The organism is Streptococcus sp. SCPM-O-B-15277 (M60) (assembly GCF_058200335.1).
In genome coordinates this window covers 574,376-683,333 of the sequence record NZ_JBYQGR010000001.1, presented here as the reverse complement: position 1 = coordinate 683,333, position 108,958 = coordinate 574,376, and the positions used below count along the sequence as shown (strand labels likewise).

Annotated in this window: 117 protein-coding genes and 2 pseudogenes (1 of these 119 only partly in view); 37 read left to right on the top strand and 82 right to left on the bottom strand. The window is 37.7% G+C overall.

What is annotated here, in order from left to right:
• Positions 1 to 1,593: Ig-like domain-containing protein (locus AC3E9F_RS03450; RefSeq protein WP_490672812.1), on the bottom strand; the 1,593-nt coding region annotated here is incomplete at its 3' end.
• Between the two features lie 526 nt (positions 1,594 to 2,119).
• On the opposite strand from AC3E9F_RS03450, the gene pynA reads away from it, so the two are divergent.
• The 12 genes from pynA (at position 2,120) to AC3E9F_RS03390 (ending at position 14,403) form a co-directional block, all read left to right on the top strand.
• Positions 2,120 to 2,812: a pyrimidine 5'-nucleotidase PynA gene (gene pynA / locus AC3E9F_RS03445; RefSeq protein ID WP_490672811.1), complete on the top strand. Its 693-nt coding sequence runs from the start codon at positions 2,120 to 2,122 to the stop codon at positions 2,810 to 2,812.
• A gap of 70 nt (positions 2,813 to 2,882) precedes the next feature.
• Positions 2,883 to 3,638: a DUF4336 domain-containing protein gene (locus AC3E9F_RS03440; protein WP_263394530.1), complete on the top strand. Its 756-nt coding sequence runs from the start codon at positions 2,883 to 2,885 to the stop codon at positions 3,636 to 3,638.
• A gap of 11 nt (positions 3,639 to 3,649) precedes the next feature.
• On the top strand, positions 3,650 to 4,303 hold the full coding sequence (locus AC3E9F_RS03435; RefSeq protein ID WP_263393566.1) for a uracil-DNA glycosylase: 654 nt from the start codon (positions 3,650 to 3,652) through the stop codon (positions 4,301 to 4,303).
• Between the two features lie 9 nt (positions 4,304 to 4,312).
• Positions 4,313 to 4,777 (top strand): NUDIX hydrolase, encoded by a 465-nt coding sequence (locus tag AC3E9F_RS03430; protein ID WP_263393567.1) that lies wholly within the window; start codon positions 4,313 to 4,315, stop codon positions 4,775 to 4,777.
• 12 nt (positions 4,778 to 4,789) lie between these two features.
• Entirely contained in the window at positions 4,790 to 6,058 is a 1,269-nt protein-coding gene (locus tag AC3E9F_RS03425; protein WP_263393568.1) for a dihydroorotase, read from the top strand.
• A 42-nt stretch (positions 6,059 to 6,100) separates the two neighbouring features.
• Complete coding sequence (locus AC3E9F_RS03420; RefSeq protein ID WP_263393569.1) at positions 6,101 to 7,441, top strand: MATE family efflux transporter; 1,341 nt, start codon at positions 6,101 to 6,103, stop codon at positions 7,439 to 7,441.
• Positions 7,442 to 7,622: 181 nt separating this feature from the next.
• Entirely contained in the window at positions 7,623 to 8,591 is a 969-nt protein-coding gene (locus AC3E9F_RS03415) for a thiamine pyrophosphate-dependent dehydrogenase E1 component subunit alpha (protein WP_045616134.1), read from the top strand.
• Between the two features lie 16 nt (positions 8,592 to 8,607).
• Positions 8,608 to 9,600: an alpha-ketoacid dehydrogenase subunit beta gene (locus AC3E9F_RS03410; RefSeq protein ID WP_006150669.1), complete on the top strand. Its 993-nt coding sequence runs from the start codon at positions 8,608 to 8,610 to the stop codon at positions 9,598 to 9,600.
• A 218-nt stretch (positions 9,601 to 9,818) separates the two neighbouring features.
• Entirely contained in the window at positions 9,819 to 10,862 is a 1,044-nt protein-coding gene (locus tag AC3E9F_RS03405; protein WP_263393570.1) for a dihydrolipoamide acetyltransferase, read from the top strand.
• A 38-nt stretch (positions 10,863 to 10,900) separates the two neighbouring features.
• Positions 10,901 to 12,604, top strand: coding sequence for a dihydrolipoyl dehydrogenase (gene lpdA / locus AC3E9F_RS03400; RefSeq protein WP_263393571.1), 1,704 nt, complete (start codon positions 10,901 to 10,903; stop codon positions 12,602 to 12,604).
• A 58-nt stretch (positions 12,605 to 12,662) separates the two neighbouring features.
• The gene (gene lplA / locus AC3E9F_RS03395; RefSeq protein WP_254724182.1) at positions 12,663 to 13,652 is read left to right on the top strand and encodes a lipoate--protein ligase; all 990 of its coding nucleotides are present in this window, start codon (positions 12,663 to 12,665) and stop codon (positions 13,650 to 13,652) included.
• A 109-nt stretch (positions 13,653 to 13,761) separates the two neighbouring features.
• Positions 13,762 to 14,403, top strand: a complete 642-nt coding sequence (locus tag AC3E9F_RS03390) for a hypothetical protein (protein WP_263393572.1) — start codon at positions 13,762 to 13,764, stop codon at positions 14,401 to 14,403.
• Positions 14,404 to 14,488: 85 nt separating this feature from the next.
• Here AC3E9F_RS03390 and xerS read toward each other — a convergent pair whose 3' ends face one another.
• The 3 genes from xerS to AC3E9F_RS03375 form a co-directional block, all read right to left on the bottom strand.
• Positions 14,489 to 15,559, bottom strand: coding sequence for a tyrosine recombinase XerS (gene xerS, locus AC3E9F_RS03385; protein ID WP_263393573.1), 1,071 nt, complete (start codon positions 15,557 to 15,559; stop codon positions 14,489 to 14,491).
• A gap of 317 nt (positions 15,560 to 15,876) precedes the next feature.
• Positions 15,877 to 16,113, bottom strand: a complete 237-nt coding sequence (locus AC3E9F_RS03380) for a zinc-ribbon domain-containing protein (RefSeq protein ID WP_263393574.1) — start codon at positions 16,111 to 16,113, stop codon at positions 15,877 to 15,879.
• A complete protein-coding gene (locus AC3E9F_RS03375) occupies positions 16,106 to 16,516 on the bottom strand; it encodes a zinc-ribbon domain-containing protein (protein WP_263393575.1) in 411 nt (136 codons plus the stop codon). Before AC3E9F_RS03375 ends, AC3E9F_RS03380 begins: the two co-directional genes overlap by 8 nt.
• Positions 16,517 to 16,725: 209 nt before the next feature.
• Here AC3E9F_RS03375 and AC3E9F_RS03370 point away from each other — a divergent pair, with 209 nt between their 5' ends.
• Entirely contained in the window at positions 16,726 to 17,739 is a 1,014-nt protein-coding gene (locus AC3E9F_RS03370; protein WP_263393576.1) for a hypothetical protein, read from the top strand.
• 515 nt (positions 17,740 to 18,254) lie between these two features.
• Positions 18,255 to 18,446 (top strand): annotated as a pseudogene (locus AC3E9F_RS03365) (transposase); the annotation flags it as partial.
• A 480-nt stretch (positions 18,447 to 18,926) separates the two neighbouring features.
• Here the strand turns inward: AC3E9F_RS03365 and AC3E9F_RS03360 are convergent.
• The 8 genes from AC3E9F_RS03360 to yjbM form a co-directional block, all read right to left on the bottom strand.
• Positions 18,927 to 19,679, bottom strand: coding sequence for a CPBP family intramembrane glutamic endopeptidase (locus tag AC3E9F_RS03360; RefSeq protein WP_263393577.1), 753 nt, complete (start codon positions 19,677 to 19,679; stop codon positions 18,927 to 18,929).
• Positions 19,680 to 19,801: 122 nt separating this feature from the next.
• Positions 19,802 to 21,352 (bottom strand): ClC family H(+)/Cl(-) exchange transporter, encoded by a 1,551-nt coding sequence (locus AC3E9F_RS03355; RefSeq protein ID WP_263393578.1) that lies wholly within the window; start codon positions 21,350 to 21,352, stop codon positions 19,802 to 19,804.
• A gap of 15 nt (positions 21,353 to 21,367) precedes the next feature.
• Positions 21,368 to 22,147, bottom strand: coding sequence for a ribonuclease HII (rnhB, locus tag AC3E9F_RS03350; protein ID WP_263393579.1), 780 nt, complete (start codon positions 22,145 to 22,147; stop codon positions 21,368 to 21,370).
• The gene (ylqF, locus tag AC3E9F_RS03345) at positions 22,134 to 22,985 is read right to left on the bottom strand and encodes a ribosome biogenesis GTPase YlqF (RefSeq protein WP_263393580.1); all 852 of its coding nucleotides are present in this window, start codon (positions 22,983 to 22,985) and stop codon (positions 22,134 to 22,136) included. The genes rnhB and ylqF overlap by 14 nt, the downstream gene beginning before the upstream one ends.
• 149 nt (positions 22,986 to 23,134) lie before the next feature.
• Positions 23,135 to 24,109, bottom strand: a complete 975-nt coding sequence (gene pta, locus AC3E9F_RS03340) for a phosphate acetyltransferase (RefSeq protein WP_263393581.1) — start codon at positions 24,107 to 24,109, stop codon at positions 23,135 to 23,137.
• Positions 24,110 to 24,124: 15 nt separating this feature from the next.
• A complete protein-coding gene (locus tag AC3E9F_RS03335; protein ID WP_263393582.1) occupies positions 24,125 to 25,024 on the bottom strand; it encodes an RluA family pseudouridine synthase in 900 nt (299 codons plus the stop codon).
• On the bottom strand, positions 25,021 to 25,839 hold the full coding sequence (locus AC3E9F_RS03330; protein ID WP_214261920.1) for an NAD kinase: 819 nt from the start codon (positions 25,837 to 25,839) through the stop codon (positions 25,021 to 25,023). The genes AC3E9F_RS03335 and AC3E9F_RS03330 overlap by 4 nt, the downstream gene beginning before the upstream one ends.
• Positions 25,823 to 26,494: a GTP diphosphokinase gene (gene yjbM / locus AC3E9F_RS03325; protein WP_036754017.1), complete on the bottom strand. Its 672-nt coding sequence runs from the start codon at positions 26,492 to 26,494 to the stop codon at positions 25,823 to 25,825. The genes AC3E9F_RS03330 and yjbM overlap by 17 nt, the downstream gene beginning before the upstream one ends.
• Before the next feature lie 133 nt (positions 26,495 to 26,627).
• Between yjbM and AC3E9F_RS03320 the strand changes: the two genes are divergently transcribed.
• From AC3E9F_RS03320 to AC3E9F_RS03290, 7 genes are all read left to right on the top strand, one after another.
• Positions 26,628 to 27,197 carry a CYTH domain-containing protein gene (locus AC3E9F_RS03320; protein WP_263393583.1) on the top strand — a complete coding sequence of 190 codons (570 nt, stop codon included), beginning with the start codon at positions 26,628 to 26,630 and terminating at the stop codon, positions 27,195 to 27,197.
• Between the two features lie 122 nt (positions 27,198 to 27,319).
• A complete protein-coding gene (locus AC3E9F_RS03315) occupies positions 27,320 to 28,270 on the top strand; it encodes a ribose-phosphate diphosphokinase (protein WP_263393584.1) in 951 nt (316 codons plus the stop codon).
• 15 nt (positions 28,271 to 28,285) lie between these two features.
• A complete protein-coding gene (locus tag AC3E9F_RS03310; RefSeq protein WP_490672810.1) occupies positions 28,286 to 29,401 on the top strand; it encodes a cysteine desulfurase family protein in 1,116 nt (371 codons plus the stop codon).
• A 5-nt stretch (positions 29,402 to 29,406) separates the two neighbouring features.
• Positions 29,407 to 29,754: a DUF1831 domain-containing protein gene (locus AC3E9F_RS03305; protein WP_004252935.1), complete on the top strand. Its 348-nt coding sequence runs from the start codon at positions 29,407 to 29,409 to the stop codon at positions 29,752 to 29,754.
• 9 nt (positions 29,755 to 29,763) lie between these two features.
• A complete protein-coding gene (locus AC3E9F_RS03300; RefSeq protein ID WP_263393586.1) occupies positions 29,764 to 29,979 on the top strand; it encodes a DUF4649 family protein in 216 nt (71 codons plus the stop codon).
• A gap of 82 nt (positions 29,980 to 30,061) precedes the next feature.
• A complete protein-coding gene (locus tag AC3E9F_RS03295) occupies positions 30,062 to 30,703 on the top strand; it encodes a redox-sensing transcriptional repressor Rex (RefSeq protein WP_049496213.1) in 642 nt (213 codons plus the stop codon).
• A 15-nt stretch (positions 30,704 to 30,718) separates the two neighbouring features.
• Positions 30,719 to 31,408, top strand: a complete 690-nt coding sequence (locus tag AC3E9F_RS03290) for a gamma-glutamyl-gamma-aminobutyrate hydrolase family protein (RefSeq protein WP_049496210.1) — start codon at positions 30,719 to 30,721, stop codon at positions 31,406 to 31,408.
• A 23-nt stretch (positions 31,409 to 31,431) separates the two neighbouring features.
• On the opposite strand, the gene radC is transcribed toward AC3E9F_RS03290, so the two are convergent.
• The gene (gene radC, locus AC3E9F_RS03285; protein WP_490672809.1) at positions 31,432 to 32,112 is read right to left on the bottom strand and encodes a RadC family protein; all 681 of its coding nucleotides are present in this window, start codon (positions 32,110 to 32,112) and stop codon (positions 31,432 to 31,434) included.
• 63 nt (positions 32,113 to 32,175) lie between these two features.
• Entirely contained in the window at positions 32,176 to 33,456 is a 1,281-nt protein-coding gene (locus tag AC3E9F_RS03280; RefSeq protein WP_490672808.1) for an O-acetylhomoserine aminocarboxypropyltransferase/cysteine synthase family protein, read from the bottom strand.
• A 191-nt stretch (positions 33,457 to 33,647) separates the two neighbouring features.
• Between AC3E9F_RS03280 and AC3E9F_RS03275 the strand changes: the two genes are divergently transcribed.
• Entirely contained in the window at positions 33,648 to 34,343 is a 696-nt protein-coding gene (locus AC3E9F_RS03275) for a VIT1/CCC1 transporter family protein (protein ID WP_490672807.1), read from the top strand.
• A 56-nt stretch (positions 34,344 to 34,399) separates the two neighbouring features.
• Here the strand turns inward: AC3E9F_RS03275 and AC3E9F_RS03270 are convergent, their stop codons facing one another.
• Genes AC3E9F_RS03270 through AC3E9F_RS03260 form a run of 3 tightly spaced genes read right to left on the bottom strand, consistent with a single transcriptional unit; the run spans position 34,400 to position 37,297 of the window.
• On the bottom strand, positions 34,400 to 34,672 hold the full coding sequence (locus AC3E9F_RS03270; protein ID WP_414268221.1) for a PspC domain-containing protein: 273 nt from the start codon (positions 34,670 to 34,672) through the stop codon (positions 34,400 to 34,402).
• 59 nt (positions 34,673 to 34,731) lie between these two features.
• The gene (locus AC3E9F_RS03265; RefSeq protein ID WP_263393590.1) at positions 34,732 to 35,181 is read right to left on the bottom strand and encodes a SprT family protein; all 450 of its coding nucleotides are present in this window, start codon (positions 35,179 to 35,181) and stop codon (positions 34,732 to 34,734) included.
• Positions 35,168 to 37,297 carry a Tex family protein gene (locus tag AC3E9F_RS03260; protein WP_490672806.1) on the bottom strand — a complete coding sequence of 710 codons (2,130 nt, stop codon included), beginning with the start codon at positions 37,295 to 37,297 and terminating at the stop codon, positions 35,168 to 35,170. Before AC3E9F_RS03260 ends, AC3E9F_RS03265 begins: the two co-directional genes overlap by 14 nt.
• 155 nt (positions 37,298 to 37,452) lie before the next feature.
• On the opposite strand from AC3E9F_RS03260, the gene AC3E9F_RS03255 reads away from it, so the two are divergent.
• The 3 genes from AC3E9F_RS03255 to AC3E9F_RS03245 are packed head-to-tail and all read left to right on the top strand — an operon-like array spanning position 37,453 to position 39,302.
• On the top strand, positions 37,453 to 37,584 hold the full coding sequence (locus AC3E9F_RS03255) for an SPJ_0845 family protein (protein WP_000268695.1): 132 nt from the start codon (positions 37,453 to 37,455) through the stop codon (positions 37,582 to 37,584).
• On the top strand, positions 37,585 to 38,490 hold the full coding sequence (locus AC3E9F_RS03250) for a permease (protein ID WP_490672805.1): 906 nt from the start codon (positions 37,585 to 37,587) through the stop codon (positions 38,488 to 38,490).
• Positions 38,487 to 39,302, top strand: coding sequence for a TIGR03943 family putative permease subunit (locus AC3E9F_RS03245; RefSeq protein ID WP_263393594.1), 816 nt, complete (start codon positions 38,487 to 38,489; stop codon positions 39,300 to 39,302). Before AC3E9F_RS03250 ends, AC3E9F_RS03245 begins: the two co-directional genes overlap by 4 nt.
• Positions 39,303 to 39,319: 17 nt before the next feature.
• Here AC3E9F_RS03245 and AC3E9F_RS03240 read toward each other — a convergent pair whose 3' ends face one another.
• The 17 genes from AC3E9F_RS03240 to AC3E9F_RS03160 all read right to left on the bottom strand — a co-directional run bounded on the left by AC3E9F_RS03240 (position 39,320) and on the right by AC3E9F_RS03160 (position 54,229).
• Complete coding sequence (locus tag AC3E9F_RS03240) at positions 39,320 to 39,931, bottom strand: tetratricopeptide repeat protein (protein WP_263393595.1); 612 nt, start codon at positions 39,929 to 39,931, stop codon at positions 39,320 to 39,322.
• 17 nt (positions 39,932 to 39,948) lie between these two features.
• Positions 39,949 to 41,001, bottom strand: a complete 1,053-nt coding sequence (locus tag AC3E9F_RS03235; protein WP_490672804.1) for a DUF8617 domain-containing protein — start codon at positions 40,999 to 41,001, stop codon at positions 39,949 to 39,951.
• Between the two features lie 159 nt (positions 41,002 to 41,160).
• Positions 41,161 to 42,036 (bottom strand): N-carbamoylputrescine amidase, encoded by an 876-nt coding sequence (gene aguB, locus AC3E9F_RS03230; protein ID WP_263393597.1) that lies wholly within the window; start codon positions 42,034 to 42,036, stop codon positions 41,161 to 41,163.
• A gap of 9 nt (positions 42,037 to 42,045) precedes the next feature.
• Positions 42,046 to 43,131 carry an agmatine deiminase gene (gene aguA / locus AC3E9F_RS03225; protein ID WP_263393598.1) on the bottom strand — a complete coding sequence of 362 codons (1,086 nt, stop codon included), beginning with the start codon at positions 43,129 to 43,131 and terminating at the stop codon, positions 42,046 to 42,048.
• The gene (nspC, locus tag AC3E9F_RS03220; RefSeq protein ID WP_490672803.1) at positions 43,128 to 44,255 is read right to left on the bottom strand and encodes a carboxynorspermidine decarboxylase; all 1,128 of its coding nucleotides are present in this window, start codon (positions 44,253 to 44,255) and stop codon (positions 43,128 to 43,130) included. The genes aguA and nspC overlap by 4 nt, the downstream gene beginning before the upstream one ends.
• Complete coding sequence (locus tag AC3E9F_RS03215) at positions 44,255 to 45,514, bottom strand: saccharopine dehydrogenase family protein (RefSeq protein WP_490672802.1); 1,260 nt, start codon at positions 45,512 to 45,514, stop codon at positions 44,255 to 44,257. Before AC3E9F_RS03215 ends, nspC begins: the two co-directional genes overlap by 1 nt.
• Positions 45,511 to 46,371 carry a polyamine aminopropyltransferase gene (gene speE / locus AC3E9F_RS03210; RefSeq protein WP_049504668.1) on the bottom strand — a complete coding sequence of 287 codons (861 nt, stop codon included), beginning with the start codon at positions 46,369 to 46,371 and terminating at the stop codon, positions 45,511 to 45,513. The genes AC3E9F_RS03215 and speE overlap by 4 nt, the downstream gene beginning before the upstream one ends.
• Positions 46,372 to 47,826 carry an aminotransferase class I/II-fold pyridoxal phosphate-dependent enzyme gene (locus AC3E9F_RS03205; protein ID WP_263393601.1) on the bottom strand — a complete coding sequence of 485 codons (1,455 nt, stop codon included), beginning with the start codon at positions 47,824 to 47,826 and terminating at the stop codon, positions 46,372 to 46,374.
• 598 nt (positions 47,827 to 48,424) lie between these two features.
• Entirely contained in the window at positions 48,425 to 49,441 is a 1,017-nt protein-coding gene (locus AC3E9F_RS03200) for a hypothetical protein (protein ID WP_490672801.1), read from the bottom strand.
• Entirely contained in the window at positions 49,434 to 49,901 is a 468-nt protein-coding gene (locus AC3E9F_RS03195) for a hypothetical protein (RefSeq protein WP_414272332.1), read from the bottom strand. Before AC3E9F_RS03195 ends, AC3E9F_RS03200 begins: the two co-directional genes overlap by 8 nt.
• 43 nt (positions 49,902 to 49,944) lie before the next feature.
• Entirely contained in the window at positions 49,945 to 50,739 is a 795-nt protein-coding gene (locus AC3E9F_RS03190; RefSeq protein ID WP_414272333.1) for a DUF4261 domain-containing protein, read from the bottom strand.
• Positions 50,740 to 50,787: 48 nt separating this feature from the next.
• On the bottom strand, positions 50,788 to 51,285 hold the full coding sequence (locus AC3E9F_RS03185) for a hypothetical protein (RefSeq protein WP_414293398.1): 498 nt from the start codon (positions 51,283 to 51,285) through the stop codon (positions 50,788 to 50,790).
• Positions 51,286 to 51,295: 10 nt separating this feature from the next.
• Positions 51,296 to 51,850 (bottom strand): hypothetical protein, encoded by a 555-nt coding sequence (locus tag AC3E9F_RS03180; protein WP_414272335.1) that lies wholly within the window; start codon positions 51,848 to 51,850, stop codon positions 51,296 to 51,298.
• A gap of 17 nt (positions 51,851 to 51,867) precedes the next feature.
• Complete coding sequence (locus AC3E9F_RS03175; protein ID WP_490672800.1) at positions 51,868 to 52,350, bottom strand: hypothetical protein; 483 nt, start codon at positions 52,348 to 52,350, stop codon at positions 51,868 to 51,870.
• A gap of 18 nt (positions 52,351 to 52,368) precedes the next feature.
• Entirely contained in the window at positions 52,369 to 53,220 is an 852-nt protein-coding gene (locus AC3E9F_RS03170; RefSeq protein ID WP_490672799.1) for a CbrC family protein, read from the bottom strand.
• A gap of 49 nt (positions 53,221 to 53,269) precedes the next feature.
• Positions 53,270 to 53,674, bottom strand: coding sequence for a hypothetical protein (locus AC3E9F_RS03165; protein WP_490672798.1), 405 nt, complete (start codon positions 53,672 to 53,674; stop codon positions 53,270 to 53,272).
• A 48-nt stretch (positions 53,675 to 53,722) separates the two neighbouring features.
• Entirely contained in the window at positions 53,723 to 54,229 is a 507-nt protein-coding gene (locus AC3E9F_RS03160) for a YfbM family protein (protein WP_490672797.1), read from the bottom strand.
• A 118-nt stretch (positions 54,230 to 54,347) separates the two neighbouring features.
• Here AC3E9F_RS03160 and AC3E9F_RS03155 point away from each other — a divergent pair, with 118 nt between their 5' ends.
• Complete coding sequence (locus AC3E9F_RS03155) at positions 54,348 to 55,367, top strand: hypothetical protein (protein WP_490672796.1); 1,020 nt, start codon at positions 54,348 to 54,350, stop codon at positions 55,365 to 55,367.
• 33 nt (positions 55,368 to 55,400) lie between these two features.
• On the opposite strand, the gene AC3E9F_RS03150 is transcribed toward AC3E9F_RS03155, so the two are convergent.
• From AC3E9F_RS03150 to AC3E9F_RS03100, 11 genes are all read right to left on the bottom strand, one after another.
• Positions 55,401 to 56,207, bottom strand: a complete 807-nt coding sequence (locus AC3E9F_RS03150) for a hypothetical protein (RefSeq protein WP_490672795.1) — start codon at positions 56,205 to 56,207, stop codon at positions 55,401 to 55,403.
• 9 nt (positions 56,208 to 56,216) lie between these two features.
• Entirely contained in the window at positions 56,217 to 56,528 is a 312-nt protein-coding gene (locus tag AC3E9F_RS03145; RefSeq protein ID WP_490672794.1) for a hypothetical protein, read from the bottom strand.
• Between the two features lie 4 nt (positions 56,529 to 56,532).
• The gene (locus AC3E9F_RS03140) at positions 56,533 to 56,715 is read right to left on the bottom strand and encodes a hypothetical protein (RefSeq protein ID WP_000454373.1); all 183 of its coding nucleotides are present in this window, start codon (positions 56,713 to 56,715) and stop codon (positions 56,533 to 56,535) included.
• A 14-nt stretch (positions 56,716 to 56,729) separates the two neighbouring features.
• Positions 56,730 to 57,614: a DUF4300 family protein gene (locus AC3E9F_RS03135; RefSeq protein WP_490672793.1), complete on the bottom strand. Its 885-nt coding sequence runs from the start codon at positions 57,612 to 57,614 to the stop codon at positions 56,730 to 56,732.
• A gap of 176 nt (positions 57,615 to 57,790) precedes the next feature.
• Entirely contained in the window at positions 57,791 to 58,312 is a 522-nt protein-coding gene (locus AC3E9F_RS03130) for an RDD family protein (protein WP_263393617.1), read from the bottom strand.
• A gap of 41 nt (positions 58,313 to 58,353) precedes the next feature.
• On the bottom strand, positions 58,354 to 59,235 hold the full coding sequence (locus tag AC3E9F_RS03125; RefSeq protein WP_263393618.1) for a diacylglycerol/lipid kinase family protein: 882 nt from the start codon (positions 59,233 to 59,235) through the stop codon (positions 58,354 to 58,356).
• Positions 59,236 to 59,280: 45 nt separating this feature from the next.
• Positions 59,281 to 59,667 (bottom strand): hypothetical protein, encoded by a 387-nt coding sequence (locus AC3E9F_RS03120; RefSeq protein ID WP_490672792.1) that lies wholly within the window; start codon positions 59,665 to 59,667, stop codon positions 59,281 to 59,283.
• A 258-nt stretch (positions 59,668 to 59,925) separates the two neighbouring features.
• The gene (locus tag AC3E9F_RS03115) at positions 59,926 to 60,168 is read right to left on the bottom strand and encodes a phosphohydrolase (RefSeq protein ID WP_263393620.1); all 243 of its coding nucleotides are present in this window, start codon (positions 60,166 to 60,168) and stop codon (positions 59,926 to 59,928) included.
• Between the two features lie 129 nt (positions 60,169 to 60,297).
• Positions 60,298 to 60,840: a hypothetical protein gene (locus tag AC3E9F_RS03110; protein WP_263393621.1), complete on the bottom strand. Its 543-nt coding sequence runs from the start codon at positions 60,838 to 60,840 to the stop codon at positions 60,298 to 60,300.
• Between the two features lie 101 nt (positions 60,841 to 60,941).
• Complete coding sequence (locus AC3E9F_RS03105) at positions 60,942 to 61,196, bottom strand: hypothetical protein (RefSeq protein WP_263393622.1); 255 nt, start codon at positions 61,194 to 61,196, stop codon at positions 60,942 to 60,944.
• Positions 61,197 to 61,323: 127 nt separating this feature from the next.
• Positions 61,324 to 61,824, bottom strand: coding sequence for a hypothetical protein (locus AC3E9F_RS03100; protein ID WP_490672791.1), 501 nt, complete (start codon positions 61,822 to 61,824; stop codon positions 61,324 to 61,326).
• Positions 61,825 to 62,090: 266 nt separating this feature from the next.
• Between AC3E9F_RS03100 and AC3E9F_RS03095 the strand changes: the two genes are divergently transcribed.
• Genes AC3E9F_RS03095 through AC3E9F_RS03085 form a run of 3 tightly spaced genes read left to right on the top strand, consistent with a single transcriptional unit; the run spans position 62,091 to position 64,416 of the window.
• The gene (locus tag AC3E9F_RS03095; RefSeq protein ID WP_490672790.1) at positions 62,091 to 62,885 is read left to right on the top strand and encodes a MerR family transcriptional regulator; all 795 of its coding nucleotides are present in this window, start codon (positions 62,091 to 62,093) and stop codon (positions 62,883 to 62,885) included.
• A gap of 2 nt (positions 62,886 to 62,887) precedes the next feature.
• The gene (locus AC3E9F_RS03090; RefSeq protein WP_263393625.1) at positions 62,888 to 63,703 is read left to right on the top strand and encodes an ABC transporter ATP-binding protein; all 816 of its coding nucleotides are present in this window, start codon (positions 62,888 to 62,890) and stop codon (positions 63,701 to 63,703) included.
• Positions 63,700 to 64,416 (top strand): ABC transporter permease, encoded by a 717-nt coding sequence (locus tag AC3E9F_RS03085; RefSeq protein ID WP_263393626.1) that lies wholly within the window; start codon positions 63,700 to 63,702, stop codon positions 64,414 to 64,416. The genes AC3E9F_RS03090 and AC3E9F_RS03085 overlap by 4 nt, the downstream gene beginning before the upstream one ends.
• A 203-nt stretch (positions 64,417 to 64,619) precedes the next feature.
• Here AC3E9F_RS03085 and AC3E9F_RS03080 read toward each other — a convergent pair whose 3' ends face one another.
• The 6 genes and pseudogenes from AC3E9F_RS03080 to aac(6') all read right to left on the bottom strand — a co-directional run bounded on the left by AC3E9F_RS03080 (position 64,620) and on the right by aac(6') (position 69,181).
• Positions 64,620 to 65,498: an ADP-ribosylglycohydrolase family protein gene (locus AC3E9F_RS03080; RefSeq protein ID WP_263393627.1), complete on the bottom strand. Its 879-nt coding sequence runs from the start codon at positions 65,496 to 65,498 to the stop codon at positions 64,620 to 64,622.
• An 11-nt stretch (positions 65,499 to 65,509) separates the two neighbouring features.
• Entirely contained in the window at positions 65,510 to 66,316 is an 807-nt protein-coding gene (locus AC3E9F_RS03075; protein ID WP_263393628.1) for an alpha/beta fold hydrolase, read from the bottom strand.
• 267 nt (positions 66,317 to 66,583) lie between these two features.
• Positions 66,584 to 67,075, bottom strand: a complete 492-nt coding sequence (locus AC3E9F_RS03070) for a phosphoribosylanthranilate isomerase (protein WP_263393629.1) — start codon at positions 67,073 to 67,075, stop codon at positions 66,584 to 66,586.
• Between the two features lie 88 nt (positions 67,076 to 67,163).
• Positions 67,164 to 67,916 carry a CPBP family intramembrane glutamic endopeptidase gene (locus tag AC3E9F_RS03065; RefSeq protein WP_263393630.1) on the bottom strand — a complete coding sequence of 251 codons (753 nt, stop codon included), beginning with the start codon at positions 67,914 to 67,916 and terminating at the stop codon, positions 67,164 to 67,166.
• A 179-nt stretch (positions 67,917 to 68,095) separates the two neighbouring features.
• A pseudogene (locus AC3E9F_RS03060) lies at positions 68,096 to 68,704 on the bottom strand (Type 1 glutamine amidotransferase-like domain-containing protein).
• Between the two features lie 48 nt (positions 68,705 to 68,752).
• Positions 68,753 to 69,181 carry an aminoglycoside 6'-N-acetyltransferase gene (aac(6'), locus tag AC3E9F_RS03055; RefSeq protein ID WP_214261964.1) on the bottom strand — a complete coding sequence of 143 codons (429 nt, stop codon included), beginning with the start codon at positions 69,179 to 69,181 and terminating at the stop codon, positions 68,753 to 68,755.
• A gap of 504 nt (positions 69,182 to 69,685) precedes the next feature.
• Between aac(6') and AC3E9F_RS03050 the strand changes: the two genes are divergently transcribed.
• From AC3E9F_RS03050 to AC3E9F_RS03035, 4 genes are read left to right on the top strand one after another with little or no spacing between them, the layout of a single operon-like run.
• Entirely contained in the window at positions 69,686 to 69,931 is a 246-nt protein-coding gene (locus AC3E9F_RS03050) for a hypothetical protein (protein ID WP_001813542.1), read from the top strand.
• On the top strand, positions 69,928 to 70,263 hold the full coding sequence (locus tag AC3E9F_RS03045; protein WP_000806926.1) for a DinB/UmuC family translesion DNA polymerase: 336 nt from the start codon (positions 69,928 to 69,930) through the stop codon (positions 70,261 to 70,263). The genes AC3E9F_RS03050 and AC3E9F_RS03045 overlap by 4 nt, the downstream gene beginning before the upstream one ends.
• 12 nt (positions 70,264 to 70,275) lie before the next feature.
• Positions 70,276 to 70,644, top strand: coding sequence for a hypothetical protein (locus AC3E9F_RS03040; RefSeq protein ID WP_000567222.1), 369 nt, complete (start codon positions 70,276 to 70,278; stop codon positions 70,642 to 70,644).
• A complete protein-coding gene (locus AC3E9F_RS03035; RefSeq protein WP_001072467.1) occupies positions 70,631 to 70,930 on the top strand; it encodes a DUF5960 family protein in 300 nt (99 codons plus the stop codon). The genes AC3E9F_RS03040 and AC3E9F_RS03035 overlap by 14 nt, the downstream gene beginning before the upstream one ends.
• Positions 70,931 to 71,047: 117 nt before the next feature.
• On the opposite strand, the gene msr(D) is transcribed toward AC3E9F_RS03035, so the two are convergent.
• The 13 genes from msr(D) to AC3E9F_RS02970 form a co-directional block, all read right to left on the bottom strand.
• Positions 71,048 to 72,511: an ABC-F type ribosomal protection protein Msr(D) gene (gene msr(D) / locus AC3E9F_RS03030; RefSeq protein WP_000420313.1), complete on the bottom strand. Its 1,464-nt coding sequence runs from the start codon at positions 72,509 to 72,511 to the stop codon at positions 71,048 to 71,050.
• A 119-nt stretch (positions 72,512 to 72,630) separates the two neighbouring features.
• Positions 72,631 to 73,848, bottom strand: coding sequence for a macrolide efflux MFS transporter Mef(A) (gene mef(A) / locus AC3E9F_RS03025; protein ID WP_000417519.1), 1,218 nt, complete (start codon positions 73,846 to 73,848; stop codon positions 72,631 to 72,633).
• A gap of 385 nt (positions 73,849 to 74,233) precedes the next feature.
• Entirely contained in the window at positions 74,234 to 74,404 is a 171-nt protein-coding gene (locus AC3E9F_RS03020; protein WP_000873143.1) for a hypothetical protein, read from the bottom strand.
• 514 nt (positions 74,405 to 74,918) lie between these two features.
• Positions 74,919 to 76,274 (bottom strand): 23S rRNA (uracil(1939)-C(5))-methyltransferase RlmD, encoded by a 1,356-nt coding sequence (rlmD, locus tag AC3E9F_RS03015; protein WP_263393632.1) that lies wholly within the window; start codon positions 76,272 to 76,274, stop codon positions 74,919 to 74,921.
• 74 nt (positions 76,275 to 76,348) lie between these two features.
• The gene (locus AC3E9F_RS03010; RefSeq protein ID WP_049494966.1) at positions 76,349 to 77,323 is read right to left on the bottom strand and encodes a DUF1002 domain-containing protein; all 975 of its coding nucleotides are present in this window, start codon (positions 77,321 to 77,323) and stop codon (positions 76,349 to 76,351) included.
• Between the two features lie 81 nt (positions 77,324 to 77,404).
• Positions 77,405 to 78,007, bottom strand: coding sequence for a lysozyme family protein (locus tag AC3E9F_RS03005; RefSeq protein ID WP_049494963.1), 603 nt, complete (start codon positions 78,005 to 78,007; stop codon positions 77,405 to 77,407).
• Positions 78,007 to 78,981: a nucleoid-associated protein gene (locus tag AC3E9F_RS03000; protein WP_263393633.1), complete on the bottom strand. Its 975-nt coding sequence runs from the start codon at positions 78,979 to 78,981 to the stop codon at positions 78,007 to 78,009. Before AC3E9F_RS03000 ends, AC3E9F_RS03005 begins: the two co-directional genes overlap by 1 nt.
• A gap of 6 nt (positions 78,982 to 78,987) precedes the next feature.
• The gene (gene glyA, locus AC3E9F_RS02995) at positions 78,988 to 80,244 is read right to left on the bottom strand and encodes a serine hydroxymethyltransferase (RefSeq protein WP_263393634.1); all 1,257 of its coding nucleotides are present in this window, start codon (positions 80,242 to 80,244) and stop codon (positions 78,988 to 78,990) included.
• Entirely contained in the window at positions 80,241 to 80,687 is a 447-nt protein-coding gene (locus tag AC3E9F_RS02990; protein WP_263393635.1) for a GNAT family N-acetyltransferase, read from the bottom strand. Before AC3E9F_RS02990 ends, glyA begins: the two co-directional genes overlap by 4 nt.
• A 1-nt stretch (position 80,688) precedes the next feature.
• Positions 80,689 to 81,291, bottom strand: coding sequence for an L-threonylcarbamoyladenylate synthase (locus tag AC3E9F_RS02985; RefSeq protein WP_263393636.1), 603 nt, complete (start codon positions 81,289 to 81,291; stop codon positions 80,689 to 80,691).
• Entirely contained in the window at positions 81,275 to 82,111 is an 837-nt protein-coding gene (gene prmC / locus AC3E9F_RS02980; RefSeq protein WP_263393637.1) for a peptide chain release factor N(5)-glutamine methyltransferase, read from the bottom strand. The genes AC3E9F_RS02985 and prmC overlap by 17 nt, the downstream gene beginning before the upstream one ends.
• On the bottom strand, positions 82,111 to 83,190 hold the full coding sequence (gene prfA / locus AC3E9F_RS02975) for a peptide chain release factor 1 (protein ID WP_263393638.1): 1,080 nt from the start codon (positions 83,188 to 83,190) through the stop codon (positions 82,111 to 82,113). The genes prmC and prfA overlap by 1 nt, the downstream gene beginning before the upstream one ends.
• Entirely contained in the window at positions 83,187 to 83,777 is a 591-nt protein-coding gene (locus AC3E9F_RS02970) for a thymidine kinase (RefSeq protein WP_263393639.1), read from the bottom strand. The genes prfA and AC3E9F_RS02970 overlap by 4 nt, the downstream gene beginning before the upstream one ends.
• A 123-nt stretch (positions 83,778 to 83,900) precedes the next feature.
• On the opposite strand from AC3E9F_RS02970, the gene AC3E9F_RS02965 reads away from it, so the two are divergent.
• On the top strand, positions 83,901 to 84,083 hold the full coding sequence (locus tag AC3E9F_RS02965) for a 4-oxalocrotonate tautomerase (RefSeq protein ID WP_001117401.1): 183 nt from the start codon (positions 83,901 to 83,903) through the stop codon (positions 84,081 to 84,083).
• 114 nt (positions 84,084 to 84,197) lie between these two features.
• Positions 84,198 to 85,571 (top strand): tRNA uridine-5-carboxymethylaminomethyl(34) synthesis GTPase MnmE, encoded by a 1,374-nt coding sequence (gene mnmE, locus AC3E9F_RS02960; protein WP_263393640.1) that lies wholly within the window; start codon positions 84,198 to 84,200, stop codon positions 85,569 to 85,571.
• Between the two features lie 445 nt (positions 85,572 to 86,016).
• Here the strand turns inward: mnmE and hemH are convergent, their stop codons facing one another.
• Positions 86,017 to 87,111, bottom strand: coding sequence for a ferrochelatase (hemH, locus tag AC3E9F_RS02955; protein ID WP_263393641.1), 1,095 nt, complete (start codon positions 87,109 to 87,111; stop codon positions 86,017 to 86,019).
• Positions 87,112 to 87,264: 153 nt separating this feature from the next.
• Here hemH and pepT point away from each other — a divergent pair, with 153 nt between their 5' ends.
• Positions 87,265 to 88,488 (top strand): peptidase T, encoded by a 1,224-nt coding sequence (pepT, locus tag AC3E9F_RS02950; RefSeq protein WP_263393642.1) that lies wholly within the window; start codon positions 87,265 to 87,267, stop codon positions 88,486 to 88,488.
• 27 nt (positions 88,489 to 88,515) lie between these two features.
• Here the strand turns inward: pepT and AC3E9F_RS02945 are convergent, their stop codons facing one another.
• From AC3E9F_RS02945 to AC3E9F_RS02890, 12 genes are all read right to left on the bottom strand, one after another.
• Entirely contained in the window at positions 88,516 to 91,695 is a 3,180-nt protein-coding gene (locus AC3E9F_RS02945; protein ID WP_490672789.1) for a pneumococcal-type histidine triad protein, read from the bottom strand.
• 7 nt (positions 91,696 to 91,702) lie between these two features.
• Positions 91,703 to 92,632, bottom strand: coding sequence for a metal ABC transporter solute-binding protein, Zn/Mn family (locus AC3E9F_RS02940; protein WP_263393644.1), 930 nt, complete (start codon positions 92,630 to 92,632; stop codon positions 91,703 to 91,705).
• Between the two features lie 155 nt (positions 92,633 to 92,787).
• On the bottom strand, positions 92,788 to 95,328 hold the full coding sequence (locus AC3E9F_RS02935) for a pneumococcal-type histidine triad protein (protein WP_263393645.1): 2,541 nt from the start codon (positions 95,326 to 95,328) through the stop codon (positions 92,788 to 92,790).
• A 289-nt stretch (positions 95,329 to 95,617) separates the two neighbouring features.
• Positions 95,618 to 96,577, bottom strand: coding sequence for a hypothetical protein (locus AC3E9F_RS02930; RefSeq protein ID WP_263393646.1), 960 nt, complete (start codon positions 96,575 to 96,577; stop codon positions 95,618 to 95,620).
• 123 nt (positions 96,578 to 96,700) lie between these two features.
• The gene (locus AC3E9F_RS02925) at positions 96,701 to 97,612 is read right to left on the bottom strand and encodes a bifunctional riboflavin kinase/FAD synthetase (protein ID WP_025170344.1); all 912 of its coding nucleotides are present in this window, start codon (positions 97,610 to 97,612) and stop codon (positions 96,701 to 96,703) included.
• A gap of 55 nt (positions 97,613 to 97,667) precedes the next feature.
• A complete protein-coding gene (locus AC3E9F_RS02920; protein WP_263393647.1) occupies positions 97,668 to 98,603 on the bottom strand; it encodes a dihydroorotate dehydrogenase in 936 nt (311 codons plus the stop codon).
• A gap of 10 nt (positions 98,604 to 98,613) precedes the next feature.
• A complete protein-coding gene (locus AC3E9F_RS02915; protein ID WP_490672788.1) occupies positions 98,614 to 99,414 on the bottom strand; it encodes a dihydroorotate dehydrogenase electron transfer subunit in 801 nt (266 codons plus the stop codon).
• A 248-nt stretch (positions 99,415 to 99,662) separates the two neighbouring features.
• Positions 99,663 to 100,352, bottom strand: a complete 690-nt coding sequence (locus tag AC3E9F_RS02910) for a sugar phosphate nucleotidyltransferase (RefSeq protein ID WP_263393649.1) — start codon at positions 100,350 to 100,352, stop codon at positions 99,663 to 99,665.
• Between the two features lie 12 nt (positions 100,353 to 100,364).
• Entirely contained in the window at positions 100,365 to 101,243 is an 879-nt protein-coding gene (locus AC3E9F_RS02905; protein WP_263393650.1) for a DMT family transporter, read from the bottom strand.
• Positions 101,233 to 102,102 carry a phosphotransferase family protein gene (locus AC3E9F_RS02900; RefSeq protein ID WP_263393651.1) on the bottom strand — a complete coding sequence of 290 codons (870 nt, stop codon included), beginning with the start codon at positions 102,100 to 102,102 and terminating at the stop codon, positions 101,233 to 101,235. Before AC3E9F_RS02900 ends, AC3E9F_RS02905 begins: the two co-directional genes overlap by 11 nt.
• Before the next feature lie 12 nt (positions 102,103 to 102,114).
• A complete protein-coding gene (locus AC3E9F_RS02895) occupies positions 102,115 to 103,137 on the bottom strand; it encodes a ribitol-5-phosphate dehydrogenase (protein ID WP_490672787.1) in 1,023 nt (340 codons plus the stop codon).
• A gap of 4 nt (positions 103,138 to 103,141) precedes the next feature.
• On the bottom strand, positions 103,142 to 103,849 hold the full coding sequence (locus AC3E9F_RS02890; RefSeq protein WP_036752755.1) for an IspD/TarI family cytidylyltransferase: 708 nt from the start codon (positions 103,847 to 103,849) through the stop codon (positions 103,142 to 103,144).
• Between the two features lie 320 nt (positions 103,850 to 104,169).
• Between AC3E9F_RS02890 and AC3E9F_RS02885 the strand changes: the two genes are divergently transcribed.
• Positions 104,170 to 104,469 carry a YbaB/EbfC family nucleoid-associated protein gene (locus tag AC3E9F_RS02885; protein WP_142557396.1) on the top strand — a complete coding sequence of 100 codons (300 nt, stop codon included), beginning with the start codon at positions 104,170 to 104,172 and terminating at the stop codon, positions 104,467 to 104,469.
• Between the two features lie 46 nt (positions 104,470 to 104,515).
• Here AC3E9F_RS02885 and AC3E9F_RS02880 read toward each other — a convergent pair whose 3' ends face one another.
• From AC3E9F_RS02880 to AC3E9F_RS02860, 5 genes are all read right to left on the bottom strand, one after another.
• Entirely contained in the window at positions 104,516 to 106,279 is a 1,764-nt protein-coding gene (locus tag AC3E9F_RS02880) for a glycerophosphoryl diester phosphodiesterase membrane domain-containing protein (protein WP_490672786.1), read from the bottom strand.
• A 10-nt stretch (positions 106,280 to 106,289) separates the two neighbouring features.
• Positions 106,290 to 106,880, bottom strand: a complete 591-nt coding sequence (locus tag AC3E9F_RS02875) for a 3'-5' exonuclease (protein ID WP_263393662.1) — start codon at positions 106,878 to 106,880, stop codon at positions 106,290 to 106,292.
• A gap of 69 nt (positions 106,881 to 106,949) precedes the next feature.
• Positions 106,950 to 107,441 (bottom strand): DUF536 domain-containing protein, encoded by a 492-nt coding sequence (locus AC3E9F_RS02870; RefSeq protein WP_004252719.1) that lies wholly within the window; start codon positions 107,439 to 107,441, stop codon positions 106,950 to 106,952.
• A 194-nt stretch (positions 107,442 to 107,635) separates the two neighbouring features.
• The gene (gene truB / locus AC3E9F_RS02865; RefSeq protein ID WP_414277881.1) at positions 107,636 to 108,514 is read right to left on the bottom strand and encodes a tRNA pseudouridine(55) synthase TruB; all 879 of its coding nucleotides are present in this window, start codon (positions 108,512 to 108,514) and stop codon (positions 107,636 to 107,638) included.
• A gap of 73 nt (positions 108,515 to 108,587) precedes the next feature.
• On the bottom strand, positions 108,588 to 108,958 hold the final stretch of the coding sequence (locus AC3E9F_RS02860; protein WP_263393665.1) for a hypothetical protein. 430 nt of this gene lie beyond the right edge of the window; the window shows 371 of its 801 coding nt (coding positions 431–801); the start codon falls outside the window, past its right edge; its stop codon occupies positions 108,588 to 108,590.

Genomic DNA, 108,958 nt, shown 5'->3' with positions numbered 1-108,958 from the left:
AGTTGTACTTGAAGTAGTCTTAGGCTCTTCAGTTGTAGTTGTTGTACTTGAAGTAGTCTTAGGCTCTTCAGTTGTAGTTGTTGTTGAAGTAGTTGTAGGTTCTTCAGTTGTAGTTGTTGTTGAAGTAGTTGTAGGTTCTTCAGTTGTAGTTGTTGTTGAAGTAGTTGTAGGCTCTTCAGTTGTAGTCGTTGTTGAAGTAGTTGTAGGTTCTTCAGTTGTAGTTGTTGTTGAAGTAGTTGTAGGCTCTTCAGTTGTAGTCGTTGTTGTAGTTGTTGTCGTAGTTGTTGTCGTAGTAGTAGTTTCTTCTTTTGGATTCACAATTGTCTTAGTTACTGAATAATCAGCTCCAAAATCTTCAACGTTAACTTCTGTATCTGCATCCTTGATGACATAGCCGGAAGGTGCTTCAACCTCGGTGATAATATATTTATCTTTCAACAGTTTGTTAACAGCAATATTACCATTATCATCTGATACATACTCACCAATAACTTGGTTATTAGCTTGACGAACTACTTTAAATTTAGCACCCTTAAGTGGTTGATTCGCTTCATCTACTTTATGGATATTGATTGAGTAAACATAACCAACACCAGCACCACCAGCAATTTGAACTAAAGCAGCATTTGTAAATTCTGTAACAACGACACCTTCACCTTTTAATGTAGCATCATTCTTTAATAATTCACCATCAACGGGTTCATAATTTAAACGTACGTTATAAGAAATACGATATTGGTCTTCTTCTGTCATGTCCCCTAATTCGACAACGAAAGATTGTCCATCTTCACTAACTGTAATCTTGTGTTGGTCTGTTACATCAACACGGTTTGAGAATACCCATTCACCGGTTTCATAAGAGAATTTACCTTTGATAACCTTAATGCTATCTTTTACATAGCTAGCATTTGTAAATTTCAAGTGATCTTCAATTGTTACACTCTTGACGTTTTGTTTTGTACGATTGACTGAAATAGTGTATTGAACCTCTCTTTTGTCTCCCTCGTTAACCCAACTAGTCTTTGTTAAAAGAGACGGATCACCATCGCCAATACCAGTAAATGATACCTTACCAGCAGGTATTGTTTCTTTATTAATCGTAATCTCAACTGGAATTTCTCCTTGTTGAGGGTGTTTTTTGAAATCGACACGAGCATAGAAGAAGAAAGATCCGTGAGTATCTGAGTGTTTTTCAACATAATCCGTATAAGTTAAAGTAAGGGACTTGTTATCAGCACTTAGTTTTGCATGTGCAATCACCTCATTTGTATTGATATCCTTGATTTCAATATTATCAGAGTTAATGATTATAGCATCAGGCACCGTAATTATCGTTTGATCTCCTGCCTTAACATTTTTTCCAGATAAATCAAAATCTGCATTAAGACGGAATGTAGCCCATTGCTTTAATTCCCAGTCGAGAACTCCGCCTTCATTATTTGATACCTTAATATTTTGGATTGTATCTACGAATTTTCCAGATACTGAAACCTCAGGAGTTTCAGCAAAAGTTTTATTCAAACTAAATACGAAAATAGTCGTCAATACGCATATCAAAAATGAGAAAATACTAAACTTTTTCTTTTTGTTCATTTTATAGTTCCTTCTAATAAATTTTAGATAGTTTCAAGACATAATTTAAAATTACGTCATTTACTAAAAAACAAGTAAGTCACATAGGATAATTTTATAGACACCTTTAGTACTGGCCCTCCTCCTAGTCTTTTACTAAAACTATCCTATAGGTGAATTATATCACATTATAATATGTACATCAATAATAAATATGTGAAATTTGCTATAAATTAAAAAATTCACAAAAACTTAGAAATTATCTGTCTCTTAAGAATAAAAATAATATAAAAACGCTTACATTCTTTGTTTTATCAGATTTGAATTTTAAGTGTTTTATGAAATGATTGAAAATTCTATCGCAACAATTTACAAAAAATTTAAGTAAAGATATTATTTTTACTGGTGATTTTATATTAAATTTAATTATTTATTATATTTCTCTAATCATTTATTTGATAAATCATCGTGTGGGAATTTTATATTCTATTTGTTTGTGCTATACTTTAAAATATATAAAGACTATTAAATGTAGGGCAACAAATACATGACTTATAAATTTTTACTCTTCGACCTAGACCACACCTTGCTTGATTTTGATGCTGCTGAGAATGTAGCCTTAACACAACTCCTTAAAGAAGAAGGAGTTACGGATATTCAAGCCTACAAAGATTATTACGTTCCTATGAATAAGGCTCTCTGGAAGGATTTAGAACAGAAGAAGATTACAAAATCAGACTTGGTTAACACTCGTTTTTCAAAATTGTTTGAGCATTTTGGGATCGAGAAAGATGGTACCTATTTAGCTAATCGCTATCAGTTTTATTTAGCTCAACAGGGACAGGTGTTTTCTGGTGCTATAGAACTCTTAGATAACCTCATTGAGCGTGGTTATGAACTCTACGCTGCGACAAATGGGATAACTGCCATTCAGACAGGTCGTTTGGAACAATCTGGTATTGCACCATTTTTCAAGGAAATCTTCATTTCAGAGCAACTCCATACCCAAAAACCAGATGCAGCATTTTATGAGAAAATTGGAGCTCGAATTCCTAAATTTAATAAAAATCATGCCCTTATGATTGGTGATTCTTTGTCAGCTGATATTCAGGGTGGAAATAATGCTGGCATTGATACCATCTGGTACAATCCTCATCACCTCGAAAATCACACACAAGCCCAGCCAACTTACGAAGTCGACTCTTATCAGGCTCTGCTAGAACTCTTAGATAAACTGTAAAAAGTGGTTTCCATAGCCACTTTTTGCTATAATAGAGGCAGTATAAATGAAGGAGCGGTAGCAGTAAATGATGTCTAGGCCAATTCTTTCTCTTTATGAACCGTTGTATACACTAAAGGAAGTTGATCAAAATATCTGGATAGTAGATGGTGATTTGATTCAAATGGACGTGAAGATCTTCAAGCTTCCTTTTCAGACACGTATGACGGTGGTTAAGTTAAATGATGGCAAACTTTGGATTCACTCTCCGATTGCGCCAAATGAGGGACTGTTTACTGAACTAGACGCTTTGGGCAAAGTCGCTTACCTGATTTCACCAAATAAGATTCACTACGCCTATATTTCAGATTGGAGAAAAAGATATCCTCATGCGCAAGCATGGTCTAGTCCAGGAGTTGAAGAGAGAGCGAAAAGTCAGAATGTCAAGGTAGAATTTGATGCTCCTTTAACAGATATGGCTCCTGACTTATGGTCTGATGAGATTGAACAGCTTATTTTTAAGGGAAGTTCTGTCATCGAAGAGGTGGTGTTTTTTCATAAATCAACTAAAACACTTATTTTAACAGACCTTATAGAGAATTTTGAACCTGAAAATATAGCTAGTCCAATTCGCAGAAGATTCTATCGTTTAGCTCGTGTAACAGCTCCTGATGGTCAAACTCCTATTGACTATCGGATGACTTTTATAGGAAGGCAAAGGGAAGCAAAGGTCTCCTTTGCCCGTATGTTAAACTGGAAACCGGATAAGATCATTCTTGCACATGGTTTATGCTTTTTTAAAAATGGTACGGATGAATTAAGACGTGCCTTTAGATGGATACGATAAAGGAGTTGGCGATGCAACATTCATCTTGGCATGCCTTGATTAAGGAGCAATTACCTGAGGGTTATTTTGGGAAAATCAATCAGTTTATGGAGCAGGTTTACGCTCAAGGAACTGTATATCCGCCCAAGGAAAAAGTTTTTCAGGCTCTATTGACAACTCCTCTGGAAGAGGTTAAGGTAGTGATTCTGGGGCAGGATCCCTATCATGGTCCTGGTCAAGCTCAGGGCTTGAGTTTTTCAGTTCCAGATTCTATTCCAGCACCTCCTTCTTTGCAAAATATTTTAAAAGAACTTGCGGATGATATTGGGGTAAAACCGTCTCATGACTTGACCTCTTGGGCGGAGCAGGGTGTTTTGCTTCTCAATGCTTGCTTGACTGTCCCTGCTGGCCAGGCTAATGGTCATGCTGGTCAGATATGGGAGCCTTTTACAGATGCTGTGATCAAGGTTGTCAATAAACTTGATAGAGCAGTTGTTTTTGTCCTCTGGGGTGCTTATGCACGTAAGAAGAAGGTATTGGTAACTAATCCTCAACATCTGATTATTGAATCAGCTCACCCGAGTCCCCTTTCCGTTTACAGAGGATTTTGGGGTTCCAAGCCTTTTTCCAAGGCCAATGCATTCTTAAAAGAAACAGGACAAGAGCCAATCGATTGGCTTAGATAAGGAGAGAATATGCCTCAGTTAGCGACGATTTGCTACATTGATAACGGAAAAGAATTACTCATGCTTCATCGCAATAAAAAGCCTAATGATGTCCATGAAGGAAAATGGATTGGTGTAGGTGGAAAGTTAGAGCGTGGGGAAACTCCTCAAGAATGTGCTGCACGCGAGATTTTAGAAGAAACAGGGTTGAAAGCTAAGCCGGTTTTAAAGGGAGTTATCACTTTTCCTGAATTCACTCCTGACTTGGACTGGTACACCTATGTGTTTAAGGTGACGGAGTTTGAGGGTGAATTGATTGATTGTAATGAAGGGACCTTAGAATGGGTTCCTTATGATAAGGTTTTAAGCAAACCAACCTGGGAAGGAGACCACACCTTCGTAGAGTGGCTTTTAGAAGATAAGCCTTTCTTTTCAGCCAAGTTTGTTTATGATGGTGATAAGTTATTGGATACCCAAGTGGATTTCTACGAATAAAGGAGAAAGCAGATGTTACTAATTAAAAATGGTCGAGTCATGGATCCTAAGTCTGGTTTGGATCGAGTGTGTGATGTTTTGGTTGAAGACGGTAAAATTGTTCAAATTGCTCCTGAAATCCAGGAAGAAGGCGCTCAAGTAATAGATGCTACTGGTCTTGTAGTTGCGCCTGGATTGGTAGATATCCATGTTCATTTTCGTGAACCAGGTCAGACTCATAAAGAAGACATTCATACAGGAGCACTAGCAGCAGCAGCGGGTGGTTTTACCACTGTTGTAATGATGGCTAATACAAATCCAACTATCTCAGATGTTGAGACTTTAGAGGAAGTTCTTCAATCAGCAGCAAAGGAAAAGATTAACGTTAAGTCTGTAGCAACGATTACCAAAAACTTTAATGGCCAAGACTTGACTGACTTTAAGGCGCTTTTAGAAGCTGGAGCCGTTGGTTTTTCTGATGATGGTATTCCTCTTGAAAGTAGTAAAGTAGTTAAAGAAGCTATGGAAGAGGCTAAAAAACTCAACACTTTTATCAGCTTGCACGAAGAAGATCCTGGTTTAAATGGTACGCTTGGCTTTAACGAAAATATCGCTAAAGAGCACTTTCATATCTGCGGTGCTACTGGGGTTGCAGAGTACGCTATGATTGCTCGTGATGTCATGATTGCCTATGCAACCAAGGCTCATGTTCATATTCAGCATTTATCTAAGGAAGAAAGTGTCAAGGTTGTGGAGTTTGCTCAAGGTTTAGGAGCAAATGTAACAGCCGAAGTAGCACCGCAACATTTCTCTAAGACTGAAGCGCTTCTCTTGACTAAGGGAAGTAATGCTAAGATGAATCCACCTCTACGTCTGGAATCTGATCGCCGTGCAATTATCGAAGGACTCAAGTCAGGTGTCATTTCAGTAATTGCGACAGATCACGCGCCTCACCATGCTGATGAAAAGAACGTCGAGGATATCACCAAAGCTCCTTCAGGTATGACAGGACTGGAAACTTCCTTGTCACTTGGTTTAACTTACTTAGTCGAAGCTGGTGAGCTGAGCTTGATGGAATTATTAGAAAAAATGTCTTACAACCCAGCAAAACTTTATAACTTTGAAGCAGGTTATCTATCAGAAAATGGTCCGGCTGATATTACAATTTTTGATGATAAAGTGGACCGAATCGTGGATAGTCATTTTGCTTCTAAAGCAGCGAATTCACCATTTATCGGTGAATCTTTGAAAGGGCAAGTCAAATACACCATTTGTAATGGACAGATTGTCTATAAGAACTAGGTGAAATCTGCTCTTTCGAATCATTAATTAGAGAGAGACGATATGTACCCAACCCATCATTTTAAAGACAAATTTGTCTTATTTCTTAAGATTTTCTTTCCAATTTTAGTTTATCAATTCGCGAATTACTCAGCTTCATTTGTAGATACGACTATGACTGGCCAGTATAATACTATAGATTTGGCTGGGGTATCAATGGCGACAAGTCTATGGAATCCCTTTTTCACCTTTCTAACTGGTATTGTCTCAGCCTTGGTTCCTATAGTTGGACATCATTTGGGTCGAGGAAAGAAAAATGAAGTGGCTTCTGATTTTTATCAATTTCTTTATCTTTCGCTTGGATTATCCATCTTTCTATTTGTTTTAGTTTTTCTTGCTGCGCCACTAATTCTAAACAATATGCGGCTAGAAGCAGCAGTAGCAGATATAGCAATTCGTTATCTCTGGCTTTTAGCTATTGGAATTATTCCTCTATTACTCTTTAGTGTTATTCGTTCATTACTCGATGCGCTGGGACTGACCAAACTATCCATGTATTTAATGCTTTTATTGCTACCTCTCAATAGTGGTTTTAACTACCTCTTAATCTACGGAGCTTTTGGCTTCCCTGAGTTAGGAGGGGCTGGAGCAGGGCTCGGGACTTCCTTGGCTTATTGGGCGTTGTTGGGGATTTCCATACTAGTCCTTCTTAAACAGGAAAAATTGAAAGAACTGCATTTAGAGAAACGATTACCCTTAGACGGCGATAAAATAAAAGAAGCAATCAAATTAGGCTTACCGATAGGTGGAACCGTATTTGCAGAGGTTGCTATTTTTTCAGCAGTTGGTTTGATTATGGCAAAATTTTCATCGTTGATTATTGCTAGCCATCAGTCCGCGATGAACTTTTCGTCACTCATGTATGCTTTTCCGATGAGTATTTCATCAGCAATGGCGATTGTGGTGTCTTATGAAGTTGGAGCCAAAAGGCTAGAAGATGCTAAGAAATACATCAAAATTGGGCGTCTATCTGCTATGGTATTCGCAGTTTTGACTCTCTCCTTTTTATATATTTTCCGAGAAAATGTTGCGAGACTTTACGGTTATGATCCTGAATTCATTAAATTGACAGCTAGTTTTATGACCTATAGTCTATTTTTCCAGTTGGCTGATACATTTGCAGCTCCGTTACAAGGTATTTTACGAGGTTATAAAGATACAGTCATACCTTTCTATCTCGGTCTCCTTGGTTACTGGGGAGTTGCTATACCTCTTGGTTTGTTTCTAGATTATTCAACAAATCTCGATGCTTATTCATATTGGATAGGTCTTATTGTAAGTTTAGTTGTCAGTGGATTACTCTATCAGTGGCGTTTACAAGTTATTATGAAAAGATTCAAATAATTTGATGAAAATATCCTTAAAAATTAGTTTGTGAAATAGTCGTTTTATGTAAAGAAAAGTCTTGATTTCATTGACTTTTCTTTTTTTATATTGTGAAAAAATAGCAAGCATATTCTTTGACTCTCATTAACCTATAAGTTAGAATAGAACTATAAGAAATTAAACTTAGAAAGGCAAGATTATGTCAACTTTAGATAAAAATCTTTTGCTTGAGATGTTCCGTAAGATGGAAGAAATTCGTCGTATGGATTTAAAAATTGCTCAATTAGTAAAAAAAGGAAAAGTGCCCGGTATGACGCACTTTTCTGTTGGTGAGGAAGCTGCTAACGTTGGGGCTATGTTGGCTCTAAACGAAGATGATCTCATAACATCGAACCACCGTGGTCACGGACAAGCCATTGCTAAAGGAATCGACCTTAATGGTATGATGGCTGAAATCCTTGGTAAGTATACTGGAACTTGTAAAGGTAAAGGTGGATCAATGCACATCGCCGACCTTGATGCAGGTAACCTTGGTGCCAACGGTATTGTTGGTGGTGGTATGGGGATTGCAGTAGGTGCTGCCCTTACTCAACAAATGAAAAATACTGGTAAAATCGTTGTCTGCTTCTTTGGTGATGGAGCGACTAACGAAGGTGTATTCCACGAAGCTGTTAATATGGCCTCAATTTGGAATCTTCCAGTTATTTTCTACTGTATCAATAACGGTTATGGAATTTCTGCTGATATTAAGAAAATGACTAATGTCCAGCATATTCACGAGCGTAGCGCTGCTTACGGCATTCCTGGAATGTTTATTCCTGACGGAAACAATGTAATTGATGTATACGAAGGATTTAAGAAAGCAGTTGACCATGTCCGTTCTGGTAAAGGCCCTGTCTTAATCGAAAGCGTAACTTACCGTTGGCTTGGTCACTCTTCATCAGACCCTGGTAAATATCGTACACGTGAAGAAGTCGATGAGTGGAAGGAAAAAGATCCAATCGAAAACCTCCGCAAGTACCTTGTTGAAAACAAGATTGCTAGTGCAGAAGAACTTGAAGAAATTCAGGCTCAAGTCAAGGAAGCAGTGGAAGCATCTGTTAAGTTTGCAGAAGAAAGTCCATTCCCTCCGCTAGAATCAGCTTTTGAAGATATTTACGCAGACTAAGGAGAAGTAGAGAAATATGGAAACAAAATTAATGTCTTTCCGCGATACCATTATCCTTGCAATGTCTGAGGAAATGCGTCGTGATGAAAATGTACTCTTGATGGGTGAAGATGTCGGAGTTTTCGGTGGAGACTTCGGAACTTCTGTAGGTATGTTAGAGGAGTTTGGGCCGGAACGTGTTCGTGACTGTCCTATTTCAGAAGCTGCAATTTCTGGTGCTGCTGCTGGTGCTGCTATGACTGGACTTCGTCCAATCGTTGATATGACTTTCATGGACTTTTCAGTTATTGCCATGGATAATATCGTCAACCAAGCAGCTAAAACTCGCTACATGTTTGGTGGTAAAGGTCAAGTGCCTATGACAATCCGCTGTGCCGCTGGTAATGGGGTAGGTTCTGCTGCTCAACACTCACAATCATTGGAATCTTGGTTTACTCATATCCCAGGATTGAAGGTTGTAGCTCCAGGTACACCTGCTGATATGAAGGGCCTTCTTAAGTCTTCAATCCGAGACAACAATCCTGTTATTATTCTTGAATACAAATCAGAATTTAACCAAAAAGGTGAAGTACCTGTTGATCCAGACTATACTATCCCACTTGGTGTTGGAGAAATCAAACGCGAAGGAACTGATGTAACAGTAGTAACATACGGTAAGATGCTTCGTCGTGTCATGCAAGCAGCTGAAGAATTGGCTGAAGAAGGCATCTCAGTAGAAGTTGTAGACCCACGTACTTTGGTTCCACTTGATAAAGACATCATCATTAATTCAGTTAAGAAGACTGGAAAAGTAGTTCTTGTCAACGATGCCCACAAGACAAGTGGTTTTATCGGTGAAATCTCAGCTATTATCTCAGAATCAGAAGCATTTGATTACTTGGATGCACCAATCCGTCGCTGTGCAGGTGAGGATGTACCAATGCCTTACGCACAAAATCTTGAAAATGCAATGATTCCAACAGTTGAAAGCATCAAAGATGCAATCCGTAAAACTCACAACAAACAATAATACATAACATAAATTATGTAATATATGATAAATCAGACGAGAAGCTTTGTATCTTTTAGGTACAGAGTTCTCTGCGTCCTTAGTATCTTAGATTAGAGCACGGGCTAAAAGCTCGGAAAAAAGATAAATCTCCTTGACTTCATCGAAGTCTGTGTTGATTTCCTATTTTTCGGTCGCTTTTAAACGCCCTTTGCATCATAAATAGAATAGGAGAGGTCATGGCTGATGATAAGCTAAGAGCGACTCCTGCAGCTAGAAAATTAGCGGATGATTTAGGAATTAATCTCTATGACATTTCTGGCTCAGGCGCAAACGGTCGTGTCCACAAAGAAGACGTGGAAACATATAAAGACACTAACGTGGTTCGCATTTCACCACTCGCAAAACGAATTGCATTAGAACATAATATTGCTTGGCAAGAAATCCAAGGAACAGGTCATCGTGGTAAAATCATGAAGAAGGACGTTTTGGCCTATCTTCCTGAAAATATCGAAAATGACACCATTAAATCACCTTCTCAAATTGAGAAAGTGGAAGAAGTTCCAGACAACGTAACGCCTTATGGAGAAATCGAACGCATTCCGATGACTCCTATGCGTAAGGTTATTGCTCAACGTATGGTTGAGTCATACTTAACTGCTCCAACCTTTACGCTTAACTATGATGTAGATATGTCTGAATTGCTTGCCCTTCGTAAGAAAGTTCTTGATCCAATTATGGAATCAACTGGTAAGAAAATCACTGTGACAGACTTGCTTTCTCTCGCTGTTGTTAAGACTCTTATGAAACATCCATACATCAACGCTTCGTTGACTGAAGATGGTAAGACAATTATCACTCACAACTATGTCAACCTTGCGATGGCAGTTGGTATGGATAATGGATTGATGACACCAGTTGTCTATAATGCAGAAAAAATGAGCTTGTCTGAGTTAGTAGTAGCCTTCAAAGACGTTATTGGACGTACCTTAGACGGTAAATTAGCTCCTAGCGAATTGCAAAATTCAACTTTCACCATCAGTAACTTGGGAATGTTTGGTGTTCAATCATTCGGTCCAATCATTAACCAACCAAACTCAGCAATTCTCGGGGTTAGCTCAACAGTTGAGAAACCAGTTGTAGTTAATGGTGAAATCGTGATTCGTCCAATTATGAGTCTTGGATTGACAATTGACCACCGTGTCGTAGATGGTATGGCTGGTGCTAAGTTTATGAAAGACTTGAAAGCTTTGATTGAAAACCCAATCTCAATGTTGGTTTAAAATATTTGTTTTAGAAATATAGATAAAGGAAGTAAGATATGGCCTTAGAAGTAATTATGCCAAAAGCCGGCGTGGATATGACAGAAGGACAAATCGTCCAATGGAATAAAAAAGTCGGAGAATTTGTAAAAGAAGGAGAAATCCTTTTGGAAATCATGACTGACAAAGTCAGCATGGAATTGGAAGCAGAAGAAGATGGTTATTTGATCGCTATCCTGAAAGGTGACGGCGAAACTGTTCCTGTTACTGAAGTTATCGGTTATCTTGGTGAAGAAGGGGAAAATATCCCAACTGCTGGATCAGCACCAGAAGCTAGTCCAGCACCTGCTGTAGCTAGCGCTTCAAACGATGATGGTAAGAGTGATGATGCTTATGATATCGTTGTTATCGGTGGTGGACCTGCTGGTTATGTTTCTGCTATTAAAGCAGCTCAATTAGGTGGTAAGGTTGCTCTTGTTGAGAAATCTGAACTTGGTGGAACTTGCTTGAACCGCGGATGTATCCCAACTAAGACTTACCTTCACAATGCTGAAATTATTGAAAATATCGGTCACGCTGCAAATCGTGGTATCGTGATTGAAAATCCTAACTTCACAGTTGATATGGACAAACTTTTAGAAACAAAATCTAAAGTTGTCAATACACTTGTAGGTGGTGTTGCAGGACTTCTTCGTAGCTATGGAGTTGATGTTCATAAAGGTATCGGTACTATTACTAAAGATAAGAATGTCTTGGTAAATGGTTCTGAATTGCTTGAAACGAAGAAAATCATCCTTGCTGGTGGTTCAAAAGTAAGCAAAATCAACGTTCCTGGTATGGAATCATCTCTTGTGATGACTAGTGATGACATCCTTGAAATGAATGAAGTACCAGAAAGCCTTGTGATTATTGGTGGCGGTGTTGTCGGAATCGAACTTGGACAAGCCTTCATGACCTTTGGTTCAAAAGTTACTGTTATCGAAATGATGGACCGTATTGTTCCAGCTATGGATGCGGAAGTATCTAAGAACCTACGTCTAATCCTAGAACGTAAAGGTATGACTATCTTGACAGGTACTAAACTGCAAGAAATCATTGAAGAGGATGGCAAACTTCGTATCAAAGTTGAAGGAAAAGATGATGTTATCGCAAACAAAGCTCTTCTTTCAATCGGTCGTGTTCCAGACCTTGAAGGTATCGGTGATGTTGAATTTGAATTAGAACGTGGTCGTATCAAGGTTAATGAATACATGGAAACTTCTGTTCCAGGTATCTATGCGCCTGGCGATATCAACGGTACTAAGATGTTGGCTCACGCTGCCTTCCGTATGGGGGAAGTAGCAGCTGAAAATGCTCTTAAAGGAAATCACGTTGTTGCCAAATTGAACTTGACTCCTGCAGCTATCTACACACTTCCAGAAGTAGCAGCAGTTGGTTTAACAGAAGAACAAGCTCGTGAAAAATACGATGTCCAAATCGGTAAATTCAACTTTGCTGCAAACGGACGTGCAATTGCATCAGATGCAGCTCAAGGATTTGTTAAAGTTATTGCAGACAAGAAATATGGTGAAATCCTCGGTGTTCACATCATTGGCCCTGCAGCTGCAGAGTTGATCAACGAAGCGTCAAGTATCATCGAAATGGAAATCACTGTAGAAGAAATGCTGAAGACAATCCACGGACACCCAACATACTCTGAAGTTATGTACGAAGCATTTGCTGATGTTCTTGGAATGGCTATCCATTCACCTAAGAAAAAATAAAAATAGATAGACTAGACTGGAATTATTTTCCAGTCTCTATCGTATTAGAAGGTATCTTATGAAATACATTATCAATCATTCAAACGACACTGCCTTTAATATTGCTTTAGAGGAGTACGCTTTTAAACATCTTCTTGATGAAGATCAAATCTTCCTTCTTTGGATCAACAAACCATCTATTATTGTAGGACGTCACCAAAATACCATCGAAGAAATTAACCGTGACTATGTACGCGAAAACGGTATTGAAGTAGTCCGTCGAATCAGTGGTGGTGGGGCTGTTTACCATGATTTGAACAACCTTAACTATACCATCATTTCAAAAGAAGATGAAAACAAGGCCTTTGACTTCAAGAGCTTCTCTACCCCAGTTATCAATACTTTGGCTGAACTTGGTGTTAAAGCTGAATTCACAGGCCGTAACGACTTAGAAATCGACGGTAAGAAATTCTGTGGAAATGCACAAGCCTATATCAATGGCCGTATCATGCACCATGGTTGTCTTCTCTTTGACGTAGATTTGTCAGTCCTAGCTAATGCACTTAAAGTGTCTAAAGACAAGTTTGAATCAAAAGGGGTTAAATCAGTCCGTGCTCGAGTAACTAATATTATCGATGAGTTGCCAGAAAAGATCACTGTTGAAGAATTCCGTGACTTACTTTTGGAATACATGAAAAAAGAATACCCAGAGATGACTGAGTACGTATTCTCAGATGAAGAATTGGCTGAAATCAATCGCATCAAAGAAACTAAGTTTGGAACTTGGGACTGGAACTATGGTAAATCACCAGAGTATAACATCCGTCGTGGAACTAAATTCCCAAGCGGTAAGGTTGAAATCTTTGCTAATGTTATTGAGTCAAAAATTCAAGATATTAAGATTTACGGTGACTTTTTCGGTATCGAAGATGTTGCAGCAGTAGAAGATGTCCTTCGTGGTGTCAAATACGAACGTGAAGATGTCCTCAAAGCCCTTCAAACCATTAACCTAGGTCGTTACTTCGCAGGAATTACTGCAGAAGAAATTGCTGAAGCTGTGGTGGAATAAAGTAAAAGATATCCATTTAACATGGATATCTTTTATCTTAGACTTGATATTCAAAAATAATGAGAGTAGAATAAAGAGGAAATCTGAACAAAAAAGGGGATCATATTCGATGATGAAAATTCCAATGGAAAAACTTGGTCTATTTGAACAGTTAGACCGTATAGTAGTGGCTTTTTTTAGCAAGCAACAACCTTCAAGTCCATATGATTTGAATATCAGTATTACACAAGAACACCTTGACCAGAAAAAGCAAGAGCTAGAACCATTAGGCTACCAAGCTGTCCAACTACCATTAGGAATGGCTTTAGATAATATCATTCAGCAACCTCATTATAAAAACTTAATCATTGGTGGGCTTGCTCCCGACGAAATTATAGTCAGCAAAGAAGAATTAATGCCTATGAAAGATATTGTGGACAGTTTTTGTATTATGTACGCTGCAGCGAATAACAGACTGGAAAATAGTAAGGCTTATGAATTAATGAAAGATAAGACGGTTTATTTTATTGGTAAACTATTTACAGATATTCCAAAAGACGGTGATGAAATTGCTTATTTAGGAATTGATCGAATAGCGAGCGATGGTACACCATATGAAGCTGTTAAATGCTTTCTAACGGAGGAGAGTGCAGAGAGATTCAATGATGAAAAAAGACCGGTCACCCCTGCAAACTTGGCCTATCTAAAATCATTTTGGGGAAAACCAGTCATTATTGAGCCGCACCGTAATTATTGGATCGAATTTTTATAGAAAGAATAAAAGAGCGTAAGATTCCATAAAAAATCCTACGCTCTTTTATTAATACTAAAACATTACATAATTTATATTATGTATCTCACAAACTATCCAAGGCATTTTTTTGCTCATCATTAACGATATGGGTATACAGGTCCGTTACTTGTGTGCTAGCATGTCCTAGTTGATGACTGACCAAAACTTGGGATTTGGTGGCATCATAGAGACGGGTAGCAAGAGTATGGCGGAGTTTGTGGGGTGTCACCCGGACTTTGAAGTCTTCTGAATACTTGGCCACCATCTTTTCAACACTAGAAGCATCAATACGGTTAGGAACACCTCGGTACAAGGTTAAGAAAAGGGCTGTATCGGTTTTTTCTGTCTTATAACGTTTGTCTCGAATAGCGAGATATTGCTCTAAATAAGGCTTAGCAAAGGCAGCGACATTAACCGAGTCTCGTTTTCCACCTTTTCGAGTAACGTCAATCACCATCATTTTGAGATTGAGGTCTCGAAGATCTAGGTTGACTGCTTCAGAGAGACGGACGCCAGAGGCAAGAAGAAGTGCGATAATGGCTAAATCTCTCTCTTTATTCTTATTAAAGGAAGATAAGGCGCGATTTGAGAGTGTTTGAGGGTATTCCTGGTCGATATAGTTCAAGAAACCTTCTGTCTCATCACCTAAAAAGAGCTTTTGCTTGATATTCTCAGCGCGAGCAGCTAAGGTTTCTTTCTTTTTCTTGGTCGCAACCTTCTTCATGACATTCCGATAGAAATAAGGTTCCCCTTGCTCATTTTCAACTTCCTCAGTCAAATACTTATAAAGACTAGAAAGTGCTGAAAGGGTCCGGTTAATGGTTGTTTGAGAGACCCCATTTTTCGTCGTATTGGCATTGAGCAGAGGACGTTCACGTAAGTAAAGAATAAAAGATTCCATGTCTTTCTTGGTCATGTGCTCCAGAACGTCTAAGGGAATATCGGCCATGGTGTCAGCATCTGATATGCCAGATTCCAAGACCCAGGTGAAAAATCGATCGTATTCCTTTAAGTATTCGTACAAGGTCGTAAAACTGTATGGAACAGCCAGTTTCGATTGATAGTATTCTAGAACATACCAGGGCATGACTTGTTTGAGTTTATCGATACGTTCTAATAAGATCTCGCGTTTCATGTTTTTCTCCAAATCTTTCTATACTAGTAGTATAGCATAGCTATATATTTTTTTCAAGAAAATTATAGTTTTTCGGAAAGATGTTATAGAGGGCTATATAGGAATGGATATCCTAATTTTATATAGATAAGTTCTAAAGTAACCAAAAAAATTTTTTGAGCTAATCATTGTCAATTATGTACTTTATTTAAGTGAACACTGGAAATTTTTAAAGATGTTCATCTTCTGTAAAATGTACTTTATTTAAGTGAAAACTAAAAACCTTTCAAATGTACATTTTGACAAAATAAGAACACTTTATATTATTTAAAGTGTTCTTATTTTTTTATATCTTTTTTAAACTGTACAAAATGTTCTTGCTTTCTTCTGTATCCTTTGCAAATCGAACATGCCTTTTTATTTCTCTTTCTGTACATCATTCTTTCTTTAACTTGAATTTTATAACGATGTTCTGGATTTTCTTGACATATCCACCATACAGACATATTACTTAACTCTGTGATTTCAGTTGGATTTGCTATTAGGATGTTATCTAAATAATCACACTCATGCATTAGACTTTTGTTGTGTCGTTGCTAAGTCGTTAAATCCTTTTAAAACTTTTTGATTCCTACAATATGGACAAGAATTTTCTCTGTAAAATTTTTCTTTAATAACTTGCTGATAATCTCCAGTGCATACAGGACATTTCCACCATGCGATATATATTGAATTAACTCTTACTGAAGACATTTCTTGTTTATTTAATGTTGACCATTCTTTAATTAACCAAGGATGTGTTGTTTCAAGATCGTTATAACCTTTTGCAGTCTTTTTAAATAAACAAAATGTTACCTCATCAGACTTTAATAAGTTCTTGCTACTCCAATAATCACATAATTCAGGATAAATATCTGAAATTGTATTATAGCCTTTTAATGCTTGTTCGTTATTGCAATATGGACAAGTATTAGGCACTTCTCTTCTAATTGGAATTGAACACAAGTATTAAACTTAATACAATTTTAACATTGCGGAAAAGAGGTGTAAAGAATAAATACTCTGAAAAGCTTGTATACATTTTTGATTCGTGCACAAGTATGTAAATATTGTAAAACAATTTCAAAATGTGGTAGACTAGATATGAATTTTGATGGACGATAATTAGGTCAGAGAAAAGGTTATAGATGGAAAAATTAGTTTTTATCGGAATGCTAGTCTTCTTGGCAATTGTGTTTATTGGAATATTGTTTTGGCTTCGTTTTAGAATGAAGAACACCTTTGAGAACGGTGTTCCAATGTACGATGCCCCAGCAAATAATCAGACTAGGACCAGTAAGCTAAGCGTAGGAGAGTATGCAGTGCACATAATTTTAATACTAATTAGCGCTGTAATTGCCTTTAAGGTCATGAGCATGTTCCGTCATGGGGCGGCGCCAATTGGTGCTGCTATAATCACACCTTCTATAATGTCGCTTTTCAATGCACGAAGGAGAACTGGGAAATCTTGGATGGGTATCGTTGCAGTGCTTATGGTATTCGTGTTTTTGATGTTTGTATATATAATTATAGGTCTACCTGATAACGCACCTCCACTTAAAATTGACGGAACTGAAATTCATCTTACAGAGACTAAGATTTCGGATTTGATGGATAAGGGGTATGATATATATGTATCAAATAGTAAACAGGACTACCCCGAGTATGATGAGCTTTTGACATCGGGAAGCTATATTAAATACCAAGGAGCTGGGGTTAGCGTACCAAACGGCTTTAAGTCATATGACTCAGCAGTTACGCGATCTACCTATCTTCTTGTAAAGAAGAATGTAGTTCTCGGATGTATAGGTGTTTACGGAGATAAGAGGAAGAGTACGGAGCTGAAGGACTGTGTAGTTACGCAGGTTTGCTTCGATTCTGAGTGCACAGCTGTTGCCAAAAAACATGGAATTTCATATAATATAGATGGTATAGATTTGCTAAAGAAGCTTGACGAAAACGAGTTCACGAAAGTATTTGGGAAAAAAATATGGCTGACTCCAAGAGAGCCAAGAGATGAATATTTGGGTCATTATGGTGTGCAGTGGGGAGCAGGTAACAATGAATTCTTTTGGAATCATTATTTTATGAATTTTGACCTTGATTCGAATAATGATATAGTTAATTTTAATTTTAGTTCTAATATTGCAGCAGAGCGATAGAAGAATTTGCAGGGATAATTAGGCAAAATGAAAAAGAAAAAAGTACTAAGTAAGACAAAGTATGCTATTTATCTTCTAGTGGTCCACCTTATATGCATACTTTTCACTATAAGCAAAATAATGATACCTTCATGGGGTCACTGGTTAGAGACGACACGCTTTCTTTGGACAAGCTTTCCTACCTATGTATGCGTGTTAATAGCCGTTTTCCCAATGATATGCTTTTGGCCATATTTGATTAGTGCAGATTTTAAGCCGGGTACAGCAAAGACCTTGCTTGCGACTTTTGGTCTAATAGTAGGTAACGTGACTCTGATTTTGATATATACGACTATTTTGCACAAGGTATTATAGGTATAAAAAAATCCCTTTATAGGGATTTTTTGATTGCTTCAAGTAGCTCGTCATATTCTTCAAATGCTGGAACCTCTGGGTGATCCTTCTTGATTGATTCAGTGCTTCTAAACAAGAATCCTAGTGGGTGTTTTCCTTGAAAGAAGTCGGTTTAATCGACGGTCAAGGCAGTTGATGACTTACTAGAAAATTGTTCTCAATCCTATATTTTAGCTGATTTAGCTTATCTTAGCTATGAACTCAGAGAACAGTTGAAACAGAAAGGTTACCATCTTTGGGTGCCTTTACGTCAAAATATGGCAAGAACTAAACAACATAATCATTGGAAACTAATGGCTATGAGACGGACTATCTATCAATAAGACCTTAAATGAGTAGCAAAAAATGTACAATTGAACCAATACTTCTTCTGCACCTATTAGAGTAAAAATGTACAAATCAATTCCTTAAATCAGATGATGTTATGAACTAGAAAATATACAAAATAACACTTCAAAATAATGTACAAAATAAAAATAAAGTACACTCCTTAAAGAATGTACTTTATGCTTCTAATTCAGTTGTATCAATATTTTAGCTCTAGTTTAGTCAATTGTACATAAACTTTTAGTATTAACCAAAAATTTTTTTAGAGCTGATTATCCTCAATTATGTACTTTATTTAAGTGAAAACTAGAAATTGTTCAAATGTACATTAACTTTTAGTTTTCTACCAATGTTTATTCAACACTTACTAAGTAACTTTTACATAACCTTAAAACAAAAAAATCCAAATCTTTTTGTTAATTTGGATTTTTTAAGTATTTGATAGATATTTAAAATTATTCTAAATACTAATTACTACGTTTTGTCTTATATTTAACTTTGCTGGACTTTGCTATAAAACACGATGCAACAATAACAATAATTTTGATTAGATAGATTTCGTAATGAGCGTCACTAATAGTTAATTGAGAGAACACATTGATTATTGAATGTGTCATCACACAAATCCAGAGATTTTTTGTTTTTAAATAAAGAGCTGAAAGAATGAAGGAATTTGTCAGCAACCCAAATAAAAAAGGTACTAATTGAAGATTGATTAGGGAGCCATCTATATAGAAGAACAATAAATGCCAAATTGACCAAATGATAAATGTTAAAAATGTTGCTTGAAAATAGTGTAACTTCTCTTGTAAAATTTGCTGAAATACGTATCTCCAACCGATTTCTTCCAATCCACCAAATACAATAAATTTGAAAAACATCAGAAAAGGAAGATACCAGATAAATTGTACGATTTCCCCTCCAAAAAATAGAAAAGAGAAATCAAGAATAATAAGAAAAAATGCTAATAAATAATTTTTGTAACTGGTCTGAATATTAAAAAAATCTTTTATTATTTTCTTTAAGTCAATCTTATAATAGAAAATGGCAACAATGCTACCCCATAAGGCTGTAGAGATACCACCAATCATTATACCGAGAATATTTACTAGATCAGAACGAATAGCGAAATAATTAAAGAAAAATACAACTAAACAAACTAATAACAATTGGCTAAAAGTTCCTACCAAATAAACTGAAAGAGCCTTATTTCTACTCATAGCAACTCCCTTTAATTATTTAAAAATATCCTAAAAAATATATTTGTACATAAATTATATTATGCAACAAATATATTCTCTTATCTTTTTGTTCTTAAAAATACATAACTTTTTTTATGTTTTTATAGTAACAAATCTTTCACTTTCCCAATCTCGCTTTTTGGAATAACAAGATGGATCATATCTCCTAAATACATTCTTGTTGAACCGTTAACCGTCTTACGTTTTCCGTTATGAACTTGGGTTGTGATCAGAACGTTATGTGGTAAATTAAGTTCATGTACTTGCTTGCCTGCTATTTTATCAGAAACAGGAATTTCAATAAGAGTAACTTCTCCATCGTCACTTGCGGTTTCAGGTAACATTTTCTCCAGCATGGCTTCATATACTGGTGTTCCTTTTAGCAAATCCATAACGATGTAAGCAACAAGAGTCACCATCCCTAAAGGCATAAGATTACGGATATCTCCGACCATTTCGGTCACAAGAATCATAGCCGTCAATGGTGCCTTTGATATAGCCCCGAAATAGCCACTCATTCCAAGGATAACAAAGATAGGAAATTGCTGCTGGGTAATGAGTCCTAGATTGACACAAATAACACCTACTAAAGCACCCAGTAAGGAACCTAGAGCTAAAATTGGTAAGAAAATACCACCTGGGAGACCACTTCCGTAACTAATCATGCTCCAGATAAAGCGAATGATAAAGTAAGTTAAGAGAATTTGGAAGCTATAATCTTGTTCTGTTAAGGATAAGACAACCTGATTTCCCCCACCAAGTATTTGAGGTAGGAATATTCCTACAGGAATAATCAGGATAAAAGCAAAAATTGGATGATAAGCTTTGTCAATGTGAACCTTTTTCCCAATCCAATCATAAACTTTGCCGACATTCAGAACCGCTTTCTCATAAAGAAAACCTGAAAAACCAAGAAAAATGCCCATAAGCAGATAAATCCAATACTGGCTCAAACTCATAAGAGGGATATTATCAGGCATATCAAGCACGGGTGTCAAGCCAAAGATAAGAAGAGAAACAAAGTTTGCTACTAGACTAGCAGCCAAGGTAGAAACCCAGAAGAATCGTGAAAAATGGTGATAAACTTCTTCTACTACAAATAATAACCCCGCAATCGGTGCGTTAAAGGCAGCGGCAAGTCCAGCAGCAGCTCCGCTTGCAATCAAAGAACGCTCCTCAACAGGGCTAGACTTGAGCCATTTAGCAATTCCTTTTCCTCCAGCGGCACCTAGCTGAATACTGGGACCTTCACGACCGAGCATGAGCCCACTCGCAATGGCCAAGATACCTAGAATGTATTTCTTCCAGAGGACACTCCACCAGTTGAGAGACATGAGACCTTTTAACTCTGCTTCAACTTGAGGAATACCAGAACCTTTGATATCTTTCTCTGACTTCGTTAATTTAGCACTAAGCCAGCTGATAAAAAGATAAAGAAGGAAAATGATTACTAGATTCCGTATCAGATTCTCCTGATCTTGATAAAGTTTTTGTACGATATGAAAGCCTTTTTCAATCAAATAACGAAAAGAACCTACAATAAGTCCCACCACTAATCCAACGATGATACCTCGTCCTACTTGAGAAAGTATCGTACTTGACGCAAAGGCAAATTCTTTCTTGGAACTAAGTGTTTCCGACTGTTCCTCCATAATTCTCTCCTTTAATTATCTTTTACTAGTTTCTGAAATGATAGATTTAATCGGTTCAAAACTTATACGATGAATGGGTGTAACTCCGTACTTTTCAATACCTTCTAGATGTTTAGCAGTACCATAACCAGCATTTTGAGAAAAATCATAACCTGGGAATTCCTGATCATAGTTTGCCATGATTTTATCTCTGGTAACCTTAGCAATGATCGATGCTGCTGCAATGGATAGGGAATTCGCATCTCCTTTGATGATGGATGTCTGAGAAATCGGCAAATCCAACTTCATTGCATCAATCAAAAGGTGTTCTGGTTGAGGGTCAAGCTGAGAGATAGCTTCTTTCATGGCTAGTTTCGTCGCTTCATAGATATTGACCTGGTCAATGACATGATTATCCATAATCCCGATACCGATTGCTAGGGCATTCTCTTTGACTGCCTGAAAAATCTTCTCGTGTTTTTTCTTAGGAATTTTTTTGCTGTCATTTAAACCTTTAATTTTACAATTTTGAGGTAAAATAACTGCAGCAGCAACAACAGGACCAGCTAAAGGACCGCGTCCGACCTCATCTACACCTGCAATTAAGCTAATACCTTGTGCGTAAAACTCTTTTTCATAGCTAAGCATAGCCTCTAAGCGAAAATTTTCATCGATTTCAGCTTGAATGGCTTTCTTACGCTTTTTAATTTCCTTTTGTACACCAGTACGAGAATCTTTTTCAAATTTCTTAAACAAGGGACTATCAAGTTCAGTTATCTTTGCTATTTCTTCTTTTATTTCTTTAATCGTTGTCATTGAGGTCTTCCAATGTATCTAAGGTATAGTTACCTAGTTTTCCGTCACGAACTTCCTTAACAAAGAGATTATAGAAACGATCGTAATCATCCCGGAAACCAAGGATACGTGTCATATCGATGATGATTTCAGGAGCTTCATCGTCCAGATTCATTTGTTTAAAACGTTCTTGAAGCTTTTCAGGATAATGCGTTTTAAAGTAATTGAGACCGAAAATCGTTACCTCATCCATTGGAAGTAACTGATCCTTGATTGCTCCCGTAAGCGCAAGTTTGAGTGCAACAGTTTCATCTTCAAATTTTGGCCAAAGAATCCCTGGAGTATCCAAGATTTCCAAATCTTTATTGGTTTTAAGCCATTGTTGGCCTTTTGTCACACCAGGCTTGTTTCCAACTACAGCAATTTTCTTACCCGCTAAACGGTTCATCAGAGTCGATTTACCAGCGTTTGGAATCCCGATAATCATGGTACGCAAGGTCTCAATTTGAATACCACGTTCTTTTTGACGAGCAATCTTATCTGCCATGAGTTTCTTAGCAGCATCCGTTACTACTTTTACTGTTATTTGTTCCTTAGAGTTGATAGCAAGTGTCTGAATACCTTGTGATTCAAAGTGCTGACGCCACTCTTTTGTTAATGCTGGGTCTGCAAGGTCTGCTTTGTTTAGAATCAATAGTCTTGGTTTGTCCCCGATGATTTTAGTCAGCATCGGATTTTGACTAGACAAGGGCAAACGTGCATCTACTAAAACTGTCACAAAATCAACAAATTTTAAATTTTCCTGAACCTGACGACGTGCCTTAGACATGTGTCCGGGAAACCATTGAATAGTTGCCATTTTATTTCCTTTTCTTCATACAAACTTGTTCTATTAAACATAGATGATTACTGACTATTTTACCATATTTTGGCTATTTTTGCAGTTGAATGATATCTCAATAAAAGGGAAATCCCCCTTTACCCAAGAGGAAAAGAGGGATAAAATTCTTATTGATGAACAGCTTGTGCTGCTGTGATTAGAGTTAATTTGTAAACATCGTCAGAGTTACATCCGCGAGAAAGGTCGTTTACAGGTTTGTTAAGACCTTGCAAAACAGGTCCAACTGCAGCAAATCCACCGAGACGTTCAGCCATCTTGTAACCGATATTACCTGCTTCAATACCTGGGAAGATAAAGACATTAGCTTGTCCAGCTACATTACTTCCAGGTGCTTTAAGAGCTGCAGTTTCTGGAACAAAAGCAGCGTCAAATTGCAATTCGCCATCAATTTCAAGGTCTGGACGAAGCTCATGAGCGATTTTTGTTGCTTCAACAACCTTATCGACACTTTCACCAAAGCCTGATCCCTTAGTTGAATAGCTAAGCATAGCAATCTTAGGTTCGATACCAAACATCTTAGCTGTGATCGCTGAGTTAATCGCGATTTCAGCCAGGGCGTCAGCATCTGGATTGATGTTTATAGCACAGTCACCGAACAAGTAACGTTCAGTTCCACGAACCATAAGGAAGGCACCTGATGTACGGCTCACATTCGGACGAGTCTTAATGATTTGAAGAGCTGGACGAACTGTTGAAGCTGTAGAGTGGATTGCACCTGAAACCATACCATCTACTAAGCCCATATAGACTAACATTACACCAAAGTAGTTAACATCATTGACAAGCACTTCTCTCGCTTCTTCTTCTGTCATCTTTCCTTTACGACGTTCAACAAGCGCAGCTACCATTTCTTCAAATTGTGGGTAGTGTTCTGGATCAATGATTTCGTAACCTTCTGTAATTCCTTCGATTTCTAGATAGATTTTAATCTTGTCAGGGTTTCCTAGGAGAACTGGGATAACTTCTGTTTCTTTTACCAAACGCTTGGTTGCTTGAAGGATACGTGGTTCTTCACCTTCAGGTAGAACGATGCGTGCATTTTTACCAACTAGGTTGGCTTTCAAACTTTCAAAAACTTCCATGAGTTTTGACTCCTTTTAAGATAAATTATTATTTGATAACTGTGTAATAAGTGTGTCGAAATCATCCGGCAGTGGGCATTCTAGCTCTAACTGTTCTTCTAAGAATGGATGATAGAACGATAAGTAATGGCAATGAAGCGCTTGACGCTCTATGCCGTGGTCTAAACTTCCACCATAAAGGTCATCTCCGAGCAATGGAAATCCAATATGCGAGAAATGAACCCGAATCTGGTGGGTTCTTCCAGTGTGTAGACGTATATCAACTAAGTGAATATTCCCATAAGATGCCACGATTTGATAGGAAGTATGCGCATATTTCCCACCTTTTGCGACCCGTCTAGTGATGATGGAATCTTCATCTCGAGCTATTGGTGCTATGATTTCTCCCTGAGGTTCCAGATACCCATTTCCCTTGACTAAAGCGAAATACCGCTTTTCAATTGCTTTTTTTTGCAACTGCTTGTCTAATCTGGCGTGTGCATAGCCATGTTTAGCAAAAAGCATCAAACCAGAGGTATCTCGATCAAGCCGAGTCACGATATGAACCTGTTGATTCTCATAATTCTGATTTACATAATAACCCTTTATAAAGTTTGCAATCGTATTGGAATGATTGACGCTAGGTATTGACGCAACCCCAAAAGGTTTGTTTATAACCAAGAAGTGATCATCTTCAAAGAGAATCTCTAGAGGATAATCAATTGCTTCCAGAGTCTCAAAACCCTCCTCTGGAGGAATGTCAATGACAACTTCATCTCCAATATCTAGAAGATAGGTTGCATTCTGCGGATGTCCATTCACTCGAATATCACCGCCTCGAAACTTAATCTTGGCAAGTAAACCTTTAGAAACTTCATGTCTTTTCAGAAAAGTTTTGACCTTGACATGTTCGTCGGCAATAAACTGAAACCTCATTCGTCCACCTCACCAATAAAGGCATCTTTGACACGATTCCAAAAACTGGTGTGGCTCGGCGTGGCTACAAAATGAATCTTGTGGTGATCAATCTGATACTCTATTTTCTCAATATTTCGGAAAGAATAAATACTATTATCGATTGAGATTGTGTGATAGTCATTTCGAGTCGGTATCAATTCAATCTTGTCTTTTTTAGGAACAATAATTGATGAACCAAGTGTGCGGTAGATTCGGTTGTTCAAACTAGCAATTTCAGCTAATTGCAAGGCTTCTATAGTCGGATGAAGGACTGCTCCACCGAGGGATTTATTATATGCAGTACTTCCAGTCGGCGTTGAAACTGTTAGGCCATCACCACGAAAGCGTTCGAAGGGAACATGGTTAATAATGACATCAGCAACCATAGTTCGATCCGCTCGACGAATGCTAGCTTCATTTAATGCTCGGAAAGACTTGACTTCACCATTTTCGAGAAATATTTTGACACTTAAGAGTGGATAAGAAACTTGAGCTCCATTATCCAACTGTAAATTTGTAACCAATTGGTCCAACTCAAAATCACGATAATCCGTATAAAAACCTAAATGTCCTGTATGAACCCCAACAAAACGAACCTTATCCAGTTGGTTTTCATACTTATGAAAAGCAGACAACAACATCCCATCTCCACCAATAGAGACAACGATATCTGGATTTTTATCATTTAGGATAAAATTATTCTTTTTTAATCGTTCTTTTAATTCGAATAGAACTTTCTGACTCTGAGGCTTACGGTTGGCAATTAGGTCAATTCGTTTACCTATATTCTTCATCGGTATCGTCACTGTTTCCTACCCCGTCATTTAATTTTCTGTGCAAAGGATCAAAGAGCGCTTGTGCTTCCTGAATATCAGCACGTATTTTACTCATTTCTTCGTCTAGCTGATGTGAAATTCTGGCTGTAATTTCAAGTCGTTCCTTGATTTCCTCTGGGAAATCTCCTTGATATTTATAATTGAGAGAATGCTCGATTGTAGCCCAAAAGTTCATAGCCAAGGTACGAATTTGAATCTCAACTAGAATGGTTTTTGCACCGTAAATGGTATCAACCGTATACTCAATAATCACATGGTAAGAACGATAACCCGATGCCTTTCGATGAGTAATATAATCACGTTCTTGAACAACTCTCATATCCTGTCTTTTACGAAGAATAGAAACAACCTCGTTTACGTCGTCTACGAATTGAACCATGACACGTAAACCTGCAATATCTTGCAAATCTTGTTCGAGTGTATCGTAGCCAATACCCCGGCGTGCCATTTTTTCTTTGATACTTTCAATCGGTTTCACCCGACCTGTGACAAACTCAATGGGAGAATGGCGGTTTTGTTTTCTATATTGTTTTCGAATTCCTCGGAGTTTTATTTTTAGCTCTCCGACAGCTTGAATGTAAGGATCTAAAAATTCTTCCCATTCTGTAATCATATAACTATTACATCCAATTCTTTAAGCAGTTTCATTCATCTAGTTTTTGATTTTCTCATGAAAATCATATACAATAAATACAATGCTTATTATACCATAAATCGCTTTCAAATATAAAGAAAAGGTTGTAAAAATGAAACATTTAGAAATAGAAATGAAAACACTTCTCAGTGAAGAAGAATATAATCGATTGCTAGCTCAATTTTCAGAAGTCACTCCTGTTACACAAAAAAATTACTACCTAGATACGCCTGATTTTTACCTTCGCCAACATAAAATCGCTATGCGCATTCGTACGTTTGATACAAGCGCCGAACTGACTATTAAGATTCCTCAAGAAGTCGGAAATATGGAATACAACCAATCCCTTACTCTTGAGGAAGCTAAATATTGTCTTGAAAATTGTAAACTTCCTCAGGGGATGATTCTAGAAGAATTAACTAGCCGTGGACTTTCATCAAGTGGTTGGGTGGTTTTAGGTTGCCTAACTACTGTTCGTTACGAAAAAGAAACAGCTATTGGACTCATGGCGCTTGATCAAAGCAACTACTTCGATATTGTAGATCATGAACTAGAGCTAGAAGTTGAAAATGGTGACCAAGGAAGTCTTGATTTTCAGGAGTTTTTACAGGTAAATGAGATCCAATACAAGAAAGCACCTTCAAAATTAGTGAGATTTATAGAAAATATGAAAAATAACTGAAATAATCTTCTTTTTTTGATAAAATAGAAGAGATAAAAAATAATAGAATCTGTGAAAGAAAACACTTTCCTTTAAAAATGTTTTTTCACCGATTTACTTAGTTTATAGAGGACGGTTTATCAATGTCAGATACAAAAAATATGAAGCTTTTTTCTCTTTCATCCAATCATGAAATAGCTCAAAAGATTGCAGATGCTGCAGGTGTTCCACTAGGAAAATTATCATCACGACAATTCTCCGATGGTGAAATCCAGGTTAATATCGAAGAAAGTGTTCGTGGATATGATGTTTATATCATCCAATCAACAAGCTACCCTGTAAATAACCACTTGATGGAACTATTAATCATGGTTGATGCCTGTGTTCGTGCTAGTGCAAATACCATTAACGTTGTGCTTCCATACTTTGGTTATGCTCGTCAAGACCGTATTGCTTCTTCTCGAGAACCTCTTACGGCTAAACTTGTTGCAAATATGTTAGTAAAAGCTGGGGTTAGCCGTGTATTGACACTGGACCTTCATGCTGTTCAGGTACAAGGTTTCTTTGATATTCCTGTAGATAACCTCTATACAATTCCGCTATTTGCAAAACACTACATTGATAAAGGTTTAACTGGTCCAGATGTGGTTGTTGTTAGCCCTAAAAACTCAGGTGTAAAACGTGCTCGTAGCCTTGCTGAATACCTTGATGCTCCGATTGCTATCATTGACTATGCTCAAGATGATTCTGAACGTAGCCAAGGTTACATTATCGGAGAGGTTGAAGGCAAGAAAGCAATCTTAATCGATGACATTCTTAATACAGGCCGTACTTTCTCTGAAGCTGCTAAAATTTTGGAACGCGATGGTGCTACTGAAATTTACGCGGTATCCAGCCATGGATTGTTCGTCAACGGTGCTGCAGAGTTGTTGGATACAGCTAATATCAAGGAAGTCTTGGTTACAGATTCTGTATTGACAGAAAGTAAAAAACCTAAGAATGTACAATATATTACCGCAAGCGAACTAATTGGTGATGCCATGGTTCGTATTCATGAAAGAAAACCAGTTAGTCCACTATTTAAATTTAAATAGAAATTAGGTGAGTTTTTGATTTATTTAGATAATGCTGCTACGACACCCATGTCATCTGCAGCTATCTCAGCAATGACTCAAGTCATGCAGGAGACTTATGGCAATCCTTCTAGCATTCATGGTCATGGGCGTCAAGCAGGAAAATTATTACGTGAAGCCCGTCAAGAGTTAGCAGGTTTATTAGGCACAAAGCCCCAACACATTTTCTTCACTTCTGGTGGTACAGAAAGTAATAATACAGCTATTATCGGCTACTGTCTTCGTCATCAAAATCGCGGAAAACACATTATTACTACTGCTATCGAGCATCACGCTGTACTTGAACCGATTGAATATCTTGTGGAAAATTTTGGGTTTGAAGTGACTATTTTAAAACCCGACAATCAAGAAATCACTGCAGATCAAGTCAAAAATGCACTGCGTGAAGATACTATTCTCGTTTCAACTATGTATGTTAACAATGAAACAGGTACTCTTTTACCAATCGCTGAAATTGGTCAGATTTTAAAAGTCCATTCAGCTGCTTATCATGTAGATGCTGTTCAAGCTGTCGGGAAGCTAGAAATTCTTCCTGAAGAACTAGGAATAGATTTCCTCAGTGCTTCTGCTCATAAATTTCACGGTCCAAAGGGTATCGGTTTCCTATACGCTGCTTCTACAGATTTTGATTCTTACCTACATGGTGGAGATCAAGAACAGAAAAAAAGAGCAGGGACAGAAAACCTTCCCGCAATTATAGGTATGGTTGCAGCTCTTAAGGACGATATAGATCATCTAGAGACTAACTTTAATAAAGTTCAAAAACTACAGAAAGTTTTTCTAACTGAAATGGCTGGATCAACCTATTATCTCAATCAAGGTAAAGAGCAACTCCCTTATGTCCTAAATATCGGATTTCCGGGACAACGCAACGATCTACTACTACTTCGTTTAGATCTTGAAGGTATTTCTATTTCAACAGGTTCTGCTTGTACAGCTGGTGTTGTTCAGGTCAGTCATGTTCTTCAAGCCTTCTACGGAGAAGAATCCCCTCGCTTACACGAGTCTGTACGCGTCAGCATTTCACCTCAAAATACTGAACAAGAAATGATAACTCTTGCTAAAACTCTTAAAAATATCATCGGAGGATAAACTTAATGGCATTTGAACAAACGATTAAACTTAAAAATTGTCGTTATGAATACACACTTAGTCCAACTGTAAAAAAATTTACGCTTAAGGATAATACTTTTTTTGAAACTAAAGTTGGTAACTATGAATTAACGCGTCTACTTGAAAAAGTTCCAAATAGCGGTGAAGGATTCCAACTTAAGATTATCATCAACAAAGACTTAACTGGTGTAAAAATCAATATCACTGATAAATTTGGTCTACGTTTGGTTGATATCTTTAAATCAGAAGAAACTCATATCCACCAAGAGAAATTCTACTTTTTGATGGATAGCCTAGTTGAACGTGGCGTATTTACAAAAAGTGAAAGATAGAAGGTCATTATGTTTCGATTAACTTATAAAGATGCCTATCAAGTAGAGCGAGTGCAAGAATATGAAGACTATGAAGCTCTTATGCTCTCTCTATCGGGTTGTGTAACTCTCCCTGATACTACTCATATTACTTCATTAACACATGATGGAGTTGAAATCTATCAAGGACTCCTAGGTAACCTCTACCGCTTTTTAAGGACTTACCACGAAACCAAGATAAACTAAGATTTTTTCTTAGTTTTTTTTCGTTATTGTTGCAATTTTCACAAGCTTTCTATAAAATAGTAGATAGAAAGGTTGTGATTTTGTGAAAGAAAAACAGTCTGCTATTCCTAAAGCAACAGCAAAGAGACTTTCTCTCTATTACCGTATTTTTAAAAGATTTAATGCCGAGAAAATTGAAAGAGCTAATTCCAAACAAATTGCAGAAGCAATTGGAATTGATTCTGCCACTGTTCGTCGTGACTTCTCTTACTTTGGCGAACTTGGACGTCGTGGATTTGGCTATGATGTCAAAAAGCTCATGAACTTTTTCGCTGATCTTTTAAATGATAATTCTATTACCAATGTTATGCTTGTGGGTATTGGAAATATGGGACATGCCCTCCTCCACTACCGCTTTCATGAGCGCAACAAAATGAAAATTATCATGGCTTTTGACCTAGATGATCATCCAGAGGTTGGTACCAAAACACCCGACGGTGTTCCAATCTATGGAATCTCTCAAATAAAGGACAAAATTAAGGATAGTGATGTTAAAACTGCTATTCTTACTGTTCCTAGTGTTAAATCTCAAGAAGTTGCGGAACTTTTGGTTAATGCTGGTATCAAAGGTATCCTCAGTTTTTCTCCTGTTCACCTACATCTTCCTAAAGACGTAGTTGTTCAGTATGTCGATCTTACTAGCGAACTTCAAACCCTCCTCTATTTCATGCGAAAAGAGGATTAGAAAGCGAATTGATTTATGAAAAAACCAGTTATTGGGATTACAGGAAATGAAACCCCGCATCCAGATGATGATCTTATGATGAGTTATGCTGCCAAAGGCTTTGTTGAAGGAGTTAAGGAAGCTGGAGGTATCCCCATTATCCTACCAATTGGTGATGAAGAAATGGCTGGTTACTACATCAGCCTAATTGATAAACTCATACTAACAGGTGGGCAAAATGTTGACCCAAAATTCTATGGTGAACCTAAATCTATCGATAGTGATGACTACCATCTTCAAAGAGACATTTTTGAACTAGCACTCATCAAAGAGGCCATCAAACAAAAGAAACCGATTTTCTCTGTCTGTCGTGGCACTCAACTCTTTAATGTAGCTATGGGGGGATCTCTCTATCAAGAGATTGAGGATCATTGGCAAGATACTTCTGCTGAGTATACAACTCAGAGACTGGTTACTGAACCGGATACGATTCTCCGAGAAATATATGGGGAAATTTCTCATATCAACTCTTTTCATCATCAAAGTATTAAGGATCTAGCTCCGAATCTAAAGGTTGTAGCTCACGATCCTAAAGATGGTATTATCGAAGCTGTTACAACTACAGACGGCTTCCCTTATCTTGGTGTTCAATGGCATCCAGAATTCCTTTTTGAAAATCGTCCTAAGGATAAAGAACTCTTTAACTATGTTGTGAATAAATTGTAAAACCTGTATCATATACAGGTTTTTTATATCATATCCGTCTTCTCACGATAACTAAAATAATCAGAATGAGAGACAATTAAATGGTCCAATAAGACCAATCCCATTAATTCGCAGGCTTCTTTAACAAGCTTTGTAACATGGTCATCATTGGGGCTAGGAACTACTGCTCCTGATGGATGATTATGAACCAGAATCACAGATGTTGCCATATGCTTCAAAGCGTAGTGGAGAATTTCCCTGGGTTCAGCAATGCTTCTCGTGGCAGACCCGATAAAAATAGTCTGCTGGTGAATGATTTGATTTTGAGTATTCAGATAGAGCGCCACTAGGTGCTCTTGTTTTTTATCTCCAAGCTCAGACTGCATCTTTTTAGCTAATTTACGACTGCTAAGAATACTCTCCATTTCCACTGTTTCCCTTTTATGGATACGGTAGCCTAATTCAATAACGGCTTGTAATTCGATAGCCTTAACACGTCCAATACCCGATAGAGTCTGCAATTCCTGTAGACTCATTCTTTTGAGGTCAGTTAAACATGTCATCTGATTTAAGACCTTCTGTGCTATTTCAAAAACATTGGCCTGTTTTGTGCCTGTCCTTAGTAATATTGCCAGTAATTCTTGGTTGCTGAGCGCTTCTACTCCTTCTTTTACTAATCTCTCTCTTGGTAAAAGTGAATCTTCTTGAAATGAAATACTATACATAAAAATCCTCCTCACTTTATTATTCGTGAGAAGGATGCTTAATTAGATAAAAACTAGATATTTTTAGATTTTTTCAAGTGCAAGACGCAAATCTTCAATCAAATCATCGACATTTTCTAGTCCAATTGATAGACGGATTTGATTTTTAGTTACTCCTGCTGCTTCTAGATCAGAGTCAGACAATTGAGAATGAGTTGTAGTTGCTGGATGAACGACCAATGATTTGGCATCTGCTACGTTTGCAAGGTTTGAAAAGATTTCTAAGCTATCAATCACCTTACGAGCTTCTGCTTCTCCGCCTTTAACGTAGAAGGTAAAGATTGAACCAACACCTTTTGGTAAATATTTCTCCGCCAAAGCATGATATGGACTATCTGGAAGTTTTGGATAGTTAACTTTTTCAACCTTTGGATGGTTCACCAGGAAATCAACGATTTTCTCAGCATTTTGAACATGACGTTCAACACGGAGAGATAGTGTTTCAAGACCTTGTAGGAGCAAGAATGAGTTAAATGGTGAAAGGGCAGCTCCCATATCGCGAAGCAATTGCACGCGAGCAGCAACGATAAAGGCTGCAGCACCAACATCACGAGTATAACTGATATTGTGGTAACTTGGATCTTCTTCGACTAATTGAGGGAATTTCCCTGAAGCTGCCCAGTCAAACTTCCCACTATCAACGATAACACCACCAATAGTTGTACCGTGACCACCGATAAATTTAGTAGCTGAGTGAACTGCAATGTCTACACCATGAGAAAAGACATTGATAAGATATGGTGTTGCAAAAGTATTGTCTGCAACTAAAGGAATCTGGTATTTATGAGCAATTTCAGCAATTTTTTCGATATCTGGAATATTGATAACTGGATTACCCAAGGTTTCAATCAAGACAAGTTTAGTATTGTCTTTAATCGCTGCTTCTACTTCTTCTAGATTATCAATATCAACAAATGTCGTTGTGATTCCATAACGAGGAAGGGTTTCTTTCAAGAGGTTAAAGGTACCACCATAGATGGTTGACGCTGCAACGACGTGGTCTCCTGCGTGAGCTAGAGCTAAAATTGTGTAGGTAATAGCTGCCATACCTGACGCAGTTGCAAGAGCACCTACACCACCTTCAAGGGCAGCGATGCGCTCTTCAAAGGCTGATGTTGTTGGATTGGTAATACGAGTATAAATATTTCCAGCTTTTTGAAGAGCAAAAAGATCTGCACCTTCTTGTGTATCTTCAAATACAAAAGATGTTGTTTGGTAAATTGGAACAGCACGAGACTTGGTAGTAGCATCTACCACTTGACCTGCATGCAATTGCAGAGTTTCAAATTTAAATTCACGAGTCATATTTAGACCTCCAAAGATTTCATTAGGTTCATTGTATCACCTATTTCACTAGGTTACAAATACAACTTTGTTATATCTTGGCATAAGAAATAGCTATGGCTATTATTAGAATTGTAGAACTTTTTTCAGATAGTTTAAAAAGTTTGTATTCACTTCCTCTTTACTTTATAATGGACAGGAAGGAGAAAACTATGTCAGAAATTACACATGAAATCGATGCAAACTTTGCTGGACGTTTAAATATCTTGCGTGCTGGTGTACTGGGAGCAAATGATGGAATCATCTCTATCGCTGGAGTTGTTATCGGGGTAGCGAGTGCTACAACTAATATCTGGATTATCTTCCTCTCAGGATTAGCCGCAATTCTTGCTGGTGCCTTTTCTATGGCTGGTGGCGAGTATGTATCCGTATCTACTCAAAAAGACACGGAGGAAGCCGCTGTAGCTCGAGAACAACTACTTTTGGATAAAGATATGGATGCTGCCAAGAAATCCCTCTATGCATCTTATCTACAAAATGGTGAGTGTGAAACTTCAGCTCAGCTCTTAACCAACAAGGCATTTCTTAAAAACCCTCTCAAAGCCTTAGTTGAGGAAAAGTACGGAATCGAGTATGAGGAATTCACTAATCCCTGGCATGCTGCTGCATCTAGCTTTATTGCCTTCGTACTTGGTAGCCTGCCACCAATGCTTTCGATTATTATTTTCCCAAGCGAATACAGAATCCCTGCTACTGTCTTTATCGTAGCGATTTCTCTATTAGTTACTGGCTATACCAGTGCTAAACTTGGAAAAGCCCCAACAAAAACAGCCATGATTCGTAACCTCTGTATCGGTTTGTTGACCATGGGGGTTACCTACCTATTTGGACAGTTGTTTAGTATTTAAAAAAGATACCGCTCGGTATCTTTTTTACTTATCAAAATGTTAAGATTAAAAACTAATTACCAAAACCAACCTTCGTCATCTTTGATTGGTTCAGCTTCTTTTATTTTGCGTGGTCCTGTTCCGTACATTTCTGCTTCGATATCCTCCTTGGTTGGCAAGATAGAGGCTAGGATGATGTAGATGATGATTCCAAGTCCGAAGTTTGCGATTGTAAAGATCGCAAAAATGAAGCGTACAAGAGTAACATCAAGATCCCATTTATCAGATAGTCCAGCAAGTACACCTGATATCATACGATTTCGTCTCATTTTATAAAATTTTGTATTCATGATTTCTACCTCTTTCGCTATTCTTGAAATCAGTATAACATGAACCAAAAGTACTTGCATCAGTCCTTAGGCGTATTTTGCAAAATCAGTTTGCCACGACAAAGGCCGCATCGATAACGTTTGGTATCCATTCGTCGCTTTCGTTGATAAGTTTGACTACAAGTTTGACAAGTATAGACTAGAACTGGTCTTTGACTGACACTTGATAAGGGAGGAACAAAGCGGAGCCCATCTACTTCTTTTAACAGATTTTTAAAGGCTAAATCTTTATGTTTATAGCCCTTGCCCTCATAGTATAGATGATAATGACAGAGTTCGTGACGAACAATTTTCCGAAAAACCTCTAAACCAAGTTCTTGATAGACTTTGGGATTAAAATCCAAATGCCCATCCTTTGGAAAGAAGCGCCCACCTGTCGACCGTAGGCGAGTATTCCATTGAGCTTGGTGTTTGAAAGGTTTTCCAAAGTCTTCTAAAGAAACTTGTCGAACGTAATTAGTTAGATTCATCTGGGGCAAGGAGCGACAGATTTACTTTTTCACGTTGGACATCGATTTTATTAACCCAAACGGTTACCAAATCACCAACTGAAACGACTTGACTCGGATGCTTGATGAATTTCTTGCTCATATGAGAGATATGAATCAGGCCATCCTCATGAATACCAATGTCCACAAAGGCACCGAAGTCAACGACATTGCGAACAACTCCTTCAAGTTTTTGCCCAACTTTTAAATCCTTGATATCCAAGACATCCTGACGAAGGACTGGAGCATCAAAAGAATCACGGAAATCACGACCTGGTTTGAGAAGGTCTGCAACAATATCTTTAAGAGTTTCTTGACCGAGGTCTAACTCTTGTGCCATTTCCTTGATTGAAATAGATTTGAGTTTGGCTTGTGCTTCTTCATTTAACTCTTTAATGTCCAAACGTTTGAAGAGTTCCTTAACAGCAGCATAGTTTTCTGGGTGAACACCTGTATTATCAAGGATATTGCTACTTTCAGGGATACGGAGGAAACCTGCAGCCTGCTCAAAAGCTTTAGCACCTAAACGAGGAACTTTCTTAATTTGGGCGCGTGAAGTGATTTTACCTTCTTCTTCGCGATACTTAACGATATTCTCAGAGATCGTTTTGTTAAGACCAGCTACGTGTGAAAGTAAGGCTGGACTAGCCGTATTAATATTAACGCCGACTTGGTTAACAACTGTATCCACAACAAAGTCAAGACTTTCAGACAGTTTCTTTTGACTAACATCGTGCTGATATTGACCAACACCGATGGATTTGGGATCAATTTTAACCAATTCAGCAAGGGGGTCTTGCAAGCGACGAGCAATAGAAATAGCAGATCGTTTCTCAACAGTTAACTCTGGAAACTCTTGACGGGCAACTTCACTAGCTGAGTAGACAGATGCCCCGCTCTCATTTACAATAACATAGCTGACCTCAGGAAAATCTTTAAGTACTTCAGCGACAAAGGCTTCACTCTCACGACTAGCAGTACCATTACCGATAGCAATGATTTCAACACCATATTGGCCAATCAAATCAGCCAAATCACGCTTAGCTTCTTCAATCTGACGAGCCGAAGCTGGTTTGACTGGATAAATGACTTGCGTTGTCAACATCTTCCCAGTCGCATCTACAACAGCAAGCTTAGCCCCTGTACGAAAGGCTGGGTCAAAACCGAGAACCACACGCCCTTTAAGCGGTGCTACAAGAAGGAGATTACGAAGGTTTTCTGAAAACAGTTGAATAGCTCCTTCTTCTGCCTTTTCTGTCAATTCAGTGCGAATACGACGCTCGATAGCTGGCAATACTTTTTTCTTAACAGATTGTTGAATCACTTCGTCTATATAAGCATTCTTAACCTTAAAACGAGCAGCAAAGAAGGCTTGAATACGATCAACTGCATGCTCAAATCCAATCTTTAAAATGCCTAGCTTCTCACCACGATTAAGGGCAAGCGTACGGTAACCCTGCATATTGGCAACTTTTTCTGAGAAATCGTAATAAATCTGAAAGACTTGCTTTTCATCCAAACTTTCGTCCTTGACTTGGGAAGTAATCATAGAATGTCTAAGGACCTCTTGATAAGTCATTGAACGCAAGTTGACATCTTCAGATAGAGCTTCAACCAAGATATCAACTGCACCTGCTAAAGCCTCTTGAGGTGTAGCAAATCCTTCACAGACAAATGATTCTGCTTCTTTTTCTAGGTCAGAAACATTTTGTAAGATTAAGCGAGCAAGTGGAAAAAGTCCAGCCTCACGCGCAATGGTTGCCTTGGTGCGACGTTTTTCCTTATAAGGAAGATAGAGTTCTTCTACATCAGCTAGTTTTTCAGCTGCTAAAATAGCTTCTTCTAACTCCTTAGTTAGCTTGCCTTGTTCTTTGATTTTGGCTAAGACAGCTTCTTTACGATCATTAAGAGCAGTTAGACTTTTATCAAGGTCTATAATAGCCTTAATGGCCACTTCATCCAAGCTACCAGTCATGTCTTTCCGATAACGAGCGATAAAAGGAATAGTTGCTCCTTCAGCTGTCAAAGATAAGACAGTATCAATTTGTTTTAAGGTTACACCCAAATCTTGGGAAATTTTTTCATATTTTTTATCCATGAAACTATTATACCATAAGGAAGAAAGCTTGTTTTCATTAATTTGTTGCTTTCATTCAACTTTATAAAGATAAAAGCCATGTTTATTTTAAAATCCAAACATTTCTTAGAAATAATAGTATAATAGTGTTAACTAAAAGAATCGAGGTATGCCTTATGGCTGTTAAATTTACAAAAACTGATGACTTAGATAAGATGTTCGAAGAATTCGCTAAACTCCCTGATTTAAAGCAAGTAACATTTCCAGATGACAAAGAAAAGAAAGATAAGGCAGAAAAGAAAAAATAGATGACACTCTTTCAAAGTTTACCTTCTAGTGTGCTACAAGCTGGCGCAATTTTTCTTTCAATTATCATTGAAGCTTTACCCTTTGTCTTAATTGGTAGTATCATCTCTGGTGCCATTGAAGTCTATGTCACACCTGAGAAGGTTTATAAATTTCTCCCTAAAAATCGCTTGGGGAGAATCTTTTTTGGTAGCTTCATCGGTTTTCTCTTTCCCTCTTGTGAGTGTGGAATAGTTCCGATCATCAATCGCTTTTTAGAAAAGAAGGTTCCTAGCTACACAGCGGTACCTTTTCTAGTAACGGCTCCTATCATCAATCCCATCGTACTTTTTGCGACTTATTCAGCCTTTGGTAATTCATTTAAAATGGTCTTACTCCGCGCTTTGGGCGCGATTCTTGTTGCTACTATATTGGGTATCTTTCTTGGATTTTTCTGGGAAGAATCGATTCAAAAAGAAAATAGAATCTCTTGCCATGAGCATGATTTTTCTCACTTAAGTAAAAGTCAAAAAATCCTTCAGGTCTTCATCCAAGCTATTGATGAGTTCTTCGATATGGGGCGTTACTTGGTTTTTGGCTGTATTTTTGCTAGCATAGTCCAAGTCTATGTACCAACTCGGATCCTGACTTCTATCAGCGCAACACCTCTACTTGCAATCGTTCTCTTGATGGTCTTATCCTTCCTTCTATCACTTTGTAGTGAAGCGGATGCCTTTATTGGCTCTTCGTTGCTCTCTAGTTTCGGATTTTCGCCAGTCCTTGCCTTTCTGGTTATTGGACCAATGCTTGATGTCAAAAATCTACTCATGATGAAGAATTATCTCAAAACGCGATTTATTTGGCAGTTTATGACAATTGTGACTCTTGTTGTTCTTATCTATTCTTACCTAGTCGGGGTCATCCTATGATACGCTTTCTCATTTTATTTGGTTATTTCTCTTTGACTCTTTATCTACATATTTCAGGTAAGCTCAATCAATATCTAAACCTCCACTACTCATATCTGGCTTATATCACTATGTTTTTATCTTTGTTACTAGCCATTGTTCAAGCCTATATTTGCTTCAAGCGTTTGAAAGAACATAGTCACTTGCATAGTTTTTCAGCCAAGCTTGCTAGTTTTGCCCTCTTAAGTTTGCCCTTGCTAGTTGGATTTACTTTTCCAACTGTCACTCTGGATTCACAAACAGTATCGGCAAAAGGTTATTATTTCCCGCTGTCTGAAGGGATTGATAAGGCCATTCAGGAAAGAGAAGGCATTAGCAGTCAGTATCTCAAACCAGATACAAGTAGGTTTTATTCAAAGTCCTCTTATGAAAATATTGTTAGGAAAACTGCTGATAAATACTTATCTCAATCTAGTATAGTTATCAATGATGAAAATTACCTGGAAGTTATGGAAGCTATCTACGATTTTCCAAACGAATTTGAAGGCAAGGTAATCGAGTTTATTGGCTTTGTCTACAACGATCCAAATCATACAAATAGTCAATTTGTTTTTCGCTTTGGTATTATGCACTGTATCGCTGATTCAGGAGTTTTTGGCCTTTTGACTACAGGAAACACCAATCAGTACGAAAATAACACTTGGGTCAGAGTCAAAGGCAAGATTAGGAATCACTATCACAAAGAACTCAACCAAGTCCTCCCAACCCTTGAAGTCCAGTCCTTCATCAAAGTAGACAAACCCGAAAATACTTATGTTTACAAAGAATTTTAAAAAGTAGCCTTAGCGGGCTACTTTTTCTTGTTTAGTAAGTTTTTAACTTCTCGGGCTCCGACCTGATCGCCAGCTTTTTCAAAAAGTTCGATAGCTTGTAAAAAATTCTCTTGCGATTTTTCTGAATTTTCAGCGGAATAAATCTCACCTAAACCTCTATAGGAACAGGCTTGAGCTATCAGATCATCTGTTTGTAATGCTTGCTTTAAGGACTGTTCCATATACATGATTGCTTTTGCTATTTCCCCTAGTTTTAATCGTAAATAACCTTGCTCATAATTATTGACGGAATATTTGAGTGCATCCTCTGAAAAAGAATCTTCAATAACTTCTCGCTCTTTTTCTATATAGCTAAGGGCTGTTTGAAAATCATTCATTTCACGATAGACCATGGCTAACTGGTGATATCCTATATGTTCATTTTCTTTATCTTGACTTGATATTGCTATTTCAAGATATTTTTGATAAATCAGTAAAGCTTCTTGATAGTCTTTTTCAAAGAGCTTGATATAACCCAGCAAATTGAGAAGGCTGTAATCCTTGCAAGTTTCTAACGAGAACGTTTCTGAGACTAATTTCTTGGCCTCTTCAATCTTCCCCTCAAACAATAATTCCCAGGCTTGATTCATGCTTATTCTCCTCTAACTTATGTTGTATAGAAATCAATTGACAAATCACTATCAGACTCGTATTTTTTCCAAGCTAAACTGAAGCCATAATAGTCTTCAAATTCTGGATGCCAGTCATAATAAAGTGGGATACGACTAAATTTTCTTGCAACAACTTCGTCTTCAAATTCTGGAGACTCTCCTGCGGTAATTCCAAATTGAAGACCATTCAATTCCCAAGTATTTCCCCAAACATTTTCATCTGATAGAACGTCAATCCAACGAGAGGCATCAATATCAAAATCTGCACATAACTCTAGAGTAAAGAATTTTCTATAGTTTACTTTGGCGGGTTTAATATAAAAGGCACCGTCAACCTGATACTTTTTATCTCTGGCTTGCATCTGTGAAACTTTCATAGGAATAGGAACTCCATTTAACTCTAACCAAAAGTGCCCCAAGGGATTTTTGATTCCATTGTAGATTTGTTTAGAGTCAACTCTCACTTTTTTCAAGCAAGCATCTAAAATCCTCCCATGTTTAACTATATTTGCACAAACTATTGTAGAAGTCAGTGGATCAAAATCTGTATACCTCCGTATAACCCTTTTTAACTTTTCTAGCGGGAAGGTGATATCCTTTGGTAGCGCATGATATTTTAGTACAACCAGAGCTGTTTTTTCAATATTTTCCTTCCCAGTTGGGACAATCACAGCATGCCCGACATGAATAGTTGGATCATCGCAGATATAAGTATAACCATTTCCACCTTCTTGAAACTCAACAACTACGAGATTCAACTCTTGAACAGGATCGAAAAGTGGTTCAGCTTTTGCATTGGTCTGGCGCTCATAAAATGTGAAACAATCTTTATCATTCTCTTCACCAAAGACCATAAAACTACCACAATTTGGGCATTTCCACATATAAAAGGAAGCCTCTGAAATGTCTTCATAAGAAATTCTATCATGTTCATCAGTATTGTTAAAAATTTCTTCAAACAACTCATCCGAGTATACCGAATAAGCATTTGGATCAGGGGCTTTGTGGTCGTTCATTGCTTGACCACATCTACAAGTCCATTTTCCCATATCTAACCTCAGTCACGACTTAATTCTTCAAGGAAAAATTGATTGAGAGCTTTCCAATCTCTCTTATCCTTCTTACACTATGTTCATTTTATCAGATTTCTATTACTTTATCAAAAATTAATATAGTATATAAAGAAAAAGCCTCCAAGAGGCTTTTTGTCATTTCACGATATCTTTATACATATCTGGTCTTCTATCTCTAAAGAGACCCCAATTCAGGCGTTCATTTGCTCCTTTATCCAGGTCATAAGTGGTTAAGAGGATTGCTTCTTCTTGTCGTTCGGCTTGACTTAAAATAGCTCCTGTTTCATCGGTCATAAAGGATGAACCGTAGAAGTTTAGACTGGAACTTTGTCCCCCATTTTCTTCACAAGGAGTGACTTCTTCCAAACCATAACGATTGGCTGCGATAACTGGCACAATATTTGCTGCTGCATGTCCTTGCATAGTACGTTGCCAATGACCACAACTATCTGTATCCAAAATAGGCTCTGAACCAATGGCTGTTGGATAAAAGAGTAATTCTGCACCATTTAACGCAAGACAACGGGCAGTTTCAGGGAACCATTGATCCCAACAGATCCCGATACCAATCTTAGCATAGCGAGTGTCCAAGACCTTGAATCCAGTATTTCCAGGTGTGAAATAGAATTTCTCTTGGTAATAATGGTCATCTGGTATATGAGTTTTACGATAAACTCCTAATACTTCTCCATCCGCATCAATGACAGCAATGGAATTGTATAAGACATTACCATCTTTTTCAAAGAAACTGATCGGTAAAACGACCTTTAATTCCTTGGCAATCACTTTGAAATGCTGAATAGCCGTATTTTCTGTCACCGACTGGGCATACTGGTAGTAGTCATACTGACGCTCCTGACAGAAATAGGGACGTTCAAATAATTCAGGCAAGAGAATAATTTGGGCTCCTTGCTCAGCAGCTTGTCGAACTAGACGTTCAGCTGTTTGGATATTCGTTTCCACATCCTTAGCGCATTGCATCTGAATAGCTGCAACCGTTACATTTCTCATCTTTTTCTCCTATTCTGGAATTTGTTGGGTAATACAGTGGATATTTCCACCGCCTAATAGAATATCTCTTGCAGGAATTCCGACAACATCACGGTCTGGGAAACACTGGCTCAGAATATTCAAGGCCACTAGGTCGTTTACATCTTGAAATTGCGGCACCAAGACAGATTTATTGGCGATATAAAAATTCACATAGGAAGCTGCTAGTCTTTCACCTGCATAACGCTCCTCTTCGCCTTCTTCATAAGTATAGCCCGGCAAATCCTCCTCTGTAACTACTTGATGAATAGCTGGGATTGGAAGTTTATGAATAGTGAAACTACGGCCTTTTGCATCAGTTTCCTTCTCTAAGAGAGCTAAATCAGCTGCAGACATGGCATACTGAGGATCATCTTGGTCGTCTGTCCAAGCTAAAACAAGCTCTGCAGGACCAACAAAGGCAGCAACATTGTCGACGTGTTCATTTGTCTCATCTTGATAAATACCGTAAGGCAACCAAATAACTTTGTCGGTACCAAGGGTCTCTAGTAAGGTCTTTTCAATCTCTTCTTTAGTCAGGTGAGGATTGCGACCCGGACTGAGCAAGCAGCTTTCTGTAACAAGAATCGTTCCCTGACCGTCACTGTGAATAGCTCCGCCTTCTAGTACAAAAGGTTTGGCATCGTAAACAGGTATCTCTAATACTTCTGCAAAGCGACTGGCTACTTGGTTATCTGCCTCATAGTCTTGGTAGAGACCATCAACGGCACCACCCCAAGCATTGAAAGACCAGTCTACTGCCAACTTTTCCCTTTTATCATTGAGGAGAATTGTCGGCCCAGTATCACGAGTCCAGGCATCATTTGTCGGGATATCTAGATAAAGGACCTTGTCTCCAAGATAGGATTTTGCTTCAGATAGATAGTCCTCCTCAACCAAAAGGTAGACTGTTTCCCCCTGAGCAATCGTTTTGATAATCTGGCTAAAAGCTGCTTTAGCGGCTTTGCCTTCAAAAGGCCAAGAGCCTGGTCGAGTAGGCCATATCATGAGAGTCCCATGATGGGGTTCATACTCGGCAGGCATACGATAACCTAATTTCTTTGGACTGTCCATCATGATAATCTCTCCTTAAAGTCTTGATAGCCAAATGCTTTAACTAGACTGCACTCACCCTCTTTATCCATGAGATACAAACTTGGAAGCCCAATGCCGTTAAAGGTATTATTTTTGACAAATGAGTAGATTGCCATGTCTTCAAAATAGAGGCGATCGCCGATTTCTATCGGTTTTTCAAAGCTGTAGTCCCCAATGATATCACCTGTTAGACAGGTATTGGAAGAAAGTCTATAAGTATAGGGTTTTTCTTGCGCTTCAAAACCATCTCTCAATGGTGGGCGATAAGGCATCTCAAGAACATCTGGCATGTGGCAGCTTGCTGAAGCATCTAGAACCAAGGTCTCAATCCCATTTTCAACAATATCTAAGACTTCTGTCGCTAGATAGCCCGCATTAAGTGCAATGGCTTCACCTGGTTCGATATAGACATCAAGGTTATAAGTTTCTCGAATGCGTTTAATCTCAGAAATCAGTAAGTCCACATCATAGTCATCTCTCGTAATATGATGACCACCACCCATATTGAGCCATTTAACTTGATGCAAATAGGCTCCAAACTGCTCTTCTACTGCTTTCAAAGTCGTTTGTAAATCATCTGCCCCTTGCTCACAGAGAGTATGAAAATGAAGTCCGTCAACCAATTCCAATAAATCACTTGGTATCTTATCCAAAGTTACTCCAAAACGAGAGCCAGGAGCACAAGGGTCATAAAGCGCGTGGTCACCCTGCGTTGAACATTGAGGATTGATCCGAAGACCGACACTGATACCAGCTTCACGACAACGTTGACCATATTTTCGTAGTTGTCTCTCTGAGTTAAAAACAATATGATCCGATATTTGCAGTAGCTCTTCCATATCTGATTCCTTGAAAGCAGGCGCAAATACATGGACTTCCCCTGGAAATTCTTCTCTAGCTAACTTCGCTTCATAGAGTCCACTAGCTGTCGTACCTGATAGATACTGGCTAATCAAAGGATAGGTTTTATAGAGAGAATAAGCCTTTTGAGCTAGTAAAACCTTACAACCTGCCTTTTCCTGAACCTGGTGCAGAATACTACAATTTTCTTCTAGTTTTGCTAAATCTATGACATAAGCTGGCGTTGGTACTTGTTCTAACTTCATTAGTCCACCATTTGTGGATTTTCAACCACAACCCATGGCAAACCGTATTTATTTAAAGCTTCCATGAATGGGTCTGGATCCAATTCTTCAAGGTTATAAACTCCTGGTTGTTTCCAAGTGCCATCCATCACTAATTTTGTCCCAATCATGGCTGGAACACCTGTTGTATAAGAAATGGCTTGTGAACCAACCTCTGCATAGCATTCCTGATGGTCGCAAACATTGTAGATGTAGATTGTCTTTTCAACGCCATCTTTGACACCTGTAAAGATACATCCAATATTAGTTTTACCAACAGTACGTGGGCCAAGGCTTGCAGGATCTGGAAGCAAGGCTTTCAAAAATTGGATTGGTACGATTTCTTGTCCGTTAAAATTAATAGCATCTGTACGAAGAAGCCCAACGTTTTCCAAGCATTTCATGTGCGTTAGATAAGATTGGCCAAAAGTCATAAAGAAGCGAATGCGTTTAACACCTGGGATGTTTTTAGCCAACGATTCAATTTCTTCATGGTGAAGAAGATACATGTCTTTTTGCCCAACTTGAGGGAAATCATACTCACGTTTGATAGACATTGCTTCAACTTCTACCCATTTTCCCTCTTCCCAGTAAGAACCTGGCGCAGAAACCTCGCGGAGGTTGATTTCTGGGTTAAAGTTTGTTGCAAATGGATAACCGTGGTCACCACCATTACAGTCTAAAATGTCGATATAGTGGATTTCGTCAAAGTAATGTTTGAGTGCATAAGCTGAAAAGACGCTGGTTACCCCTGGATCAAAACCAGATCCAAGTAGAGCAGTCAAGCCTGCTTCTTTGAATTTTTCTTGGTAAGCCCATTGCCATGAGTAATCAAAGTAAGCCGTAAAACCAAGTTCTTTGCAGCGTTTCTCATAGATAGCACGCCATTCAGGGTCTTCTGTGTCTTCAGCCTCATAGTTGGCTGTGTCGATATAGTGGACTCCCGTCGCCAAACAAGCGTCCATAATGGTCAAATCTTGGTATGGTAAAGCTACGTTCAAAATAGCTTCTGGTTTGTAACTCTCAATCAAGGCAATCACTTCTTCTACCTTGTCGGCATCAAGAGCAGCTGTTTCAATTTTAGTACTTGTTTTGCCCTCTAATTTAGCTTTCAAGTCATCACATTTTGACTTGGTACGGCTTGCAATCATGATCTCTTTAAAAGTTTCGCTGTCTTGGCAAATCTTTGAAATAGCAACTTGGGCAACGCCCCCACATCCAATAACTAATAAACGACTCATTTTTTTCCTTCCTCTTCTTCTAAAATGTCTTCTACATACTTAGGCAACATAAAGGCACCAATGTGTAGATTTGCAGTATAGTATTCAGTGAATAACTGGCGTTTTTTCCAGCCTTCCTTGTCAAAATCTTTGACAGGGTGGTATTTTTTCGAAGCAAATCCAAACAACCAATAGCCAGCAGGACTAGTTGGAATATGGGCCTGGTAAACCCGGCTGATTGGAAATGCTTGATTGACCTTACGGTGCATACTACGGCATGCTGACTCATCTTCGTCAAAGAATGGACTCCCATGCTGATAGATCATGATTCCGTCCTCTTTAAGGGCTCGATAACTATTGCCGTAAAACTCCTTGGTAAAGAGCCCTTCTGTATGGCCAAATGGATCTGTCGCATCGTTGATGATAATGTCGTAATCATCTTCACAGTTTCTCAAAAAACGCAGACCATTTTGATAATAAATGGTAACACGAGGATCATCAAGCCCTGCAGCAAAGTCTGGGAAATACTCACGACAAACCTCAACCAACATCTCATCTGGTTCCACGATATCAATTTGCTCCAGTTCAGGATATAGCGTTAATACTTGGGCAACACCTCCGTCACCACCACCAATAACCAAAACTTTCTTTGGATTAGGATGGACAGCCATTGGAACATGAACTGTCATTTCATTGTAGACAAAATCATCTGCATCTGAAAACAAGACATGCCCATTTAAAATCAAAATCTTTCCAAAAGCTGGTGTGTCTAAAACTTCGATATCCTGCCATTCACTTTTACCAGCGTAGAGTTGTTTGGCTGTTCTCAGGGATAATTTCACATCTGGAGTATGAACTTCAGAAAACCATAAATCCATTTAGTTCTCCTTTCTCTCAATAACATTGATGTGATTGACCTCTGGATCTTCCGTTCCTTGGAGGGAACAACCACGTTCCTTTGCAAATTGGATATATTCGACAATTTCTCGTGTAATCCGTTCACCTGGCGCTAGGATTGGAATTCCTGGAGGATAACACATGACAAATTCCCCACATACCTGGCCAATGGACTCGTCTAATATTAAGCTTCTTCTCTCTGAATAGAAGGCTTCCTGAGGGGATAGCACCAACTCAGGCTGGATATATTCTCCAGCTATCAAGTCCTTCCCATCTCGTGAGTAAAGTCTCTTGATATCAGCTAAAGCACCAACCAAACGTTCAATGTCTTGGATACGGTCACCAATCGAAATGTAGGCTAAGATATTCCCAATATCACCAAACTCAATTTGAATGTCATATTCATCCCGTAAGAGATCATAAACTTCAATCCCTGTTAGACCAATACCTTGTGTGTAAACTGACAGCTTGGTTACATCAAAATCACAAACTGAGACACCATCTACTAGTTCTTTTGAGTAGGCGTAGTAGCCACCGATGGCATTGATTTCACGACGAGCATACTCAGATAACTCAATGACTTTCTCAAAGGACTCTTTTCCACGAAGGGCTAGGTTTCTACGAGAAACATCTAGACTAGCCATTAGCAAGTAAGATGCTGATGTCGACTGTGTCAGGTTAATAATCTGACGTACGTACTCAGGATTCATCTGATCGCCAACTAAAAGAAGGGAACTTTGAGTCAAGCTGCCACCGGACTTATGCATGGATACAGCTGACATATCTGCTCCTGCGTCCATAGCAGACAGAGGAAGTTTATCTGTAAAGTGCAGATGAGCACCGTGCGCCTCGTCTACTAAGACTTTCATTCCCGCTGCGTGTGCCATCTCTGTTAAACCCTTAAGATCTGAACAAATCCCATAATAGGTTGGATTGTTAATGAGGATAGCCTTGGCATCCGGATGTTCCTTGATTGCTTGGGCAACACGGTCATTCTCAAGCCCCAAAGCAATACCGATTTTTGGATCTACACTCATCTCGATATAGATCGGAATAGCTCCGCATAAAACGAGAGCATTGATAGCTGATTTATGGACATTTCGTGGAAGTATGATTTTATCACCTGATTTACAGGTAGAAAGAATCATGGTCTGCACGGATGAAGTTGTCCCACCAATCATCAAAAAGGCATGAGCAGCACCAAAAGCTTCTGCAGCCAGTTCCTCAGCTTCTCGGATAATCGAAATGGGATGTCCCAAATTGTCCAAGGGCTTCATAGAGTTAACATCTATACCTACACATTTTTCCCCTAAAAGTTCAACCAACTCTGGGTTACCGCGGCCACGCTTGTGACCAGGTACGTCAAATGGTACAATTCTTTTCTTTCGTAACTTGACCAACCCCTCATAGATGGGAGCTTGGTTTTGATTTAACATTATAAAGACATACTCCTTTATCATATTTTTTACACCTTAACCATGTAAGGCTCTAAAGGATACTTATGAAAAAAGAGCAGGTTGGCACCTGCTCTACAATCTACTGACGTGTTTATGTTTGTTTCTTTTGAGTATGTCTGTTCCTGATGTTTCCTAACTCTCTAGTAGCAAATATTACGTACTTTATTGATCGTTTCACAAGATGACGTGTGCTTTCACCACACTAACAAATCTATACGAATTAGAACTAATGTCCTAACATCAACTTATAAAAGTAGGCTTTTAACCCTATCAATAATGTGGCTTTTCAACCACGCTTCGGCATTCAACCCTGCCTGTCCGTAGGCATTTTTTACTCGGGTTTATATTTGCTAGAAAACATCATCTCATTTTCTAAGCTTAATTACTATATCATGTTTTCGTATTCTTGTAAAGTATTTTTAGAAACTTTTTTAAATAAATTCATTTTTTTGTTCGTGAAATTTATTTAACTTAAAAATGGAAATCGTTTTAAATTTAAATCAAAAAACAAAAAAGAAACTAAATAGATTAGTTTCTTTAATGAATCATAAGAATAATCAACTATTCAAAATCCTATCTAGTCATCTCGTGCTACTTGAACAGCTAGCTCAAAATCAGTCATCAAGTAATTTTCATCCAGACGGATAAGACTGTAATACTCATTCCAAAATAGAGAGTCACTGTTACTTGACCACTGTAATCCATACCACAATTGAGTGACATCACTTGTATGTGATGGGGGGATTGACCATAGATGCTTTTTGAAAGTTTCTTGAACAAGCGGGATATCAAGTCTAGTAGTCAAGTCAAGTTCATCTAATTTCAAAGTGATAGAATGTTTTTTTGCCGCCTCAATACTTTCCTTGTTAAATCTAACCTGAATAATCTTAGAATCTTCTAAAGCCACATTCTGGTCCTCAGCACCGTAAAAGGAAATACTACCCAGTACTATGCCATCTTTTGCAAGAAGATAGGGAGCGTAAGGGATCGCATTGCTATCAAGTCTGAAACCTTTTTCGATAGTGACTGATTTATCTCCTGAATACTTTTGGTAATTACCATCTGTCAGGAGGTCTTCGTAGTCGCTACCACCATCACCTTGTCTGACATAGATATCAAATCCAGCTTCCATCAGATCACTTGCTTTTGTTTCTGCTAACGTGATTTTACTTTCATTAATTTGCAAAATTGGTGTTTGAGGTGGCAAACCAATCGTGAGATTAAACATAACTCCTACTAGAAAGACCATAAAGGTTATAAGGAGGGCAAGTAAAGACTTTCCAGTCCTTTTTCTTGCATTGAAAAGGGCCATTATAGCAGGTAGGAGGATCATTTTAGCTAAAATAGAATTCCCCACACCACCTCGATTTAAGGTCTGAAAAGCAAAGATCCCAGCGATGGCAATCAGTGTCAGGTAGACCAAAATCTCACCTAAACCTAGTTTTTCTGTTCGAGTTTGTTGATTTACAGGAGTTTCGTACAATGACTGCCCATTCTCTTTCCTCTTTTTTAGAAAGAGATAAAAGCTCAGACCGAGTAGCAGATTAAAGATTGCAAAAACTATTAAAGTACCTATAATCACCGTTCTACCCATTGCTCTCTACTCCTTTATGTTCTCTCTCAAATCTTATCTTTCTCTTTAATTCCCAATTCCCAACTAATAAAACTAGTAAGAAGAAGGGGCCGCCTTCTATGACCACAATAGGCATAGCCAAAATAGCAATCATCAAAAAACTAGCTTTCTTTTGACGCCAACTACCGCCCCATTCTCCGTTTATCAGTCCGCCCAAATAATCGATGTAGTCAGTAAACCAAGTAAATAAAGGGGGGTGAAAATCACTTATCCTTAGGTAAATGAAGAGGGCTGAATTTAAAAGGATGTAGAGAATTCCAAGAACTAAAATAATCTTTTGACTAGTTCGAGTAGCCTCTAGAACGATTTTTTCTCTCTTCTCTGGCTTTATTTTTTTTAGACTTGGATTCTTACAAGAGAGTTTTTCAAATCTATAGACCAGAAATCGGTAGAGATAATACTTTCTTATATCACGCTTCATAAAATCCCCAATCTAAGAAGGACATTCAATTATAAATCATGGTCTAAACATCTAATTTCAAGGAATTGCCTTCCAAATAAACTGCTTTTGACTCAGTGATTTTGATTTTTTGATCTTCTGAAAAACCAATGGTTTCACCGTCCTTTAAGGTGACATCACTGCCTAAAACATACTGAAGAATAGACAAGAGGAAATAATATAAGTCATCGCTATTCATAGGAGACTCGATAATTTCAATCTCAATTTTTCCAAACTCTTTCAAACCATAAGTGTAAATACTAGTTTTATCTCCCTGGTTGATAATTCCCATATAAATCCAGAGTTGAAGGGGAAGCATTTCTTCTTTCAAAAGGTCAGCCAGGTCTAGATAAAGATCTTTGGGTAAGAGCAAGGTGGTAGAACCCTGATAAATACCAATAGCTGATTGACTAGTTTTTAGGATAGAGGCATTGACTTTAGTTAATAGGGAATAAGTTTCTACTGGCGAAAGATTGTCAGACAAAATAGAAACAATGGCGTGTTGTGTGTGCTCCTGTGTTTCCTTCTCAACATCCTGCCAGAGGTAAGAATAGGCATACAATTCTTCAAATTCTTGACTTGGGATAGGTAAATCCATTAAAGCCAGCGCAACAAGAGCACCATCAATCACAAAGGTTGCACTAGAATCATCCCCAGAAACTTCAGAAATTTCAAGCCCCCAGTGAGATTTCAATTCCTGAACAACCTGGTCTAAAGAATAGGCTTGCTGGCCTTTGAAGAGAGGCATGGACAGGTTCAGTTGTTTTTTCTTCTCTGACTTTTCTTTCTTACTAGTAAATAGATTTTTTAAAAAATTCACAGGACTTCTCCTTTTTCTCATATCAGTTGGAAAGCAAAGCTCTCTTACTCAAAGTAAGTCGCCATACCAAGTTTCCTCATCCTCAAAACCGTAAAATTTCTCATCAAGTAGCCAAATTCCATCCACCAATCTAAGTACAAACTGATGCTTCATTTCTAAAGCTTCTTGATAATGAGTGATGACTCTTGCTTCTTCAGCTTTTGTCATGATAAAATCTACAGAAAAATCATTCGTTTTAACATAGTTATACTCACTTGGGGAGCTATAAGAAATTCGAACTCCTCCTTCCAAGTAATTTTGAGTCACTCGTCCAGTTAGAAATTGCATTTGCCTCTGAAAATAGTCATCCATAAGTTCATTCCACTTGGGATGAATTTGATTTGCTGGGATGCCAAGGCCTTCTTTTTCCTTATCCAGTGCTCTGTTACGCTCAAAAATTTCCTCTTCTAACAAGGTTAAACTTTTGAGTAAATCAAGCAAGGGTGGGATGATTATTTCCGCCATAGCTCGATAGTTTTCAGGGGTATTTTTATAGTTCACTCTCATGATAACTCTCTTAACTCTCCTGGATTAATTGCTTTACTTCTATGTCTGAAAGTTGTCCATCCATGTAGAGTTTCCTAAGTAAATCTTTATCTACAGTAATTTCATAATAGTCAGTCACAAACTCATGAAATCTCTCAAAGCTATCAAAAAGGTAAGATAGCAACCATTCTCCGCCCTCCTTATCTTGGTAAGTCTGTTGATGCGCGTGACCATCATACCAGATAAAGAAGGTTGTTTCATCTTTTTGTTCTTCTGAATAAAGTGAGACATACTTTTCATCTAGTCCTTTATAAAAACTATCGATGATATCTTGATTCCACTCGTCAGCAGCAAACTGGCTTAAACTACTTTCATGATCAAAGCCTTTTATAAGGATCATTTTATCAGTCAAAATCACATCTAAAGAATCACCAGAGCCATTGTCAATAAGATATCGGACTCCATAGTCTTCCTCAATCTTAATCACGAGCCTAAGCCAATTCTCACTCGGATTTGTTAGATACTCATCAATGACCAGCAAGGCATCTAAGCGAGTTTTTATCTTGTCCCAATCAATCTTTCTCATCTCTAAAAACCTCCTTCTTATTCTCGCAATTTATCAAGATCACAAGCCCTATAACGAGCTGTTATATAGCCTGAAAAGCTAATCTGAGGGATATTCCACTCATTAGGCAAATAAATGGAACAATCTACCTGATCTCCAAGAGGAGAACTTGCTGAGAAGACATATCTTCCCAAATCCTCATTATTAGGATTTCTTTCAACTTGACCCAATCTGCTAGTATTGAACCAGTCTTTAAACAGTAACCAGATTTGCTCTGCATCTTCGTTTAATAGGGAGACTTTCAAGTTATAGCTGATTCCGACTCTACATCTTTTTTTGAATCCTGACTCATCAGCCTTACAAACTTTTATCGAACCCTTATTATACTGCCAGTTATCACTATCTAATAGGGGAAATTGAACAGATAGATTGTCTTTAAATCCCTGTATAGTATCAAATAAATCTTTGGAGGCTGCTTCGAATAATTCTAGTTCTTCCATAGTCTTCTCTTTAATTTTCATAGCTAATCACATTTCGATTTAATCTGCATCAACCCAGATTTGGTATTTTTGACAATGTAGACATCTAAACAAATAACCACAGATAGGCCCGTCTTTGACCAAGTAGTCTTCTACCTCTTGATATTCTTCACGCGCCTCATAGTCTGCCAAGACCTTCTCAGCGATTCCCATTTCCTTTAGTTCTTTAGTGCCTACTGTTCCTAAATAGGCACAGTAGTCTTGGCAACAAGAAAGCCAATATTCTCCCTGCCAACTAGAGTAGCCTGGAGTCTGACAAAAAAGCAACTGATTCTTTTCTGGATCCAATTCACCCTGGCACTCGGCATCTTGGATAAATTCTGCATTGAATTTTTTAGCTGCTTGACCGTTTGCAATGCAAGATGGGCAGAGATGTTCTACCTCTTCAATACTGTAGGGTCTAAGAGCATAATAAACATTGCTTTCTTTCCCACAAGATGGACAAAGCTTGGCTTCTCCTTCAACAAATGAACCTGTAGCTAAGGGATTTGGATGATAGAGAAAATGAGGCAAGGTCTTTAATAAGTCCTGCCTCTGCTTTTTCACTTCTTTTCTTAGAGGACGAGGAAGGGCGAAGCGATCTCCATGGCTCTGACTCATCTCTTCTAAGCGAGCTAACTTTTTAATTTGTTTACGATCCGGTTTAGTGATTATTTTTGTAAATAAATCATATGCACTTGCGTAGAGCCCCAATTGCTCATAGAGATCAACTAGGACTTTTTTCGCTTCTAAATCATCAGACTTAGCTAATTCATCAGCCAAATCATAAAGAGCTGAGACACTTGAAGGCTTTCCATCTTGAGCATGGTATTGCCTTGTCAGGGTGATATATTCTTGTAAATATGGATTCATCTGGCTACCTTTTCTTTTATGGATAAGTTCTGATTAACAAATGGTACAGTTAGTAAATTTCATAGACAAGCTCTCTGTCAGCTTGAAACTGTTTGTCGAATTTTACTAAAAGAAAAAGGGATCCAGCTGGAGAGACACCAGCATCATAACCTAGAGCAAATTCGCCATAAGAACTACTTTTATCCAAGATTAACTCCCTTAATTCCAGTTCTGTAACTGCTTTATCAGGCCAATTATCATGGATAACCTTTTGAGCTTTTTTATCAAGGTGTTCCAAGTTTCTATATAAACTAGTCATCAAATCATCTGATAATAAGACTAAATCCTGTTCACAGTAACCTGTAAAATAAATATTTATGTCTTTATTTAGATATCGCCCTAGAAAATAGATCCCCGAATCATGTTTTTCCCAGTTTATTCCCTTCCATAATGCCAATAAATCTTCTTTGTTCATTTATTACCTCAAGCAGTTTTATTCTTTTAGGAATGTTTAATAAACTTTCTAACAAATAGTGACCAAGACATTTCCATTGAGCTCCAGAATCTTTTTGTAAAACTCTTTCATATTTTCAAAGCTGATTCGGATTTCATCCTTGATTTCTTCCTCTTCCTCAAGATAATCCCAAATATTAGGATACAAGTCAGCCTTCTTACATGCTTCCATACTAAAGTCAGCCATAGCTCTGTCCATGTCAAAACTTTCTAAAGCTTCTACAATATCGGCTATCTTGTTTTTTTCAGTATAGGCGATATAGTCAGATACATCCTCTAGAGGAGTCACCCCTAAAACAGCTTCTCTCAAGGGATTGTCATCCAAAAATTCTGAACTACTAAATCCTGTCATGACAAAGAGAAGAGCATCCCACATTTTGTCGATATCTAGTAAGATATCATGAGTATCAGCGGAGTCCTCAGCAAAGTCTAACAAGTCATCTTCTTGGTTAGAAAGAGCTTTTATTTGTTCTAATTCATTGTCTGGTAAATATTGATAATTGGCAATCATTCCCATGATTTTTCTCCTTTGAATCTTGTAGGATAATACTGATGTTTCTAGCTCTATTTCTATAGAAAATGCTATAATGGAGCTAAGAAATTGTTTTATTGAATGTTAAATAGGGGGAACAGTCATGTTCACTAGTATTGTTTTGGGTTTTTATGCTCTTTTCTTTCTATCCTTGTCCTTTACTATCTATCTCTATATCAGACTTGTAGTCGCTGTCAGACAAGGGAAAGATGTCCCAAAATGGATTTATAAACTTGGCCATGCCATTCAAGGAAGAATTCACGTTGACTATGAAGAAATCACTGATGCTAATGCCCTTAAAGAGATTCATTGGTTCTTGCTAATCTATTTAATCGTAAATCTACTCGTATTGGCTGGCTTCTACTATCATGGTAATAGCTTTCCTCAAGCCATTTATGAATGTTTGAAAAAACAATTTTTTATCGTACTTGTTAGTATGGTTTTAAAAAGTATTGGAAAATTTGTTGTACTAGCTATAAGAAAAAACTTTCATAACAGTCATGCTTATGCATCAACCAATGCTTTTGTCGGGACAGCTTTTTTAACGAGTTATGTTTTTATGTTTTGCATGATGATGAGTGGCCTTCCAGCTCAACCTGTTCCAGTAACCATTCAAGATACCACTATCATTATCGGGGAGACCAAGGCTTCCGTGCTTTTAGAGCAAGGCTATACCTTTGGAGATAAAAGCGCAGAGAGTTCCATCACCAATCCCAAAAACGACCACTTCTACTACGGTCAGCTTCTCGAAGTCAAGCGGGATAATCAGTCCTTTGGCTTTATGAGCCTTACTCCCACAGGTAAAGATACTGATCAGCTCAAAAACTGCGTCATCACCTATTACAGAACACCTAAGGATAAGAATCAACTAGAAGAAGTTTTCATCAATCATGTCAAGCTAGCAAATCTCAAGCTCCAAGATTTTCAAACACGAAAATTAATCGATATCTTTGAAGTCAATCCAGCTGATTATAACGTCTCTGATAAAGATACCAACTTCATTCTGACTATTCAAACAGCAGATTACGATCTCTGGAAAAGATACCGTATTGAATCCAAGTTCAATTCAGATGGTTCGATTGATAGCTATGGAGTCAGAGCCCAACACAGCATGTGGGAATGACTCACCCTTTATTTTCCTCTTATCAGATAGACATTAGACTGAAAAAATATCATCTACAAGTTTATAGGTTTCGATGAACCGAAGGCCAGAAGAGCCTTTATCTCTAGTGATTTCTTCATAAATGTCTTCTAAATTTTGGGTAGGTGCCATCATCCAAAGACTAAAAGGTCTAAGCTTCACCTGTCCAATTTTTTCAATATTTTCTAATAATTGCCCTAAATCTTTGTGATTGAACCAGCAATCTGTAACGAGAGCAAACTTTGTATTGTCCATCTTACAGGAGATTTGACTGGTCAAAAAATCATCTATGGAGGGCTTTTTTGTTTGTAAGAGGCGTGTGCAAGCTAGATGGTACTCAAGTTTTCTAGGACTCTGCTCAATCATAGATACAAATACAAGACCATACTCATCTTCAAACTTAACAGCAAGGATATCTCCTTCTTCAAAGTAAGGTTTGCGTTTAGCCTTTGCTTTAGGAACCTTTAGAGGTCTAGGATTTTCAGTTTGCAATTGAACTGCAAGTTTTTCCAAGACCTTTTGCCTTTGCTTCAATGCCTTTGAGTCTATTTCCAACCAAAATGGATCTGGACCTTTTTTAATAATCTCTAAGGTTTTATCTCTGATATCGTCAGTCAGGTGACCAATCTTCCACAGTGAGTAGGCAAATGCAGTCCAATAAATTTCTGTAAAAAAGTCTGTTTGACAGTCATCTTTCTCCGTATCAAGGATTTCCTTGATAATATTCGTTACATGTTCACCGTCTCTATAGCGACCAACTACTTCATTGTAAATGTCATAAGCTTGATCACTGTCAATGATTTTAACGCCATCAATAGCCATTCTCAACTCCTATTTAATCTTATGCTTGTTCATTTTCTCTTGGAAAATAGTTGTCAGAATTTGGCGTAATTCTTGAGCTTCTTTTTCTGGAAGTTGCCCTTCTTGTTCAGCAACAGCGTACAATTCCGGATACTCAAGAGAGATTCTCTTAATAGTCCGCGTAATAGCATGTTTTCTAACAAAAAATGGAATCCGTTTAATCATATCTTGAGGGATTAGGGCGATAATCTTATCAGCTGTTTCCTTATCGCTCGGTTTAGAGAAAGTTAACCCCTTTTTAATCATTTCTTGTTCTTGTTTCGTAAAATCTTGTAATTCCATATGTCTACTCCTCATCCTCTGTCACTTCCCAAACCTCTGCTTGGTAAGGATCACCATCTTCATCGTATCGATTGATATACCCAATAAATCGTTCATTTCTTCTTGGTCTCTGCTGGTTTCCCTTGATAACCCAAACAGCCCATACTCCGATTAAGACAAAAATTATGAATGCCAGTACTACTTCCATTTCATTACCATCCTTTAGAATTGAACCCACTTATCATTATCCATAATAAAGGGTTTCGCTAAACCTTCACCTGTATAGTTTTCGTATTTTGTATCTAGATATTTGTAACAATCTTCCTTGGTCGCAAATTTGATGGCTTGATAAGGCTCCTCAAAGGTTAATTTTTCAACAAAGAGATAGCCATCCTCACTTGGTACAAGTATGCCGACATGGCCAATAAAGAGGGATTGCCCATCCAAGTCATCATGGACGACTACGGACAGCATTCTTGCATTTTCATTAAACTTGAATTGAAAAAGGAATTTTTCCATCTTTGCAGCATGAACCTTAACATCTGTCGTTGCTTCGGTCTTGACTCTTGAGAATAAAATATCAAAAGCATCCTTGTCTTCTGCATCAAAGACCTTACCTTTGTCAATAGCATCATTATCGACAAACAAGAGGGAATCATCTTTCTCTAACTTAGGGATTTCGATAGAATTTTTCAATAAACAGTAACTGTTAATGCGACAGTTGGTCCCAACAAAATCACCTTTCTTCGGTGCCCAAAGATTGCTTATCTTTTCAACATCATAGTCTGTTTTGGTAAATGTAGAAAAATCCCCAGTGAGCCCAACTGAACCTACAGTCGCGTTATAATCATTTACTAGGTTGAAAAATGCATCGACACTGTCTTTATCCAAATGCGCAACCAAGGCTTTTCGAACTTCTTCTTCGCTTTCCTTGCTATTGAGATTGCTATAGGTTCCTTTGTAGATTTCTTTATTTGAGCTAACCAACTTAGTAGTTGAACTATTCTGTTTTTCCGTAGATTGGTTTTGGTTTGTAACACAGGCAGCTAAAGTAAAGATAGCTAAAACACAGCAGCTCATTAATCTGATTTTTTTAGATACTTTCATAAAATGTTTCCTTTTTAACTAAGATTTTTCAGGTCGATAAGCTTCTCTTATATTATAGTTCAAATTTATTTTAAGTCCAAGCATTTTGCTAAGTAAAGTAGATTTTAAATCATTAAAAAGGAAGCTGGCACATGGCACGCTCCCTAATAAGTGAAATATCTATGAAAAATTTAATTTTAGTCACCTTTTAGCTGTACCTGTGTATGAGCTAGCAGGTCACCTAGATGTCGTTTGTCTTTCCTGAAAACCATCATTGCAAGTAGGGCAACTGCGAGGAGAGTAGCTAGAAACGAGAGAATAATAGATAAGGAATCAAACTCACTATAGAAACCATGTATCGTGCCCATATGACCTATTTGCCAAGGAAAAAATTTAATGGTGTTTCTAAGCAAGCTAGCTTGCACTGTTTTTTTCTTGTAAACCAATTGAAGTCCTGCTTTCGCCTTCCCGAAACTCCCATTTTTTGTATAATCAAAGAATGTAAAAAGTAGAATGATTGGCAAAACAGAGGTAAAAAATACAAGACACTGCGACTGAATTTCTGTAAACTCTGGGATACCATTAAAAAAAATAATGTAAAAAAGCATACAACCTAAAAACAGAAGTGCTAAATAAGCTAGAATGAAAAGATAATCAAATAGTAATTCAATCATTCTTTTTTTTAACGAAATAGAATTAATTGCTAAAATCTTCGTCATCATCGCCTCCTTTATTATCCACTATTCTTGTCAAAAGTTTATTATTCTTTCGGTTGAGAATAGACTTCGATATGCTGCCCTAGTACCTTGATTTCTACTGGAAGGTCATCAGATTTGTCGCCGTCAACATCCGTTTCTAATGCAGCATCTGAAGAAATTTTTATATGCCGAGCTTTGATATACTCGATATTCTCATTCACGACAACATCACCTTTTAATAAATCAGGGATAACTGATAATTTAGTCAGGATTGAGGCATCTTTTAGAATCAAAATGTTGGCATAGCCATCCTTATTTTCATCAAAGATTTTTTTGTCAGCGAAATAATTGGTAAGGAGAATCAAGACATGACTGGCTGGGCCAATGTAATTTCCATTTTCTGTTTCAACTCTAATGTTAAATGCTTGATCTGTAACCACTGACTTCATGGTATTAATCGCATAGGCAAGCATGCCAAACTTCGTTTTATCCTCTATCCCAACGTTATGGATGGCTTCTGGTAGCGAACCAATACTAAAGATATAACCAAAATAATTTCCATTTGATTTTCCGATATCAATCTTATTCGTAGAATTAAAATCGAGTTCGTCAATGGCACCATCAATATCTTGATTGATTTCTAATAGTTTCGTAATGAGATTTCCAGTTCCTCCTGGAATAATCGCGAGTTTAGGAATATAGTCTTTTTCCGCGATACCAGAGATTACTTCATTGACAGTCCCATCTCCACCAAAAACAAGAACAGCATCATATCGCTCACGAGAAGCTTCTTCTGCAAAGTTTGTGGCGTCTTGCGCTTTCTCCGTAATTTTAATTTCCACATCTTCAAAATAGTCTCTAGCTTTATTCTCCAGTTTGACTTTATAATCCAAGGCTTTTTCGCCTCCAGAGGTTGGATTGATGATTACCATAATTTTTTTCATTTATAATTCTCCTGTCATTAGATTTTCTTACTTTAACTTACCATCTCAAGTTTCTTCCAGATAAATCTTGACCGCTTGGTATTCCTGGTCTTTAGCATAGGCAAATACTTCTGATTTTCTAATGTAGTCAAAAATATTTTCCTCTAAATCTTCATCCCAAATCGATTCATGAAATATTTCATTCTCTTGAAATGCTTCATAGAAAATATCGAGGTGAACTTGATAAAACTCTTCATCTTCATTTGGGACTTGCCTTACTAAGGATAGTTGAAACATTGGCTTATCAGATATAGCTGTAAATGTCCCTGTTTCAAATAAAATCATCTCATCATCAATAGGCTCACGACACAAGTCTTCAAATATTGCTACCATTTCCTCTAAGGGCATCTTATCGGTGATTCTTTCTCTTAAAAATTCAAGTGATTGCTTCATATTGCTCCTCTTTCTAGATGGTTTTCGTTCCTAGAATAATCCTATTAAAAAATTGAATCCCTACACCTTTTATTATACTACATAAACAGAAAAAAAGACCGAACCAGACGGTTTTCACCTTGGTTTCAGTCTAGTTTTTTTATAACGAAAAAGTCTCTATGAAGACTCTATTTCAAATATAAACCCTTAACTTAAAATTGATTCATTAGGTCTAAGCTTAATTAAAAGTAGGCATTTTCAATTTGCAACTCACATCCTCTAGAAATTCTCATGAGCGACTTCTTCAAGATAGTCATCCAGATGATGGAAGATTTGCATATCTTCTTCTGAACTATCTTGTAAAACTGCAAATACCTTCACTTTATCATCATTGACAAATACGAAATTATGTTCACCAAAAAAAGCCTGATAACCCTTGTCAACTAATGTCGAAAGATCATCTTTTTTTAAACCAAAAACATCTTTTTTTACAAGATAGGTTTTCCCGATTTCCATTTTCATGATAGATATTTCTCCTTAAGAAACCAGAAAGGGCTAGATGTTTCCCTTTACTGTTCAAGTCGTCTATGCAAGCAGTGGCATACACTCACAAAGAACTTTGGTTGACTATTGAATATCTTCCATCTCTTCTTACACATATTCGTCTACATCTTCAATCTCTACAAACAGCGGGTCTAAGTGGCATAAGAAGTGCCAATCTTCGGTGCCGCGTTTTCTGTAGAGAATCGCTTCACCGTCTTCACTTCCCAAAAAGCTTCTATCGACTTCATATCCTTTATTTTCTAAGAAAGCTTTTGCCTTGCGGAAGTTTGCTTCTCTGGCTTCGACATAAGCTTTCACTTCATCGTTATTCACGACATAAGCATCGATTTTTGTAGCTCCTTCGATTACTTTATCATTTTTAAGGGACAGATTCGAAATTTCTTTCCAAATAATGTCCACATTTTCTTCGGGTTCAAACGAAAATCTAGATAAAGGGACAATATTTCCATTGAAGACAATTTCCATATAATCCGGCAATTGTTTAGGGTTCACATACTCCACTTCAAACCCATCTTCTTTTTCGAGAGTGTATCCAGGAATTTGAGCTACAAAAGCTTTACCCTCCTCTAAAGAATCAAAAACGACTATATCTTTTGAATAATGATTTTGATACAATTCCAATATAATCATCTATCATCCTCTAATCTTAACTGTTTCTATTAATTCTCATCATTTTTACGTTATTACTATCTCAGCCTGTGCTACTTCTGTTGAAAATTAAAAGTAAGACATTAAATTTTGTTAATCTTCTGCTTAAACTTTAATTCAAGCATCTTATTATAACCTTCATAAAAACGTTCTCTTGTTACCACTTCACCTGGATATTTCTCTTCTAGAAGTTCATAAATTTCAATTGGTCTAATCCCTTCTTCTGCCATATCCTGAAGGAATGGACTGCATAACCTCATCTCACCTTTACTAGATTGTTTTAATAAAATTCCATATATAGGAATCTTAGTTAATAGATTATGGGTACTCTTTTTCATAACATTTATCTCCCCCACAAATTCGGATTGATTGGCAAGTCTACTTAACAAAATGATACTGAACATTGCTTGACTTAATTTTATGAAAAGAGGCCAGTAACAAACTTAAGCCCAGCCTCTTAGATAATCATTTTTCTTTGTAGCAAATAATGTATGCTTTGATGAAATCACTACCCACAACAATGGTTAGCGGAACACTCAAAACAACTTCATCAGTTTTGCCATTCTCATACTCTTGTCTTTCTTCAGGAGAGTATAGGTACATAGCTATTGAATAGGTGTTTCCAGCCTCCAAGTCAAGTTCCATACTGATATTTTCTGATTTGATATTGATTGTTTTGTTCAATCGAGTCTCAGTCGTTTTATAAACGCCCTCGATTGTATATCTCCCTGGAACTAAAGCAACTACCCTTTCTAGGTTTTCTCCAGTTATTGGATTAAAGTCAGCAAGATTCCGTCCATTAATTTTAGTTTTTGAACAGTATAAATGAACAATAGCTTTATCATTATTATCACTAACAAAGCTAACAGCTTTTTTCTTTCTATTGCTATATACAATCATAAATCCAACAAAAAGCAAGAGCCAAAGGACAAGAAAAAATACAATAATATAAGTTGAGTTTATCATATATCTCCTATATTTTCTTTACTTTTTAACTACATTATAGCACCAATCATTGAACAAAGCAAAAAGATATACTAAATGCAAGTAATTGTTTTGGTTCTTCTCTTTCAACTCCTTTTTGTCACTTTTAAATAGCTCTTTTCAGAAGCATTTTTATTTATATTAAGTAAACGAGAACACTAGAATAAATCTTTTATCAATAATTTTTATAAAGCGCTTGCTCATGACCTTACGTCATGATGTATAATATATATTAGGAGGTGAGAATGATGGCAAAATTCAGAGCAATACCAGAAGGGTTTATGACAGTTGGGGAAGTTGCCAAGAAAATGGGAGTTACAGTCCGAACTCTACAATACTACGATAAAGAAGAATTGCTTTCCCCGTCTGCAGAAAGCGAGGGAGGACGTAGGCTTTATACCGATAAAGATCTAGTTATGCTTCATCAGATTATATCCTTGAAATCACTTGGTTTTTCTCTTAAGGACATAAAGGGAAGTTTGAACTCTTTGAAAACTCCAGCTGAAGTTGCAAATGCTCTTACAGAGCAAGCAGATGATATTCGCCAAAAAATAGAACAGCTTCAGGCATCATTGTCAGAAATAGAGCAGTTAAAAGTTGAAGTTTTACAAATACAGACGGTTGACTTTAAGAAGTATGCAGATATTATTGTCAATTTACAAATGAAGAATGAATCTTACTCTCTGATTAAACGTTTTGATGATGATACGCTAGACCGCATACGCAGTCGATTTGACAAGAAAAGCGGAGTAGACTTTATGGACAGATTTAATCGCCTAAGTGATGAGATTGTGCGACTCCAAAAAGAAAAGGTGCCCGCTGAAAGTGAACAGTGCCAACAAGTTGTACAAGAATACTGGAGCTTGATCATGGAGTTTACAAATGGAGATTTGACTATGCTTCCGAAGTTGATGGAAGTCGGTAATATTGACACCGCTACTAACGCTTGGGAGGAAAAGCAAAAAATCGTTAACTCATATTTAGAGCCCGCTTTGCAAGTTTATTTTTCAAGACTTGGAACCAATCCCTTTGAGGAGGTATAGGCATGAAATACGCAATAGAGGTTCGTGGATTAGAGAAAAACTACGGAAGTAAGATGGTCCTAAAAGGTCTTAATCTTCAAATCGAAAAAGGAGAAATTTTCGCTTTACTCGGTGTGAATGGAGCTGGGAAAACAACAACACTTGAATGTATCGAAGAACTGAGAAAATATGATGGAGGCACTATTGTTGTAAACGGCAAAATGGGAATTCAACTACAGTCCTCCTCTCTACCCGCTCACATCAAACCGATGGAAGCCATAAAACTCTTTGCAAAATGGAATCATACACACATTGATGATGTTATGCTAAAGTCCCTTGGCATAAAAGAAATTGAAGAGTCGCAATACATAGAATTATCCACTGGCCAAAAAAGAAGATTACATCTTGCTCTTGCACTTATCAGTAATCCAGATATTATTTTTCTCGATGAACCGACAGCGGGACTTGATGTTGAAGGACGACTATCTCTCCATGAACAAATCCGAAAGCTCAAATCACAGGAAAAGACAATCGTCTTGGCAAGCCACGATATGGCCGAAGTTGAAACCCTATGTGACCGCATTTCCATTTTGAATAGTGGTAAGATCGTTTTTTGTGGTACTCCTTCAGAACTGACAGAAAAACTTGGAAGAAAATATTTCATCCATTTAAAGACCCAGGAAGGGGAGGATACATATGAAACAGATACGATCGAGGATAGCTTAATTTCATTATTGGAAGAATGCAAACAAAAAAATATCCAGATATTGGATATCAAGGTTGATCGTGGCACACTGGAGCAGCATTTCATCGAAATGGCAAGGAGGGGTTCGGAATGAATGGTTTTTTATATAGCCTAACATTACAGTGGAAATTGGACATACGAAGTAAGTCTCTCTTGGTTACTTACTATATTGTACCGCTTATTTTCTTTCTTCTCATGGGTGGTATTTTTACTTCCGTTATGCCTGAAATGGGTAGCACACTTATACAGTCAATGATAGTCATGAGTGTTTCAATGGGAGCCTTTCTCGGTTTACCGCCTTCCTTGATTGAAACATACGGAAGCGACATAAAAAAGATTTATAAAGCAAATGGTGTGCCTATTCATTTAGGATTGGTGACAATGGTTCTCTCTGCCTTTATTCATTTGATGATTACCTGTATGGTGATCCTACTACTTGCTCCAATTTTATTTAAAGCAAATCTACCAAGTCAATTTCTTTTATTCTTTCTCGCGCTTGCCATCTACATTTTTGTATCGTTGAGTATCGGAAGTATACTGGGCCTTACTGTTAATAATCAAGCAAAGCTGACCATGATAGCGCAACTTGTATTTTTACCCTCAATTATGCTTTCAGGGATTATGTTTCCAATTAGTTTGCTACCTGATTTTCTTCAAGTAATAGGCCATGTTTTTCCGGCTTATTGGGGATACCGTTTGATGTTAGATAAAGGGCTTCGACTTGCAAATCTATGGTATTTGATTCTGCTAACTTGTATAGCAGTAATAACATGCATTTTACTAATGAATAAACAAAAATCTGAGTAAATAGCTGAATAAAGCAAAATGGATTAATTACACCATTAATTTAAAAGAAAAAAGCGACGAGATTATTTGTTATCTCGTCGCTTTGCTGTTTTTCAGGGGTCAAGCTCATGACTTGGTTAAGTTTGATTCTGCCTTTTCTTCTCAAAAGGTGATAACTCTTTACCCTAGTATTTGCTCAACTTCCTTAATCTTATTTTTAGAGTTTAATACTGACTAGTTAGTATCCGTTGTGATATTGAAACTTCTTTCTCCCACCGTCTGAGCACCTCTTTCAAAGGCTCATCTAGATAGGTATAGGCCTTGTCCTTTATCCAATCAGGGATTCCATAAGCTGCTTCGGCGATACTTCCTGTGATAGCAGCAAGAGTATCACTGTCCCCACCAAGAGAAATCGCATTTCGAATCGCATCTTCAAAATCTGTACTTTCTAGAAAGGCAACGATGGCCTGAGGAACGGTATCCTGACACGTTTCATTGAAACGATAAGTAGGACGAATTTCATCTAGTGTTTGAGAAAGATTATATCCATACTCTTGTTCTATGTGTTCCTTGATGAGTCTCTTACACTCTGTAGGATTATCGTTGATCGGTTTTCCATAGTCGCCACTGTAACCTCCAAAGTAATAACGACACATAAAGATAGCATCAGACGTCGCCATAGCTCCCTTGACCCCCTCTGGATGGTTATGAGTCACCTCTGCAGAAAGTCGTGCAAGAGCTCTTCTGGACGGCCAGGCTCCCGTTCGTGCACAAAAACTACAATCCATGGTCCAGGCACATGGAGAAACACGCATTGCTGAGCCATTGCCAAAGCTATTATAAGGTTCTCGATCGTCGCCATCAACCCAATTCCCAAATCTTGCACCGTAACCTGCATCGGGATACATCCTACCATATTTTTTCATGGCATCAATAAAGTCATCCTTCTGACCACCATTCATAATGGCTTCTGCAACGGCACAGGTCATAACCGTATCATCTGTGAAAAAACAATCCTCACGAAATAATGGAAAGTCTTTCGTTTTAATGTTGTCCCATTCATAAACAGAACCAACAATATCTCCAACTATTGCTCCTAGCATCAGATTCCTCCTTATGATATATCAGATTCATTACATATTTCCAATGAATCACTCTTTAAAAATGGCACCACCAAATTAATCCACTCTTGAGGCAGGTAAGCTGATAAATAGCCGTGGTTATAGCCCTTAGCTTCATACAGGATCGTATTGGGATGGAGCTGCTGAAATAATCTAGCTGACTCTTTCACATAGTTCAATTCTTTTTCACCGTAGATATACAGAACCTGAGCCTTGCTAGCAGAAATCGTATCCTTAAGCTTGTAACGCCCCATATAGGTTTTGTAAATAGTCACTAATGTTTTTATAGGCGTTCTTGGCAAATCCTCCAAAAAATAAGCTTTTATTTCCTCTGGATAAGCCAGTTTAGGATAGAGTTTGTTCATCATGCTTAACTGAAGTTTACAAGAGAATTTACTAAACATCAGTTTGCCAAATAGACGTACAAGAAAAATGCTGATATTAGCTAATCTTGGTTGAGGAATACAGAGGCTTCCGTCTATGATGACCTTCTCAGCTATCTCGCTGTCTAATGACAAAAGCTCCATAGCAATTTGACCACCAAGTGAAACGCCACCGATTGCAAACAATTTCCCACCACAGTTTGCTTTTATATAGTCTAGAATCTCCAAAGCAGAATCTTCAGTAGAAACATAATCAAGTTGATATTCTTCGCCGTGGCCATTCAAGGTGGGTAGAATGACACGATACTCCTCCGACAAGATCCGTGCTTGACGAAGATAATTCCACCAAGAACTGCCACCGCCATGTATGAGCAAGATAGAAGGCAAATTATTATCACCAAATTCATGGAATTTCATATTTAAACTCCTTACTAAAGGACTTTCACTAGATATATACTTGTTCAATCAGTTTGAACAAGTAGTGATGACTCATCAAATAAAAAGTCTCTAACATTGATTATCTAGAATGACCACACGTTACTTTTAATAATGGATATCCTGATCAAAATTTTAAAATGTTGTTTCCTTACTAATTCTATTACTAGCCAATATCGTATAAATCAAATAACCAATAAAAATAACATGACAACCAGTCTTACAACTTACTACTTTTCATATGATAATTTACAAATGTCTTTCCAGCCACTCAATCTTTTTAAAATCCTTATTGTTATTATGATCATTTCGATAGGAGTCTTGAGAAGAAGCTTTGTAAATACTTAGATACTGCTCCAGACTTGGTAGACGAAAAGTGATGTCATCGAGATGAATCAGCTCTATATCCAATTCCGAAACTCCTGCAAAATCAGGTAAGGAATCGATACTTCCAAATTCAACACTCACTCTATCCTTTTGGAATTCATGCTCATGAATATCTATTAAGACGTAGCCTAAGTCTTTCATCACTTTCATTATCTTGTCCCAGTCATAAATTCTGAGATGATCAGGTGCTTCCCAACCTCTAGGGTCACCAGACACATGAATGTCAATGTCAGACGGCCCCCAATTTTCTTTCGTTCTAAACTCCAATCCCAAAGACCCCATCAGTGTCGGTGTAATTCCGACTCGATTTAAATGGAAACAAATGGTTTTAAATTCTTCAAATAAGAGATTCATTTTTACTCTATACCTTTCATCTAAATGTTCGTTATTTCTACTTTATAACCTTGAACAAAATCATCTTCATTTTCTAGAGTATATCCAGTTATTTTGGATACAAATTCTTTTTATTGCTAATTCTATAACTCGCCAATATAGTATAAATCAAATAACCAATAAAAATGATAATAAAAATAACATTAATTTTTAACACAAAGTAGAGATTTAACAAATTTGCAAACGCATGAAATAATATACAGTATCCCACAGATTTCGTTTGACGATAAAGAAGCCCTAAAACAAAACTTAAAAATAATGTATATATAAAAAATAAAATAAAAGGAAATCCTTGATGACTTTCTCCAACTATAAACCATAAAGGCAGATGCCAAATTCCCCAGATTGAACCTACAATCAAATTAGATTGCCAATAAGTATATTTTTTATCAAGTAATGGTTGTAAGATTCCTCTCCATCCTAATTCTTCATGTCCACCACCAAAAAAAATTAATTGAATAAAGAATAGTGGCATTAGATAAATGGATACTCCATTTAATTCTAAGGAAGATACAGAAAATAGTATCAAAATTGCTAACATATGAATTATGAAATAAATACTACTATTTTCTCTTTTATTAAATAAAAAATGTTTAAATTTTATATTATTACTTTTCAAATAAAACACACTTGCAATAGCTGGTCCGAGTGCACCTATTATTTGTAATGTTCTCCCTATAAAAGTTTCTATTCCAAAAATATAAGATTGTGTAAATATAGCAAGAAGCCCCCAAGCTATATAAGTAATCCCAAAAGTAAAATAAAGATAATTTTTTAAATTCTTTTTGTCAATTTCTGTCATTTTATCTTCCTTATTTTGATTATTTTATATGTAATATTTGTTACTGCTTCTTAGTTGCTCTCGATTATAACTACCTATATTCTATCACAAAAACACAAAAAAAGCCTTACAATCAAGGCTTTTCATTATTCATTTCGTCAATACTTTAGTTTCGTAGATTCAGATTCGCATGATAAAAACTAGTCAATTTTCTCTATGATATTTCCAAGTTTATTCAATATAAGACATGAATGATCATTTAGTGGAATTATGGGAACATCAACAAGTCCTTCAGCTATATCCTTATTTGCTTTATCATTCCATGAATCATAATGGACACTAATTAAAAACTGACTAAAGATTCCTAATCCATTTTTTATCTTTATCTGATGATCTGAATTATCATTAGGTGAGACATAGACTTTTTCTCCTAATAATAGGGCTCCTGCAGAAAAACCTATAACTTTCGCCCCTTTATTAATCATGTGATCGATATAATTTTTGAACTCCTGATTGACGTAAGTAGCTATATATTTTTCCGTATTTCCACCACCAATGATAATTAGATCAGCATCTAAATAGCTATCAAAATCAATCTGCTAAGAGTCCAAAAGTAAGTAATCAGTGTTTAGATTAGGAAATTGACTTTGGAAAACTTCCGTGTACTTTTTCATATAGGGTTGCCAATTATCTCGAAAAACTGTAAAAATAACAATTCTTCCAATCTTCCTTGATGACACAATTTTATTAACAATCGTATGGTTCTTTATCGGCGGATTTCCACCCATTAAAAAAATTTGTTCGTCCAATCTTTCACACTTTCTAAAAAATACATAAGTGTTTACCACGTTCTGAAATTATAATTCTTTCTTAAAATGGATAATTCTATTTGCCTCCTGAAATCCAATATTGAGATGAAATTTTATAGAATCGGTATTCGTTAAAGTACAGTCACTTGCAAATTCCTTACATCCTTTATTTTTCGCCCATTCCTCACATTTTGTACAGAGATTTTTAGCAATATCCTTTAAACGATATTCCTCGTCGACAATAATCCCTTCTAAGAATCCAACAGGACTATATTTACAACCTTCAACATAATCAAATCTGAGTGAACATAGTGCTAGACCTATAATTGTGTCACCTTCAACTTCAGTAAAGATTGCAGTATTTTTGCCATTCGTATATCTCTTTACTTCATCAATAGCTTCTTTATCGGTCAATTGGGGCCATAATTGTTTCATTAATTTAGCCGTTTTTATAGAATCTTTTGTTATTCCATCCATATTGATGTTCCTCCGCGAATTACAAGCAAATGTTACGAATCATGCTGTTACTTTGTTACTCATTGATTGATACCAATACCATCCCCTTCTACTTTTCGACTGTCTCAGATCGGAAGAGTAGAGCCACGCACTCAGCGGTTCGGACTTACCGTATCATCGCGTCGGTGCCCCTCCTCATTCTACGAGTCCTATCCCATGGGCGGAGCATCTACTTCTACTTCGCTACTATGTAGCTCGTACAAGTAGTGATACCGCCTCAACATGTGCTGAGAGCTTTCTTCTATACTAATAGACGAAAGGGTGTGAAAATGATTTTTAAATGATACTGTGGAACGGAACAGTAGCCCTAGTATTGACTACTGTCGTTTCTATTCATATTGGCTATTCTAGGACTGAGATGAAAAAATCTATAAATGCTCAGAATAAAATTGAACCCGCAAATCTCCCCAAAACAATGGTGAGTCATGTACTTGTATTATTCCGAAAAAATACACCTCTGGTGCAGTGAGACAAATTGGTGTATCTTATAGTGGCTTCGTAGATGAAAGCTATACTCTACTATCACTCTTTGATGATGTAGAACAAATTGAAAAAGATAATAGACTTCAGACAGCTATTGATGTTGTCAGAGAACAGTTTGGTTTTTTAGCCATACAAAAAGGAACCGTCCTAACTGAAGGTTCCAGAAATATTGAACGCAGTAAACTTATCGGTGGTCATTCCGCGGGTGGATTGGAGGGATTAAAATGAAACAAGAAAAAAATACAGTACAATTTTCAGAAATCCGTAGCAAAGGATGTAATGATATTGAAATGCTTGAAAGATTTTTACATGGAATCGTTGAAACAGCAACTTCAAAACTTCGTCAGAGAAAACTCAAAACAACTGAAATATCGATACGACTAGTACATGCTAAATCTGAAAACCGATTACCATTGGAATTTACATTTAGCATTAAGCCAACAAGCTCATCTGTGATAATCTATACTGAGGTAATCAATCGCTTTAAAGAATGTTACACAGGTGGGGGAATTCAAGGTTTTACGATTCAATTTGATAAAAATACCCTTGCCTCTGCATAGAAAGGATTTGATATGATTGACCGTTCATATTTACCATTTCAATCAGCAAGAGAGTACCAGGATACAAAGATGCAAAAATGGATGGGCTTTTTCCTATCTGAACATGCATCAGCACTCTCTGATGATACAAACAAAGTAACGTACATGTCTGACTTATCACTAGAGAAGAAATTATTACTCCTCAGTCAAGTATACGCCGGGCAGCTACGCACACGCATTCAAGTGATTGAAAAAAACAAGCGTGTTTCCTACACTGGAACAATACCAAGTCTGACCAAAGATTTCATTTTGATAAAAACTACAACAGGTCACATCAATTTGAAATTAAAAGACATTATTAGTATTGAACTTGTCGAGGAGGTGCTCTATGAATCAGCTTGAGTTTCAGCGTAATCACCTACAAATGGACTATTATAGCGAGAGCTACCAAGATTTTGAACGTGACTTCTACCGCTACTCTAACATGAATATTCCATTGACCTTCCTAACTGATGATATCCTAAAAACAATGGCGACTTCACGTAAGAATTACTTTGTCCTCAATAAGGAAAAGTCCAGAGATAACCGCGATCACTTCTTCATATTTGAAGTAAGTACCGTAGATGAGAATCCGCTAATCTATCATTATACATATAAGAAAACTACAATATATTTAGCAGAAAAATAGGAGCAGTTCAATTGACTGTTCCTATTTTTAATATTCATAAAATCTAAAGTCTTTATACTCTTTAACAATGGAGTCGCCAACCAGAACAGACTATACTGACCAGCGACTACCTTAAATTTAATGTTTCAGATTTATTTTCTTATCTCTAATTTCATAAACTACATCTGCTACATTTTCGAGTAATCGTTTATCGTGGGTGATAAACACGATAGTTCCGGTGTACTCCTTCATTAGTATTTCCAAAGCCTCTAAACTTGGTATGTCAAGGAAGTTACTGGGTTCATCCATTATTAGGATGTTATATCTACCCATGAGCATTTTAGCAAGCAACAATTTTATAATTTCTCCACCGCTTAAAACAGATAAACTTTTTCCAATATCGTTCTGTTTGAACCCCATAGATGCTAGCACTGAACGAATTTCTGATATATTGTAGTCACAATCCTTCTGCATAAACTCCATAACATTCTGATTACTGTTGTACTTGTAACCATTCTGTGCAAAGTAACCTATTTTTGCCTTAGGCGAAATAGAAATTCCTTCTTCATGGTTTAAGATCATTTGGATTAAAGTTGTTTTTCCGATTCCATTACCACCAGTTAACGCCACTTTTGCTCCTAACGGAATTTGAAAAGATGCATTTTCAAACAGAGCCTTATCCCCAAATACTTTATTAATTTCTGCACCGACTATAGGGTATGGATTATGGAGCTCCAATGCTTTACTTTGCCTGAAACGAATTCTGCGAATGCCTTCCGGAGCTTCTACTTTTCCTAAGGCCGCAATCCTGTGCTCTAGGGTTTTAGCAGCATTATACATCTTTTTTTCCTTACTTCCTATTGATTTTTGATGAGCTAAACGCCCTCCGTCTTCAGTACTTTTTTTCTTTGAAGAACCTTTTGCCTTCTGTTCTATTTTACGAGCCTGTTTTCGCTTTTCCTCCGCAGCCCTTTCCAATCGGGCACGTTCCGCAATAAATTGTTCGTATTCTGCAGCTTGGCTCTTACGTTCTTCCTCTTTCTGACGAAGATAATCAGAATAGTTTCCCCAATACTCAGTGATTTTGCCATCTTTCAGTTCCCATATTTTATCTACTATTTCATCAAGAAAATAGCGGTCATGGCTAATAACTAACAGTGCACCTGTAAAATATTTTAGCTGTCCTATTAGAAAATCAATTCCTTCACGGTCTAAATGGCTCGTAGGTTCATCCGCTAAAATACCATGAACCTGTGCCGATAAGGCCTGTGCTATTTTAAGCCTTGTTTCTTCACCACCGCTCATAGTCTGTATATTTAATTGCTCAACACCTAGCTTGCCTACAAGTGCAAAATCTTTTTCCTCCTGCAGAGTTACTTCGTCCAACTGGGGAATATAGGCAAGTTCACCCAGACGATTCATTTTACATCCTGGGGGAGTTAATTCTCCTAAAAGTACCCTGAGTAAAGTGCTTTTTCCAGCACCATTTGCTCCTACTAAACCAATACGGTCATAATCATATACTTCTAATTCATTTATATCTAAAACATCGCGTCCTTTGAATTCCACACGAATGTCTTTTGCTTTTAATATTAATTCCATAACATTTCCTCCTGTCTATAATCGCATGCTTTCATTTGCTTGTATGCAGGGAAAACCCTGCGATTTTAGCAGGAAGAGTTACATGAAAATAAGATACATAAATATTCCTCCAATATTGTTTATTTTAAATCTAATTTTCTAACCTCAGTTATCATTTGGCAAACTATAGCAATGCCAATAATTAAAATACCTGATAGTAAAAACCAATGATTTACACCGATTTTATCAGCAAAGAATCCAGAAAGAATTAACCCAATTGGCATAGCAAGTGACATGATACTTCCGATCAAAGAAAATACACGTCCTAAATATTCAGGCTTAATTTTCTCCTGAAAAAGAGCTGTTTGCACACCGCTATAAAATGGCACCGAAAGCCCCATTATTGCACAGCAAACTACGAATATTACAAATCCATTTGGAGGAAGTATTCCCGAAACGGCTAAACTGGTCCCCATTATAAAAAATGAACTTGTTATTAGTAATACATGCTTTTCGAAGCCCCCTAATCTTCCTAATAATAAGCCTCCTGCTAGCATCCCAAATGCAAAGGAAATTTCCGTAATAGAAATATGCACAGGCGTTCCATTAAAGTGTTCCATGCTTATTAAAGGAAATAGTGCATTGATTGGCATATAAACAAAAGTATATAGTGTTCCTAAGAGTAATAAGGCAAACAATCCTTTGTTTTGTCTCAGAACCACAACTCCTTCTTTCATCTCCCTTATGAAATTTGGTTCTAAACTTTGCACTTGATTACCCAGCTTAGGTATACGTACAATTGCTACCGTAATAGATGCAATCACAGCACCCAATACGTCGATGGCAATAATAGCATTTAAATCCCAAACGGAGTATAAGAGTGCTGCAACTGCCGGACTAACAATATAGCTTATAGACTGCAAAGACTGACTATAGCCTGCGCATTTCGTTAGCTGTTCTTCTGGTACTAAAAGTGGTGTAACCGCATTGAGTGCTGGGGTATGAAAAGCTGTTCCAATGCTACGGATAAACAATACTATCATAATCATCCAGACAGGTAGCTCCATACAGAATGCAACAATAGCAAGCACTGCACCAGCTGCTGCGATAATTAAATCGGCACCAATCATTATCTTCTTCCTATCATGACGATCCACTAGCACACCAATGGCAGGTCCCAAAATCGCATAGGGTAAAAAACCTACTAATGAAGCCATAGACAAGACCATCGCAGATCCTGTTTTTTCTGTAAGGTAAAAAATAATCGCCATTTGCAGGATGGCACTAGTGATTAATGATACTGCTTGCCCTGCCCATATTGCATAAAATTTTCGTTTCCAATTGTTGTATTTTTCCATTTATATTATCTCCTGCATATTATTTTGCTTGAATTTCTATTTTGAATAGCATTCTAGGCAATAAAAAATGCAGGCCAAACCCCACAATGTGGCTTTTGGTCTGCATACATACAATTTGGAAACATTCATATTAAAGACATAGTTAAATAAAGGTATAGTTAAATAACCAATATCCTCACCGTAACTAATGAATGCTCAATATCGTATAAATAAGCACAACAAAAAAGCCTATCATCGGGTATAGATTCTGCTTTTTTTATTGCCAGCTTATCTTAAACGCATTGAGGCTGTCATAGTTTCGGTTCCTCCTACATCTTTGTTTATATCAATTTATAGTATAACACAACAAGATGATATGTTCAATATAAAAGTTATGGAATGAGACTCATACTTCCAATTCGATGCCAGATTTAAAGGATATGACGAAGTTTTCTTCATAGACTGTAACGCTCTGGATTATCTTCCTTAGTAGCAAGCGATTAGCTTTCACAAAATCTTCTGTTTGTAGTTTTAAAAATTCATCAGGATTTTCTAACTCAACCTCAAAATATTTCATTTTACATTCCCTCATTTCATTTATTGATAAATTGAGTTTGCAAAAAAGAGTGGACAATTTTTGTCTACTCTTAACCTTTAAAATAGTTTTTTTTAATCGATTTGAAGTTGCCTAAATTATTACTTATTCGGTAAAATGAAGTATTGCTTTCAACAGATTTCCTTCAACTACACTTCACTTGATTCAAACAAGGTGGGTACATTTCTATTCCCACAAACTCCTTGTCAATGGAAACAAACACGTACCCACAGGGTAAATGGAAATAGAAACTGATAATTTCTAGCTATCACTTCTACTCATTCCAAAAATTTTCTCACTCTGATACTTACCCACCATAAAGCAAAAAGCCTTGCAATCAAGGCTTTCATTATCCCTTTCGTTCAAAGGTTTCTAAGCTTTTACGAGCAGAGCGACACACTCAGCGGTTCGCTATCTCCGTTCTGTCTGCGTGCTAGCACTTGTCAATCACGGACAGCTATCGCATGGGCGGAAGTAAATGCTAATCTTCGTCGTTTTACTCCTTGACTAGCAAACTTACCGCCTCAACATGATGCGTTTGCGGAAAAAGGTCCACCGGCTGTACTTTCTTCAACTCATAGCCCAACTCTTGATAGAGTTTGATATCACGCGCCATGGTAGCAACGTTACAGGAGATATAGGCGATGCGGTCAGCTCCTGTTTGGGCGCTTGCTTTGATGAAGCTGTCAGTCAAGCCCTTGCGTGGTGGGTCGACCAAGATGACAGTTGGTTGGATACCTTCCTTGAGCCAATTTTTCATGGCATTTTCTGCTGTATCACAGACATAGTGAGCATTGGTAATGCCATTTATACTAGCATTCTTCTGGCTATTTTCTACAGCTTCTGGAATGACCTCGACCCCATAAACTTCCTTGACATGCTTGGCAACTGATAAGCCAATGGTCCCAATTCCTGAGTAGGCGTCAATCACGACGTCATCTTCTCTTAAATCCGCAAAGTCAATAGCTGTCTGATAAAGCTTCTCTGCCATTTCAGTATTGACCTGGTAAAAGGCTGGTCCAGAGATTTGGAAGCTATTCCCCAACATTTGGTCCGTAATGTAATCTTGATCATAAAGCCTACGCCATTCTTTCCCGAAAATTGCATTGGTATTCTGGTCATTGATATTTTGCATGACAGACACAATCTCAGGAAATTGCTGGATCAGCTGTTCGATCAACTGGTCCACACGGAAAATCTTGGGACGAGTGGTGACCAAAATGACCATGATTTGACCTGAATGATGGCCACGACGAACAACAAGATTACGAATCAAGCCAGACTGTTCTTTTTCATCATAAGGTTTTAAGTCATAACGACGAAGCAAATCTCGTAAAGCCACAATAACTTGATCAATAACTGGATCCTGGATATAAAAATCTTCCAGAGGCATGAGGTCATGAGAATTCTTACGGAAGAAACCAGTCTCCAGAACACCATTTACATGACGAACAGGAACCTGAGCCTTGTTACGATACTTGACAGGATTTTCCATGCCAAGTGTATCTGCGACCTCTATATCCGTGATTCCAGCAATTTTATAGAGGCTATCTTTTACTTGTTTGGATTTAAACTTGAGTTGTTCTGGATAAGCTAGATGCCCCAAGTCGGCAATACCTGAACGTAGGTAAGCCAAATCTAAGCCTTGATTACGATGAGGAGATTGTGTTAGGTATTCCTCGACTTTACCAAAGCCAATCTTCTTGTTGACTTTAAGGACACGCATAAGGATTTTTTCAGTCGGAAGAGCATTCTCTACAAAAAAGACCAAGCCATCTACCTTGGCAACTCCTGCTCCTTCATGGGTCAAATCGACAATCTCTACTTCAACAATATCATTTTTCTTTAACATATTTTTCACTTTCTATGAGCCGACAAAAAAAGACGGCAACAATCCTGTTACCATCTATTATACCATGAATTGACCTAAGCACCAAAACTCTTGAAGAAATCAAGGATAGCTTGCCAAATTGAGCTCAGGATATTTCCACCGTCTTGAATAGCTTTATTGGCATCAAAGTTTAGGTCGATATTACTGAAACTATCACCTGCTTGCGCAACAATACTTTGTTTCAAATCTTTTAGCGTCTTTGTAAAGTCTTCGTTATTAAGAATGTCGCTCTTTGAAAGATTGAAGGCAAAGTTGATGATGACATTAACTTGATTACCTGTAACAACTTGATCCAGTTTGTAGTTCTTCAAGGTATCTTCAACAATCTTACGAACATCGTCCTCAGTAAGTTCGCCTTTAGACTCTTTGGCTTTAGCAATTGCAGCCTTAATATCAGCAAGGGCTACATTAAGTTTATTAGCATCATAGCCAGATTTGTCCTTGTTTTCATCATTGATGTCCGACAAGGCTTTTAACTCTTCCTGTGCCAAGTTTTTATTTTCTTGTGGAAGTTGGACACCGTTGGACTCAAGGGAATAGTAAATACCTGCCAGGGCACTTTCGCCTGTTACAGGGATTGGTGCAGCAACGGTAATACGCGCATGCTCTACACCCAAGGTAACAGCCGCATTACGGTACATATCTTGCGTCACTTTCGTGATATTTTCAGGTGTTTCAATCTTCACCTCAAGTGGAGATTTTTCTCCTAATTTTTGGATTTTTGCTGAAGAATAAAGTTGAAGACTCGAATCATTAGCTACATTCATAATCTTTGAGTAGACATCTGGTGTCATGGTCTTCAAATCTTTAGTATCTTTTGAGGCATCATAGCCAAGTTTTTTCAGTGTTTGATTTTTTTGATCTTCCGTTAGTGAAGAACCCAAGACGTACTCAGGTTGAACATAGGTTTCATCAATTACTTTTTGAACATCAGTTGCTGCTTGAACGTTTTGCAGTGTTGCAACTGCTAAAAGAACTGCACCGCTAGTTAGAAAGAATTTCTTTCGCATGAGACGTTCCTCCTTTTCTACTCTAGCATATTAAAGTATCCTTAAAGAAAACTTATAAAAGCACCTAGAAATTCTAGATGCTTAAAATAGATTAAAAATTTTCATAATATAGAGATTTAGCTGAACCTGTCTAGAGTAATAATAGTTTCCCCCATCTACATAAAGTTCTCCACCTTGAAAAATAGAAATGGGATTAATGTAGCGATAGGTTTTCCCTGTTGTATTTCCTAATATAGGCGCAACTGTATCTCTGGAATATTGCTTAGCTAGGACAAGAGTATTCTTTTTCCCATTCTGGGCGATAAAATCGATATAAGCAGGTCCAAAGTTATAAGCTTGAATGGCTGTCCAGACATCCACTCCTTTTTCTTGAGCTAGATAGAGATTTTCTGTCAAGGTTTGAACCCCTTGCCGAATACTACTTGCATTATCGTTTATGGTATCAGTAGAGCCACTAGCAGATTCACTTGACTGCATCACGTCTCCTTCTTTACCCTTAGTTTCTGTATAAATCATGGCGAGCACAAGCTCTTCGTTTGCTGGGGTATCTCTTTCATTTAAGATTTCGCGAACCATGGGTTGGTAGGTCATGACTTGTTTAACATCCTGACGAATGAGATAAGCTTTATATCCAACGAAAAGGAAGATTGCTAGCACTAGCACTCTTCGTATAAATTTAAACATTATTTATTTTGAATATCCTCGATGTTTTTGATTAAGATAGAATAGGTTCCATTATCATTTTGAATGAACTCAACTGATTCTGCATCTTGATAGACATTGTTTGGTACGATGAGTTCAATCCCGTTTGACAAGGAAAGTTTCTGATTCTCAAATCTCTTTAATTGACGACTGGCATCAATCTCATCAAACTGAACTGGCTCAGGTACTGCTTGTTTCACTTGGTCAACAAAGCTTAAACGAGCCGTCAGATTGTTATCAAAAAGGTCATTGGCTAATTTTTCTGGAGAGAGCTCATTATTCTCTTCAAGATGATTGTAAATTGCCGATTTTACCTTTGATTGAAATTGAAAATCATCTGTGTTGAAGGTTTCGGCAATTTTTTGAGCCGTTTTTTCTAGTTCCTTAATAGATTTCTTAGGTGAAATCTTTGGTTGTTCTTGAATAAGATTCTCAGAAAAATAGTTCAAAAAAGCTCCATTGTACTTGATGCGTTTTTCAATCAAGTGATACTTGCGACTTTGAAGATTAACCACAAGGGCTTCATCTGCTCCAGTTCCAAATCCAGGTAAGTTATTCTGAGTCAGTTTGATTGGATTGTCAACCTCACCACCTAGGTGTGTTAAGGTTTCTCGCAATGCAATTCGCAGGAAGGCAAAGTGTTCAACTCCTTCTTTTGAAAACTGTACAAAAACCAAGTCATTAGTCTTTTGATTTTCAGATACAGAGAATTCCTCTTTCCAGAGATTAGCAATTGTAACAGATGTTTCCATTAAATCTTCTGTGATGTGATTGAAAAAAGGATTATCCTCTTCAAAAATACCAGTTTTGGCATCATCCGAATACACACGTTCCACTTTTTTACGTAAGTATTCCTCGATTTTAGGAGTGATATTGAGAAACTTATCCGCCAAGAACAACTCTGTGTCATCAGGGCTGAACTGATGGATAATGGCTTTCTTAATATAAATATCCATAAAATATTAGTCCTCATATAATGGGAAGGCATCTGTCAAGGATTTGACTGCACTTCTCACTTCTTCTAAGACAGTTTCGTTTTCTGCATTCTTAAGGGCTTTAATAATAAGTTCAGCAACTTGACGGCTTTCATTTTCACCAAAACCACGAGCAGTAATTGCTGCCGCTCCGATACGAATACCACTTGTCTTGAATGGTGACAACGTTTCATAAGGGATTGAGTTTTTATTAAGGGTAATATTGACCTCATCCAATAAGTTTTGGGCTACTTTTCCACTTTCCACAACCTTCGTGACATCCACTAAGAAGAGATGGTTTTCAGTACCGCCAGAGATAATACGGAAATCAGAATCTTGCAGGAATACTTCAGCCATAGCCTTGCTGTTCTTGATAACATTAGCAGCATATTCTTTAAAGGCTGGATCCAATACTTCTTTAAAGGCTACAGCCTTAGCAGCAACAACATGCTCTAAAGGACCACCTTGGATACCCGGGAAAATAGCGGAATTGATTTTTTTAGCAAAGCCTTCATCGTTCGTCAAAATCAATCCACCACGTGGTCCACGAAGAGTTTTGTGGGTCGTTGTCGTTGTGATATGTGCATATGGAACTGGATTTGGGTGAAGACCAGCTGCAACCAAGCCAGCAATGTGGGCCATGTCGACCATGAGTTTTGCTCCCACAGCATCCGCAATTTCACGGAATTTTGAGAAATCAATAATGTGAGAATAGGCTGAGGCACCAGCAACGATAAGTTTTGGTTGCACTTCCTGGGCTTGTTTCAAGATGGCTTCAAAGTCCAATAGCTCTGTCTCCGGATCAACGCTATATGAAACGAAGTTATAGGTTTGACCTGAGAAACTTACAGGAGCTCCGTGAGTCAAGTGCCCACCCGCAGCTAAATCCATCCCCATAACTGTATCACCTGGTTCAATCAAGACCATGTATGCTGCACAGTTAGCTTGACTTCCTGAGTGAGGTTGGACATTGGCAAACTTTGCTCCAAAAATCTCCTTCGCACGTTCAATAGCTAGAGTTTCGATAATATCTACTACATCAGTTCCACCGTAATAACGACGTCCTGGATAACCTTCGGCGTATTTATTAGTCAAGATAGACCCTTGAGCAGCCATAACAGCCTTAGAGACTACGTTCTCTGAAGCGATTAATTCAATATTGTTTTGTTGGCGTTCCTCTTCTTTGGCAATGGCATTCCATAGATCCGCGTCATAGGCTTTAAAATCATCTTTGTCAAAAATCATAGGTCTTCTCCTTTTATTAATTTAATGAAACGTTTCTGCATTTTATCGCAGGTATAACCAACTCTTTCATAAAATGCATGCGCACCTGTACGATGGTCTGCAGAATTTAAGCGAATAAAGTTATAGCTACGTTTTTCTGCTTCCTGTTCTAATCCTTCAAGCAATGTTTTACCGATTCCTTTACCTTGTGTTTGAGGTAAAACAGCTAAAGCCAGGATATTAAAACCTGGTTTTGAATAAAGGGATTCATAAACCTCAGCATGAACATAACCAAGTAAGTCATGGCTAATTGAATCCTCAAAACCAAGTAGGAAGTGATGGGAGTCTTGTGTCAACTTAGCTAGTTGACCAGCCGTTTCCTCTGGACTAAAAGCATAACCTAGCGCTTCTTTGTTAATGACACAAATTGTTTCGACATCTGTCGCTTTTAATTCACGTAGCATATCATACCTCCTCAAAAGGAATTTCAGGTATCTTGGCAAGGATATCTTCTCGAGTTATCGAACCTTGGCGTAGAATCTTCACCTTGCTGCCAGATAAGTCTATAATAGTCGAATCTTGACCAGTTAAAAAAGCATCGTCTTCCAAACCTAGAACATTTTGGTTAAAATCCTGCAGAATTTCCTTATAGGTCACACCGCTATCCTGTCCTGAAATGTTAGCAGACGGGCCGATTAAGGGACCAAACTCACGAATCAATTCTAGAGTGACGGGATGACTGGGCATGCGAAATCCAATAGTCGTCAAGTCTGAATTGACCCAGTAAGGGACCTTGTCATTAGCTTCTAGGATAATGGTTAAAGGTCCTGGCAAAAAACTTTTAACAAGTTGTTGTAAACAAGGTGGCTGATTCTTGGAAAAGTTCAAGATATCGTCTAAACTAGCAACATTGAGATTGAGAGCCTTATCTCTAGGGCGACGTTTGAGCCGATAAACATGGTCAACAGCCTTCTCATCCAAAGCTTTCGCAAAAAGGCCATAAACTGTCTCAGTTGGCAAAACTACTGCTCCACCCTTTTCCAACTCTTGCTTAATTTTCTCCATCATCAATGACAACCATCCTATCTTGGCCAAATTGGTCTTTGAGCGTTCGAACTCGTTTCTCAGGAAGATTTTCCATAAAGAGAGCGGGTACACTTTGACCTTGTTTGTAGCCAATTTCAAGATAAATCTTACCACCGTCATTTAGATAGTCCTTTGATTCTTCTGCGATTCTGCGATAGATCGCTAGACCTTCCTCGTCTGCAAAAAGGGCTAAATGTGGCTCTGAATGCAGAACATTCAAACCAACTTCTTCCTCATCTGCTCGAGAAATGTATGGTGGATTGGATACAATTATATCATATTTTGAAGAAATTTCGGAGAAACAGTCAGATTTGATAAATGTGATTTCTAAATCTAAACTCTTTGCATTCTCCGTTGCTAGGTCTAATGCATCTTGTGAAATATCAGCAGCTGTGACTGACCAATCTGCTCTATTTTTAGCTAAAGAAAGGGCAATTGCACCACTTCCTGTACCAATATCCAAGACCTTGAGATTTCCATTAGGATTTTCAGCTAGGATAAGCTCCACCAACTCTTCTGTTTCAGGTCGAGGAATCAAAACCCGCTCATCTACTTTTAACTGCATCCCAAAGAATTCAGCATGACCGATAATGTACTGGGCAGGAATATGGCTAGCTAGCTTGATGAAAATGTTCTCTACAAATTTGTAATCTTCATCAGTGACTTCTTGCTGAAGGGTAAAGATGAAGTCTGTAAAAGATAGATTTTTCAGGCTACGATAGACAAAAGAGAGGCTTTCTGCTTCCTCTCCTTGTACTATTAACTTTTCCTCAAAATCTTTAAATAGTTGAGCTAATTTCATTACTTGTTTAATTCTTCTAATTTTTGTGTTTGATCATAAATAACCAAGGCATCCACCACTTCGTCCAACTTACCAGCAAGGATTGTATCAAGCTTTTGCAAAGTCAAACCGATACGGTGGTCCGTGACACGGTTTTGTGGGAAGTTATAAGTACGGATACGTTCAGAACGGTCACCGGTACCGATAGTAGACTTACGCTCAGCATCTTGTTCATCTTGGGCAATCTGTGCAAAGTGGTCTGCCACACGCGCACGTATGATTTTCATAGCCTTCTCACGGTTTTTCTGCTGGGTACGTTCTTCCTGCATCTCAACCTTGATATTGGTTGGCAAGTGAACGATACGAACAGCAGTCGCAACCTTGTTGACGTTCTGTCCACCAGCACCTGATGCGTGGTAGATGTCAACACGAAGGTCTTTTGGATCAATATCGTATTCTACTTCTTCCACTTCAGGCATGACTAGAACTGTAGCTGTCGAGGTATGAACACGGCCTTGACTTTCTGTCACAGGGACACGTTGCACACGGTGGGCACCAGACTCATACTTGAGTTTAGAGTATACAGACTGACCAGAAACCATGGCAACGACTTCTTTGAAACCACCGACACCGTTCATAGAAGCTTCCATGACTTCAAAGCGCCAGCCTTGGGCTTCAGCATATTTTTGGTACATAGTTAGGAGGTCACCAGCGAAAAGCGCTGCTTCGTCACCTCCAGCTGCTCCACGGATTTCAAGGATGATGTTCTTGTCGTCGTTTGGATCTTTTGGAAGGAGCAAGATTTTTAGTTTTTCTTCGTATTCTTCTTTTTCAGCCTTGGCATCCTTGAGCTCTTGCTTGGCCATTTCTTCCAAGTCCGCATCTCCACCTGATTCCTTAATCATCTCTTCAGCGTCAACAATGTTTTGAAGGACTTGTTTGTACTCACGATAGGCTGTCACCGTATCACGGGTTGAAGCCTCTTCTTTTGAAAGCTCCATGAAACGCTTGGTATCAGACACCACATATGGGTCACTCAGCAACTCTCCTAGTTCTTCATAACGGTCTTCCACAGCTTGTAGTTGATCATAGATGTTCATTTTTCTTCATTCTCCTTATTGATTTCAGGGGCAAAATAATGTTTACGGCAAACCGAGATATAGGTTTCATTACCTCCAATCTGAATTTGTTCGCCCTCATAGGTAGGCTTTCCGTCTAAGGTTCTAAGAACCATAGTCGCCTTTTTCTTACAATACTGGCAAATGGTCTTAATCTCGTCAATTTTGTCTGCTAAAAGCAAGAGGTGTTTGGAACCTTCAAAAAGTTCATTGCGAAAGTCATTCTTCAAACCGAATGCCATGACAGGGATGTCTAACTCATCGACAACACGAGCTAGGTCGTAAACATGGTGACGCTTGAGAAACTGGGCTTCATCGACAAGTACACAGTAAGGTTTTTCAGGTAAATCTCGGATAAATCCAAAGATATCTGTTGTTTCGTCAATAGCAATTGCTGGTCTTTTCATCCCAATGCGACTTGAAACATAGCCAACACCGTCACGTGTATCCAGAGCTGAAGTCATAATCACAACTCCTTTTCCTTGCTCCTCATAGTTATAGGCAACCTTGAGAATCTCGATGGTTTTGCCAGAGTTCATGGTCCCATAACGATAATACAACTGTGCCATGCTTCTATTTCACGTCCATTTCTAAATTTTTGCTACATTCTAGTATACCATAATTTCTCAAAGCTTTAAATGGCAAAATGTGGTAAAATAGAAGAAATCAAATAACTAGTGGAGGACGCAATTATGCCATTTGTACGCATTGATTTATTTGAAGGACGCACTCTAGAGCAAAAGAAAGCCCTAGCTAAGGAAGTAACAGAAGCTGTTGTTCGTAACACAGGAGCACCTCAGTCAGCTGTTCACGTTATTATTAACGATATGCCTGAAGGAACTTATTTCCCACAAGGTGAAATGCGCACTAAATAAAGCTTAAGCAATCTGCTTAGGCTTTTCTTTATAAGTGGCATTCGTTGAATAAAACGCTATATTTTGATACAATTTTAAATGATATTTGTATATAAATTGTAAAAAGGAAATGAAATGATTACACGTGAATTTGATACCATCGCAGCAATCTCGACTCCGCTTGGTGAAGGGGCTATTGGGATTGTTCGTTTAAGTGGAACGGATAGTTTTACTATCGCCCAGAAAATTTTTAGAGGCAAGGATTTGAGCAAGGTTGCTAGTCACACTCTAAACTACGGACATATCGTTGATCCTCAGACAGGTAAGGTTATGGACGAGGTCATGGTTGGTGCTATGAAATCTCCAAAAACCTTCACTCGTGAAGATATTATTGAAATTAATACTCACGGTGGAATCGCCGTAACTAATGAAATCCTTCAACTAGCTATCCGTGAAGGGGCTCGGTTGGCTGAGCCTGGTGAATTTACCAAGCGTGCCTTCCTCAACGGTCGTGTGGACTTGACTCAGGCTGAAGCTGTTATGGATATCATCCGTGCTAAGACTGACAAGGCTATGAATATAGCAGTCAAACAACTTGATGGTTCCCTGTCTGACCTCATTAATAATACTCGTCAGGAAATTCTCAATACCTTGGCTCAAGTTGAGGTCAATATTGACTATCCTGAGTACGACGATGTGGAAGAAGCCACTACTGCTGTTGTCCGTGAAAAGACCTTAGAATTTGAACAACTTTTGACCAATCTTCTAAAAACAGCCCGTCGTGGCAAAATTCTCCGCGAAGGGATTTCAACGGCTATTATTGGTCGCCCAAACGTTGGGAAATCAAGTCTCCTCAACAACCTCCTTCGTGAAGATAAAGCCATTGTAACGGATATTGCAGGGACTACTCGAGATGTTATTGAAGAATACGTCAATATCAATGGTGTTCCACTGAAGTTGATTGATACTGCTGGTATTCGTGAAACAGATGATGTCGTGGAACAAATCGGGGTTGAACGCTCCAAAAAAGCCCTCAAGGAAGCTGACTTAGTTCTACTAGTACTAAATGCTAGTGAACCTCTGACTACTCAAGACCGACAACTTCTTGAAATCAGCAAAGATACCAACCGTATTATCCTACTGAATAAAACTGACCTACCAGAGGCCATCGAAACTGAAGAACTTCCAGAAGATATTATCCGGATTTCAGTCCTCAAGAATCAAAACATTGATAAGATTGAGGAACGAATCAATGAGCTCTTCTTCGAAAATGCAGGCCTTGTTGAGCAAGATGCTACTTATCTATCTAACGCCCGTCATATTTCATTAATCGAAAAGGCTGTTGAAAGCTTACAAGCAGTTAACGAAGGTCTTGAACTGGGTATGCCAGTTGACCTGCTTCAGGTTGATTTGACCCGTACCTGGGAAATTCTTGGAGAAATTACTGGTGATGCAGCGCCAGATGAACTTATTACTCAATTGTTCAGCCAATTTTGTCTGGGTAAATAACATAAAAACTAGGTCAAAAGAATGCTAGTCACCTAAAAAGAGGCTGGGACAAAAGTCCTAGCCTCTCAATTGTCTTTGGATTGTCGAGCAAGACGCAGTGGTTGAGTGGGCTCTACTATGCTGATTGCATCAGCTTTTACAGCCCTACTCAACTGTGCGGAGGTGGGACAACGAAATCGAATTCTAACGAATTACCGATTTCTGTCCCACTCTATTTTTCTTACAATTTCTAAATTAGATCCTACCTTAGCGGATAGCTGAAACAAACATTATACTCAATGAAAATCAAAGAGCAAACTAGGAAACTAGCCGCAGGTTGCTCAAAGCACTGCTTTGAGGTTGTAGATAGAACTGACGAAGTCAGTAACATATATACGAAAAGGCGACGTTGACGCGGTTTGAATTTGATTTTCGAAGAGTATTACTAGTTCTTTCCTATTTTCACTTAGTCTTTAGGTAATTTGCCAGCTTTTTCAAGCATTTTTTTGATTAAATAAGGCATCTTGACATTTTCACGACCTTTTTTCTCAATCAATTTTTTAACAAATTCTGGCATTTGTAAGTCTTGTGATTCATCTAGAATATTCTTAGTTTCCTCCGAAGGAACTAATTCATCAAAGGTTTCTTCTTCTGGGAGGAATTCTCTAAATTCTTTATGTTCGTTAGCTCGGACAGTATTAACCAAGGCATCAATCAAACGAGAATCTGTATTTGGCATTGGTGGACGATGGTAGTTCACCCCCAATTCCTGACACAATTCATAACATTCCACATCGTTGTCAAACAAGACTTCAATGTGCTCACTGATAAAACTAATAGGTACAAAAATATAATGATTTGGATGTTCTTTCTGTTCTCTGAGATACTCCAAAACATCTGGCTTAATCCACGGAATACCAATATCACTTTCGCTCTGCCAAGTGTTGGTATATTGCCCTGGATCCAAGTCTAATTTCTTCGCAATTAACTTGCTATTTTCAAAAATTTGATCGATATAGGGATCACCAAAATCTAAGGCAAAAATGGGCACACTGTGGGCAGAAAAGATGACTTTAAAGCTATCCTGCTTTACTTCTTCATTTAAAATCTTAGTAATTTCATCCGCCCAATAGTTTAAGAGCGCTGCTTCTTGATACCAGTCCTTAATGACTAAAAACTGAATTTGTTTGCTTTCCAGAAACTTTTCGTACCCCATAACAGAGTAAAAAGAATAATGGGGCTCCAAAATCAAGCAAATACACTGCTCAATACCATCTGCTTCCATTTGCCGAATTACATCTGGAATAAAAGGGGGTGAAAATTTATTGGCAAAATAGACACTATATTCATTTTCTAACCTAGCTTCTACCAAGGCAACTTCTTCACGGGTAATTTTTTGAAGTGGAGTTCCTCCAATTCGAACATAATTATCATAAAGGGTTTGAATCTCGTGGTCTTGAGGTCGAACTCCTCGACGAATGTTGGTAAAAAAGTCAGCTACTCCTTCAAAGGTAATCTCTTCTGGTGAACCAAATGTCATCATTAAAATTGCTTTTTTCATCTCTGCATCCTTGTGATATTTTTATCTTTCTTATTGTATCACTAAAGAAGCCATAAGTAAACGTAACATAAGAATTTTATCTCCCTTCCGACTTTTGTTTTTCTCTTCTTTCTATGATACAATGGTTTTAAAGAAGGAAAAAAAGGAGTTATAATGAAATATCCAACATTACTAGAGCGTTTTTTAACTTATGTTAAGGTTAACACACGTTCAGACGAAAATTCTACTACTACACCAAGTACTCAAAGTCAAGTAGACTTTGCGACTAATGTCCTCATCCCAGAAATGAAACGTGTCGGTTTGCAAAATGTCTATTATTTGCCAAACGGTTTTGCTATCGGTACACTTCCAGCTAATGATCCTAGTTTAACTCGTAAGATTGGTTTTATCTCCCACATGGATACGGCTGATTTTAATGCTGAAGGTGTTAACCCGCAAGTTATCGAAAACTACGACGGTGGTCTTATCGAACTAGGTAATTCTGGTTTCAAGCTTGATCCAGTAGATTTTAAGAGCTTAAAGAAATATCATGGCCAAACTTTAATTACTACAGATGGGACTACCCTTCTAGGTGCTGATGACAAATCTGGTATTGCTGAGATTATGACAGCCATCGAATACTTAACTGCTCATCCTGAGATTAAACACTGCGAAATTCGTGTCGGCTTTGGACCTGATGAAGAAATCGGTGTTGGTGCCAACAAATTCGATGCAGAAGATTTCGATGTCGACTTTGCTTATACAGTTGACGGTGGACCTCTTGGTGAACTTCAGTATGAAACCTTCTCCGCGGCAGGTGCAGAGCTTCACTTCCAAGGTCGCAATGTTCACCCAGGAACGGCTAAAGGACAGATGGTTAACGCCCTTCAGTTGGCAATCGATTTCCACAACCAACTTCCAGCTGGTGACCGACCTGAACTGACTGAGGGTTACCAAGGCTTCTACCATCTCATGGATGTGACAGGTACGGTCGAGGAAGCGCGTGCTAGCTACATCATTCGTGACTTTGAAAAGGATGCCTTTGAAGCGCGTAAGGAAGCTATGCAAGCTATTGCTGATAAGATGAACCAAGAACTGGGTAGCAATCGTGTTACTTTAACATTAACTGACCAGTACTACAACATGAAGGAAGTTATCGAAAAGGATATGACACCAGTAACCATTGCGAAAGCGGTTATGGAGGACCTTGGTATCACACCTATCATCGAACCAATCCGTGGTGGAACAGATGGTTCTAAGATTTCCTTTATGGGAATTCCGACGCCAAATATTTTCGCTGGTGGCGAAAATATGCACGGCCGTTTTGAATACGTTAGCCTTCAAACCATGGAACGTGCAGTTGATACTATCATTGGTATCGTATCCTACAAAGACTAAAAAAGAAGTAGCTAGGCTACTTCTTTTTTAGTTTACTACTTTCTCACTTGTTTCAGGAGATGTCGTTTTTAAAAGTGAGTTTGACTCTTCACTTGTTTGTGAAGTGCTAGTTTCAGCTGGCTTTCCTTTAGATTGGAACTCTTGATTTAACAAAACGATTTCTTGAGCAACCGTCAGCAAAGCTTGCTTGTCTTTACTTGCCGCTGCTAGTTTATCAAACAAGGCATCGACTTTTTCAAAGTCAGCATCTGAACCATTATTCAATTCCAAATAAGTATGAAGGGCAAGGACTCCGTTGTATAGTTGTTGATAGAGAGCCACGACCTCTGGATCTTGTTTTGCATTTTCACGTTCATTCTGAATAGTCTGTGAAATACGTTTTAGAAGATCTTGGACTTGTGTATTTAATTCATCAAGATCCGCATCTTCTTTCTCCAAAGCAGCTTTCAGATTTTTCACTTCGTCTGCGAGTGAGGCCTTAACACCCTCCTCGTTGACTTGAGCCACTAATTCATCAGCTTTTGTTAAGAGACCTTCTACCTGCCCTTTTAAGACATGGTTACTTTGTTCCTCAGGTTTGATATCGTCATACAAACCTTTCAAGAACTCATAAACAGCAGTTTTAGCACTATGACCATCCACTTTTTCTGTATCTAAGATTGTTTCAGAAGTCTTGCTTGCAACTGGCTCATTTTTCAGTGCTTCTTCTACTTCCAGTTTTGTTTGGTAGATTTCTGGGAAGAGTTTGTTCAAGTCAGTTGCCTTAAGGAAGGATTGTGACTGATAAAGTGTCCACGTTAGGTTGGCAACTTTATTTCTAAGAGTGTCATTTAAGCGACCGTCAGATAGATGTTGGTAGAAATACTTGATGTATTCTACTGTTGTAACTCCAGTACGGTCATTAAAATCTTGCAAAGCTTGTAACTTAGCTTCAACTGCATCTAAACCTGCTTCATCTTGGGCCAGTTTATTTTCTTGGAGCTGAGTCAATAAATCCTTCTTAGGAAGTCCATAAGCATCTGTGTCTAAGGTATTAATCTTATCTACTAAAGCTTGATATTTCTTGTCTAAAGGACTGATTTCTGTTGGTTTGACACTTGAGTCAATGTGAATATACTGCTTATCAAACAAATCCAAAGCTGCCAAATAACCTGCAGTAGAGTTGGTTGATAGCTTCTTCATATTTTCAGAGAATTGACCCAAGGCAAGCTCAATTTGTCTTTGTAAAATTGGTTTATCTTTATAAACTTCGCGACTTTCTGCCAAGAGTTGATCAATCTTATACTGGACTGCTTTTTCATCAAAGGCACCAGGTTGGTAAGTTGACTGTAATGCAGGAATTTTGTTTTTCAAAGCGACTTCATAACCTTTGGTTTGAACCTTGATGTAGTGGTTGTGATCACCATGAGGGATAACAAAGCTACCATTTTCAACCTGCAAGCTATAAGGAGAGACTCCATCACGTAGAGCGGTTGTATAGAGTTCATTTAGAAAATCAAGCTCTGCATCTCCAGTTTGAATCGGAATACGAACGTGTTCCTTACGAACAGCGTAAGGGTGAATGTGAGTTGGGTCATAAGCCTGGTCTGGATTACCAAATACAAAGAATCCATTTGAAATTCTGATAGCCTCAAGTGGAACACCATATGTTTTAGAAATATAAGCTATTTTTTCTTCATCGCTGGCATCTCGAGAGAAACTTTCAACCGTCTTGGCAAGAGGTTTAACAGGTTCTGTCTGCTGATGGCCATGAAGATGGTCTTGTGCAGCCTTAATCTGCTCTGCTGATAAATCTTTCTTAAAGAAATAATGGGCATGGTCTCCATGTGAAACTACAAAACCTTGCTCATCTTCACTTATCACTCGGTCAGCATCGAATCCGTGATCGTGGTCTTCACCATGGTGGTGATCATGTCCGTCTTCATCATGGTGATCATCTGATGGATTAGGTTTAACTTCGGTTTTACCTTTCAAGTGTTCCTGAGCTTCTTTAATCTGTTGAGCCGTCAAATCTTTCTTGTAAAAATAATGATTGTGGTCTCCATGTGAAACGACAAAACCTTGGTCGTCCTCACTAATCACTCGATCAGTTGCGAAGTCATGGCCATGGTCTTCTTCGTGTTGATGATCAACATCTTCGTGGCCATGGTCTTCGTTTGGTTTACTTGGAGTTTCTACAGGATTTGATGGTGTTACTAGACCTGAAAGTGGTATCAAGCGTGCAATCTTTTGCTCCAAAGCAGATAAACTACTATAAGGGATGAAATGGTAATGATTTCCATGAGGGATAGCAACTCCATTAGGCGTACGACTGGTAATTTTAGCCGGGTCAAATACCAAACCATCAGATTCTTTATAGCGTTGACTAACTGGTAAAGCATAAAGTTGGTCTAGAAGTTTTTGAAGATTATTTTCTTCTTGTACTGGATTGCTTGTAGCTGGTTTCTCTACTTGATGACTTGGTTCAACACTTGGAATCGGTTTGTAGTCTGTTAAACTTTGTTGACTTCCTCTTCCAGCAAGGTAAGCTTGAGCGGCAGCCAATTCACTTGAAGATAGAGCACTCTTAGGAACGTAATGATAATGGCCACCATGAGGAACGATATAAGCGTCACCTGTATCCTCTAAAATGTCTGCAGGATTAAAGACGTAACCGTCATCAGTTGTATATCGACCTTGTGCTCTGGCAGCAATAACTTCATTACTTGTACTACTACTATCTGATGTGTGTTCTTGTTTTTGTTTCTCGATTTGGTCTTTGGTACGAATATTATCTGCATGACTAGCATCCTTCAGATAGACATAATATTTGCCATCCACCTTGATGATATAGCCACCTTTAATCTCATTGACAATATCTCCATCACTTAGTTGATAGTTTGGATCTTTCATGACTAATTCTTCACTAAAGATGGCATCATAAGGCACCTTACCATTGTAGAAATGGAAATGGTCACCGTGGGAAGTCACATAGCCTTGATCTGTAATCTTAGTAACAATCTGTTCAGCTTCTATTCCTTCTTTTTGGTTAACTTGATCAGGTGTCAGATTTTCATTCTTTTTAGCATCAGACTCTTTCCCATCAACATAGGATACACGGTTATTTTCTTTGTTCTCAGGCGCTTGATGTTGATTTAAAGCGTAAGCGCAGACACTTAATGCAAGGACCACTGCAGATCCTGCTAGATATTTTTTATTAATTTTCATAAACTCCTCATTTCAATTCTTCAGCTAAAATAGCTATATTGTCTTCTAAATTTTCCAAGTAGGACTTGTCATTTTGTGGGTCGGCCTCTAAAGGATTGAGTGTTTTAAGAGTCACACCTGTTGATTTGACAAGTGTATCAGCAACTTTAGACGAAGCATTGCTCTCTGTAAAGATAGTTTTGACCTTATAATTTTTTACAAATTCTTGAATTTCGGTTAACTGTCTCGGGCTTGGTTCTTGGTCTGGTGAAATACCAGCTATTCCAAGTTGATTTAATCCAAAGCGTTTCGCTAAATATGAAAAAGCTGTGTGTTGAGTTACAAAATTTCTTTGATTGACTTTTTCAAAAATGGGTTGGTATTTCTTGGTCAAATCATGAGCTTTGGCACTAAAACTTTGTGCGTTTTTTTGATAAGTATCCTTATTAGCGCTGTCTAGTTCGGATAACTTATCAGCGATAATCTGGGCTTCTTCAGCAACCTTTTCAGGATCAAGCCAAGTATGAGGATCATACAAGGTCTTCTCATCAATTCCTTCTCCAGCTTTCATATCTTCTAATCCAGGCACGCGCTCCAAGGTCATACCTTCTGATGCTTCTAAGACCTTTACCTTAGACTTTTGCAGGCTTGGATCCAAACTTCCCGCCCATGATTCCAAGGTATGAGAATGGTAAACGAAAACATCTGCATCATAAATGGCTGCAATGTCATTCGCAGAAGGTTCAAATGAATGGATACCTGAACTAGACTGAATCATCCTAACATCATTTAGGTCACCCGAAATTTCTTTGACCATGGCATAGACAGGATAAAAACTAGTCACAATCTTCATTCCCTTAGTTTCATTACGATTGTCTTGATTAGCCTTTTGTCCACATGCTCCTAAAACGAGAACAAAGAAGGTAATCATGACCCATAGAATACTTCTTTTTTTCATAACAACTCCTTAACTAGTATTTAACCATTTAATTAACTAGTAAATAGTTTACTCCTAAAAACTTAAAATGTCAATATTTTTTATGGATTTTCATGAAAAAAGTGAGAACTAGATTTCATTATCAGTTCTCACTAGTCATCTTTATCATTTGACTTTTAATTCTTTTCGTTTGTTATAGGCTTACTATTTTTTAGCAAGACTAAAAGATTTTCAGCCTGAGCCATAATACCATTGTTATCCATAGTACCTAGTGTTAGATTATTTCGTAAACCAGCCAAGGTTTCGCTAGCATTGGATTTCACTCCTGCATCTGTCACATTCTTTAATAACTCTTCTGCTTCTTGTAGTTTAGCTTCTACCTTTTCAGTTTCAATCTGTGGTTCTTCCTCTGGAGATTCTTCTGGTTCATCAGCTGGATTAGTATCCTCTGGCTTTTCCATTTGCGGTTTCTCCTCAAGAGTTTTTTCATTATTCGAATGGTCATGTTGTCCATTTTGGTTTCTTAGAACATGGTCACTTGCATTTCCCCAACCACTATCCGAATGCGGACGCTCGCTTGGATGCTCGACATAGTACTTCACAGTCGCAAAAAGATCTTCGAGCGCATATCCCTTAGGAGCTTCGTAAAGCCCTTCATCAAACCATTCAAACTTGATATTATGGTAATGATCAAAGTGAGGGATAATCAAGTTACCATTTTTGACATCAACTGCATACTGTAGATTGTAAGGCATGCGATCTAGCGGTACCTTCTTCTCAGCTTTTACCCTATTATAGATAGCTTCTGCCCCTTTTGCTTCCGATTTTGTTGAGTTCTGATTATCAGTCGAAGGAGGCGTCAACCTCTTCTCTTTGGCATAAGCCTGAGCAGTTGCCCTCTCAGCTTCGGACAAACTATCCTTACCGATCCAATGACTATGACCCATATGTGGCGTTACATAAGCATCTCCCTCGTCACTGATAATATCATGGGCATCAAAGATATAACCATCCGATGTTGTGTACTTATCCGCTAGCTGGGCTACACGAACTTCATAGTCACTATACTCGATTTGTGAGTTTGGCTTACCAAGACGTTCTGGATGACTAATCGGTGCAATAAATTTAAGCAAATCATCTACAAAAGCTATCTTATTAACATGCTCATCATTTAATCTTTCTAACAACTGATCCAAAGTCTTGAAGTCAGATAGCCGTCCCTTATTTTCAAGTAAGTTCCTATGCGTTTGCTCCAACAAACTATAAGCCTTATCATAGAATTCCTGATCTCTAGGAGCTATTGTGCTTTTCTTCTCCGCTAAGGTATGAGATGGTGTAGCCACATTATTTAGTTTTTTCTCAAAAGCTATAAGATTCTCTTTAGACAAATCCTTACTCAAGACATAACGTGATACTCCTTTATCTTCAAGGACATAACCCTGACCAATTTTTCTGACTACTTGCTTGGTAAGTTCCTCATTAGAATGATTTTCAGGAATAGGAACTGGAGCTGGTTGAGGATTTGGTACAGGTTGTGGACTTGGTATTGGGGTAGGCTCTGGAGCAGGGATTGGAGTCGGAATTGGTTTTAATTCTTTACCACCTGCAGTAGTATGATTTCCTTGATAATTTTCAGAAATCATTCTCGCAATCTTCTGCTCTAAATCAGACATTTGAGAATAAGGGATAAAGTGGTAATGATCTCCGTGTGGCACTGCAACACCATTCGCAGTTTTTCTTGTAATTTGCGCTGGATCAAAGAGTAAACCATCGGATTCCACATGACGTTGGCTGAGTGGCAAGGCGTAAAGTTGTTTCAAAAGACTAGATACATCTTCACTTGGACTTGCTTGATAACTATTATCCACTTGTGGGCTAACACTTGGGGTCCATCTTCTAGTATTTGCCTCAACATTGCTTTGATTCGTTTGTCTATATGTACTACTATTCGAAGCATCTGATGAGCTGCTAGAAGAATTTGTTGACGGTCGATACCCAACTGAGCTTGTTTGACCACCTTTAGCGTATAAGAAGGCTTGAGCAGCAGCTAGTTCGCTAGCTGATAAATCACTTTTGGGAATATAATGAAAGTGATTGCCATGTGGAACGATGTAAGCATCACCCGTGTCCTCAATAATATCACTAGCATTAAAAATATAACCATCATCCGTCGTATAACGTCCCTGAGTCCTTGCTACAGCGACTTCATTACTAACCTTTACTCCGCCACCATGTCCATGTTCCTGCTTCTGACGATTGATCTCATCCTTACTACGAATATTTTCGGAATGAGAAGCATCTTTGAGGTATACATAATAGTGACCATCAACCTTAATGACATAGCCACCCTTGATTTCGTTGACAATATCCTCATTTCGAAGTTGATAATTCGAATCTTTCATCAAGAGTTCTTCGCTAATAATAGCGTCATAAGGAACCTTACCATTAAAGTAATGATAATGGTCTACATGTGAAGTTACGTAGCCTTGATCGGTAATCTTAACGACTATCTGTTCCGCATTGATTCCTTCTCGCTGACTTACCTCATCTGGCGTCAAATTTTCGGTCTTAGTACTAGCCTGATTTCCATCTATATAAGCCACACGATTAGACTCTTTGCCAGTCTGTACTGCTTGATAACGCCCTAATTCATAACTTGAAAGGCTTAAGGCTAAAAGAGCTACAGAACCAAGAACATATTTTTTATTGATTTTCATCTAAACACACTTTCTATTTTCACTACTAAATATAATATTTAGGCAATACTATAAGTTCTGTGTCATTAACCAGTTAAGTTTATAAATAGAAATATTTATAAAAACAATTAAAATGTTCTAAACCTTTTTGTAGGTTTTTAGTATTGTTTAGCCAAATATATTGGATTCATAAACTTAACCATTTAATTAACCAGTAAATATTCTACTCCTTAATATTTAAGATGTCAAGTTATAAATTCATTTTTTACAAAATTTTACCCAAAAGAAAAGCACCCTAAAAGATGCTTTCTTATAAACTACCAATGTTGATCTCAGGAAATTTTTTTGGAAGAAGATTCCAGAATTCTTCTAATTGTTCTTCTACTCTATTAGTATTTCGAATAGTTAAGCTATATTTCTTAGAACTATCCTTTCGAGTATAGACAAACTGATAAACTTTTGTAAAACGGCTATAACCTGTTCGTACTAGATAGATCCTCCACACATCTCTAAGATTTAGAGCTTGGGTTCCTTTGTAATAAGTAATGAGATGGTTTTTATACAAAATAACTTTCAAGTCCTGGTCGTAAAATTCAGCTTGAGTATCAAGCAGTTCGAGATTTCCTTCTAATTCAGGGTACAGACGATACAGCTCTTTGAATGAATCAACTGTTTTCTTTCGCATGATAAAGGCTGCTATTAAAGTCATTAGCCCCATGCCGGAAAAAATCACAATACCAAAAATATAGCTCAAACTATCCCTAGAATATTCACTGAGACTGAGATAAATTCTTGTATTCATATTACGAGCGACAACCGATTTAGCAGGGAGAATAGAGCTAATAAATTCATCAAGATTGATAATCTTAGTGTTCTTAGAAGTATTGACAAAATTGGTATTAGTGAGGGGTTCTAACTGTATACCTGTAAGAGTTCCAGGATTATCAGCAAGATTGTCTGCGTTCTCAAGAAGTTTATTAATTGACTCATCTTTCACTTTAGACTCAACTACAGCAAACTTTCCTTCACCTTCCTTGCTATATTGCACAATATAAACAACAGTTCCACCATCAACTTCACCAACAGGTTCAGGATAGATACCGTAGACTGGCATAGTAACTTCTTTTCCAGTATCAGTCGTATCTGCAAACCTCTCTGTAGGCTTCTTGTGCATTTGACCTAAGAATCCTGAAATAGAAGCAATCGCAAAGAATACTAGCGAAAGTATCAGTACAGAAATAAAACCCTTATTTCTTTTTTCTTTAAACATCATAATCTCCCTTAATCTCTTATTAGAATTATACCAGACTTAAGTATATATCTCATCTCTGATCCTTGTTTTTCTGAGATTTTAACAAAATAAAAAGCTCGAATTTTCATTCGAACTTCATTATTATTTTCTTGCAGCTTTTTCATCTTCTTCGAGTTGTTTGACCAGTTGTTCAATGCCGTCAAATTTTACCATATCTCGGATACGATCTAACCAATAGACGGTCACTGTTTCGCCATAAATATCTTCATCAAAATCAAAGATATTCACTTCAAAACGTTCTTCTTCCCCATCGAAGGTGACATTCTTACCGACACTTGCCATCCCTCGATAAAGTTTTCTCTTGATTTCGATATCAACAGTATAGACACCATCTGCCGGCATATAAGTACGGTCCAAGAGCACCAGATTGGCAGTTGGATAGCCGATTGTTCGACCACGAGCATTGCCGTGTACGACTATTCCTCTTGTAGGAAGTGGACTTCCTAGTAACTGACCAGCTTCTTTCACATTCCCTTCAAGGATAGCTTGACGAATACGGGTAGAGCTAATCTTCCCTTTTTCATCTTCTACAGGAGGTACTACGACTACTTCTCCATCAAAGATTTCTTTTAAGTCTTCAGCTGATTTTCTATCTGAACCAAGACTATAGTCAAATCCAACTACAATGGTATCTGCTTTAACTTCTTTGACAAAGGTATCTACAAATTCTTGAGCTGTCATATTAGCGATACGACTTGAGAAGTCCATTAAATAAAGATTTTCAACACCAGCACGTTTAAACTTACGTTCACGTTCTTCTGCATTCAGGATATGAAGTAAATTTTCTGGTGAATAGGGTTTTAAGGTTAATTTTGGTGATTCATGGAAAGTGATTAAGGCAACACTCAATCTTTTTTTGGCAGCTATTTCCCCAGCAATGCTAAATAATTTTTGATGTCCTAGGTGAATACCGTCAAAATATCCCAATACAAGGACGGTTGGACCTGGAGTTGCAATGTCTTTTTCAGTTTTTATAGGTATTGTTACAATCATAGTCATATTATACCAAAAAGAAGAAGGCATTCAAAATATTACGAATTTAAAAAGACTATAGGCTACTTTTAACTTCTTTTCTCAATTGCTCCAGAGTTTCGATGTGATATTTGTCCATGACTTTTGGTAAGTTTTCTATGATATCAGGACAGGCGTAAGGATTGGTAAAGTTTGCTGTACCGACTCCAATTGCTGAAGCACCTGCAAGATACATTTCTAAGGCAGCTTGAGCTGAATCAACTCCCCCCATACCGATAATTGGAAGATTAGTAGATTGGGCTACCTGATGGATCAATTTGAGAGCTACCGGAAAGACTGCCGGTCCAGACATGCCTCCTGTCCCATTTGCGATAATCGGTTTTCTAGTTTTAAGATCAAAACGCATACCAACGAGGGTATTGATCATAGTGAGTCCAGCAGCTCCAGCATCCTCTGCTGCCTTAGCAATAGTTACAATGTCAGTCACACTTGGTGTTAATTTGACGTAAACAGGTACTTCTGAAGCATCAACAGCTGCTTTTACCACATCATAGGCTAAATCAGGATCTTGTCCAATTAATAGCCCATGATTGCCATGATCAACGTTAGGACATGAAATATTGAGCTCAATAGCTTTTACATTATTTGCCTTGGAAATATCATGGGAAACCGCTGCATACTCTTGTTTTGAAAATCCAGCAACATTGGCGATAATAGGGAGATTTGGATATTCTCTTTCAAGCCAAGGTAACTTTTCAGAAAGAACGACCTCTAAACCAGGATTTTGAAGACCAATAGCATTAAGCATACCAGCAGGAGTTTCTGCCACTCTTGGAGTAGGATTCCCAAAACGTGGCTCAAGTGTAGTTGCTTTAATCATGATAGACCCTAAAAGGTCTAAATCATAGTATTTAGCATACTCTTGACCAAAACCAAAACAGCCTGATGCGGGAATGATAGGATTCTTTAACTCTAATCCAGGTAGAGAAACTTGTAATCGATTTGTAGTCATGACACTCTCCTTATAAAACTACTGTTCCGGTTTTAAATACAGGTCCATCTTCACAGACACGTTGACTAACTGTTTCACTATCTGGCACTTTTAAGACGCAAGCATAGCAAGCACCCATACCACAAGCCATACGCGATTCTAAAGATAGATAAGCTCTTGGATGTTCGTAAAAGGTTTGATTGATGTATTTCATCATACCAGGTGCTCCGCATGAGTAAACAGCATCAAATTCAGTGTCCAATTCCTTAATCACAACTGAGACATTACCCTTGATCCCATAAGAGCCATTATCGGTCGTCACAAAGACTTGACTATATTGGGATAATTCGGCTTCCAAAATGACAGCATCTTTAGTAGCAAATCCTAGAACAGTTGTAACTTCTACTCCACGATCATCTAGTTGTTTAGCTACTTCAAGTAAGGGCGGAACTCCAATTCCCCCTCCAACTAGAAGAACATGACTACGTTGGTCTAAATCTGATAAGTCAAAACCATTTCCTTGAGGTCCCATGACATCTAGGCTATCCCCTGCTTTTAAGGTCGAAAATATTGCTGTGCCAGAACCCTCAATACGATAAATGAGATGACATTGGTTTTGAGACTTATTAATAGATGAGATTGAAATTGGACGACGCAAGAGATGAGCATCATCAGGAACTCGTAAATGAAGAAATTGTCCAGCTCTCATAGCTTCCACCATTTCTCCTTCTAGTACTAGCTCATAGATTGCTGGCGCAATTTCCTCTTGAGATATTACTTTCATATTCTCCAAGCGAATAGCTCCCATCCGCTTTTTACAATTTGAATTCATAACTTTTCCTCCTTAAATTTTAAGGGGATCAGATAAAGAAAAAACCTTGCAATTGCAAGGTTTCAGTTAAGATATTTACAAAAAGTAGCAAATAAGCACTTGCTTACCTGCTTCTATCGTAGTTTCTTTTCTCTGACACCTTGTGAGTCTCTCTGGACTTCCCTTAAAGGTTAAATTTTCACTAGTATACTGCATCAAGCCTAAAAAGTCAAGTAAAAATAGGTCAGGTATCAGTTCATAAAAACTGCTTATTTTTGTGAAGAAAGAATCTTTTCTAATTTTTGATAATCTTTGACACTGTCAATTTCGTAAATAGAATTTTCTTCCAACTCTTCTACGTAAACATCTAGTTCTTTGATATTATCTTTAACCATATTATCCCAGTAAAGGTCAACAAACTCACCGCTTGCATAGGCTTCATCGATAAAACCAACAATTTTCTCAGCTGTTGGAGCATCCCAGAATGATACACCACTCAAGATGCGTCCGTTTTTGCTATCGACAATGATATCTTGAACTTTGTAATCATCTCCGTAAACCAAGAACCATTCATTATCACAGTCTTCACGATAAACGCTGAAATAAGTTGAACGCTCGATATCATTACGGAACATATTTTTGAAAAGATAGTTATCCGCATCGATAACATAGCTGTTGGCCAACTCTTCTTTTACCAGGTAGAGAGAATAAAAGTTATTGTAATCAGCATACTTATCATTGAAGACCAAACGAACACCGTATTTTTCTTTAAGGTAGTCGAATTGTTCTTTCAAATAACCTACAACGATGATAATATCATCAATTCCACGTTCTTTTAAAAATTCAATTTGATATTCAACCAAAGGTTTTTGGTTGACTTTAACCAAGGCTTTGGGAGTATTTTCTGTCATAGGACGTAAACGAGTTCCCAATCCCGCTGCTAAGATGATCGCTTTCACGCGTTTTCTCCTTTATTCTTTAATGATAATATAAACACCAGCCATTACGACAAATGAAGTTATAATGGTCAAAACAGTCAGAGGTGTCCCCAAGAACATTGCTGCAAACAGGACAGTCCAAACTACATAACTGACATTTAGACCAGTAGCTTTTGCTGGCTGCAATCGATTGATAGCCATATAGTAGGCAAGATAAGAAATCATATTAAATGCCGCAAAGACAATTAATAGACCAAACAATTGGCCATTTGCCACTTCTGCAAATGAGTGATGCGAGAAGAGCACAATAACAAGATAAGACAAGAAGGATGTAACTTGACGAATCAAGAGAGCTTCAATTTCACTGAGGTCACTTTCCATAGCAAAGGAGCTCAGAACGCTTTCACTTCCCCAAGCAAAGGCACAAATCAAGGCGCAAAGAATACCTATGTAGAAAGAATTGACCTGCTCTGCTTTATAGGTCTGAGCAATAATTCCTGCAATGATTAACAAAATTCCAAATACTGTATTCTTAGAAACCTTATGCTTTAGAATAAAGAAGGCAAGAAGGACAGAAACTGCAGGATAAATCGCTGAAACAGACGAAGCTAAGGAACTACCGATGTATTTGACAGCATAAAGGTTAGCCTGCATACCAATCGGCCCAGCTAATAGTGCTCCAACGATAACACTGACATTTCGAATGTTTAAGAAAATTGAAAAGCGAACTTTTCCTTCTTTAACGAGTAGATATCCTAGCAAGATAAAAATACTCAGAAAATCGTGTGCAGCTGCTACTACAAAAGGCGAAAGATCTGTGAAGATTGAAAAAATATAGGCACTAATGGTTAATCCTAATCCCCAGAATACACCTGAAAGTAATCCAAAAGAAACTCCATTTTTAGTTTTCATGAGAACCTCCCTTAAAATCCAATTCTTTTACTGCTCTATTGTAACGAGAGATTCCATAATCACCAAAGTCTGCACCATTTTCTTCTTTGTAAATAGTCCAAAGGCTCCAAATAATATCTTGCAAAATTTTATAAATTCGAATTTTCTGTTTCGAAACAGGAGTCTTTTCACTCTCGTAATGAGCCAAAAAGTTTTCCTCTTCTTCTGGAGTGAATTCAGACTCTAGAAAGAGTGCCGCAAGGTCCCACATAGGATCGTTCATGGATGAATATTCCCAATCAATCAGATAAAGATGCCCATCTGGTGCTTCAATAAAATTTTCAGGAACCAAATCAATATGACAAGACTTCTTCTCAATTCCGATTTGTTCAAGCTCTTCTTTCAGAGAAAACACCGATTTTCTAACAGCTTCATAGTTTGGATAATAGATCTCTCCTTGAATCAAGGATTCATATTTTTTGATTTCCTCAAAAGGAGCAAACTCTCCTTTTAATTCTTTACCAGATGCATGAATGGTTTGTAGAATGGGAGCAATTTTCTCAAATCTAGTTTTAATGGTATCTAAATTAAGTGTTTCAGCATTTTCAATGTATTGATTAACTTTGATACCAGCTTCAATATCAAAAAGATAATTTTCGACATCTAATTTCAAATCTTTCAACAATTCAAGATTGAACTTTTCATTCTGACGGTCGATTAATTTATCCGTACCTTTACCGAAAAATTTAACGATATACTGATTTGAGGATGTTTGAACCAAATAGTTTTGATTGGTCATTCCCCCTAACTGTTCCACACTTAGAATTTCTTCATCACCTGATAATAAAGAGGCGATCTTTTCTTTAACAATTTCCTTCACAATTATCCCTCATTAGACTTCCCACTTAAATACTGTCTTGAAGGCAGTATTAAGGTCTGTTGCAAATACTCGATGAATATCCTTAATCTCTCTTACTGGTTCTTCAAGATAGATGATATTCTTCAAACGATTGGCAAACTTCTTAATCTCCATCATATGGATGGCATTTTCAAAGTCAACTCGCCCAGAACGAGAAGAGCCGACTAGTAGCAAACCTTTTTCCAATGAATCACGAGTGTTGATATTAACTTTATACTCGCTAACACCCATCATCAGAATGGTACCTTGCGGTTTGATGTAACGAATTAAGTCATTAATAGCAGGTCCACATCCATCACCACCACAGCATTCGAAACCATGGTCAAAACTAAGGTCCTCTGGGATGCTATCCGTAATATAGAGTTCCTTAGCAAATGAAAAGAGTTCCAATTTCTCCCAGTGGCGGCCAATGACAATAATTTCAGCTTCAGGCAAGGTGTAGTTGATAATATTAGCCACGACAAAAGCTAAACTTCCATCACCAATAACTGCAATTCGTTGACGTCTACTGTGAGAAACTGTCATGAAACGATTCATAGCGTGCATACCCACGCTGACAAACTCTGTTATGGCAGCAACTGTATCTTCGATGTCCTCGTAGGCAACCACACGATCCTTAGGAAGAGAAACAAATTCTCGCATGAATCCATCGTAGCCACTTGATAAGAAATATGTTCCAGTCATGTAATTTTCGTAGAATTCCTCATCACTTTGCATAGGTGGTTGATTTGGAATCATAACAACCTTCTGACCAACTTTGTAGGTACCGGTTGGATCAGAAATAACTGTACCACAAGACTCATGAATCATAGCCATTGGTAGTTTTTGGGCTAAAATTTTTGGATCTCGTTTACCTTGATAATAGCGCTGATCCGCATGACAAACAGCCATATAGTTTGGTCGGATGAGGATATGATTCTCTTGATCAATTTCTTCTTCCTGGTATTTAATATTAATAAACTTTGGTTTTGTCAGTTGATAAATTTGATTAATCATGTCTCTAGTCTTTCTCAATCATGCTTTTAGCAATCTTCAAGTCTGTCACTGTTGTGATTTTAAGATTTGAGTATTCACCCTTAGCCAAGGCTACATCTTTACCCTTAATGACAAAGATCTTACATGCATCTGTTAAAATTTCTTTTTCTTCTGCTGATAAAGAACCATACAAGTCAATAAAGTCTTTACAACGGAAGGTTTGTGGAGTTTGTCCTTGGTATAGATGAGCACGATTTGGAATATCTGTAATGAACTGACCATTTGTACTTTCAACAATGGTATCCACCGCTTCAACCACAGTGTCAACAGCATCATGTTTTTGAGCAAGAGCGATATTGTCTTGAATCATGCGAAGTGTGATAAAGGGACGAACCGAATCATGCGTCACTACGATATCATCTTCTGTTAGTGGACGGTAAGCATCAATTGCTTCAATAATCTTTTCAATACTAGAATTACGATCAGCCCCACCTTTTGTAATGATGATGCGGTCCTTGTGAAGTGGAAGGAATTTTTCAACTAGATCTTCAGCATGTGTAACCCAGTCACCATGAACTCCAACAACAATTTTTTCAATACTTGGTTCTAGGACAAATTTTTCAATTGTATGGATTAGAATTGGGCGGTCTCCCAACTCAAGAAATTGTTTAGGTAAATTACTGATACCCATACGCGTGCCGGTTCCACCTGCTAAAATTCCAGCGTAAATCATATTGATTCTCCTTTGGTTTGTTTTAAAAACTCATTCTTTAGTATTATATCATAATCTAGCACTATCTTGAAATAAATACTAGTTCTCTCTAGTTAGAAACTGATGATGAGAGCATTTCATGCATTGAACATTTAAAACTAATCCTTGCATTATTAACTCTCGGTTAATATAGAGTTCTTCAGAATAATATAGAAAGCTTAAAGAAACCTTAAACCATTGGTTGATATATATATAGCAATCCTGAAATTTTAATTAGACTTTTCCAATTAAAATTGTTAAAATAAAATGGAAAATAAAAGAAAAGGAAGCTAACTACCGCCATGATGAATATGCAAAACATGATGCGTCAAGCTCAAAAACTTCAAAAACAAATGGAGCAAAGCCAAGCTGAATTGGCTGCCACAGAATTTGTTGGGACTTCTGCTCAAAACCTCGTAACTGCTACCTTAACAGGTGATAAAAAAGTTGTAAAAATTGATTTTGATCCCGCAGTTGTGGATGCTGAAGACATTGAAACTCTTTCAGATATGACTGTTCAAGCTCTCAATGCTGCGCTCGAACAAATTGATGAAACTACTAAGAAGAAACTTGGAGCATTTGCTGGTAAGTTACCATTTTAATTAGATTATCAAAAATAGGCTGGTACACAGCCTATTTTAATTTATGTTAAAAAGCAAATAATTCAGTTGCTTTATTTAGCAATAAGTCACTATATTCAGGATCTTCCTGAGCAGTTTCTAGTTCTTCTTTTATTTTTTCCAAGTCATCCGTAATTATTCCGTCAACACCTAGGTGAAAAGACTTATTAAAAGATTCGGAACTATTGATTGTCCATACATAGAGTTTTTGATCAGTATTCCATAGTTTCGTGACAAAATATTCATCCAAAGTAGAGTACTCCATTGTGTAGCCTGTCGCAACCGTTCTAGGAAAAACAGAATTGTAGGGAAGGATAAGATAGATTGGAATATTCTTATCATACTGAGTTACTTTCTCAACAACATGGTAATCCAAGGATTGCATTTGATGACCATAAACCTTAATTTTTGCAGCATACTTTTCGAGAAAATGTTCCATCATCTGCGGGCTATCTTTGTGGCTGGTCTTAATTTCAATGAGTAGTTTCTGATGCAGTTCATTTGCGCGAGTTAGATAATCATCGAAACTTGAAATCTTTGTATCATAACCATTCTCATGAATGTCAATCTGCTTTAACTCTTCTAAGGTCAAATCTTGTGGTGTTTTATTGATACCAGCTAATCCTCTAAGATTAGCATCATGCATCATGACAAATTGTCCATCCTTTGTTTCCTGGATATCCATCTCGATTAAATCTGGTTTTAATTGAGATGTTTTTTCTAGGGATTGAATGGTATTTTGTACACCATTGCCATTTGATACACCACGGTGTGAAATCACAAGTGGTGGATTGACTACAGGAGCTTCTAGATAATTATAGCCTTCAATCGCAAAGAAGATACATGCACACACCATGACACCCCACCTCATGATATGGTCCTTCTCGCGTCTTGGCATAATATCAAGTTCTTCTCCTGTTAAAAAGGACGTAAATTTTACAAGGAAATAGGTTAATGCCATATAGTGGAAATTCTTGATAAGAACAAAATTCAAAATAGCTAGAACCAGAGACTCTCTCTGAGTAAGGCTATCCACTATATACTGAGTAGATAATATTGGGATGAGAGGAAGATAGAAGAATAGATTGGTTTTTACAATAATTAAGAATAAATGCCAAGCGTAAAACCAAAAGTGATCTTTAGTTTTATCCAAACTATAAATGATTGCTTCCTTAACCGTCATCTTTTCATAAAAGACCTTGGGCAGAGTGAATATCAAGCGAACTGAAACATAGAAGAATAAGAGTGATAAGATAATAATGGCTACCCACCACATCCAGTACTTATCTTCCATGTAGGTTTGAATAAACTCTGGAATTACGATTTTATTGAAATAATAAATCTTAAATATCTTTCTGATAAACGGAAATAGCATTGCTACAAATATAAAGATGAACAAAGCTTTTGAAATAGTCAATTCCTTCATAAAAGCAAGGCTTTCACGGAATACTTTTCGACTATATTCTATGAGAGTTCTTTTTTCATGATAAAGAAGATGACGGGCTCCAATAAAGAGAATACTGAGTTGAAAATAGGCTACCAGTAGATTAATGGCTATCAAAACCACAAAACCAAGACTGACTATAGGAGCATTTTTTATGATTGAAAAAATATTGTTATAAGAAATAAACAAATATCCAGTCTGACTTAGTAAAAATCCAGCTATGACTGAGTTTAATGGCAACCAAATATAGTCTACCAGCATAAAGATTAGAAAGAATAGAAAGAGGATTTTATCTAGATTTAGGTAAATCTTTTTAAAACCCAATTTTTTCGGTTTTTCAGGTTTCATAAAAAACCTCCTAATCAAAAAGTTGTGATAAATCTAAACCACCAAAAGGATTAGAATTGAGGTTGCTCTGAGTATTGAGTAAAAGCCGACTCTCATCCGACTCCAGAAAAGCTTCATAAACTTGCGCAGTCATGCGAGCGTCTTCTAAACTATTATGAGATTGCCCTTTAAATCCTAGAAAGCTAGCCACAGTTTGCAATTTTAGATTAGCGATTCCGTGTAAATCAGAACTACGACGTTCAAAAGCCTCATCATAAAGATCGACTTTATATTGTTCACGATAGTCAAACCCATGTTCTAGTAAAATCGGTAAGTCACTCTTTGCTGCATTATAACCAACAAGTGGCAAGGCTCCAACAAAATCTTGAAACTTTTTGAGAACTTCTTCTACCTTTGGAGCATCTTTGAGTGTTTCAGAAGTAATACCAGTCAAACCATTAATAAAACTTTTCAAAGGAACATCAGTGTAGACATAAGAGTCAAACGCTCCTACTTCTTCACCTTCTTTAAAGTGTACTGCCGATACTTGAATCAAATGAGTCTTATCCTGGTGTTTATTGAATTCTAAATCAAATGAGATATAATCTCTTAATGTTTCCATCTTTTCAATCCTTATTGATTTGTAAAAAGAAACCACCTGGTCTATTTATAGAAACCAAGCAGTTTTTTCTTATTTTCCAAATAAGCGAGCAAAGAAGCCTTTCTTCGATGCTTGTACTTCTTGCTTAGCTTGATCCAACTCCAACTGAAGTGTTTCTTGATCCTTCATTGCTTGAAGAGTCAACTGTTGTTGTTGGTCCAGTTGTTTATCTTTTTCAGCGATTTGGCGGTCTTTAACTCGCATCTGTTCATCTTTTTCAGCCAGTTGTTTATCTTTAGCTTTTAATTGCTCATAAAGACGGATGATTTCGGCATTCTTTTCATCAACAAGAATCTCCATGAGCTCTCGTTGCTTAACTTCATCACTAACAGGTTCATCTTCAAAGATAGTCTTTTTGTAGATTTCTTCAAGTTTGATCAATCCACTACGGGTAACAACAGTGACACCTTTGTCGTTTTTTGTAATATCTTCTTCAGGTAATTCTTTGACACGATTATTGATTGCTTGTCGGGATAGCCCCAAGACCTCAGCAATCTCACTGACAGTCATTTCAATACTCATAATATCCTCTATTATTCTCTAACTTTTCTTAAATTAAATCTTATCATAAGTAAACCGAACTGTCAAATAACACTGTATTTTCAATGGTTTTTTAGGACATAAAATTCTAAAATATTTTCACGGCCATTTTTTGAAATGTATGAGAAAAACTCATCTTCTAAATTGTAGGTAAAAATCAACGGTTTGGTAAATTTTTAAGAGAAAACCTTTCTAGGTTTATAAAGATTTTCACGCTTTTCTAAAATAGCTAATAGCTTCTCGCCTTCAAAAGCAGCTAATTGTTTTTCTGTTTGCTCTAATTCGATAAAACGTCCAAAACGGACTTCCTCTGCCTGCTTCGGAGTAAGATAAACCTTAACTAAATCCCCTGTCCCAATCTCAATCGGATGTAGAAAATCGAGTTGTCCAGCCTTTACTTTTTCGGAAATTTCTTCTAAATTCAGAGAGTCCTCTAGTTGCAAACCTGCAGCACTGGTACGTGTTAACTGAGACATATGGGCCGCATAACCAAGTTTTACTCCAAGGTCAACAGACAAAGTACGGATATAAGTTCCCTTACTGCATTTCACGCGAAAGGTAAATCTGGCAAGTCTATCCTCATAAGAAATGGGACTCGTTCTTTCAAAACTATAAATCGTTACCTGACGCTCTGGACGCTCGACCTCCTGACCAGCACGCGCATACTCATAAAGCTTGCGACCATTGACCTTGACAGCAGAATACATAGGAGGAACCTGTGTGATATGTCCAGTCAGAGAGGCTATTGCTTCATCAACAACTTTTTCATCCAAGGGTGACAAAACAGGTGACTCTGCAATGATTTCCCCACTAGCATCCTCGGTCGTTGTAGAATATCCCAGAGTGATTTCCCCCTCGTAGACCTTACCCTCATCCTGCATGAACTCTACCATGCGCGTAGCTTTACCAACTGCAATCGGTAAAACGCCAACAACATCCGGATCCAAGGTCCCACCATGACCAATCTTCTTGGTTCCTAAAATCTTACGCAGTTTAAAGACTGCATCATGTGACGTCATCCCTGCTTCTTTCTTTAAGTTGATAATACCGTTCATTTTTGCTTTCTAATTTCCTTTTCACTTTATATCAACATACTCTATCTTAGACAGATTTTAAAACTATATCAGCTCATTCTTCTAAATATTTCTGCGCTTCCTGAACATAAAAGAGTTCTGGATTTTCATGGGCGATGCTTTCAAACAAACTACGAGCACGAGCTTCATCTCCTTTTAGCTGAGCATTGAGAGCTCCGTAATAAGAAAACATGATTCGAGCTAGATTATTTTCTGGTTCGGCAGTGTCGAAGTAGTCATTCACTTCTTGATTGAACACAATATCTTTTATGGCTTGAGTTTGAGCAACGAGTTTGGCCTTCCCACCTTTCGAATCTGGTGCCTTGGACAATTGTTCCTCAAAGAAAGCAATGTCTCGCGCATCTTGAAGATGGATGGAAACTTTTAATAGTTCATAGGTTGATATTAAAAATGTATAGTCTCTTA

Coding starts and splice junctions, on each gene's coding strand:
- lpdA (WP_263393571.1), top strand. CDS start 10,901: ATGGCCTTAGAAGTAATTATGCCAAAAGCCGGCGTGGATATGACAGAA.
- AC3E9F_RS02920 (WP_263393647.1), bottom strand. CDS start 98,603: ATGACTACAAATCGATTACAAGTTTCTCTACCTGGATTAGAGTTAAAG.
- AC3E9F_RS03205 (WP_263393601.1), bottom strand. CDS start 47,826: ATGTTAAATCAAAACCAAGCTCCCATCTATGAGGGGTTGGTCAAGTTA.
- AC3E9F_RS03035 (WP_001072467.1), top strand. CDS start 70,631: ATGAATCAGCTTGAGTTTCAGCGTAATCACCTACAAATGGACTATTAT.
- AC3E9F_RS03065 (WP_263393630.1), bottom strand. CDS start 67,916: ATGACAGAAATTGACAAAAAGAATTTAAAAAATTATCTTTATTTTACT.
- AC3E9F_RS03150 (WP_490672795.1), bottom strand. CDS start 56,207: ATGGCTATTGATGGCGTTAAAATCATTGACAGTGATCAAGCTTATGAC.
- AC3E9F_RS03000 (WP_263393633.1), bottom strand. CDS start 78,981: ATGGATATTTATATTAAGAAAGCCATTATCCATCAGTTCAGCCCTGAT.
- AC3E9F_RS03140 (WP_000454373.1), bottom strand. CDS start 56,715: ATGGAAGTAGTACTGGCATTCATAATTTTTGTCTTAATCGGAGTATGG.
- pepT (WP_263393642.1), top strand. CDS start 87,265: ATGAAATATCCAACATTACTAGAGCGTTTTTTAACTTATGTTAAGGTT.
- AC3E9F_RS02940 (WP_263393644.1), bottom strand. CDS start 92,632: ATGAAAAAAAGAAGTATTCTATGGGTCATGATTACCTTCTTTGTTCTC.
- AC3E9F_RS02915 (WP_490672788.1), bottom strand. CDS start 99,414: ATGAATTCAAATTGTAAAAAGCGGATGGGAGCTATTCGCTTGGAGAAT.
- rlmD (WP_263393632.1), bottom strand. CDS start 76,274: ATGTTAAAGAAAAATGATATTGTTGAAGTAGAGATTGTCGATTTGACC.
- AC3E9F_RS02885 (WP_142557396.1), top strand. CDS start 104,170: ATGATGAATATGCAAAACATGATGCGTCAAGCTCAAAAACTTCAAAAA.
- AC3E9F_RS03115 (WP_263393620.1), bottom strand. CDS start 60,168: ATGAAAATGGAAATCGGGAAAACCTATCTTGTAAAAAAAGATGTTTTT.
- AC3E9F_RS03145 (WP_490672794.1), bottom strand. CDS start 56,528: ATGGAATTACAAGATTTTACGAAACAAGAACAAGAAATGATTAAAAAG.
- AC3E9F_RS03185 (WP_414293398.1), bottom strand. CDS start 51,285: ATGAGAGTGAACTATAAAAATACCCCTGAAAACTATCGAGCTATGGCG.
- AC3E9F_RS03435 (WP_263393566.1), top strand. CDS start 3,650: ATGCAACATTCATCTTGGCATGCCTTGATTAAGGAGCAATTACCTGAG.
- AC3E9F_RS03240 (WP_263393595.1), bottom strand. CDS start 39,931: ATGAATCAAGCCTGGGAATTATTGTTTGAGGGGAAGATTGAAGAGGCC.
- aguA (WP_263393598.1), bottom strand. CDS start 43,131: ATGATGGACAGTCCAAAGAAATTAGGTTATCGTATGCCTGCCGAGTAT.
- AC3E9F_RS02945 (WP_490672789.1), bottom strand. CDS start 91,695: ATGAAAATTAATAAAAAATATCTAGCAGGATCTGCAGTGGTCCTTGCA.
- AC3E9F_RS03120 (WP_490672792.1), bottom strand. CDS start 59,667: ATGAAGCAATCACTTGAATTTTTAAGAGAAAGAATCACCGATAAGATG.
- aguB (WP_263393597.1), bottom strand. CDS start 42,036: ATGAGAAATGTAACGGTTGCAGCTATTCAGATGCAATGCGCTAAGGAT.
- AC3E9F_RS03170 (WP_490672799.1), bottom strand. CDS start 53,220: ATGAATCCATATTTACAAGAATATATCACCCTGACAAGGCAATACCAT.
- AC3E9F_RS03075 (WP_263393628.1), bottom strand. CDS start 66,316: ATGAAATTCCATGAATTTGGTGATAATAATTTGCCTTCTATCTTGCTC.
- xerS (WP_263393573.1), bottom strand. CDS start 15,559: ATGAAACGCGAGATCTTATTAGAACGTATCGATAAACTCAAACAAGTC.
- AC3E9F_RS03360 (WP_263393577.1), bottom strand. CDS start 19,679: ATGAGTAGAAATAAGGCTCTTTCAGTTTATTTGGTAGGAACTTTTAGC.
- AC3E9F_RS03155 (WP_490672796.1), top strand. CDS start 54,348: ATGTTCACTAGTATTGTTTTGGGTTTTTATGCTCTTTTCTTTCTATCC.
- AC3E9F_RS03095 (WP_490672790.1), top strand. CDS start 62,091: ATGGCAAAATTCAGAGCAATACCAGAAGGGTTTATGACAGTTGGGGAA.
- AC3E9F_RS03330 (WP_214261920.1), bottom strand. CDS start 25,839: ATGAAGAATATAGGTAAACGAATTGACCTAATTGCCAACCGTAAGCCT.
- AC3E9F_RS03370 (WP_263393576.1), top strand. CDS start 16,726: ATGGAAAAATTAGTTTTTATCGGAATGCTAGTCTTCTTGGCAATTGTG.
- AC3E9F_RS02965 (WP_001117401.1), top strand. CDS start 83,901: ATGCCATTTGTACGCATTGATTTATTTGAAGGACGCACTCTAGAGCAA.
- AC3E9F_RS03100 (WP_490672791.1), bottom strand. CDS start 61,824: ATGATAAACTCAACTTATATTATTGTATTTTTTCTTGTCCTTTGGCTC.
- AC3E9F_RS03355 (WP_263393578.1), bottom strand. CDS start 21,352: ATGGAGGAACAGTCGGAAACACTTAGTTCCAAGAAAGAATTTGCCTTT.
- AC3E9F_RS03270 (WP_414268221.1), bottom strand. CDS start 34,672: ATGAATACAAAATTTTATAAAATGAGACGAAATCGTATGATATCAGGT.
- AC3E9F_RS03160 (WP_490672797.1), bottom strand. CDS start 54,229: ATGGGAATGATTGCCAATTATCAATATTTACCAGACAATGAATTAGAA.
- AC3E9F_RS03305 (WP_004252935.1), top strand. CDS start 29,407: ATGGCATTTGAACAAACGATTAAACTTAAAAATTGTCGTTATGAATAC.
- AC3E9F_RS02895 (WP_490672787.1), bottom strand. CDS start 103,137: ATGATTAATCAAATTTATCAACTGACAAAACCAAAGTTTATTAATATT.
- mnmE (WP_263393640.1), top strand. CDS start 84,198: ATGATTACACGTGAATTTGATACCATCGCAGCAATCTCGACTCCGCTT.
- AC3E9F_RS03200 (WP_490672801.1), bottom strand. CDS start 49,441: ATGGGTAGAACGGTGATTATAGGTACTTTAATAGTTTTTGCAATCTTT.
- AC3E9F_RS03165 (WP_490672798.1), bottom strand. CDS start 53,674: ATGAACAAAGAAGATTTATTGGCATTATGGAAGGGAATAAACTGGGAA.
- AC3E9F_RS03135 (WP_490672793.1), bottom strand. CDS start 57,614: ATGAAAGTATCTAAAAAAATCAGATTAATGAGCTGCTGTGTTTTAGCT.
- prfA (WP_263393638.1), bottom strand. CDS start 83,190: ATGAACATCTATGATCAACTACAAGCTGTGGAAGACCGTTATGAAGAA.
- speE (WP_049504668.1), bottom strand. CDS start 46,371: ATGGATTTATGGTTTTCTGAAGTTCATACTCCAGATGTGAAATTATCC.
- AC3E9F_RS03315 (WP_263393584.1), top strand. CDS start 27,320: ATGTCAGATACAAAAAATATGAAGCTTTTTTCTCTTTCATCCAATCAT.
- AC3E9F_RS03380 (WP_263393574.1), bottom strand. CDS start 16,113: ATGCATGAGTGTGATTATTTAGATAACATCCTAATAGCAAATCCAACT.
- AC3E9F_RS03260 (WP_490672806.1), bottom strand. CDS start 37,297: ATGGATAAAAAATATGAAAAAATTTCCCAAGATTTGGGTGTAACCTTA.
- AC3E9F_RS03215 (WP_490672802.1), bottom strand. CDS start 45,514: ATGAGTCGTTTATTAGTTATTGGATGTGGGGGCGTTGCCCAAGTTGCT.
- AC3E9F_RS03430 (WP_263393567.1), top strand. CDS start 4,313: ATGCCTCAGTTAGCGACGATTTGCTACATTGATAACGGAAAAGAATTA.
- AC3E9F_RS03255 (WP_000268695.1), top strand. CDS start 37,453: ATGGCTGTTAAATTTACAAAAACTGATGACTTAGATAAGATGTTCGAA.
- AC3E9F_RS03090 (WP_263393625.1), top strand. CDS start 62,888: ATGAAATACGCAATAGAGGTTCGTGGATTAGAGAAAAACTACGGAAGT.
- AC3E9F_RS03290 (WP_049496210.1), top strand. CDS start 30,719: ATGAAAAAACCAGTTATTGGGATTACAGGAAATGAAACCCCGCATCCA.
- AC3E9F_RS03390 (WP_263393572.1), top strand. CDS start 13,762: ATGATGAAAATTCCAATGGAAAAACTTGGTCTATTTGAACAGTTAGAC.
- AC3E9F_RS03250 (WP_490672805.1), top strand. CDS start 37,585: ATGACACTCTTTCAAAGTTTACCTTCTAGTGTGCTACAAGCTGGCGCA.
- AC3E9F_RS03180 (WP_414272335.1), bottom strand. CDS start 51,850: ATGAGAAAGATTGATTGGGACAAGATAAAAACTCGCTTAGATGCCTTG.
- AC3E9F_RS03335 (WP_263393582.1), bottom strand. CDS start 25,024: ATGAGGTTTCAGTTTATTGCCGACGAACATGTCAAGGTCAAAACTTTT.
- AC3E9F_RS03320 (WP_263393583.1), top strand. CDS start 26,628: ATGAAACATTTAGAAATAGAAATGAAAACACTTCTCAGTGAAGAAGAA.
- AC3E9F_RS03045 (WP_000806926.1), top strand. CDS start 69,928: ATGAAACAAGAAAAAAATACAGTACAATTTTCAGAAATCCGTAGCAAA.
- AC3E9F_RS03125 (WP_263393618.1), bottom strand. CDS start 59,235: ATGAAAAAAATTATGGTAATCATCAATCCAACCTCTGGAGGCGAAAAA.
- AC3E9F_RS03440 (WP_263394530.1), top strand. CDS start 2,883: ATGTCTAGGCCAATTCTTTCTCTTTATGAACCGTTGTATACACTAAAG.
- AC3E9F_RS03070 (WP_263393629.1), bottom strand. CDS start 67,075: ATGAATCTCTTATTTGAAGAATTTAAAACCATTTGTTTCCATTTAAAT.
- AC3E9F_RS02930 (WP_263393646.1), bottom strand. CDS start 96,577: ATGTTTAAAGAAAAAAGAAATAAGGGTTTTATTTCTGTACTGATACTT.
- AC3E9F_RS03005 (WP_049494963.1), bottom strand. CDS start 78,007: ATGTTTAAATTTATACGAAGAGTGCTAGTGCTAGCAATCTTCCTTTTC.
- yjbM (WP_036754017.1), bottom strand. CDS start 26,494: ATGATTACAGAATGGGAAGAATTTTTAGATCCTTACATTCAAGCTGTC.
- AC3E9F_RS02985 (WP_263393636.1), bottom strand. CDS start 81,291: ATGATGGAGAAAATTAAGCAAGAGTTGGAAAAGGGTGGAGCAGTAGTT.
- hemH (WP_263393641.1), bottom strand. CDS start 87,111: ATGAAAAAAGCAATTTTAATGATGACATTTGGTTCACCAGAAGAGATT.
- AC3E9F_RS03415 (WP_045616134.1), top strand. CDS start 7,623: ATGTCAACTTTAGATAAAAATCTTTTGCTTGAGATGTTCCGTAAGATG.
- truB (WP_414277881.1), bottom strand. CDS start 108,514: ATGAACGGTATTATCAACTTAAAGAAAGAAGCAGGGATGACGTCACAT.
- radC (WP_490672809.1), bottom strand. CDS start 32,112: ATGTATAGTATTTCATTTCAAGAAGATTCACTTTTACCAAGAGAGAGA.
- AC3E9F_RS03130 (WP_263393617.1), bottom strand. CDS start 58,312: ATGACGAAGATTTTAGCAATTAATTCTATTTCGTTAAAAAAAAGAATG.
- AC3E9F_RS03280 (WP_490672808.1), bottom strand. CDS start 33,456: ATGACTCGTGAATTTAAATTTGAAACTCTGCAATTGCATGCAGGTCAA.
- AC3E9F_RS03080 (WP_263393627.1), bottom strand. CDS start 65,498: ATGCTAGGAGCAATAGTTGGAGATATTGTTGGTTCTGTTTATGAATGG.
- pynA (WP_490672811.1), top strand. CDS start 2,120: ATGACTTATAAATTTTTACTCTTCGACCTAGACCACACCTTGCTTGAT.
- AC3E9F_RS03195 (WP_414272332.1), bottom strand. CDS start 49,901: ATGAAGCGTGATATAAGAAAGTATTATCTCTACCGATTTCTGGTCTAT.
- AC3E9F_RS03410 (WP_006150669.1), top strand. CDS start 8,608: ATGGAAACAAAATTAATGTCTTTCCGCGATACCATTATCCTTGCAATG.
- AC3E9F_RS03085 (WP_263393626.1), top strand. CDS start 63,700: ATGAATGGTTTTTTATATAGCCTAACATTACAGTGGAAATTGGACATA.
- AC3E9F_RS02925 (WP_025170344.1), bottom strand. CDS start 97,612: ATGATTGTAACAATACCTATAAAAACTGAAAAAGACATTGCAACTCCA.
- AC3E9F_RS03245 (WP_263393594.1), top strand. CDS start 38,487: ATGATACGCTTTCTCATTTTATTTGGTTATTTCTCTTTGACTCTTTAT.
- AC3E9F_RS03040 (WP_000567222.1), top strand. CDS start 70,276: ATGATTGACCGTTCATATTTACCATTTCAATCAGCAAGAGAGTACCAG.
- AC3E9F_RS03275 (WP_490672807.1), top strand. CDS start 33,648: ATGTCAGAAATTACACATGAAATCGATGCAAACTTTGCTGGACGTTTA.
- AC3E9F_RS03105 (WP_263393622.1), bottom strand. CDS start 61,196: ATGAAAAAGAGTACCCATAATCTATTAACTAAGATTCCTATATATGGA.
- AC3E9F_RS02935 (WP_263393645.1), bottom strand. CDS start 95,328: ATGAAAATCAATAAAAAATATGTTCTTGGTTCTGTAGCTCTTTTAGCC.
- AC3E9F_RS03265 (WP_263393590.1), bottom strand. CDS start 35,181: ATGAATCTAACTAATTACGTTCGACAAGTTTCTTTAGAAGACTTTGGA.
- AC3E9F_RS03300 (WP_263393586.1), top strand. CDS start 29,764: ATGTTTCGATTAACTTATAAAGATGCCTATCAAGTAGAGCGAGTGCAA.
- AC3E9F_RS03425 (WP_263393568.1), top strand. CDS start 4,790: ATGTTACTAATTAAAAATGGTCGAGTCATGGATCCTAAGTCTGGTTTG.
- rnhB (WP_263393579.1), bottom strand. CDS start 22,147: ATGACAACGATTAAAGAAATAAAAGAAGAAATAGCAAAGATAACTGAA.
- lplA (WP_254724182.1), top strand. CDS start 12,663: ATGAAATACATTATCAATCATTCAAACGACACTGCCTTTAATATTGCT.
- AC3E9F_RS02870 (WP_004252719.1), bottom strand. CDS start 107,441: ATGAGTATTGAAATGACTGTCAGTGAGATTGCTGAGGTCTTGGGGCTA.
- AC3E9F_RS02970 (WP_263393639.1), bottom strand. CDS start 83,777: ATGGCACAGTTGTATTATCGTTATGGGACCATGAACTCTGGCAAAACC.
- AC3E9F_RS03010 (WP_049494966.1), bottom strand. CDS start 77,323: ATGCGAAAGAAATTCTTTCTAACTAGCGGTGCAGTTCTTTTAGCAGTT.
- AC3E9F_RS02875 (WP_263393662.1), bottom strand. CDS start 106,880: ATGGAAACATTAAGAGATTATATCTCATTTGATTTAGAATTCAATAAA.
- pta (WP_263393581.1), bottom strand. CDS start 24,109: ATGGAAGTTTTTGAAAGTTTGAAAGCCAACCTAGTTGGTAAAAATGCA.
- AC3E9F_RS03420 (WP_263393569.1), top strand. CDS start 6,101: ATGTACCCAACCCATCATTTTAAAGACAAATTTGTCTTATTTCTTAAG.
- AC3E9F_RS02880 (WP_490672786.1), bottom strand. CDS start 106,279: ATGAAACCTGAAAAACCGAAAAAATTGGGTTTTAAAAAGATTTACCTA.
- AC3E9F_RS02890 (WP_036752755.1), bottom strand. CDS start 103,849: ATGATTTACGCTGGAATTTTAGCAGGTGGAACCGGCACGCGTATGGGT.
- AC3E9F_RS02905 (WP_263393650.1), bottom strand. CDS start 101,243: ATGAAAACTAAAAATGGAGTTTCTTTTGGATTACTTTCAGGTGTATTC.
- ylqF (WP_263393580.1), bottom strand. CDS start 22,985: ATGGCAACTATTCAATGGTTTCCCGGACACATGTCTAAGGCACGTCGT.
- AC3E9F_RS02990 (WP_263393635.1), bottom strand. CDS start 80,687: ATGCTACGTGAATTAAAAGCGACAGATGTCGAAACAATTTGTGTCATT.
- AC3E9F_RS03110 (WP_263393621.1), bottom strand. CDS start 60,840: ATGATTATATTGGAATTGTATCAAAATCATTATTCAAAAGATATAGTC.
- nspC (WP_490672803.1), bottom strand. CDS start 44,255: ATGAAGTTAGAACAAGTACCAACGCCAGCTTATGTCATAGATTTAGCA.
- AC3E9F_RS03405 (WP_263393570.1), top strand. CDS start 9,819: ATGGCTGATGATAAGCTAAGAGCGACTCCTGCAGCTAGAAAATTAGCG.
- AC3E9F_RS03020 (WP_000873143.1), bottom strand. CDS start 74,404: ATGAAATATTTTGAGGTTGAGTTAGAAAATCCTGATGAATTTTTAAAA.
- glyA (WP_263393634.1), bottom strand. CDS start 80,244: ATGATTTTTGACAAAGATGATTTTAAAGCCTATGACGCGGATCTATGG.
- prmC (WP_263393637.1), bottom strand. CDS start 82,111: ATGAAATTAGCTCAACTATTTAAAGATTTTGAGGAAAAGTTAATAGTA.
- AC3E9F_RS03235 (WP_490672804.1), bottom strand. CDS start 41,001: ATGGGAAAATGGACTTGTAGATGTGGTCAAGCAATGAACGACCACAAA.
- AC3E9F_RS03175 (WP_490672800.1), bottom strand. CDS start 52,350: ATGAAAATTAAAGAGAAGACTATGGAAGAACTAGAATTATTCGAAGCA.